The sequence below is a fragment of the Sinorhizobium sp. BG8 genome (assembly GCF_016864555.1).
Lineage (GTDB): Bacteria > Pseudomonadota > Alphaproteobacteria > Rhizobiales > Rhizobiaceae > BG8.
Window position 1 is genome coordinate 2,747,904 of sequence record NZ_CP044011.1, and the last position, 115,343, is coordinate 2,863,246.

General features: G+C 61.2%; 102 protein-coding genes, 4 tRNA genes and 3 pseudogenes (2 of these 109 cut by a window edge). 70 read left to right on the top strand and 39 right to left on the bottom strand.

The genetic code is table 11. The features are described 5' to 3' along the window. Positions 1-664, bottom strand: partial view of a DUF1194 domain-containing protein gene (locus F3Y30_RS13055; RefSeq protein WP_203423126.1) — the 5' portion only. 134 nt of this gene lie to the left of the window's left edge; only the first 664 of its 798 coding nucleotides appear in the window; the start codon lies at positions 662-664; its stop codon lies off the left edge, out of view. Positions 665-1,030: 366 nt separating this feature from the next. Here F3Y30_RS13055 and F3Y30_RS13060 point away from each other — a divergent pair, with 366 nt between their 5' ends. From F3Y30_RS13060 to F3Y30_RS13070, 4 genes are all read left to right on the top strand, one after another. Next, positions 1,031-1,243, top strand: coding sequence for a hypothetical protein (locus tag F3Y30_RS13060; protein ID WP_203423127.1), 213 nt, complete (start codon positions 1,031-1,033; stop codon positions 1,241-1,243). Positions 1,244-1,449: 206 nt separating this feature from the next. After that, positions 1,450-2,124, top strand: a complete 675-nt coding sequence (locus tag F3Y30_RS13065) for a YoaK family protein (protein ID WP_203423128.1) — start codon at positions 1,450-1,452, stop codon at positions 2,122-2,124. A gap of 106 nt (positions 2,125-2,230) precedes the next feature. Continuing rightward, complete coding sequence (locus F3Y30_RS26610) at positions 2,231-2,365, top strand: hypothetical protein (protein WP_281435381.1); 135 nt, start codon at positions 2,231-2,233, stop codon at positions 2,363-2,365. A gap of 508 nt (positions 2,366-2,873) precedes the next feature. Continuing rightward, a complete protein-coding gene (locus F3Y30_RS13070; RefSeq protein ID WP_203423129.1) occupies positions 2,874-3,692 on the top strand; it encodes a calcium-binding protein in 819 nt (272 codons plus the stop codon). A gap of 76 nt (positions 3,693-3,768) precedes the next feature. On the opposite strand, the pseudogene exbD reads toward F3Y30_RS13070, so the two are convergent. Beyond that, positions 3,769-4,196 (bottom strand): annotated as a pseudogene (exbD, locus tag F3Y30_RS13075) (TonB system transport protein ExbD). A gap of 3 nt (positions 4,197-4,199) precedes the next feature. Next, the gene (exbB, locus tag F3Y30_RS13080; protein ID WP_246752741.1) at positions 4,200-5,291 is read right to left on the bottom strand and encodes a tonB-system energizer ExbB; all 1,092 of its coding nucleotides are present in this window, start codon (positions 5,289-5,291) and stop codon (positions 4,200-4,202) included. A 351-nt stretch (positions 5,292-5,642) separates the two neighbouring features. Between exbB and F3Y30_RS13085 the strand changes: the two genes are divergently transcribed. The 6 genes from F3Y30_RS13085 (at position 5,643) to exoR (ending at position 15,041) form a co-directional block, all read left to right on the top strand. After that, positions 5,643-6,296: a protein-L-isoaspartate O-methyltransferase gene (locus F3Y30_RS13085; RefSeq protein WP_203423130.1), complete on the top strand. Its 654-nt coding sequence runs from the start codon at positions 5,643-5,645 to the stop codon at positions 6,294-6,296. A 287-nt stretch (positions 6,297-6,583) separates the two neighbouring features. Further along, positions 6,584-7,951 carry a TolC family outer membrane protein gene (locus F3Y30_RS13090; protein ID WP_203426608.1) on the top strand — a complete coding sequence of 456 codons (1,368 nt, stop codon included), beginning with the start codon at positions 6,584-6,586 and terminating at the stop codon, positions 7,949-7,951. A 245-nt stretch (positions 7,952-8,196) separates the two neighbouring features. Next, a complete protein-coding gene (locus F3Y30_RS13095; protein WP_203423131.1) occupies positions 8,197-8,994 on the top strand; it encodes a PopZ family protein in 798 nt (265 codons plus the stop codon). 140 nt (positions 8,995-9,134) lie between these two features. Further along, positions 9,135-11,978 carry a valine--tRNA ligase gene (locus tag F3Y30_RS13100; RefSeq protein WP_203423132.1) on the top strand — a complete coding sequence of 948 codons (2,844 nt, stop codon included), beginning with the start codon at positions 9,135-9,137 and terminating at the stop codon, positions 11,976-11,978. Positions 11,979-12,478: 500 nt separating this feature from the next. After that, positions 12,479-13,765: an OmpP1/FadL family transporter gene (locus F3Y30_RS13105; protein ID WP_203426609.1), complete on the top strand. Its 1,287-nt coding sequence runs from the start codon at positions 12,479-12,481 to the stop codon at positions 13,763-13,765. Between the two features lie 472 nt (positions 13,766-14,237). Beyond that, on the top strand, positions 14,238-15,041 hold the full coding sequence (gene exoR, locus F3Y30_RS13110; protein ID WP_203423133.1) for an exopolysaccharide production regulator ExoR: 804 nt from the start codon (positions 14,238-14,240) through the stop codon (positions 15,039-15,041). Between the two features lie 74 nt (positions 15,042-15,115). Here exoR and xth read toward each other — a convergent pair whose 3' ends face one another. Then, entirely contained in the window at positions 15,116-15,913 is a 798-nt protein-coding gene (xth, locus tag F3Y30_RS13115) for an exodeoxyribonuclease III (protein ID WP_203423134.1), read from the bottom strand. A gap of 202 nt (positions 15,914-16,115) precedes the next feature. Here xth and F3Y30_RS13120 point away from each other — a divergent pair, with 202 nt between their 5' ends. Next, positions 16,116-17,609 carry a nucleobase:cation symporter-2 family protein gene (locus F3Y30_RS13120; RefSeq protein WP_203423135.1) on the top strand — a complete coding sequence of 498 codons (1,494 nt, stop codon included), beginning with the start codon at positions 16,116-16,118 and terminating at the stop codon, positions 17,607-17,609. Positions 17,610-17,666: 57 nt separating this feature from the next. On the opposite strand, the gene erpA is transcribed toward F3Y30_RS13120, so the two are convergent. Beyond that, the gene (gene erpA, locus F3Y30_RS13125) at positions 17,667-17,999 is read right to left on the bottom strand and encodes an iron-sulfur cluster insertion protein ErpA (protein WP_203423136.1); all 333 of its coding nucleotides are present in this window, start codon (positions 17,997-17,999) and stop codon (positions 17,667-17,669) included. 217 nt (positions 18,000-18,216) lie between these two features. Here erpA and F3Y30_RS13130 point away from each other — a divergent pair, with 217 nt between their 5' ends. From F3Y30_RS13130 to F3Y30_RS13200, 15 genes are all read left to right on the top strand, one after another. Beyond that, complete coding sequence (locus tag F3Y30_RS13130; RefSeq protein ID WP_203423137.1) at positions 18,217-19,434, top strand: deoxyguanosinetriphosphate triphosphohydrolase; 1,218 nt, start codon at positions 18,217-18,219, stop codon at positions 19,432-19,434. 74 nt (positions 19,435-19,508) lie between these two features. Then, positions 19,509-21,269 (top strand): arginine--tRNA ligase, encoded by a 1,761-nt coding sequence (gene argS / locus F3Y30_RS13135; protein WP_203423138.1) that lies wholly within the window; start codon positions 19,509-19,511, stop codon positions 21,267-21,269. A gap of 62 nt (positions 21,270-21,331) precedes the next feature. Then, positions 21,332-24,988, top strand: coding sequence for an SPOR domain-containing protein (locus tag F3Y30_RS13140; RefSeq protein ID WP_203423139.1), 3,657 nt, complete (start codon positions 21,332-21,334; stop codon positions 24,986-24,988). A 122-nt stretch (positions 24,989-25,110) separates the two neighbouring features. Beyond that, positions 25,111-26,130, top strand: coding sequence for a beta-N-acetylhexosaminidase (gene nagZ, locus F3Y30_RS13145; RefSeq protein WP_203423140.1), 1,020 nt, complete (start codon positions 25,111-25,113; stop codon positions 26,128-26,130). A gap of 74 nt (positions 26,131-26,204) precedes the next feature. Next, positions 26,205-27,014, top strand: coding sequence for a ScpA family protein (locus F3Y30_RS13150; protein ID WP_203426610.1), 810 nt, complete (start codon positions 26,205-26,207; stop codon positions 27,012-27,014). Positions 27,015-27,030: 16 nt separating this feature from the next. Then, positions 27,031-27,717 carry an SMC-Scp complex subunit ScpB gene (gene scpB / locus F3Y30_RS13155; RefSeq protein WP_246752979.1) on the top strand — a complete coding sequence of 229 codons (687 nt, stop codon included), beginning with the start codon at positions 27,031-27,033 and terminating at the stop codon, positions 27,715-27,717. Positions 27,718-27,806: 89 nt separating this feature from the next. Then, entirely contained in the window at positions 27,807-28,910 is a 1,104-nt protein-coding gene (locus F3Y30_RS13160) for an ABC transporter ATP-binding protein (RefSeq protein ID WP_203423142.1), read from the top strand. A gap of 41 nt (positions 28,911-28,951) precedes the next feature. Continuing rightward, a complete protein-coding gene (locus F3Y30_RS13165; RefSeq protein WP_203423143.1) occupies positions 28,952-29,149 on the top strand; it encodes a twin-arginine translocase TatA/TatE family subunit in 198 nt (65 codons plus the stop codon). A 49-nt stretch (positions 29,150-29,198) separates the two neighbouring features. Then, the gene (gene tatB, locus F3Y30_RS13170) at positions 29,199-29,921 is read left to right on the top strand and encodes a Sec-independent protein translocase protein TatB (protein ID WP_203423144.1); all 723 of its coding nucleotides are present in this window, start codon (positions 29,199-29,201) and stop codon (positions 29,919-29,921) included. Next, positions 29,918-30,757: a twin-arginine translocase subunit TatC gene (tatC, locus tag F3Y30_RS13175; RefSeq protein ID WP_203423145.1), complete on the top strand. Its 840-nt coding sequence runs from the start codon at positions 29,918-29,920 to the stop codon at positions 30,755-30,757. Before tatB ends, tatC begins: the two co-directional genes overlap by 4 nt. Before the next feature lie 66 nt (positions 30,758-30,823). Continuing rightward, positions 30,824-32,107 (top strand): serine--tRNA ligase, encoded by a 1,284-nt coding sequence (gene serS / locus F3Y30_RS13180; RefSeq protein ID WP_203423146.1) that lies wholly within the window; start codon positions 30,824-30,826, stop codon positions 32,105-32,107. A gap of 18 nt (positions 32,108-32,125) precedes the next feature. After that, positions 32,126-32,896, top strand: coding sequence for a 5'/3'-nucleotidase SurE (gene surE / locus F3Y30_RS13185; RefSeq protein ID WP_203423147.1), 771 nt, complete (start codon positions 32,126-32,128; stop codon positions 32,894-32,896). Continuing rightward, positions 32,893-33,549 carry a protein-L-isoaspartate(D-aspartate) O-methyltransferase gene (locus F3Y30_RS13190; protein WP_203423148.1) on the top strand — a complete coding sequence of 219 codons (657 nt, stop codon included), beginning with the start codon at positions 32,893-32,895 and terminating at the stop codon, positions 33,547-33,549. The genes surE and F3Y30_RS13190 overlap by 4 nt, the downstream gene beginning before the upstream one ends. Positions 33,550-33,776: 227 nt before the next feature. Next, on the top strand, positions 33,777-34,418 hold the full coding sequence (locus F3Y30_RS13195) for a hypothetical protein (protein WP_203423149.1): 642 nt from the start codon (positions 33,777-33,779) through the stop codon (positions 34,416-34,418). Between the two features lie 208 nt (positions 34,419-34,626). Beyond that, positions 34,627-36,192, top strand: a complete 1,566-nt coding sequence (locus F3Y30_RS13200) for a peptidoglycan DD-metalloendopeptidase family protein (protein WP_203423150.1) — start codon at positions 34,627-34,629, stop codon at positions 36,190-36,192. Between the two features lie 48 nt (positions 36,193-36,240). Here the strand turns inward: F3Y30_RS13200 and F3Y30_RS13205 are convergent, their stop codons facing one another. Beyond that, a complete protein-coding gene (locus tag F3Y30_RS13205) occupies positions 36,241-37,110 on the bottom strand; it encodes an ATP-binding protein (RefSeq protein WP_203423151.1) in 870 nt (289 codons plus the stop codon). Between the two features lie 208 nt (positions 37,111-37,318). Between F3Y30_RS13205 and yajC the strand changes: the two genes are divergently transcribed. The 5 genes from yajC (at position 37,319) to F3Y30_RS13230 (ending at position 42,219) form a co-directional block, all read left to right on the top strand. Next, on the top strand, positions 37,319-37,654 hold the full coding sequence (gene yajC, locus F3Y30_RS13210) for a preprotein translocase subunit YajC (protein ID WP_203423152.1): 336 nt from the start codon (positions 37,319-37,321) through the stop codon (positions 37,652-37,654). An 84-nt stretch (positions 37,655-37,738) separates the two neighbouring features. Next, the gene (secD, locus tag F3Y30_RS13215) at positions 37,739-40,255 is read left to right on the top strand and encodes a protein translocase subunit SecD (protein WP_203423153.1); all 2,517 of its coding nucleotides are present in this window, start codon (positions 37,739-37,741) and stop codon (positions 40,253-40,255) included. Further along, positions 40,248-40,634 (top strand): Mth938-like domain-containing protein, encoded by a 387-nt coding sequence (locus F3Y30_RS13220; RefSeq protein ID WP_203423154.1) that lies wholly within the window; start codon positions 40,248-40,250, stop codon positions 40,632-40,634. The genes secD and F3Y30_RS13220 overlap by 8 nt, the downstream gene beginning before the upstream one ends. A 27-nt stretch (positions 40,635-40,661) precedes the next feature. Then, the gene (locus tag F3Y30_RS13225) at positions 40,662-41,504 is read left to right on the top strand and encodes a phytoene/squalene synthase family protein (RefSeq protein ID WP_203423155.1); all 843 of its coding nucleotides are present in this window, start codon (positions 40,662-40,664) and stop codon (positions 41,502-41,504) included. 283 nt (positions 41,505-41,787) lie between these two features. Next, positions 41,788-42,219, top strand: coding sequence for a hypothetical protein (locus F3Y30_RS13230; protein ID WP_203423156.1), 432 nt, complete (start codon positions 41,788-41,790; stop codon positions 42,217-42,219). 164 nt (positions 42,220-42,383) lie between these two features. Here the strand turns inward: F3Y30_RS13230 and trmFO are convergent, their stop codons facing one another. The 3 genes from trmFO to F3Y30_RS13245 all read right to left on the bottom strand — a co-directional run bounded on the left by trmFO (position 42,384) and on the right by F3Y30_RS13245 (position 44,757). After that, positions 42,384-43,799: a methylenetetrahydrofolate--tRNA-(uracil(54)-C(5))-methyltransferase (FADH(2)-oxidizing) TrmFO gene (gene trmFO, locus F3Y30_RS13235; protein ID WP_203423157.1), complete on the bottom strand. Its 1,416-nt coding sequence runs from the start codon at positions 43,797-43,799 to the stop codon at positions 42,384-42,386. 131 nt (positions 43,800-43,930) lie between these two features. Continuing rightward, a complete protein-coding gene (locus F3Y30_RS26720) occupies positions 43,931-44,074 on the bottom strand; it encodes a DUF1127 domain-containing protein (RefSeq protein WP_203423158.1) in 144 nt (47 codons plus the stop codon). 539 nt (positions 44,075-44,613) lie between these two features. Then, on the bottom strand, positions 44,614-44,757 hold the full coding sequence (locus F3Y30_RS13245) for a DUF1127 domain-containing protein (RefSeq protein WP_203423159.1): 144 nt from the start codon (positions 44,755-44,757) through the stop codon (positions 44,614-44,616). A gap of 1,096 nt (positions 44,758-45,853) precedes the next feature. On the opposite strand from F3Y30_RS13245, the gene F3Y30_RS13250 reads away from it, so the two are divergent. The 4 genes from F3Y30_RS13250 to tig all read left to right on the top strand — a co-directional run bounded on the left by F3Y30_RS13250 (position 45,854) and on the right by tig (position 49,551). Then, the gene (locus F3Y30_RS13250) at positions 45,854-46,957 is read left to right on the top strand and encodes a DUF2157 domain-containing protein (RefSeq protein ID WP_203423160.1); all 1,104 of its coding nucleotides are present in this window, start codon (positions 45,854-45,856) and stop codon (positions 46,955-46,957) included. 2 nt (positions 46,958-46,959) lie between these two features. Next, complete coding sequence (locus F3Y30_RS13255; RefSeq protein WP_203423161.1) at positions 46,960-47,553, top strand: GDYXXLXY domain-containing protein; 594 nt, start codon at positions 46,960-46,962, stop codon at positions 47,551-47,553. A gap of 150 nt (positions 47,554-47,703) precedes the next feature. Then, a tRNA-Leu gene (locus F3Y30_RS13260) sits at positions 47,704-47,788 on the top strand. 278 nt (positions 47,789-48,066) lie between these two features. Next, positions 48,067-49,551, top strand: coding sequence for a trigger factor (gene tig, locus F3Y30_RS13265; protein WP_203423162.1), 1,485 nt, complete (start codon positions 48,067-48,069; stop codon positions 49,549-49,551). A 315-nt stretch (positions 49,552-49,866) separates the two neighbouring features. Here the strand turns inward: tig and sthA are convergent, their stop codons facing one another. Next, on the bottom strand, positions 49,867-51,273 hold the full coding sequence (gene sthA, locus F3Y30_RS13270) for a Si-specific NAD(P)(+) transhydrogenase (protein WP_203423163.1): 1,407 nt from the start codon (positions 51,271-51,273) through the stop codon (positions 49,867-49,869). 239 nt (positions 51,274-51,512) lie between these two features. Here sthA and F3Y30_RS13275 point away from each other — a divergent pair, with 239 nt between their 5' ends. Further along, positions 51,513-52,544 (top strand): magnesium and cobalt transport protein CorA, encoded by a 1,032-nt coding sequence (locus tag F3Y30_RS13275; RefSeq protein WP_203426611.1) that lies wholly within the window; start codon positions 51,513-51,515, stop codon positions 52,542-52,544. Between the two features lie 18 nt (positions 52,545-52,562). Here the strand turns inward: F3Y30_RS13275 and radC are convergent. From radC to phaC, 4 genes and pseudogenes are all read right to left on the bottom strand, one after another. After that, positions 52,563-53,336: pseudogene (gene radC / locus F3Y30_RS13280) on the bottom strand (DNA repair protein RadC); the annotation flags it as partial. Positions 53,337-53,431: 95 nt separating this feature from the next. Further along, on the bottom strand, positions 53,432-54,262 hold the full coding sequence (gene map / locus F3Y30_RS13285) for a type I methionyl aminopeptidase (RefSeq protein ID WP_203423165.1): 831 nt from the start codon (positions 54,260-54,262) through the stop codon (positions 53,432-53,434). 29 nt (positions 54,263-54,291) lie between these two features. After that, positions 54,292-55,011 (bottom strand): DNA/RNA nuclease SfsA, encoded by a 720-nt coding sequence (sfsA, locus tag F3Y30_RS13290; RefSeq protein WP_203423166.1) that lies wholly within the window; start codon positions 55,009-55,011, stop codon positions 54,292-54,294. 19 nt (positions 55,012-55,030) lie between these two features. After that, entirely contained in the window at positions 55,031-56,887 is a 1,857-nt protein-coding gene (gene phaC, locus F3Y30_RS13295; protein ID WP_203423167.1) for a class I poly(R)-hydroxyalkanoic acid synthase, read from the bottom strand. A 164-nt stretch (positions 56,888-57,051) separates the two neighbouring features. Here phaC and F3Y30_RS13300 point away from each other — a divergent pair, with 164 nt between their 5' ends. The 4 genes from F3Y30_RS13300 to recJ all read left to right on the top strand — a co-directional run bounded on the left by F3Y30_RS13300 (position 57,052) and on the right by recJ (position 62,160). Further along, positions 57,052-57,405, top strand: coding sequence for an SHOCT domain-containing protein (locus F3Y30_RS13300; RefSeq protein ID WP_203423168.1), 354 nt, complete (start codon positions 57,052-57,054; stop codon positions 57,403-57,405). A 174-nt stretch (positions 57,406-57,579) separates the two neighbouring features. Then, entirely contained in the window at positions 57,580-58,797 is a 1,218-nt protein-coding gene (locus tag F3Y30_RS13305; RefSeq protein WP_203423169.1) for an LL-diaminopimelate aminotransferase, read from the top strand. Between the two features lie 61 nt (positions 58,798-58,858). Beyond that, positions 58,859-60,181 (top strand): homoserine dehydrogenase, encoded by a 1,323-nt coding sequence (locus F3Y30_RS13310; protein ID WP_203423170.1) that lies wholly within the window; start codon positions 58,859-58,861, stop codon positions 60,179-60,181. Between the two features lie 176 nt (positions 60,182-60,357). Further along, the gene (gene recJ, locus F3Y30_RS13315) at positions 60,358-62,160 is read left to right on the top strand and encodes a single-stranded-DNA-specific exonuclease RecJ (protein ID WP_203426612.1); all 1,803 of its coding nucleotides are present in this window, start codon (positions 60,358-60,360) and stop codon (positions 62,158-62,160) included. Positions 62,161-62,255: 95 nt separating this feature from the next. Here recJ and F3Y30_RS13320 read toward each other — a convergent pair. Further along, a tRNA-Glu gene (locus tag F3Y30_RS13320) sits at positions 62,256-62,330 on the bottom strand. Between the two features lie 440 nt (positions 62,331-62,770). On the opposite strand from F3Y30_RS13320, the gene F3Y30_RS13325 reads away from it, so the two are divergent. Both F3Y30_RS13325 and F3Y30_RS13330 read left to right on the top strand, forming a co-directional pair. Continuing rightward, a complete protein-coding gene (locus F3Y30_RS13325; RefSeq protein WP_203423171.1) occupies positions 62,771-63,868 on the top strand; it encodes an alpha/beta fold hydrolase in 1,098 nt (365 codons plus the stop codon). A gap of 62 nt (positions 63,869-63,930) precedes the next feature. Further along, positions 63,931-64,410 (top strand): cupin domain-containing protein, encoded by a 480-nt coding sequence (locus F3Y30_RS13330; protein ID WP_203423172.1) that lies wholly within the window; start codon positions 63,931-63,933, stop codon positions 64,408-64,410. Positions 64,411-64,573: 163 nt separating this feature from the next. Here F3Y30_RS13330 and F3Y30_RS13335 read toward each other — a convergent pair whose 3' ends face one another. The 9 genes from F3Y30_RS13335 to F3Y30_RS13370 form a co-directional block, all read right to left on the bottom strand. Beyond that, complete coding sequence (locus F3Y30_RS13335) at positions 64,574-65,206, bottom strand: CatB-related O-acetyltransferase (protein ID WP_203423173.1); 633 nt, start codon at positions 65,204-65,206, stop codon at positions 64,574-64,576. 162 nt (positions 65,207-65,368) lie between these two features. Then, entirely contained in the window at positions 65,369-65,710 is a 342-nt protein-coding gene (locus F3Y30_RS13340; protein WP_203423174.1) for a hypothetical protein, read from the bottom strand. Between the two features lie 119 nt (positions 65,711-65,829). After that, entirely contained in the window at positions 65,830-67,476 is a 1,647-nt protein-coding gene (locus tag F3Y30_RS13345) for an autotransporter domain-containing protein (protein ID WP_203423175.1), read from the bottom strand. 50 nt (positions 67,477-67,526) lie between these two features. Continuing rightward, positions 67,527-68,963, bottom strand: a complete 1,437-nt coding sequence (locus tag F3Y30_RS13350) for an Ig-like domain-containing protein (protein WP_203423176.1) — start codon at positions 68,961-68,963, stop codon at positions 67,527-67,529. Between the two features lie 599 nt (positions 68,964-69,562). Further along, positions 69,563-69,637: transfer RNA gene (locus F3Y30_RS13355), tRNA-Glu, on the bottom strand. Positions 69,638-69,802: 165 nt separating this feature from the next. Next, positions 69,803-69,877 (bottom strand) — tRNA-Glu (locus tag F3Y30_RS13360). 248 nt (positions 69,878-70,125) lie between these two features. Continuing rightward, positions 70,126-70,458 carry a D-Ala-D-Ala carboxypeptidase family metallohydrolase gene (locus F3Y30_RS26375; protein ID WP_246752980.1) on the bottom strand — a complete coding sequence of 111 codons (333 nt, stop codon included), beginning with the start codon at positions 70,456-70,458 and terminating at the stop codon, positions 70,126-70,128. After that, positions 70,395-71,339: a hypothetical protein gene (locus F3Y30_RS26380; protein ID WP_246752742.1), complete on the bottom strand. Its 945-nt coding sequence runs from the start codon at positions 71,337-71,339 to the stop codon at positions 70,395-70,397. Before F3Y30_RS26380 ends, F3Y30_RS26375 begins: the two co-directional genes overlap by 64 nt. Positions 71,340-71,799: 460 nt before the next feature. Next, on the bottom strand, positions 71,800-72,240 hold the full coding sequence (locus F3Y30_RS13370) for a VOC family protein (RefSeq protein ID WP_203423177.1): 441 nt from the start codon (positions 72,238-72,240) through the stop codon (positions 71,800-71,802). Between the two features lie 194 nt (positions 72,241-72,434). On the opposite strand from F3Y30_RS13370, the gene F3Y30_RS13375 reads away from it, so the two are divergent. Both F3Y30_RS13375 and F3Y30_RS13380 read left to right on the top strand, forming a co-directional pair. Further along, complete coding sequence (locus F3Y30_RS13375; protein ID WP_203423178.1) at positions 72,435-73,013, top strand: cold-shock protein; 579 nt, start codon at positions 72,435-72,437, stop codon at positions 73,011-73,013. Between the two features lie 14 nt (positions 73,014-73,027). Then, positions 73,028-73,513, top strand: coding sequence for a DUF192 domain-containing protein (locus F3Y30_RS13380; RefSeq protein ID WP_203423179.1), 486 nt, complete (start codon positions 73,028-73,030; stop codon positions 73,511-73,513). Between the two features lie 216 nt (positions 73,514-73,729). Here F3Y30_RS13380 and F3Y30_RS13385 read toward each other — a convergent pair whose 3' ends face one another. Both F3Y30_RS13385 and F3Y30_RS13390 read right to left on the bottom strand, forming a co-directional pair. After that, positions 73,730-74,749 (bottom strand): DUF1624 domain-containing protein, encoded by a 1,020-nt coding sequence (locus F3Y30_RS13385; RefSeq protein WP_281435382.1) that lies wholly within the window; start codon positions 74,747-74,749, stop codon positions 73,730-73,732. Between the two features lie 119 nt (positions 74,750-74,868). Beyond that, positions 74,869-75,558: a DUF599 family protein gene (locus tag F3Y30_RS13390; protein WP_203423181.1), complete on the bottom strand. Its 690-nt coding sequence runs from the start codon at positions 75,556-75,558 to the stop codon at positions 74,869-74,871. A gap of 583 nt (positions 75,559-76,141) precedes the next feature. Here F3Y30_RS13390 and F3Y30_RS13395 point away from each other — a divergent pair. Then, a complete protein-coding gene (locus F3Y30_RS13395) occupies positions 76,142-77,542 on the top strand; it encodes an L-serine ammonia-lyase (RefSeq protein ID WP_203423182.1) in 1,401 nt (466 codons plus the stop codon). Between the two features lie 91 nt (positions 77,543-77,633). After that, positions 77,634-78,071, top strand: a complete 438-nt coding sequence (locus F3Y30_RS13400) for a DUF1489 family protein (RefSeq protein WP_203423183.1) — start codon at positions 77,634-77,636, stop codon at positions 78,069-78,071. A gap of 18 nt (positions 78,072-78,089) precedes the next feature. Here the strand turns inward: F3Y30_RS13400 and F3Y30_RS13405 are convergent, their stop codons facing one another. From F3Y30_RS13405 to F3Y30_RS13430, 6 genes are all read right to left on the bottom strand, one after another. Beyond that, the gene (locus F3Y30_RS13405; protein WP_203423184.1) at positions 78,090-78,359 is read right to left on the bottom strand and encodes a hypothetical protein; all 270 of its coding nucleotides are present in this window, start codon (positions 78,357-78,359) and stop codon (positions 78,090-78,092) included. Positions 78,360-78,544: 185 nt separating this feature from the next. After that, positions 78,545-79,933 (bottom strand): D-alanyl-D-alanine carboxypeptidase, encoded by a 1,389-nt coding sequence (locus F3Y30_RS13410; RefSeq protein ID WP_246752743.1) that lies wholly within the window; start codon positions 79,931-79,933, stop codon positions 78,545-78,547. Positions 79,934-80,128: 195 nt separating this feature from the next. Further along, positions 80,129-80,914 (bottom strand): hypothetical protein, encoded by a 786-nt coding sequence (locus F3Y30_RS13415; RefSeq protein ID WP_203423186.1) that lies wholly within the window; start codon positions 80,912-80,914, stop codon positions 80,129-80,131. Positions 80,915-81,335: 421 nt separating this feature from the next. Continuing rightward, positions 81,336-81,938, bottom strand: coding sequence for a transglutaminase-like cysteine peptidase (locus F3Y30_RS13420; protein ID WP_203423187.1), 603 nt, complete (start codon positions 81,936-81,938; stop codon positions 81,336-81,338). A gap of 564 nt (positions 81,939-82,502) precedes the next feature. Then, positions 82,503-83,114: a PilZ domain-containing protein gene (locus tag F3Y30_RS13425; protein ID WP_203426614.1), complete on the bottom strand. Its 612-nt coding sequence runs from the start codon at positions 83,112-83,114 to the stop codon at positions 82,503-82,505. A 135-nt stretch (positions 83,115-83,249) separates the two neighbouring features. Next, the gene (locus tag F3Y30_RS13430; protein WP_203423188.1) at positions 83,250-83,870 is read right to left on the bottom strand and encodes a PAS domain-containing protein; all 621 of its coding nucleotides are present in this window, start codon (positions 83,868-83,870) and stop codon (positions 83,250-83,252) included. A 388-nt stretch (positions 83,871-84,258) separates the two neighbouring features. Here F3Y30_RS13430 and F3Y30_RS13435 point away from each other — a divergent pair, with 388 nt between their 5' ends. Next, positions 84,259-85,020 carry a rhomboid family intramembrane serine protease gene (locus F3Y30_RS13435; RefSeq protein ID WP_203423189.1) on the top strand — a complete coding sequence of 254 codons (762 nt, stop codon included), beginning with the start codon at positions 84,259-84,261 and terminating at the stop codon, positions 85,018-85,020. A gap of 180 nt (positions 85,021-85,200) precedes the next feature. Then, positions 85,201-85,629, top strand: coding sequence for a CBS domain-containing protein (locus F3Y30_RS13440; protein ID WP_203423190.1), 429 nt, complete (start codon positions 85,201-85,203; stop codon positions 85,627-85,629). A gap of 89 nt (positions 85,630-85,718) precedes the next feature. On the opposite strand, the gene F3Y30_RS13445 is transcribed toward F3Y30_RS13440, so the two are convergent. From F3Y30_RS13445 to folE, 3 genes are all read right to left on the bottom strand, one after another. After that, positions 85,719-86,681 carry a patatin-like phospholipase family protein gene (locus F3Y30_RS13445; protein WP_203423191.1) on the bottom strand — a complete coding sequence of 321 codons (963 nt, stop codon included), beginning with the start codon at positions 86,679-86,681 and terminating at the stop codon, positions 85,719-85,721. 416 nt (positions 86,682-87,097) lie between these two features. Continuing rightward, on the bottom strand, positions 87,098-87,553 hold the full coding sequence (gene hisI, locus F3Y30_RS13450) for a phosphoribosyl-AMP cyclohydrolase (RefSeq protein ID WP_203423192.1): 456 nt from the start codon (positions 87,551-87,553) through the stop codon (positions 87,098-87,100). A 29-nt stretch (positions 87,554-87,582) separates the two neighbouring features. Next, positions 87,583-88,203 carry a GTP cyclohydrolase I FolE gene (gene folE / locus F3Y30_RS13455; protein WP_203423193.1) on the bottom strand — a complete coding sequence of 207 codons (621 nt, stop codon included), beginning with the start codon at positions 88,201-88,203 and terminating at the stop codon, positions 87,583-87,585. Positions 88,204-88,535: 332 nt separating this feature from the next. On the opposite strand from folE, the gene F3Y30_RS13460 reads away from it, so the two are divergent. From F3Y30_RS13460 to F3Y30_RS13480, 5 genes and pseudogenes are all read left to right on the top strand, one after another. Next, complete coding sequence (locus F3Y30_RS13460) at positions 88,536-88,982, top strand: iron-sulfur cluster assembly scaffold protein (protein WP_203426615.1); 447 nt, start codon at positions 88,536-88,538, stop codon at positions 88,980-88,982. 206 nt (positions 88,983-89,188) lie between these two features. Beyond that, a pseudogene (gene yidD / locus F3Y30_RS13465) lies at positions 89,189-89,512 on the top strand (membrane protein insertion efficiency factor YidD); the annotation flags it as partial. Further along, a complete protein-coding gene (locus tag F3Y30_RS13470; RefSeq protein ID WP_203423195.1) occupies positions 89,509-90,051 on the top strand; it encodes a DUF1697 domain-containing protein in 543 nt (180 codons plus the stop codon). The pseudogene yidD and the gene F3Y30_RS13470, both read left to right, overlap by 4 nt. Before the next feature lie 154 nt (positions 90,052-90,205). Next, positions 90,206-92,185, top strand: a complete 1,980-nt coding sequence (gene thrS, locus F3Y30_RS13475; protein WP_203423196.1) for a threonine--tRNA ligase — start codon at positions 90,206-90,208, stop codon at positions 92,183-92,185. A gap of 322 nt (positions 92,186-92,507) precedes the next feature. Then, a complete protein-coding gene (locus tag F3Y30_RS13480) occupies positions 92,508-93,263 on the top strand; it encodes an MBL fold metallo-hydrolase (protein WP_203423197.1) in 756 nt (251 codons plus the stop codon). Positions 93,264-93,392: 129 nt separating this feature from the next. Here F3Y30_RS13480 and F3Y30_RS13485 read toward each other — a convergent pair whose 3' ends face one another. Then, the gene (locus F3Y30_RS13485) at positions 93,393-94,340 is read right to left on the bottom strand and encodes a hypothetical protein (protein ID WP_203423198.1); all 948 of its coding nucleotides are present in this window, start codon (positions 94,338-94,340) and stop codon (positions 93,393-93,395) included. Positions 94,341-94,450: 110 nt separating this feature from the next. Here F3Y30_RS13485 and F3Y30_RS13490 point away from each other — a divergent pair, with 110 nt between their 5' ends. Then, positions 94,451-95,035, top strand: coding sequence for a nitroreductase (locus tag F3Y30_RS13490; RefSeq protein ID WP_203423199.1), 585 nt, complete (start codon positions 94,451-94,453; stop codon positions 95,033-95,035). Positions 95,036-95,045: 10 nt separating this feature from the next. Then, a complete protein-coding gene (locus tag F3Y30_RS13495) occupies positions 95,046-95,642 on the top strand; it encodes a flavin reductase family protein (RefSeq protein WP_203423200.1) in 597 nt (198 codons plus the stop codon). 21 nt (positions 95,643-95,663) lie between these two features. Here F3Y30_RS13495 and F3Y30_RS13500 read toward each other — a convergent pair whose 3' ends face one another. Then, positions 95,664-96,302 carry a hypothetical protein gene (locus tag F3Y30_RS13500; protein ID WP_203423201.1) on the bottom strand — a complete coding sequence of 213 codons (639 nt, stop codon included), beginning with the start codon at positions 96,300-96,302 and terminating at the stop codon, positions 95,664-95,666. A 126-nt stretch (positions 96,303-96,428) separates the two neighbouring features. Between F3Y30_RS13500 and F3Y30_RS13505 the strand changes: the two genes are divergently transcribed. Beyond that, positions 96,429-97,565, top strand: coding sequence for a DUF2336 domain-containing protein (locus F3Y30_RS13505; protein ID WP_203423202.1), 1,137 nt, complete (start codon positions 96,429-96,431; stop codon positions 97,563-97,565). Positions 97,566-97,572: 7 nt separating this feature from the next. On the opposite strand, the gene F3Y30_RS13510 is transcribed toward F3Y30_RS13505, so the two are convergent. Together F3Y30_RS13510 and parE are read right to left on the bottom strand one after the other, a co-directional pair. Then, complete coding sequence (locus F3Y30_RS13510) at positions 97,573-98,016, bottom strand: hypothetical protein (RefSeq protein ID WP_203423203.1); 444 nt, start codon at positions 98,014-98,016, stop codon at positions 97,573-97,575. A gap of 205 nt (positions 98,017-98,221) precedes the next feature. Beyond that, positions 98,222-100,285: a DNA topoisomerase IV subunit B gene (parE, locus tag F3Y30_RS13515; protein ID WP_203423204.1), complete on the bottom strand. Its 2,064-nt coding sequence runs from the start codon at positions 100,283-100,285 to the stop codon at positions 98,222-98,224. Positions 100,286-100,507: 222 nt separating this feature from the next. Here parE and F3Y30_RS13520 point away from each other — a divergent pair, with 222 nt between their 5' ends. From F3Y30_RS13520 to lipA, 14 genes are all read left to right on the top strand, one after another. Beyond that, complete coding sequence (locus tag F3Y30_RS13520; RefSeq protein WP_203423205.1) at positions 100,508-101,392, top strand: alpha/beta hydrolase; 885 nt, start codon at positions 100,508-100,510, stop codon at positions 101,390-101,392. Positions 101,393-101,480: 88 nt separating this feature from the next. Next, positions 101,481-102,251, top strand: a complete 771-nt coding sequence (gene tpiA, locus F3Y30_RS13525) for a triose-phosphate isomerase (RefSeq protein ID WP_203423206.1) — start codon at positions 101,481-101,483, stop codon at positions 102,249-102,251. Between the two features lie 94 nt (positions 102,252-102,345). Then, complete coding sequence (secG, locus tag F3Y30_RS13530; RefSeq protein WP_203423207.1) at positions 102,346-102,831, top strand: preprotein translocase subunit SecG; 486 nt, start codon at positions 102,346-102,348, stop codon at positions 102,829-102,831. A 147-nt stretch (positions 102,832-102,978) separates the two neighbouring features. Beyond that, complete coding sequence (locus tag F3Y30_RS13535) at positions 102,979-104,607, top strand: CTP synthase (RefSeq protein WP_203423208.1); 1,629 nt, start codon at positions 102,979-102,981, stop codon at positions 104,605-104,607. A gap of 283 nt (positions 104,608-104,890) precedes the next feature. Beyond that, positions 104,891-105,781, top strand: a complete 891-nt coding sequence (locus F3Y30_RS13540) for a VOC family protein (RefSeq protein ID WP_203423209.1) — start codon at positions 104,891-104,893, stop codon at positions 105,779-105,781. A 1-nt stretch (position 105,782) separates the two neighbouring features. Next, positions 105,783-106,622 (top strand): 3-deoxy-8-phosphooctulonate synthase, encoded by an 840-nt coding sequence (gene kdsA, locus F3Y30_RS13545; protein WP_203423210.1) that lies wholly within the window; start codon positions 105,783-105,785, stop codon positions 106,620-106,622. A gap of 134 nt (positions 106,623-106,756) precedes the next feature. Further along, the gene (eno, locus tag F3Y30_RS13550) at positions 106,757-108,031 is read left to right on the top strand and encodes a phosphopyruvate hydratase (RefSeq protein ID WP_203423211.1); all 1,275 of its coding nucleotides are present in this window, start codon (positions 106,757-106,759) and stop codon (positions 108,029-108,031) included. Between the two features lie 137 nt (positions 108,032-108,168). Further along, positions 108,169-108,477, top strand: coding sequence for a septum formation initiator family protein (locus F3Y30_RS13555; protein WP_203423212.1), 309 nt, complete (start codon positions 108,169-108,171; stop codon positions 108,475-108,477). A 148-nt stretch (positions 108,478-108,625) separates the two neighbouring features. After that, positions 108,626-109,672, top strand: coding sequence for a pyruvate dehydrogenase (acetyl-transferring) E1 component subunit alpha (gene pdhA, locus F3Y30_RS13560; RefSeq protein WP_203423213.1), 1,047 nt, complete (start codon positions 108,626-108,628; stop codon positions 109,670-109,672). Positions 109,673-109,691: 19 nt separating this feature from the next. After that, positions 109,692-111,080 carry a pyruvate dehydrogenase complex E1 component subunit beta gene (locus F3Y30_RS13565; protein WP_203423214.1) on the top strand — a complete coding sequence of 463 codons (1,389 nt, stop codon included), beginning with the start codon at positions 109,692-109,694 and terminating at the stop codon, positions 111,078-111,080. A gap of 15 nt (positions 111,081-111,095) precedes the next feature. Further along, the gene (locus F3Y30_RS13570) at positions 111,096-112,433 is read left to right on the top strand and encodes a pyruvate dehydrogenase complex dihydrolipoamide acetyltransferase (RefSeq protein ID WP_203423215.1); all 1,338 of its coding nucleotides are present in this window, start codon (positions 111,096-111,098) and stop codon (positions 112,431-112,433) included. A 15-nt stretch (positions 112,434-112,448) separates the two neighbouring features. Next, a complete protein-coding gene (locus tag F3Y30_RS13575; protein ID WP_203423216.1) occupies positions 112,449-113,090 on the top strand; it encodes an SGNH/GDSL hydrolase family protein in 642 nt (213 codons plus the stop codon). Between the two features lie 56 nt (positions 113,091-113,146). After that, on the top strand, positions 113,147-114,592 hold the full coding sequence (gene lpdA, locus F3Y30_RS13580; RefSeq protein WP_203423217.1) for a dihydrolipoyl dehydrogenase: 1,446 nt from the start codon (positions 113,147-113,149) through the stop codon (positions 114,590-114,592). Positions 114,593-114,698: 106 nt separating this feature from the next. Beyond that, on the top strand, positions 114,699-115,343 hold the 5' portion of the coding sequence (lipA, locus tag F3Y30_RS13585; protein ID WP_203423218.1) for a lipoyl synthase. It continues 327 nt past the right edge of the window; the window shows 645 of its 972 coding nt (coding positions 1-645); its start codon is at positions 114,699-114,701; its stop codon lies off the right edge, out of view.

Below are 115,343 nucleotides of genomic sequence, written 5' to 3' on the forward strand. Positions count from 1 at the left end.
GCTTGTGAAGGATGGCCTTCTCAATGTGGCCAAGCTCGGAGACCTTCAGCAGGAAGGCCCCGTCTCCGCCTATCACGCAATTCTCGTAGTAGGCGTCGAGATCCGGTATCGAAGCGGAATCGGAACGTGTCAGCATGATGGGCAGTCCATCGATGACGATGCCTTGCGCGACTGTCGAGTTACGGGCGACCGGTGCCGGAACGCCGGCGTTGTTCGGTCCGTCGCCCGAGATGTCGATGACGCGGCGCAGTCCCCGGACCTGGTTGATCTGAAAGAGCTTCCGGGAAAAGGCAAGGGTATTGGAAATGGAAGTGAAGGAGATTCGTCTCATCGGTTGCCGGCTGAGGGTCTCCGAGAATTGAAGTGCGGTGGCGGGACCATCGATCAGCGTCCAGGGCACGATCTGGACAGCAGACCCGCCCCACTCGACATAGGTCACCGCAATTCTGCCGAGGGGTCCGCTCTCTATTGCTCTGATGAGTTCGGGTTGGAGAAAGGCATTCACGTAGCCTTGGCGTTGAATGCGTTGTTCATCGATCTCCATCGAATAGGAAACGTCGACGGCAAGTACGAGTTCGAGATCGACGTCAGCTGAAGACAGTCCGCCGGGCGTGCTGCCTCCCAGAACGGCAAAGCAAACAACAAACGCGCATCGCAGCTTCATTTGAACAGCAGGTCCGGTGCCCGACCATACTACGCCGGCTGCGCGCACGCGCAATGCAGGGACGCGCGCGCACGTCTGGCTGCGAAATGGTGCGCCGCGGACAGCGGTCGATGCCGGACGGCTTTGGCGCGGTCCCTTGATACGGGGTCAGACCGAATGGCAGTCACGGGACGCCGGCCTTGTGCGGACGCTGCAGCACCCTTTTGAGATCGACGTGGCGCCTGAACGCAAATTCGCATGCGACACAAGCAGGCCCGTAAATTCGCTCCGGGGAGCGGCAATGCGGCCATCGGTAAGGGATGCGGGGAGAGGAACAAGCGAGTAGAATGGGACTTTCTGGTTTAGCGACTGGAAGGGGTGTTGGATATGGACAAGACAGCCGCAGCATTGCTCGCAGAGGAATACATGCGCCTGGGCGGGCACAGGCGGGCAAAGATCGACGACAACATTGTCACCACCCGAATATGGGAGCACGAAACTCCCGAAGCCGAAGCCTTCTGGAACGAGAAAATCGAGCCTCTCGACGAACGCCACCGCCGGGAAGTCGTAACGCTCTTGCCTTCCATCAATGAGGTCTAGGTTCACGTGGAGCAGCGCGTCCTCGAGTGATGCCCTGTTCGCGTTGACGCAATGCCAGTCGGGTGATGCCGGCGGCATCTGTCGCTGCTGCCGTCGTTCATCGTGTGATCGGCGAAGGGGGATTGTGCAATGCACGCCAATTCTCTTGCCAGCGCCTCTCGCCATTGTTTAGCATCGGGTCGTTTCAAACCGGAACGATTAGCTCCATGACATTTGCACGGCGCCGCCGACTTGTGAGACGGCAACGCAGTTCCGTCGGCCTCGCGCTCGTCGCGGCCATATCCTTCCTCGCCGGGATGACAGACGCCATCGGCCTCCTGTCCGTCGGAGACTTCGTATCGTTCATGAGCGGAAACACCACGCGGGCGGCCGTGGCGATCGCAGGAGGGGATTTTTCCCGGGCCGTCCTGCTCTTGCTGGGATTGACGGCCTTCGTCATCGGCAATGCCGGCGGTGTCATCATCGCCACGCGATACCGCCCACACGCGGTCCTGCTGACGGTGTCCGCGATGCTTGCCCTTGCCGCCTTGATAGCTGACTTCAGGGAAGCGCGCTTTCTGCTGCTGATCCTTGCGATGGGGACCATCAATGCCTCGGTCGAACAAATCGAGGGGCTGCCGATCGGATTGACCTATGTGACGGGTGCGCTCTCGCGGTTCGGCAGGGGGCTCGGTCGCTGGGTCATCGGCGTAAGAAACAACCAGTGGCTTGTTCAATTGGTGCCATGGTCGGGCATGCTTGCCGGGGCCATAGCCGGCGCGTTCCTTCATCTGCGGGCTGAGAACCTTGCGATCTGGGTACCGTTCTTCGTTGCCGCCTCGCTGACACTCGTCGCAATTCGTATTCCGCGGCGATGGTCGAGCAGGTACGTGCAACGCTGACGAAGACCGAGGCAGCAGGGTCTTGTCCTATGCCTCAGCTACGCCATTTCCCTTGCTTCCGGTGGATCTTAGGACGTGCTAAGATTTTTGCCAGGAGGAGATGGTCATGGAAAACTTTCTTGCACTGCTCGCCATTGTCGTCGGAAGTGCCGTGCTTGGGCTAGTGCTTGCCTATGGCATGCGCTGGCAGAGGGAAACGCATCGACCACCCAGCCATGACGACGCCAGCCCGAAGTTCTGAAAAAGGGTACATTTCCGTGGGGGGCGGGCATATGCCTGACAGAGGCCGCCTCGTGGCGCTTCTTCCCCGTCTACGGAGCCAGTTCTCATCGGCGATCCGGGAACCGCGCGCGCTCCCTCACGACCCAGCGCATGGACTGCGTCGGTTGGCGCTGGAAAATCTCCCCTGTCAGCGCAGCACGAAAGGCCGGGCCTAGCCCGCCCCCTCTCAACATCGCCCCAACAGCGAGTGTCCCCCATCCTTAGCCACCGCAAGCAAGATCGTGCGCACTTCATGAATCGTCGCGTTTCGACCTTGTTTGGCCTGATCACAGAAGTTGCCGGCGCGATGGCCGCGTGCGGTCGCCGGTTCACCGCTTGACCCTGCCGATGAGTCTGTGACCGCTCCTTGAGTGTTAACTGCGGATTAGCGTTGTTTCCAATCGATACAACTCTGGGTCATTTCCGGCGTTGCCGGATCGCTTCTGGGCGCGCTACCAAGATGACAGGAACGCCAAGGAGAAGATGAAATGGCAACGATAAACCTCAAAGGATTTTCAAAGAGCAGTGGGGTCGATTTCGTCGCGCTCCTGAGCGAAGACCTGCAGGACATCCTTGACTATGACAGCGAGAAATTCACCAGCACTTCCATAAAGTTCTCGGACAATTCCAAAAACTACATGAAGTTCGACGGAACCGGACTGAAGTACAGCGTCAAGAACGGAGAGGTTGTCGGAATCACCGCAGGTACGCTTACCGGTCTCACCATCGTTTCCGAGGGCAGCACGATCATTTCGGCGAGCAACCTCAAGGTGAGCGGCAAGTCGCTGGCGTCGGCGTTCGACTCGGGCAGCACGTCCAAGTTCGTGAACCTTCTGCTGGCCGGCAGCGACACGATCACCGGAACTTCCTACGGCGACAACTTCTTTGCCGGCGCGGGCAACGACAAGGTCCAGGGGCTTGCCGGCAACGATACGCTGGACGGCGGCGCGGGCAACGACAAGCTCTACGGCGGCAGCGGCAATGACACGCTGAAAGGCGGCACCGGCAAGGACCTGCTGGACGGTGGCACGGGCAAGGATGTGCTCTATGGCGGGGCGGACAGCGACACCTTCGTCTTTTCGACGGGCTACGGATCGGACAGGATCAAGGATTTCGATGCTGTTGGTTCCGACCACGACATACTCGATCTTTCGGGGCTGAAGTCCGTAACGAGCTTCAAGGACCTCAAGGCGAACCACCTGACGGTCGACGGTTCGAGCATCGTCATCGATGGCGGCAATGGCGACAAGATCGTGCTGGAGAAGGTCAAGCTCGCCGATCTCGATGCAGCGGACTTCCTGTTCTGACGAACGCGCTTCACCGAAACGTAAAACGCCCGGTCATGAACCGGGCGTTTTGCATTGAAGACCATTTGGGTGGCGACTAGGAGCCGCCGGCGCCCTCGAGCCCGACTAGGGCGATCTTCGGGTAGCCGGCCGAGCGGAGAAGGTTCATCACATCCATAAGCGCTCCGTAGTCGACAGCCTTGTCGGCGCGGATGAGGATGCGGGTATCCTTGTTGCCTTCGGTGACTGCGTCGATCTCCGGACCGAAGTTGTCGCGAGCGATCGTGCCGTTGCCGATGGAAACGGAAAGGTCCTTCTTCAGCGTGAGGAACACGGGCTTGTCCTCGCGCGGGCAGGCTTGGCGACCGAGGAGGGAAGGTCGACATTGATATCGACCGTGGCAAGCGGTGCCGCGACCATGAAGATGATCAGCAGCACGAGCATGACGTCGATGAAAGGCGTAACGTTGATCTCGCTGTTCTCCTCGAGATCGTCGCCGGCATTTTCCCTGATCTTGCTCGCCATGGTCTATCCGATCCGCACCAACGGGTCATGCTTCTCGCCTGCGCGTTCGCTACGCAGGCCGGCGACGCGAAGCGTGCGCCGCACGTCGAGGTCGCGGCTGACGAGACGCTCGATAGCGGCGGAAGCGTCAGCAAGGTTCTGCCGATAGCCGGTGATGGCGCGAGCAAGGAAGTTGTAGATCACGACGGCCGGTATGGCAGCGACAAGGCCGATGGCGGTCGCGAGCAAGGCTTCGGCGATACCCGGCGCCACGATCGCGAGGTTTGTCGTCTGCGCCTTCGAGATGCCTATGAACGAGTTCATGATCCCCCAGACGGTGCCGAAGAGGCCGACGAAGGGAGCGGTGGAGCCGATCGTGGCAAGGAGGCCCGTGCCCTTGGCCACACGCCGTCCGGCAGAGACTTCCATGCGCGAAAGGCGGGAGGCGACACGCTCCTTGACGCCACCGTCAGACACGTGATCGAGCACCTTCTCGGAGCTTGTCATTTCGGCACGCGCTGCACGGGTCATCTGGGCGGCGATGCTGCGGCTCCGGCCAAGCGCTTCCTCGGCATCCTGAAGCCCGTTGGCATTGGTGAGCAACCTCACAGCACGGCGAACCGAGCGCTGGGTCGCCGCAAGTTCCAGGAGTTTCGCAAGCAGAACGGTCCAGGTGACGACGGAGGCGAAGGCAAGGCCGATCATGACCCCCTTCACCACCAGGTCCGCCGCCATGAACATGCCCCACGGGGAAAGGTCGTGGGGAAGGCCTGCCTGCCGTTCGCCAGCCGGCAGGGGAGCCTCGACCAGCGTCTCTGTCTCGCCAAGCGGCTCTGACAGTTCGGTCTCGGTATCCACGGTCGGTTCAGCGCCATCGGGGTGTGCCACGGTTGGCTGCGCCGCGGTTTGCTGATCCACGGGAGCTTGCTCCGTCGCCCCGGCCGGCGTGTTCTCCTCGACTTTGGGAACGACAGCTTCGGCCGGCTTTTCTTCGGACGCGATGGTAGCCTGTGGCTCGGTGGCGGTCGCAGGCGTCTCCTGGGCAACGGCTGCCGGGGTGACGGGCAGCAGTGCCAGAAGCGCTATCGAAAACAACAATGATGACCGTCTAGACACGGTTTAGTCCTCTTTCCATTCGGCGTGACTCAAGGGGCAGGCGGCGCTCGGCCGCATCATGGAAGTGCCCGCATAACGTTCCGTTCCTTACGACATTCAACGGTTAGGAGGCAATGTTATGTTGAGTATAAATATCATGATATTTGTCGAAATCGCTGGGAGAGGGCCAGTTGGTCCCCGGTTTTCGCGCCACTCCACGGGCAAAATGACATCGGAAAGTCAGCATTTTTGGAGGTCAATCGCAGCGGAAGATATGGACACCCGCACCGAAAGCGAACTAAGACAGGCATCGACACTATGGACGATCGACCGGCGCGCGCCGGCGATTACGGCTTACTGGCAGGGCGAAAGATGATTGACTACAAGGCAGCGCGAACCAAGATGGTCGACAACCAGATCCGTACGACGGATGTGACGTCCCATTCGGTCCTCAACGCGTTTCTGACCGTGCAGCGCGAAGAGTTCGTGCCGGCAAAGTCGAAGGCGCTGGCCTACATCGACAACGACATCAACTTGAAGTCGGGTCGCTACCTGATGGAGCCATCGCCCCTCGCCAAGCTGATCCAGCTTGCGGCAGTACAGCAGGGCGACGTCGTTCTCGAAATCGGCTGCGGCACGGGTTATGCCTCCGCGATCCTCTCGATGCTCGGCGGCTCGGTGGTCGCTCTCGAAAGTGACGAGGAACTGGCCGCCCAGGCAACCGAAACACTCGCTCGCCTTGGCTACGACAATGTCGCCGTCGTGACGGGTGAACTCGAAAAGGGCTACGCTCCCGAGGCGCCCTTTGACGTGATCTTCGTGCACGGCGCCGTCGAACTGGTGCCTGAGGCGCTCCTGGAGCAGCTGCGCGATGGCGGACGACTGGTGACGGTTCAGGGCTATGGCAACGCATCGCAGGCGCGTCTCTATATTCGCGAGCTGGGCAAGACGTCGGAGCGCGGTGTTTTCAACACGTCGGTGAAGCCGCTGCCGGGGTTCCGCAAGGCGCGCGAATTCGTGTTCTAAGACCGCTTTCGCAGGCGCTGTTGCTTGCGGCGAGGCTCGCGGTGCATGTAGGGGCGGGTGCCGTTCTTGCCTGCGAGGGTTCGTGTAACTGCAGGAATGCCTCCTGCATCAAGGTTTTTCCCGGGTCGCCGGGGCATGCGGGCCGGTACAGGCCCGCGCGTCGAGGCGGGGAACGAGGAAGCGCTGCAGCGGGCGGAGGAGCGGGGGCTCGCCAGGCAGTCAATGTGGAGAAAGTATTCGTGCGTTTTCGTCGCAGCAGCCCATTCATCGCCGCTCTCGCTTCCGTGATGCTGATAATGCCTCATGGCGCAGCCGCGGAAACGATCACCGGCGCGATGGCCAAGGCCTATGAGAACAATCCGGACCTGAATGCCGCACGTGCAGCGCTGCGCGCAATCGACGAGAACGTGACGATCGCAAAGTCGGCGATGCGGCCGCAGATCAGTGGCGTTGCCCAGGCAGAGGCAACGCGTACCCTCTACGATAAGCAGCTTTGCTCTGGCACTTCGGTCGGCGGAAACTGCTTTGGCTCCTCGTTGAGGAGAAGTGACACCTTCAGTTCTGCCTATGGCCTCACGATCTCGCAGCAGATCTTCGACGGATTCCAGACGCTGAACAGGGTGCGTTCGGCCGAATCCAACGTGCTGGCCAATCGCGAGGCGCTGCGTGCGGAGGAAATTTCCACGCTGCTTTCCGCGGCCGAGGCCTATGCCAACATCGCGCGCGACCAGCAGATCGTATCGATCCGCAAGCAGAACCTGCAATTCCTCCAGGAACAGCTCAATGCCGCCGAGGCACGGCTCCAGGTCGGCGAGGGGACGCGGACCGACGTCGCGCAGGCGGAAGCCGAGCTTGCAGAGGCGCAGGCGCTGCTCGTGCGCGCCGTAGCCGTGCTGAAGCAGAGCGAGGCAGCCTATGTGCAGATCGTAGGCGAGGCGCCGGAGGGTATCAAACAGCCATCCCCGGCCACAAGGGCCATGCCGAAGAGCCTCGATCAGGCGGTCGCGATGGGGCTCAAGGAGCACCCGACTATTCTGTCGGCGCAACGAAACGTCGATTCGGCCGGCTACAACGTGAAAGCCGAGGAAGGGGCGATGCTTCCGGGCGTTTCGCTGCAGGGCGAGGTCGTCAAGTCGGTCAATGGCTCCAGCAGCACGAACGATAACCTCAGCGGCACGATCAGCGCCCGTGTAACCGTGCCGCTCTACCAGGGTGGTGCCGAGTACGGCGCGATCCGGCAGGCCAAGGAACGTCTCGGCCAGCAGCGCATTCTGGTCGATTCGGCCCGCCTCGAGGTCCAGCGGACAATCGTCTCCGCTCACGCGGAGCTGGAGGCGGCACTCGCAAACATCACCGCCAGCAGGTCCCAGATCAGCGCGGCCAACCAGGCGCTCCAGGGCGTCATCGAGGAGCGCAACGTGGGGCAGCGCACGACGCTCGACGTCTTGAATGCGCAGCAGACCGTCCTCGATGCGCGCGAAAGCCTTGCGATCGCCCAGCGCAACGCCGTCGTCGCCAGCTACTCGCTGATCGCGGCTACCGGTCGCCTGACGGTCGCAAGCCAGAACCTCAGGGTCGCGGAGTACCGCTCCGAGGAGCACTACGAGGCCGTCAAGGACAAGTGGTTCGGCCTTCGGACCGTCGACGGACGCTGACGGCGTTTTTCAATCCATCTGAACCTCGTTCTCCAGCCTTCCGCAGGCGGCTCCCATGGGCCTCCGGCGCAAGGGGACTCCCGTGCTCGCTCGCTGATTCTATGGCGGAAAAAACAAATCTGTGCATCACTTGTTACAGCTGATTCGCGGGATTTTGTTCGCATCGTGACTCACCTACTGTCTACGCAGAAGCGGGACCTTTCCTTCGAAAGCCAGCGTGACGTCGCAGAGAACGGGAATTTGAAATGGCTCAGCCGAATGTAGCGCGTGAACCGTCCATGGATGAAATCCTGGCGTCCATTCGCAAGATCATCGAAAACAACGAGGCCCAGCCCGATTTGGCACCCGACGCGGATATGGCGGAGGATGTGGAAGCCGGTTCTTTCAGCGGTGCGGAAGCCAGGCTCGACGCCGAGCTGATGAACGTCACCCTGACCGTCGACGACGAGTCCGGTACAGAAAAGACGTTCTCGCGCGTCGAGATCTCCGAAGTGGCGGCAGCGCAGCCCGCGTTGTCGCTCGCAGACGTCGCTGCACGCGTTCGTGCGGCCTCCGAACGGAATGCCTACGCCCGGGAGCCGGAAAAGGCCCGCGAAATTGATCCGCCGCAAGCCGCCCGCAGCGAAAGCCCCCTCGTGACGTCCCTCATGGGTCCGCAAGCGGTGGCGGCAAAGCCCGCAGACGTATCGCAGCCGGTCCACAAGCCGTCCGCCGAAGCCTCGTTCCGCCCCGAATTGGACCCGGTCGTGGCCCCGGCGCGCAGCGTACCGCTTCCCATTGTTCATGCCGAACCCGAGCAAGTGTCCTCTTCGCCCCGCGAACCGCAGGCGTTGATATCGCCGGCGGTCGGCGAGCGAGTCGCTCAGTCGTTCGGGACGCTCGCGCAGGCAATTGACAGCGGCCCGCGTCGCTCCTTCGACGAGATCGCCGAGGAAATGCTGCGCCCGATGCTTCAGGAGTGGCTCGACGATAACCTGCCGACCCTGGTGGAACGACTTGTGCGCGAGGAAATCGAACGAGTGGCTCGCGGGCCACGCAGGTAAGGCGTTCGCTCTCTGTCAGATGAAATGCGCGGATTGGAAGCCGCTCCGGTGCCGGAGCGGCTTTTGACGTGTTATTGTTGACACCGTCTCTGCCATCCGGTTTACAAGCCCCCGACAACAATCAGCAGGCGTGGCCCGAAATGCTCGAAAAAACCTATGATTCCGCCGCCGTTGAGCCGCGAATTGCCAAAGTGTGGGAAGAGGCGGACGCGTTCCGCGCAGGCCGTGGCGCAAAGCCCGGCGCGGAGACGTTCAGCATCGTCATTCCCCCGCCGAACGTGACCGGCTCGCTCCACATGGGGCATGCACTGAACAATACGCTGCAGGACATTCTGGTTCGATTCGAGCGCATGCGCGGCAAGGACGTGCTGTGGCAGCCCGGCATGGACCATGCGGGTATCGCCACGCAGATGGTGGTCGAGCGCAAGCTGATGGAACAACAGCTCCCGGGCCGACGCGAGATGGGCCGCGAGGCTTTCGTCGAGAAGGTCTGGGAATGGAAGGCTGAATCGGGCGGGTTGATCTTCAACCAATTGAAGCGCCTCGGTGCGTCCTGCGACTGGTCCCGCGAACGCTTCACCATGGACGAGGGGCTCTCCGAGGCCGTCCTGGAAGTCTTCGTGTCGCTCTACAAGGAAGGGCTGATCTACAAGGACAAGCGCCTGGTCAACTGGGATCCCAAGCTCCTGACGGCGATCTCCGATCTCGAGGTCGAGCAGGTCGAGATGACCGGCAATCTCTGGCATCTGCGCTACCCCCTGGAACCGGGCGTGACGTATCGGCACCCCGTCGTATTCGATGCCGATGGCGTGCCGACGGAGTTCGAAACGCGCGACTATCTGGTTGTCGCCACGACGCGTCCCGAGACGATGCTGGGCGACACCGGCGTCGCGGTACACCCCGATGACGAGCGTTACCGGGATATCGTGGGCAAGCATGTCATCCTGCCGATCGTCGGGCGTCGTATTCCGATCGTTGCGGATACCTATCCGGATCCGGAAGCCGGCACCGGCGCGGTCAAGATGACGCCCGCACATGACTTCAACGACTTCGAGGTCGGCCGGCGCACGGGACTTCGCGCGATCAATGTTCTTACGATCGACGGCAAGATCACCATCAAGGAGAACGAGGACTTCCTCGAAGGACTGGATTCCCCGGCCGCCCTCCATGGTGCGTGGGACCGTCTCGAAGGCACCGACCGCTTCGAGGCCCGCAAGATCATCGTCGAGATCATGGAAGAGGCCGGTCTCGTTGACCGGATCGAGCCGCACAAGCACACCGTTCCGCACGGCGACCGCGGCGGCGTTCCGATCGAGCCGCGGCTGACCGAGCAGTGGTATGTCGATGCGGCAACGCTCGCAAAGCCCGCGATTGCGTCCGTGCGCGAGGGCCGGACGAACTTCGTGCCGAAGAACTGGGAAAAGACCTACTTCGAATGGATGGAAAACATCCAGCCCTGGTGCGTCTCGCGCCAGCTGTGGTGGGGCCACCAGATCCCGGCCTGGTACGGTCCGGACGGGCAGGTCTTCGTCGAGAAGACGGAAGAGGAGGCGCTTCACGCGGCCATCCAGCACTACCTCGCGCATGAAGGACCGATGAAGGCCTATGTCGAGGATCTCCTGGAGAACTTCAAACCCGGCGAAATCCTGACCCGCGACGAGGACGTGCTCGATACGTGGTTCTCGTCCGCGCTCTGGCCCTTCTCGACGCTCGGCTGGCCGCAGCAGACGACGGAACTCGCCAAGTATTACCAGACCGACGTTCTGGTAACCGGCTTCGACATCATTTTCTTCTGGGTTGCCCGGATGATGATGATGGGCCTGCATTTCATGAAGGACGATGCCGGCGACCCGGTGGAGCCGTTCCACACCGTCTACGTTCACGCTCTGGTGCGCGACAAGAACGGTCAGAAGATGTCGAAGTCCAAGGGCAACGTCATCGACCCGCTTGAACTGATCGACGAGTACGGCGCCGACGCGCTGCGCTTCACGCTTGCAATCATGGCCGCGCAGGGCAGGGACGTGAAGCTCGATCCGGCGCGCATCGCCGGCTATCGCAACTTCGGCACCAAGCTTTGGAACGCGACCCGGTTTGCCGAAATGAACGGCGTTACGGCAGATCCGCAGTTCGTGCCGGAAGCAGCGGCGCTGACGATCAACCGCTGGATCCTGACCGAACTCGCCCGCACCGCGCGCGACGTCACCGAAGCCCTTGAGGGCTACCGGTTCAACGACGCTGCGGGTTCTCTCTATCGTTTCGTATGGAACCAGTTCTGCGACTGGTACCTCGAACTGCTGAAGCCCGTCTTCAACGGCGAGGACGAAGGGGCAAAGGCCGAGTCGCAGGCATGCGCGGCCTATGTGCTGGAGGAGATCTACAAACTCCTGCACCCCTTCATGCCGTTCATGACGGAGGAGCTCTGGGCGCATACTGCGGGCGAGGGCAAGGAACGGCTCGGCCTCATCTGCCAGGCGGAATGGCCGTCTCCGGCTTATGCGGACGACAGCGCGGCCGACGAGATCAACTGGCTGGTCGACGTCGTCTCGGGTATCCGCTCGGTGCGTTCGGAAATGAACGTTCCACCTGCAGCGATCGCGCCGCTGGTTCTCGTCGACGCAAACGCCCTGACGCGCAAGCGCATCGAACAGCACCGCACGGCGATCCGGCGTCTGGCACGCGTGGAAGAGATCGTTTTTGCGGACACCGCTCCAAAGGGTTCCGCCCAGATCGTTGTTGGAGAGGCGACGCTTTGCTTGCCGCTCGGCAGCCTGATCGACCTGTCGGCGGAAAAGGCCCGTCTCGAAAAGGCGATCGACAAGGCGAATGCAGAGACGGGACGCATCAACGGCAAGTTGTCGAACGAGAAGTTCGTTGCCAATGCAAAGCCGGAAGTCGTCGAGGCCGAGCGCGAAAGGTTGGCGGAACTCGAGCAGCAGCTGTCGAGCCTCCACGTAGCCCTCGGACGCGTCAACGAGGCCGGTTAACCGCGCGCCGAACGACCGGAGCACGCGGAACTATCGACGTTCCGCACATCTCCATTGCCCACTGAATCCTAAGCCCTCGCAGCCATTGCGGGGGCTTTTTGTTGCGCCGTGATTTGCACCCGGTGATGCGACTCACTGTGAGATGCAGGAGGTAGTCGCTTCCAGCTGCCATTTATGGTTGCTCGCATACCCCTAAATCCACAGGGGTAAGAATGCGCTGCGCCAAATTGGGAAACTGTGGCGTGAATGTGACATTCTTGTCTGTGCGTGGAATTGCGTTCCTAAATTTGACTGAAAGTGTCGTGTTTGCGGAATGAAGTTTCGTTCATCCGGTCGCTTACGTTGGGTAATCGAAATTTTACGTAAGTCTGTGAGCTTATTGACGCAGCAAACGCCGCATGCGGGGTTTGCCAATCGTCATCTGGTTTCTGATAGTCCGCAAGAACCGCAGCGATGTCGCGTGGGGCAGCGCGATCGAAGAGTGCATCCGGGGGAGTGACATGAAGAAACTTGCGAGCGGGACAGGGGCACTCGCTCTAGCTGTTGCGTCGTTTTCCACGCCGGTGATGGCCGGTGGTCTTGAGCGCGAAGGATACAATATCGATCTGCTTTTCGAGCAGTCGCCCTTCGCCGTCGATTCCTCGGTGACCTACGTGCTTCCCGACCGGAAGCTGAAGAACGCTAAGGACACGAAACCAAGCCCTTACTACGGTACTCTCAACGATCTTGGCTACACGTCGACCGCCGATGAATCCGCCAACTTCGCCGTACCCCGCCTTGCCGCCAAAGCGGCAATCGGCGATGCGGTGGACTGCATGGTCAGCTACTCCGAGCCTTGGGGCGCCCACTCCAACCCGGGTCCCAACTGGGCCGGCGCGAAGAGCATGATTGAGATCGAGGTGTTCTCCCGCAACTACGACGGAACCTGTTCGTACAAGTTCGATGCCGGACCGGGTCAGCTGCGCGTGATCGGTGGCGTCTTCTACCAGGAAGTCGGCGGAAGCAAGGAGGCTCTCGTGGTGCCTCAGGTGGTGCTCGGCAGCCTGGGACTACCCGGAACCGGTCTCGGGCGGCTTGAGGGCCTCGAAGGCAACGGCGTCGGCTGGCGCGCGGGCGTTTCCTACGAGATCGAGGAATATGCGCTGCGTACGAGCCTCGTCTACAACAGCCAGGTCGATCTCGGAGACATCGAGGGAACGCTCGACCTGACCGACGTTCCTTCCGCGGTCGATCCGACCAATTCGCTGCTCGGCAACAATACACCGGTCTACGGCCGGGCAACGATGCCCGAGTCGCTGGAGCTTGCTGTCCAGACCGGTATTGCCCCCGACTGGCTCGCCTTCGGCTCGGTCAAGTGGACCAACTGGAGCATCTTGCAGACGGTGACCTTCTGCCCCACAGCGACGAGGGGAGTTGTTTCCTGCTCCACCGGTTCGCCGGCTGACGCAACCTCTCTCGATCTTCTCTACCGCGACGGCTGGACGATCACCGGCGGCGTTGGCCACAAGCTCGACGACCAGTGGAGCGTCGGGGCGAGCCTTACCTGGGACCGTGGTACCAGCACCGGCGTTGGCACCCAGACGGACGTCTGGAGCGTTGGTCTCGGCTCGAGCTACAAGCCCACTGAAAACGTCGAGTTCCGGCTTGCCGGGGCGCTCGGCCTGATGACGAGCGGCTCCTCGAGCGCGGTCACGACCGATGAGGGTGTTTTTGGCGACGACGTGAGCTACGATTTCGGCAATGACTGGGTCTCGGCGTTCTCGGCGACACTCAAGGTCAAGTTTTGATAAAAGACTGATTTGAATGAAGTAAAGGCGACATTTGCTGCCAATGGTCTTGGATCGGGGCGGTGTTGTGGAAGAGGCGGAGTGAACGGGCGTTGGCGGATTGCCGGATGCTCCTACAGTTCGAAATTGTGCTGAATCCGCAACACTTATTTTGTGATCTTCTGCTAGACAGATCACGACGCCCGCAATGTCCATTTCCCGCCACAAACGAGGCGCAGCGATAGGGTCAACGAGGCGCATCGTCGCGGTGCGTGCAAGGACAGTATGAGCCAGGAATTTCCATCGTCGGCGGGAAATACGCGAGATGCCTCTGTGGCACTCGGCGCGTGCAGGACCCGTGGAGGAAATGTGCTTCGTGGCTCACATCGCGCTCCGCCAAGCGTGATGATGTTTCACCAACCTTCAATATGCGAACTGCCGATGGCGGCCGGCGCGGTCAGCGGCCGCCGAAAGGCGGAAGAACGTAGTCACGATGCATAAGTACGAGTTGAATTCGGTGCGGGTGCTGGCCCTGGGTCTTTGCCTGACGGTTGCTCAGGGACTGGGAAGCGGCGCGCTTGCCTTCGATCCCGAGGCCGGGGTCACGAAGGAAAGTGGTCCGTTCGATCTCTTCAAGTTCGGTTTCTTCTCCTACAAGGAAGGCCGCAAGCGTGACGCGATAGAGGCTTACCGCTATGCGGCGGAGAAGGGCCACACCGGTTCGCGCTGGGCGCTGGCCAACATGTACGCGGACGGCGACGGTGTCGCGGAAAACGACTTCGAGGCATTCAAGATCTACAGCGAAATCGCCCAGCAGGGCGTGGAGCCGGGTTCGGAAGACACCGGCTATTTCGTCAATGCGCTGATCTCGCTCGCCGGCTACTACCGCCGCGGTATTCCGGGCAGCCCGGTTTCCATCGATCTCGGGCAGGCGCGGCAGCTATACTTCCAGGCGGCGTCCACCTTCGGCGTCGCGGAGGCGCAGTTCCAGCTGGCCCGCATGATTCTTGCCGGTGAGGGTGGCGCACCCAATCTGCATCAGGCCAAGAAGTGGTTGAACAGGGCCCGCAAGCATGGGCACGCCGGCGCGCTTGGCTTGTTCGGCAACCTGATTTTCCAGGAAGGCCAGACGGCGCGTGGACTTGGCTACCTCACGGCCTCGATCGAGAACTGTTCACCGGCAGACCGGCCCTGGTTGCAGGAAATGCAGGAGCAGGCCTTCTCTATCGCCTCGGAAGACGACCGCCGCAAAGCTGTCAGCATCGCGCACGATATCCAGAAGAACGGCGGCGAATAGAGCTCACTGCGGCTCTCTAGAAGCAGGTAGTCAACCCGGACCAACGCCATCCAGGCCGGCTGTTACCCGGCGGCTTACGCCGCCGTCTGGTAGTCGAACGTCGCGACGACGGGAACGTGGTCGGACGGCTTTTCCCAGTTTCTCACGTGTTTCTCGATGGCTGCCGACTGCAGCCGGTCCGCGGCTTCGGCCGAGAGCATCAGGTGGTCGATGCGGATCCCGTTGTTCTTCGGCCAGCAACCGGCCTGGTAGTCCCAGAAGGAATAGAGCGGGGTCGCATCGGTGGTCGCCCGGATCGCATCGGTGAGGCCGAGGTTCTCGAGGCGCCTGAATGTGGAGCGCGTCTGCGGAAGAAAGAGAGCATCCTTCGCCCAGACCTTCGGATCGAAGCAGTCGTGAGGCTCCGGAATGACGTTGTAGTCTCCGGCAAGGATCAACGGCTCTTCCAGGGCGAGCCTGTCCTCCGCAAATGCGATGAGCCGATCCATCCATGACAGCTTGTAGGGGTACTTGACCGGATCTTCCGGCGGATTGCCGTTCGGGAGGTAGATCGAGCATACGCGGATCGCGCCGCCCTGGACGGAAAACACACCTTCGATGAAACGCGACTGCTCGTCGCCGTCATTGCCCGGAAGCCCGCGGTTCACCTCGTCGGGCCTCATTCTGGACAGAAGCGCCACGCCATTGAAGCCCTTCTGCCCGTGGGTCTCGACGTGGTAGCCGAGGGCCTCGATCTCCAGTCGGGGAAAAGCCTCGTCGACCGATTTGATCTCCTGGAGGGCGACGATATCGGGCTGCGACTCCTTCAGCCAGGCAAGAAGGTTGTCAATGCGCGCACGCACGCCGTTGATGTTCCAGGTGGCGATTTTCATCGATACTGCTCCACTCTCCAAGAGTCGCGTCCGCGGCTGCCCGCCTTTCTATCCGGTCTGTTTTCCTTTGACAAACCGCATCGTTCCGTCATGCTGGCCGTGCAACCCTGAGGGAGGCAGGATAGCCGACTAAACCAGTCAGATCGCGCCGGTCCGGGTGCTTCCGGATGCCAGAGCGCGACGCCGAGAGCAGGGGAACGCTATGACACAAACCGAACAGATCCATCCCGTCGACGCGGTGCTGCCGACCGGCAGGCTCGCGATGCTGGGCCTTCAGCACGTGCTTGTCATGTATGCCGGGGCGGTCGCCGTTCCGCTCATTATCGGCCGGGCGTTGAAACTGCCGCCCGAGGACGTCGCCTTCCTGATTTCAGCGGACCTGTTCGCTTGCGGCATCGTAACGCTCATTCAGTCGTTCGGGTTGACGCAGTGGTTCGGTATCCGCCTGCCGGTGATGATGGGAGTGACCTTCGCCGCCGTCGGCCCGATGCTCTCGATGGCGAACGTGACCGGCGGCACGGACGGCGCGCGCCTTATTTTCGGTTCGATCATTGGCGCCGGGATCGTCTCGCTATTGATCGCACCTGTCGTCAGCCGCCTTCTGCGCTTCTTTCCGCCTGTCGTCACCGGCACGATCATCCTTGTGATCGGGGTGTCGCTCATGCGCATTGGCATCAACTGGATCTTCGGCAACCCGGTCGGTCCCACGGCTCCGAGCCTCGTCGACCCCTCGTACGTCGCGTGGCTCGACAGCGTAAAGGCGCTAGCCGGCGGCGGGTCTGGCGTGCCGGCGGTTCCTGAGAAGCTTGCGCTGGCGCCCTCGGTGCCGAACCCGGCCTACGCGCCTCTGACGGGCATGGCGCTATCGGCCCTGGTCCTCGTCTCGATCCTCCTGATCGCGCGTTTCGGGCGTGGTTTCCTCGCCAATGTCGCGGTCCTGCTGGGCATCGTGATCGGAGCTGTTGCTGCGAGCGTCTCTGGCATGATGAGCTTCGCCAAGGTCGGGGAGGCCGCGTGGTTCGCGCCGATCATGCCGTTCCACTTCGGCACGCCCATCTTCGATCCGGTCCTGATCTTCACCATGTGCATCGTCATGCTCGTCGTGATGATCGAATCCACCGGCATGTTCCTGGCGCTCGGCGATATGACGGAAAAGCCGGTGACGCGTTCGATGCTGTCGGCGGGCCTGCGGACAGACGGGCTTGGAACCCTCATCGGTGGCATCTTCAACACGTTCCCCTACACGAGCTTCTCGCAGAATGTGGGTCTTGTTGGTGTCACGGGCGTCAAGTCGCGGTTCGTCTGCGTGGCGGGCGGCATCATATTGCTGCTGCTTGGCCTGCTGCCCAAGGTCGCGGCGATGGTCGAATCCTTGCCGAACGCGGTTCTCGGGGGCGCTGGGCTGGTCATGTTCGGCATGGTGGCCGCCACCGGTATCCGCATTCTCTCATCGGTGGATTTCAAGTCGAACCGCAACAATCTCTTCGTCGTGGCGGTTGCGCTCGGCTTCGGGATGATTCCGCTGATCGCGCCGAACTTCAAGCAATGGATCGCCCATGGCCTTCATCCGCTGATCGATTCAGGCATCCTGCTCGCATCGATCGCTGCCGTGCTGCTGAACGTGTTCTTCAACGGGGCGACCTATGACGAACGCAGGACGAAGGCAGCCGCCATGGCGGCCGACGGCGGTCATTGAAAAGGGGCGTTCATGTGGCCGGGACGCTTTCTCGGCCACATGTGGCGGGGAAGGGACTCAGATCGAAAAGCTGGTTCCGCAGCCGCAGCTCGCCACCGCATTGGGGTTCTTGATCTGAAAGGATTGGCCGAGGAGGTTGTCGACGAAATCGATCTCGGAGCCGTCCATGTAGACCAGCGACAGCTGGTCGATCAGCACGCGGGCATCGCCTTTTTCAAGCACGAGATCGTCGTCCTGTGCCTGCTCGACGAGATCGAACTTGTAGGAAAAGCCGGAACAGCCGCCGCCTTCAACGGAAACGCGCATGGCGCTCTTGGCGGGATCCGCGTCGAGAATCTTGGCGATCCGTTTGGCCGCGGAGTCGGAGAGTGTAACGTTCTTGTCTGTCATTCATTCCTCCTGCCGGGGTCAAGATCCGGAGAGAATCGCTGCTGTCTTTGGCGGGCCGGGCGCCAGGTGGGATGCACAACTCCGGTGGGACCTTCAGGAAGTCACTGATGCCGAAGCGCTTTTCAATCCGCCTTGCGACGCGGCTTGCTGCCGTGCACAGTATAGGTATGAAGGCATTAAGGCGGCGTCAATGGGGCGCCGCCGATGCGGGTGAAGAATGACATTCGATAGATACGCCCTGGGCTTTGGCGCCGGGCAACGCGCCATCTACGCAGCCGATCCCTGGTCGAGCCGCGGCCGCCTGTACGCTGAAACAGCAAGCGCCACGCGATCGGATTTCCAGCGCGACCGGGATCGGATCGTCCATACGACGGCTTTCCGCAGGCTGAAGCACAAGACGCAGGTGTTCATCGCGGCCGATGGCGACCACTATCGTACACGCCTGACCCACACGATCGAGGTCGCCCAGATCGCGCGTGCGCTGGCCCGCGCCCTGAAGCTGGACGAGGATCTTGCCGAGGGGGTGGCGCTGGTGCACGACTTCGGCCACACGCCCTTCGGCCATACGGGCGAGGATGCCCTGCACGAGGTCCTGGAACCCTATGGTGGCTTCGATCACAATGCGCAGTCGTTGCGGATCGTCACCAAGCTCGAGCGCCGATATGCCGAGTTCGACGGCCTGAACCTGACCTGGGAAAGCCTCGAGGGACTCGTCAAGCATAACGGACCGCTCCTGACCGAGAGCGGGCAGGGAACGCGCGGTCCGGTTCCGCAGCCGATTCTCGATTATTGCATGCTCCACGATCTCGAGCTGGCGAGCTTCGCCAGCCTCGAAGCGCAGGTGGCGGCGATCGCCGACGATATCGCCTACAACACCCACGACATCGATGACGGGCTCCGGTCCGGCTACTTGACCTTCGACATGCTCGAGGAGATACCCTTCCTCGCCAAGCTCATGCACGAGGTCCGCTCGCGTTACCCGGCGCTGGAGCCCTCGCGCTTCACCCACGAGATCATGCGCCGGCAGATCACCGAGATGGTGGAGGACGTGATCGGCTACGCGCAGGCCGCCATTCGTGAAGTGAAGCCGCAAAGCGCGACGGACGTGCGCCGGGCGGGCAGGGTGATGGCGACGTTCTCCGAAGCGATGGCGGTCACCGACCGGCAGATCAAGAAGATGCTCTTCACCCGCATCTACCGTCACCCGGAAGTGATGCGTGTGCGGGCGAACGCTGCGTCCATCGTGGTGGACCTGTTTCAAGCCTATATGAACGATCCGCAGCTGATGCAGGGCCACTACTGGGTGGACCGCATAGCCGAGATGAAGGAGCCGGTGAAGGCGCGCCATGTGGGCGACTATCTCGCGGGCATGACGGACAATTACGCCATCAGCACCCACCGACGTTTGTTTGACCACACTCCGGAATTGCGATAGTCACCCCGCAACCCGAACATTGTCGCAGGTACGGTCGATTGCATTCGCAGCCGGCCTTTGCGCGGATGGATGAGATGAATCTTTTTACCGATTTCGACAACAGAGTGAAGAGCGCGCTTGAGAGAATTGAAATCGTTCGCGAAAAGCGAAACGATCTTGATTTCTCGCGCATTACGGTGGAACCGCCGCGCGATGCGAGCCACGGCGACGTCGCCACCAATGCCGCGATGGTCCTGGCAAAGGCACTCGGGCTCAATCCGCGCGCGCTTGCAGATCTGATCGTCGTCGAACTCAAGTCGGATCCGGAAATCGCCGAGGTTTCGGTTGCTGGTCCCGGCTTCATCAACGTGCGCCTGTCGGTCCCATACTGGCAGAAGTTGCTCACCCGGATGATTCTCGAGGGCACGGACTTCGGCAAAAGCGAAATCGGGGGCGGCAAGAAGGTCAACGTCGAGTACGTGTCGGCCAATCCGACCGGCCCGATGCACGTGGGCCACTGCCGCGGCGCTGTCGTCGGTGACACCCTTGCCAACCTGCTTTCCTTCGCTGGCTATGGGGTCACAAAGGAATACTACATCAACGACGCGGGCTCGCAGATCGACGTGCTGGCCCGGTCCGTCTACCTGCGCTACCGCGAAGCGCTCGGCGAAACGATCGGGGAAATTCCCCCGGGCCTCTATCCGGGCGATTATCTCGTTCCGGTAGCAAAGGCGCTCGTGGCCGAATTCGGCAGCAGCCTGCGCGCGATGCCGGAAAACAAGTGGCTGCCCATCATCAAGGACCGCTCGATCGACGCGATGATGGCGATGATCCGCGAGGACCTTGCCTCGCTGAACGTCACGCACGACATCTTCTTCTCCGAACGTGCCCTGCACGACGGTAACGGCGCGCGCATTCGTACCGCCATCAACGACCTGACCTTCAAGGGCCATGTCTACAAGGGTGTCCTGCCGCCACCGAAGGGGCAGCTGCCCGAGGACTGGGAAGACCGCGAGCAGACGCTTTTCCGCTCGACGGAAGTCGGCGACGACATCGATCGGCCGCTGATCAAGTCGGACGGATCCTATACGTACTTCGCCGCCGACGTGGCCTACTTCAAGGACAAGTACGACCGCGGCTTCGACGAGATGATCTACATCCTCGGCGCGGACCACGGCGGTTATGTCAAGCGGCTGGAGGCGGTCGCCCGCGCGATCTCCGAAGGAAAGTCCGAGCTGACCGTGCTGCTATGCCAGCTCGTCAAACTGTTCAGGAACGGTGAGCCCGTAAAGATGTCGAAGCGGTCAGGCGACTTCGTGACGCTGCGGGACGTCGTCGAGGAAGTGGGTCGCGATCCGGTACGCTTCATGATGATCTACCGCAAGAACTCCGAACCGCTGGATTTCGACTTTGCCAAGGTGACGGAACAGTCGAAGGACAATCCGGTGTTCTACGTGCAATACGCCCATGCGCGTTGCATGTCGGTGTTCCGACAGGCTGCGGAAGCCTTTCCGGGACTTGATGTTTCGTCTGCGACGCTGGCCTCTCAAATCGAGGGCAACATCAACGATCCGAGTGAACTTCAGCTGATCGGAAAGCTTGCAGAATATCCGAGAATGATCGAGGCTGCGGCACTGGCCCACGAGCCTCACCGAATCGCTTTTTACCTGTATGATCTTGCCAGTGCTTTCCATGCCCACTGGAACAAAGGCAAGGATTCACCTGAATTACGATTTGTTAACGATAAGAATAGAGAATCGAGTATTGCCAGACTCGGGCTGGTGCATGCGGTCGCATCTGTTCTGAAGTCGGGCCTGTCTATTACAGGCACGGCGGCCCCGGACGAAATGCGGTAACGTCACCATTTCCCCACAATAGGCTGGCATCCGGGTAACCCGTAGCTTGTGAGTGGAGCAGCATGGCAGACAAGAACTTCGCGCGAAGCGGTATCGCTGACACGGATCTCTTGGCGGATGATGATCCGTTGAGCGAGCTTGCACGCATTGTCGGTTTTGATCCGCGCCCTGTCACTCCGGAGCAGCGTCCGGCCAGTCTCGGTATGAGGGTTGTAGAACCGGTTCAGGTTCCGCAGCAGCGTCAGGAGCCCGCTTTCGGGCTCGAGGACGAACTGATGCGGGAGTTCGAACTCTACGACGCTCCGCCGCGGCTCGATCCTGTCGATCATATCTCGCGGCCTCCAAGCCCCGAAGAGGATGCCAGCCAGGCTGCGTCGAACGAGACGGGCGGCTGGAATGTCGTCTCCGGGCCCGAAGACTTTGGCGTCGGCCAGGACACGGCCTATGCCGAGCTGGAGATTTCCAGCGAGGAAATCGCGGTCGAAGAGTCATTCGCGCCGGATGATTCTTTCGCACAGCAGGACGATGCGGGATTCGCTGCCGAGGCAAACGTCGGCGATGCAATCGATTCGCAGTACGCCTCCCAGGTCTTTGAACACGCTCGCGAGGTTTCGGCGTACGAGGCCCAAGGCGACTACACCGTATACGCCCATACGGTCGACGTTTCTCCCGCCGAGAGTGATTACCGGGACGAGCCGCACCTTGCCAATTCCGCGTATGAGGCCCAGGCGGGCTTTGAAAGCGCAGCGGAAGCCGCGGAATACGAGGTGTCGGACAGCGCCCACGCCTTTTCACCAGAGGAGAGCGCATCCAACGAAATCCCGGCCGAACCGGTTCAGGACTCCGTCCCCCATGAGCCCGTCTATCTCGGCCTGCAGCCGACGCGTGCTGAGGACGATCCGCTCGAGTTCGAGACCATCGATCTCGAGAAGGAATTGGAGCTGTCGATCGGCGACGCGCTGAAAATCGACGGCGACGAGCCCGAGGCTTACGCTCCCATCGCTGAAGAGGCGGAAGAGCCTGTCCACCTGGGACTGCATCCGGCAACTTTGCCGGAACCGATCGAGCAGGCCATGCCGTCCTACGTGCCGGAGATCGAGGCAGAGGCCTCGGTCGAGGCAAATCTCGCCTATCAACCTGTCTCCGATGAGCCCGCTGCCGGAGGAGAACTGGACTACGTTGCGCGCTGGAACCAGCCTGAGCCGGTTGCGCTTGAAGCATCGTTCGCAGAACCCCAGGCAGTTGCGGCAACAGTAGCCGAAGTGAATGTCGAACCCGAGTTCGGCACCTGGATGCATCATCACTACGCCGACCAGGGCGATGCCGCGGAAGAGCCCTTCCACGCGGAACAGGGGTATGCCGGTTCGGAGACTCATCTGGTGACGGAACCGGTCGCCAACGATGCGCTTGCCCGCGCCGAGCGCGAAATGGCCTGGCAATCGGAAGCGGTGGCGGAAGAGCATGCCTTCCACTCCGAAGAGGCCTACGCGGTGGCGCCCGTAGCGCCTGCTGCCGATGGATACCAGATCGACGACCTGCTGGCGGAAGTGGAACGCTTCCCGATGCCGGAACTCCGTCCATCGTCCGTTCTTCCCTCCGCAGTTGTCCCGTCGCGGCAGTCGGCCCAGGTCGACCACGGCTCGGCGCCGATCTTTACCCGCGCCACTCCCTTCGTGCGCTCGCAGGCGCCGGTTTCTCGTGAAGTGGTTGCCCCGGCGGTAGCGGTCGCCGCACCCGTTGCAGCCGTCGTCGAACCCATTGCTGCAGTGGCCGAACCCGTTGCCATTGCCGCGGCGCCGGTTGCTCGCGTCATCGAGGCGCCGGCTCCCGTCGTAGAGGTTGCCGCCGTACAGCCTTCTGCCGAAGTCAAGCCAGACACCGGGACCGACGGGGGGTTCGACAACTTCGAACTCGATCTTTCCGAGATGGACCTCGATCTCGACCTTGGCGATTTTTCGCTGAACGATGAGAAACCGGTTGCGGCGCCCGTGGCCGAAGTTGCGAAGCGACCAGAGCCTGCGGTGGCTCGCCCGGTCGAGCAGGTGCCTGTGCGGGCAGCGCAGACCGTTGTTCCGCCTGTTGCGACCTATGTCGCGCCGGTTGCCGAGCCGGTGGCAGAGGAAGACGATACTTCAGGAGCCGATTCGACAGACAACGCCCTGCCGTTCGACCCGTCGATGATCGCGGACACCGAGTACAGCGTGTCTCCGGTCACCGAGCTCGACGTGCCGCAGTTGCCGCCCGTCGAAAAGGAAAAGCCGGCCGCCTATCAGCCGGACTACGACCTGGACCTTGATGCGGAAATGGCGCAGCTCTTCGCCGAGCCCTCGGCAGCGAAGACTGCCGCTGCTGTGGCTGTAGGTGCTGCCGCTGCTTCGGCCGGTTATCCCGCCGCCGAGTCATCTGCGGCTGCCGATGGCGACGCGGACGATTTCGAGAAGGCTCTCCAGGAGGACTTTCGCCGTTCCCTGACCCAGGCGGAGCGCACCGCAATTCAGGTCGATCCTCTGCAGGGCGACGAAGAATATGACGACGTCGGCTACGATGAGCCCCGTCGCGGCAAGGGCATGCTGATTGCAGCGTCGATCGCCCTCGTGGTCGCGCTCGGCGGTGGCGGCGTCTATGCATGGATGTGGAGCACCGGTGACGTCGGACCGGGTTCCGGCGAGCCGCGGGTCATCCTTGCCGACAAGGAACCGGTCAAGATCGTGCCCGAGGAAAAGGGCGGAAAGACCGTACCCAACCAGGACAAGGCGGTCTATGACCGCGTGGCCGGAACGGCCGATGCTACGCCGAAGCAGGAAAAGCTGGTTACCACGACCGAGGAGCCGGTTGACGTGGTGCAGCGGACGCTGACGCCGGAAACGCTTCCCAACGATAGCGAGGACGATGTCGCGTCCGTCATCGGTAACGCCGAAGAAGACAGCCGCCTGTTGCCCGGCGTTGACGAGACCGGGACAGCGAAGGAACAGGAAGGCAAGGCGCCCGTCGTTTCTCCGCGCAAGGTACGCACGATGATCGTCAAGCCGGACGGTACGCTTGTTGCTCGCGAGGAAACTGTGAGCGAGGCCGAAACCGCCTCTGCCGCAACATCGGGCGAGGCAGGACAGGACACGATTGGCAACGCCACGAAGTCTGCGCTTGCCGCACCCAGCGGAGCGCTTCCGACGGCAGAAGCCGGCGAGGCAGCTCTTCCCTCTTCCACGCCGCTCAGAGCTGGCGAGAAGCAGGAAGCGGGGACCGAAGGGGCTCTCCAGGAGGTCGCCAAGGCGAACGTTGAGGATTCCGCACCGGTTCGGGTCGTGAAGACGACGACTTTCGGTAACGGCAATACCGGCGGCAATACCCCGGTCCCGGGCGCGAAGCCCGTGGAGGCCAAGGCTGAGCAGGCCACCCCCGTGGCGACGCCCGAGATGACTGCTTCCCAGCCGGCCGAAAAGCCCGCCGAGCAGGTTCAGGTCGCAGCAGCCAACCCGGGTGGTTACGTGATCCAGATCGCGTCGCTGCCTTCGGAAGCCGAGGCCCAGAAGTCCTACGGAAGCCTGTCCTCGAAGTTCTCCGATGTCATCGGCGGACGCGGTGTCGACATCAAGAAGGCTGAGATCCCGAACAAGGGTACCTACTACCGTGTTCGCATCCCTGCCGGCTCGCGCGAGGAAGCCAATGCGCTGTGCTCGAAGTACAAGAGCGCGGGTGGAAGCTGCATCGTCACAAAGTAGGCCGCGATACTCTCAGCGTTAACCAGAAGGGCGCGGATCTCCGCGCCCTTCTTGCGTTGAGGGAAGCCTTTCGGGACGCGGGGCTCTTCGCCTTTGCGGAGCGAGCGCCTATGATCCGGTTCATGAGCGAATCAAAATCCTTTATTTCGGGCTGCAAGGGCCTGAGCCTCACCGCCGACGAGATTGCCTTCTTCCGGGACGAGCGTCCCTGGGGCTTCATCCTTTTCGGGCGCAACATCGGTGAACCGTCGCAGGTCGCCGACCTGACAGCCGCGCTTCGCGACACGGTGGGAGGCGCTGCCGACATTCCGGTACTGATCGATCAGGAAGGCGGGCGCGTGCAGCGCATCAAGCCGCCCCACGTCCAGCAGTATCCGAATGCGGCAGCCCTCGGGGCGATCTATCGCCAGGACGAGGGGAAGGGCCTCAGGGCCGCATGGCTCATGTCGCGCCTGCATGCATTCGACCTCTTGAAGCTCGGCATCAACGTAGACTGCCTGCCGGTCCTCGATGTCGCCGTGCCAGGCGTCCACGACGTCATCGGCAACCGCGCCTACGGACAGGACGCCGACATCGTCAGTGCGATGGGGAAGGCGGCGGCCGAAGGCTTGAAGGATGGCGGTCTATTGCCGGTGATGAAGCATATGCCGGGCCACGGCCGCACGATGGTCGATTCCCATCACGATCTTCCCGTTGTGCATGCGCCGCTCGCGGAACTCGAGCGTTGCGATTTCGTGCCGTTCAGGCGGATGAAGGACGAGCTCATGGGAATGTCGGCCCATATCGTCTTCTCGAATATCGATCCGGACAATCCGGCCACCACTTCGCCGAAGGTCGTGCGCGAGATCATCCGCGGTCATATCGGATTTGACGGGCTGTTGATGTCGGACGACGTTTCGATGAACGCGCTTCAGGGGGATATTGCCACCCGTACACGCGGTATAGTTGCCTCAGGTCTCGACATGGTCTTGCATTGCCACGGCATCATGGATGAAATGATCGCGGTCGCAGAGAACGTGCCTGGCTTGTCGGGGGAATCCCTGCGGCGGGCCAAGGCGGCGCGGGCGGGGTTGCGGGAGCCGGATAACTCCGACGAGCTTGCACTGCGGGAAGAATTCAACCAAATGATTTCCGTGAGTTGATGTAACACACAGGAAACACGGCGCAGGTGACGGGGACGAAGGTGCAGAAAAGGCCACGATCAGTCGATACCCCGATGGACCAGCTCTGGCAGGACAATGGCGCCGAGCGCGGCCTGCACGAGGAAAGCCTCGTCATCGATATCGCCGGCTTCGAAGGTCCGCTCGACCTGCTGCTCTACCTCGCGCGTATCCAGAAGGTCGATCTCGCCCGTATTTCGGTGCTGGCGCTTGCCGAGCAGTACCTGGCGTTCATAGAGCGTGCCCAGCGCATCCGCATCGAGCTTGCGGCAGACTATCTCGTAATGGCGGCCTGGCTCGCCTACCTGAAGTCCAAGCTGCTTATTCCCAAGCAGATCAAGGACGAAGGCCCCTCGGGTGAGGAGATGGCGGCTTCGCTTGCGTTCAGGCTGAAGCGCCTGGAGGCGATGCGTGACGCGGCCACCCGTCTCGTCAATCGCAACCGGCTGGGACGCGACGTGTTTGCGCGCGGTGCGCCGGAACACATTCCGACGGAGCGGCGGACTGCCTTCGAGGCATCGCTCTACGATCTCGTGACGGCCTATGCGTCGCTCCGGCAGCGGCATGCGATCACGCAGGTAACGATCGAGAAGCGCAACGTCTGGTCGCTCGCCGAGGCGCGCGAACTGCTGCATCGCCTCATCGGAGAGGTCGACGACTGGATGGCGCTGGATCAGTACCTGGTTCGCTTCATGGCAAATCCGGCCGAACGCGCGACGGCGCTTGCGAGTGCTTTCGCGGCGTCGCTCGAGATGGTGCGGGAAGGGCACATGGAAATACGTCAGGACGGCGCCTTCCAGCCGATCTATCTTCGGTCGGGCGGCCGCGCGAAGAACGACGAGAACGAGGCTTTCGAAGGTGAGTGAGGTACCCGACCAGGAACTGGCGAGCGAATGCGGCACCGTGGTGGACCCGCGGCGCCTGCATGAGGCTGCGCGCATCGCCGAGGCGCTGGTCTTTGCGTCCTCCGGGCCGGTGTCGGAATCCTACATCGCCGAGCGGCTGCCGATGGGCGTCGATGTTCTCCACGTGATGCGGTCGCTGAAGGCGCTTTATGCCGGTCGCGGCGTCAACCTCGTGAAGGTAGACGATCACTGGGCTTTCCGCACTGCGCCTGACCTTTCCTTCGTCATCCGCACGGATGAGATGGAGGTGCGCAAGCTTTCGCGTGCGGCGCTCGAGGTGCTGTCGATCATAGCCTATCACCAGCCGGTGACGCGTGCGGAGATCGAGGACATACGCGGCGTGCAGACGTCCAAGGGGACGCTGGACGTGCTGATGGAAGCCGGATGGGTTCGCTTCCGTGGACGCCGTCGCACGCCGGGACGCCCGGTGACGTTCGCGACCACGCGGGATTTTCTCGACAATTTCGGCCTGGAGGACATTCGCGACCTGCCGGGGATGGAGGAGCTCAAGGGCTCCGGACTGCTTTCCGGCCGCATTCCTGCGAATTTCCGTGTGCCGTTGCCCCTGGGCGAGGACGAGCCGGCTGGAGACGAGGATCCGATCACGCAGTTTGATCTCGAGGAACTCGGCCTCTTGACACCGGGCGGAAAAGAAGACGAATAACGGAAGGTTATCGTATATCTTCGTAATGCCATTGGGGACATGCCGCTGCTGTTCGCCGCTTGGCGTTTGAAACGCAGGAACGGCAGGAAATGGCTTCGGACCCGTCAGGCTTAAACGGCATAGAGACGAGGCCGGCGCCCGCCGTCACCTTCGCCGCGCGCCTCGCCTTCGAGGATGTCCGCCACAGCTATCACGGCAAGGAAACGATCCGGGGCATTTCGCTGACGGCGGAGCCGGGCGAGGTCTTGTGTCTTCTCGGGCCGTCCGGATCCGGAAAAACGACCCTGCTGCGTATTGCCGCAGGCATAGAGGCGCAGACCGGTGGACGGCTGCTGCTGAATGACCAGGAGATTGCGGGGCCGGCGACATTCCTGCCGCCGGAGAGGCGAGGGATCGGTCTGATGTTCCAGGACTTCGCCCTGTTCCCGCACATGACCATTCTCGAGAACGTCCGATTCGGCCTGACGGACATGGCGAAGCCCGCAGCGCTCGCGGAAGCGATGGTCGCGCTCGAGCGCGTCGGCCTTGCGCGCTATGCGCAGAAGTATCCGCATGTCCTGTCAGGCGGAGAGCAGCAGCGCGTGGCGCTTGCCCGGGCGCTTGCACCGCGTCCGGCTGTCCTGTTGATGGACGAACCTTTTTCCGGCCTCGATTCCCGGCTGAAGGACTCAATTCGGGCCGAAACGCTGACAATTCTTCGTGAATCCCGCGCGACCGCGATCGTTGTCACGCACGACGCCGAGGAAGCGATGCGCATGGGCGACCGCATCGCCTTGCTGCGGGACGGTTGCCTCGTTCAGGTCGGAACCTCCGAGGAGTTGTACCTTCGACCGAAGGATCTGTTCGCCACGGCGTTCTTCTCAGAGATCAACGAATTCCACGGGCGTGTGCGCGGCAATGTCGTTGAAACACCTTTTGGTGCGGTGCCAACCAACGGATTCTCGGACGGGGCGAGGGTGACGGTCGCTGTGCGGTTATCCGGAATTCGGGTCCACGAGGCGGAAGGCAGCATCCCTGCGCGCATTCTTGCGCGTCGGTTCCTCGGTGTTGTCGAATTGCTCGAATTGGCGATCCCGAACACGGATCAGCCACTTCGTGCGCGTATACGTGCGGATCAGCTGCCGCACGGATTGCGCGACGTCGCGCTTTCCGTTAACGAGCGGGACATACTTGTGTTTGAAAAAGACGCCTGAACGTCTTACATCGGGGTTACGGCTTTAAAGGGAGTACGAGAATGGGTTCTTTCAGCATCTGGCATTGGCTGATTGTTCTGGTGGTGGTTCTGCTGCTGTTCGGCCGTGGCAAGATTCCGGAGCTGATGGGCGATGTCGCAAAGGGCATCAAAAGCTTCAAGAAGGGCATGACCGAAGACGAGTCGGCTGCGAACGACACAGCCAAGACCGTCGAGCATAAGGCCGACGAGACGAAGTAAGTGGTGTACGGCCGTGGGCGTGCCCACGGCCTCGTGAGGAACTGCCCCAATGCTCGAAGTCGGCTGGTCCGAGATTCTTGTCATCGCCATCGTTCTTATCATTGTCGTGGGTCCGAAGGATTTGCCGCCAATGTTGCGGGCCTTTGGTCGAATGACGACCAAGATGCGTGGCATGGCGAGCGATTTTCGCTCGCAGTTCGACGAGGCGCTTCGCGAAGCGGATCTCGACGATGTGCGCAAGACCATCGGTGATGCACAAAAGCTCAATCCGATGAACACCATCCGTGACGCGGTTAATCCGCTCAAGCAGATGGGGAGCGAGATTCAGTCCGATCTCCGCAAGGCAGCAAGCACGACGCCGGCAACTACGCCGTCCGTTCCCGAGGCGGCCTCCGCGGAGGCCGCCGGTGATGCTGCGGCGGCCACGGTCGCCGTCGCCGCCACGGAGCCGCAGCCTGCCGCATCAATGGCGTCCGCGCCTCAGGCACTCGTCTCGACACCCGTCGTTGCGGCTGCCGTTCCTTCGTCGGCACCTGCCGTCGATACGACACTCGTGGCTGCCGAACCGCTGAAGGGTGGCAAGGCGGCCAAGGTGAAGGCAAAGAGCGCAGCTCCCGCCAAATCAGTTCCTGCCAACGAGACCGCGGACCTTCCCAAGTCAACGAAGACCCCGGCCCGTGGCACCAAGACCAAGGTCGAAAAGACGGCAGCAGTCGAGAAGCCTGCGCCGCGCAAGACGACCACTCGCAAGAAGAAGAAGGACGAGGCATGAGCGGCGAAATCGAGGACAAGCCCCAGCCGCTGATGGAACACCTGATCGAACTGCGCCGGCGCCTGATTTGGGCGGTGGGAGCATTCTTCGTCGCCTTTCTCGTCTGCTTCTATTTTGCCAAGCAGCTCTTCAACTTCCTGGTCCTGCCGTTCAAATGGTCCGTCCACTGGGCGGGCCTGACGCATCGCAACGTCGAGCTGATTTATACGGCACCGCAGGAGTTCTTCTTCACGCAGATCAAGGTCGCCATGTTCGGCGCACTGGTCATAGCGTTTCCGGTGATCGCACAGCAGATCTACAAGTTCGTCGCACCCGGTCTCTACAAGAACGAGCGCGCGGCTTTTCTGCCCTTCTTGATCGCGTCGCCCATCCTTTTTCTGATCGGTGCGGCTCTCGTTTATTTCTTCTTCACCCCGATGGTCATGTGGTTCTTCCTTGCCATGGAACAGGGCGGCGGGGAGGGGGAAGTTTCCATCCAGCTCCTGCCGAAGGTCTCCGAGTACCTTGGCCTGATCATGACCCTGATTTTCGCCTTCGGCCTGGTCTTCCAGCTTCCGGTGGTGTCCTCGCTTCTGGTGCGGGCAGGCTTCATCGGTTCGCAGACGCTGGTGGAAAAGCGCAAGTACGCGATCGTCATCGCCTTTGTTGCTGCGGCCGTGCTCACACCGCCCGATCCGGTCTCCCAGATCGGTCTTGCGTTGCCGACCATCCTTCTCTACGAGATTTCCATCTACACGGCCCGACTCATCGAACGGCAGCGGGCGCAGGACGCAGCCGCGCAAGCGGACGCGGGCGCGCAAGAGACGTCGACACCGGCAAAGCCAGACGAGGCTTGACGGGTTTTCGTTCTCGGTCGGGCGCTGCCGGGCGAAAGGGCCCCACAACGCAAGGCCTTGAACGACATGCTTGATATCAAATGGATTCGCGATAATGCCGAGGCTCTCGATGCAGCCTTGGCGAAACGAGGCGCGGAACCCGCCGCGGCGAGCCTGATTGCGCTCGACGAAACCCGCCGCACGATGATCCAGAAGGCGCAGGACATGCAGTCGCGCCGCAATGCCGCCTCCAAGGAGATCGGCGCGGCGATGGCCCAGAAGAACTCCGAGCTCGCCGAGAAGCTCAAGGCCGAAGTTGCCGAGATCAAGGTCAGCCTGCCCCAGGCCGAGGATGAGGAACGCCGGGTTACGGCCGAACTCAACGATACGCTGGCGCGCCTTCCGAACATTCCTCTCGATGACGTGCCCGTCGGCGCGGACGAGCACGGCAATGTCGAGAAGTTGAAATGGGGCAGCAAGCCGACCTGGAACCACAAGCCGCTCGAACACTACGAGATCGGCGAATATCTGGGCTGGATGGACTTCGAGGGCGCTGCCAAGCTTTCGGGCGCTCGTTTCACGATCCTCAAAGGCCAGCTTGCACGGCTCGAAAGGGCGCTCGGCCAGTTCATGCTTGACGTTCATACGCAGGAGCATGGCTATACCGAGGTCCAGCCGCCGCTCCTCGTACGCGACGACGCCATGTTCGGCACCGGCCAGTTGCCCAAGTTCGCCGAGGACCTGTTCAAGACAACCGATGGACGCTGGCTGATCCCGACCGCAGAAGTGCCGCTGACCAACCTGGTGCGCGAGGAAATCCTCGATCAGGAAAAGCTGCCGCTCCGCTTTGCAGCCCTGACGCCATGCTTCCGCTCGGAAGCGGGTTCGGCCGGCCGCGATACGCGCGGCATGCTGCGCCAGCACCAGTTCATGAAGTGCGAACTCGTGTCGATTACGGACGCGGAAAGCTCGATTGCGGAGCATGAGCGCATGACCGCTTGCGCTGAGGAGATCCTCAAGCGTCTCGGTCTGCACTATCGCGTCATGACGCTTTGCACCGGCGACATGGGTTTCGGCGCCCGCAAGACCTACGACATCGAAGTCTGGCTTCCCGGGCAGGATACCTATCGCGAAATTTCGTCCTGCTCTGTCTGCGGCGATTTCCAGGGCCGCCGGATGAACGCACGCTATCGCGGCAAGGACGACAAGGCCCTGAAGTTCGTTCACTCGCTGAACGGTTCGGGCGTCGCTGTCGGACGTGCCCTGATTGCGGTTCTTGAAAACTATCTCAATCCTGACGGCTCGGTCACGATACCCGACGTGCTCTTGCCGTACATGGGCGGCCTGACCAAGATTTCCAAAGCAAACTGATCGCGGGACGGATCTACAATGCGCATCCTGCTGACGAACGACGATGGAATTCACGCCGAAGGTCTCGCGGTCCTGGAACGGATCGCGCGGACGCTGACGGACGACGTCTGGATCGTCGCACCCGAGACCGACCAGAGCGGCCTGGCGCATTCGCTGACACTTTCCGAACCACTGCGGTTACGGAAAGTGTCGGAGAAGCGCTTCGCTCTCCGGGGCACCCCGACCGATTGCGTCATCATGGGTGTTCGGGAAGTAATGGAGGTGAAGCCGGACCTGGTTCTCTCTGGAGTGAATGCCGGAGCGAACATCGCCGACGATGTCACCTATTCGGGCACGATCGCCGGTGCGATCGAAGGCACGTTGCAGGGCATCAGGTCGATCGCCCTCAGCCAGGCTTTCCAGCACGCAAACGGCCGCATCGTGCCGTGGGCGGTGGTCGAACACCATGCGCCCGCCCTGATTCGCAGGCTGCTGGAGGTGGAGCTTCCCGACGAGACCTTCTTCAACATCAATTTCCCGAATTGCGCTCCTGAAGAGGTCGAAGGGATAGAGGTGACGTCACAGGGCAAGCTCGAATCCGGTCTCAGCATCGAGGAGCGTGCGGATGGACGCGGGATACCGTATTATTGGCTGCGATTCGGCGAACGGCGTGGTGAGTTTCGTGCGGGTACCGACATCCGGGCGCTGAAGCACAATTCGATTTCTGTAACGCCCCTGAAGCTCAATCTGACCGACTTCGCGGTTCTTGATCGAGTGCAGCGGGCCCTCAACGGCGAGAAAGCAGATTGACGACGGCACGGGTGGTCGAAAAAGAGGGGTTTGCAGCGCTGGCCTTACGGCTGCGCGGCGAGGGTATCAACAACATCGATCTGCTGACGGCCGTCGAGCAGACACCCCGCACCCTTTTCGTACCGCCGCAGTTCGCCGGTGACGCCTATTCGAGGCGGGTCCTGCCGATAGAATGCGGTGCGTTTCTCGAAGGCGTGGATCTGGCCGTCCGCCTCCTGCATCTCCTGAATCTGAAGGCGGGACAGCGTGTCCTAGAGGTGGGGGCAGGCAGCGGCTTCACCGCCTCCGTGATGGGCCGGATGACCGAGCGCGTTCTCACCATCGACCGCTACAAGACGCTTGTTACCAATGCCCAGGCCAATATAGAGAAGGCAGGCGTCCGCAACGTGATCGTTCGCCACGCGGACGGGAGCGCCGGAATGCCGGGCGAGGGCACATTCGACCGGATCCTCGTCACCGCCGCATTCCCGGCGCTGCCGAGAGCATTCGCCGAACAGCTCGTATCGGGCGGCATGCTGATCGCCCCGGTGATGATCAGCGACACGGAATGCCGGATGCTGAAGCTGGTAAAGACTGGCAGCCGTTTCGACCGTGAAGATCTTTTCGAAGTACCGTACCTGCCGATCGTGCCGCATATGGCGCAAGCGCTCTAAGGTTCTCTCCAACTTGGTCGCTCGGTCGACCGTCTCTCGCGTGTGGTTTTTCTGCCAGCCTGTTTCGTCATGGTGCATCGCAGCGACCCGCCGTTAACGATTTGTTAACCATGGACAGCCTCGCGCAAGCTTCGCCCAATAAGCCCAAACCATCACCAAGGATTTCAGGATCCGGCGGAACCTGATGCAGTCGTTGACTGCGCCGGAGCCCGCTGATGGAGTTGGATATGCAAGTCTCGAGCAGGATCTCAAACGCACACACCGGTGACAGCCTCGCCTACCTTGCCAACAGGGCAGTCGGTACCGTCACGGAAGAAGCAACGGAGACCGGGAGCAGCGCACAGCTTTCTGGTGGGACCTACGACCCGTCGGCTCGCGTCTCGCTCTCCGTGGAGGCCCTCCTCGTGTTGAGCGGAACATCAGAGACGGATCAGGCCAGATACCCTGCGCTCACGACGGACGAACGCAACAACATCGATACGCCTGAACTCGCCGCCCGCGAATATGAGGCCTTCGGAAAGTACGCAGAGACCGGCGACTTCAAGAACTATTACCGTGCCTATATCGAGTACTACGATAACCTGCAGCCGATCGACCAGCAGAGCCTGCGCTACGATGGCTCACGGGAAAAGGCGGTCTCGGCGCTGCGCTCCTTTACGTATAACGAAGAGGTCAGCGACACCTACGAACGTCAAGCGGGAGCTCAATTCGACAGGACGTTCGATACCGGAACAAGCGCTAGCGGGTACGGGGATGCTGCGTCGGTGACCAGTCCGGTTGCGATCACCGCCCAGTACGGCGTCGAGAGTTCGGTGCGCATGAGCGCCCGGATTTCGCGTGCCACCTCGATGTACTACACGAGCTTCTGACGCTTCGCCGGCTTGGAGCCGGCCATTGGCGAGTCAGTCGGTAAGCCCTCCGCTGGATGGTAGGCCGGCTGCTGCAGCGAAGCCCGCTCAGCGATCATGGTTATTAATTTCTCAAAACACTGGGACGGATAGGGCCGTTTTAACCGCGCGGTAACTCTAACGCGCTTTAATCATGACACATCAAGTAGCGTACCGATTGGGTAGTGTCATGCGTCAGAGTGTATCGGCGAGTTATGGTAAGACTGCGGTCCGCCTCATTGCGGCGGCCCTTCTCGCGAGTGTAGCGACCGGCTGCAGCTCCGATGCCACAAGGTTCAGTGGCCTCTTTTCCCGGTCGGACGACGTCACCACGGGATCGATACCGCGCCGGACCCTCTTCGGGGGCGGGGCCGTTCCTCGCGGCGATGTCGGGCAAGGGCAGATCATGCCGGCGGAATCGGTTGCCGGCGGCAATCAGTCCTACGGTCAGCCGGCCTCCAACGGGGGAGTGTCGTACGAGCCGATCAATACGGCTACGAACGCGGGTTCGGGAACACGGTACGCGACGACGCCGATGAACGTTCAGCGGACGTCCCTGGCCGAGCCGGCAGTCGCCTCAAGGAACGCCGAGCAGGACGTAGCTCTCGCTCAGCCGATGCCGGCGGCGCGCAAGAAGAGTGAGACGCTCTCGGTCGACTCCGATCCGGTGACGACGGGTACCGTCAAGCCGGGCAAGGCCGGCTGGTCGACGGCGAACGCTCCGGTCGTGATGCTGCGGCAGGGCGAGGATGTCGCCACGCTCTCGCGCCGCTACGGCGTGCCGGAGAAGGAAATCCTCAAGGCAAACGGCCTGAAGCGTTCGACTGATGCCGAGCCGGGCCAGAAGGTCGTCATTCCGACTTTCGGCACGACGGCGAGTGCCGCGAAGGCTTCGACCGACACGACGCTTGGAACCCAGGGCAAGCTGCCAACCCCGGACAACAAATCAGGCGACGCGGTGGCAATTCTGCCTGCGGGCACGTCGAACCGCGAAAAATCCTCTCAGAACGGCGCGGCGACGTCGTCGAAGCTTGCGAATGCGGGCGAGGGGGAGGGCAACACTCCGGGTGCCGGAAACTATGAAGTTCAGCCGGGCGACAGCCTTGCCAAGATCGCTCGCAAGACCGGCGTGTCGGTCGATGCGTTGAGGAAGGCAAACGGCCTCGAAACGGCTTCGATCCGTATCGGCCAGAAGCTGAAGGTTCCCGCCGGCGGCGGTGCTGCGACGGACCAGACCGTGACGGCATCTGTACCGGAAGCCAAGAAGGCCGTGGAGAGCGCGGAAAAGCCGGTGGCCTACCAGCCCCCAGTGAAGACGGTGTCTGTCAGTGAGGCGACGGCTAAGTCCGACGTCACGGACGACGCACCCGAATCGACCGGCATCGGCAAGTATCGCTGGCCCGTGCGCGGTGCGGTCATCGCCGGATATGGCGCGAACGTCGACGGCAATCGCAACGACGGCATCGATATCTCGGTGCCTGAAGGCACGCCGATCAAGGCTGCCGAGAACGGCGTCGTCATCTATTCGGGCAGCAGCCTCAAGGAACTCGGCAACGCCGTTCTGGTGCGCCACGACGATGGTACCGTGACGGTCTATGGCCATACGGGCGACATCAACGTCCAGCGTGGCCAGAAGGTGCAGCGCGGTCAGACGCTTGCGTCTTCCGGAATGAGCGGCAATGCAACGCGCCCGAAGGTGCACTTCGAGGTTCGCAAGAACGCAACGCCCGTCAATCCGATGACCTTCCTGGAGTAGTCGCGTCTCGAAGGTTCGGTAGAGGAGGCCCGGCTTGCCGGGCTTCTTTCATTTGACGAGAGGCTTTCCGAGCCTGCCTGCGAGATCCTGGATGAATTGCCAGGCGACACGGCCCGACCGGGAACCACGGGTCGTGGACCACTCCAGCGCTTCTGCATGCATCTGGCTGCGATCGACATCCAGGTCGAAATGCGCGGCGTATCCATCGATCATCTCGAGAAATTCGCTCTGGCTGCATTTGTAGAAGCCGAGCCACAACCCGAAGCGGTCGGAAAGGGATACCTTTTCCTCGACGGCTTCCGACGGGTTGATGGCGGTCGACTGTTCGTTCTCCATCATGTCGCGCGGCAGGAGATGGCGGCGGTTCGAGGTCGCGTAGAGAATGACGTTGTCGGGGCGTCCCTCGACGCCGCCGTCGAGCGCGGCCTTCAACGACTTGTAGGACGTGTCGTCATGGTCGAAGGACAGGTCGTCGCAGAAGACGATGATCGGGAAGGGAGCGATCTTGAGGATATCCATGAGCGCGGGTAGCGTGGCGATATCCTCGCGGTGCACCTCGACGAGTTTGAGGCTCGTTCCCGTTTCCCTTCCCGCAAGCGCATGGACCGCCTTGACCAGAGAGGACTTGCCCATGCCGCGGGCACCCCAAAGGAGAACGTTGTTGGCCGGCAGTCCCTTGGCGAAGCGCACCGTGTTGTCGACCAGAATGTCACGGACGTGATCGACTCCGCGGATGAGATCGATGTCGATCCGGTTGGGACGAGCAACCGGCTGCAGATATGAACGCACGGGAGCCCAGACGAAGCAGTCGGCGGCGTTCCAGTCGTTGACCGCCGGCGCCGGACCGGCGATGCGCTCCAGCGCCATGCGCAGGTGGCGGATTTCGGCAAACAACTGATTCACTTGTTCTTCCTGCAAGGTCGTTTCTCCTCGTAACGAGCGCCGGTCGATGCGCCTTATGCTGAGGTGTGCCGGTATCATGTGCGTGCGGAGCAGCAAAGGGGAATTGGCGGGAAAACACCGGCCAATCTCCCATGGGTTGTTGCATTCATACGGCTGTTGCCTATATTCCGCCCATCCTAATGGGCCCTGACGGCCTGAAATTCCAGTCTTCAAGGAGTATATGATGTTCATTACCGAGGCTTTCGCCCAGACGGCTCCCGGCGCGTCGGCTGGCGGCGCAGACATCCTGATGTCGGTTCTGCCCTTCCTCCTGATCTTCGTCGTCATGTACTTCCTGATCATCCGCCCGCAGCGCGCCTCCATGAAGCGTCGCGAAGAGCTGCTGAAAAACATTCGCCGTGGCGATCAGGTCGTTACCGGCGGCGGCATCGTCGGGAAAGTGACGAAGGTCGTTGACGACAACGAGGTCGAAGTGGAAATTGCGGAAGGTATCAAGGTGCGCGTCATGCGCAGCGGTATCTCCGAGGTCCGCGTCAAGGGCGAACCCGTCAAGGAATGACATGGTCCTGCGGTCGGGTGGCAGGTGCCCTCGGCCGCACGGCAGGCTTTTCAGCCGGCGGGACAGCCGGGCATTCGAGGTGTGATGCTGCAATTCGCCCGCTGGAAAACCATTGTTGCCTGGCTCGTTGCCTTTGCGAGCTTTCTGATCGCCCTTCCCACCGTGCTACCGCCGGAACAGGCGCAATTGCTGCCCTCCTGGATGTCCGGGAAGAGGCTTGCGCCGGGGCTTGATCTTACCGGCGGAACCTACCTGATGCTCAAGCTGGAGCATCAGGACGTGCTCAACGATCGGCTTGCCGCGACAGTCGATGCGACCGCACAGGCCTTGAGGTCGGCGCGCATCCCCTATTCGGGATTGATGGGAACCGGCCACGAGGCACAGGTTCGCATCCGCGATGCAGCGCGAACGAAGGATGCGCTCGCGGCTCTTGCAAGCCTCGCCGGCGTCACAACCACTGACGACGGCACAGGACTGTTGCACGTCGTGCTGACGCCCGTGGCCATCGAAGAGGCAAACGCCAACGCCGCGCGGGAATCCCTCGACGTGGTCACCCGCCGCATGCGCGAACTCGGGCTCGCCGACGGTGTGGCGCGGCTGGATGGAAAGCAGCGAATCGTCGTCCAGGTCGCGGGCCTGTCGGATCCGCAACGGTTGAAGGACATGCTGGGGCAGCGCGGCACTTTGTCCGCGCGGCTGATCGATACCAAAAGCTCTGTCGAAGCGGCCATGGAGAGCGGTGCTCCTCCCGGTACGCAGCTTCTTTATTCCCTCGACGAACCGCCCGAAGGATTCCTCGTAAATCGGTCGGCGGTCTTCACGGCGGCGGATATCACTGCGGCGGCAGCCTCGGTCAACGATCGTGCCGGTGCTGCGGCCATCGAACTTCAGCTGAACCCCGCAGCGGCTGAGCGGCTTTCGCAAACGACGAGGGATAACATCGGACAGAGGCTTGCGATCGTCCTGGACGAGCAGGTTCTGTCGACGTTGGATATCGACGCTCCCATTGCCGGTGATGCGTTGAAGATCACCGGCGGTTTCGACGAGACCGGAGCGGTGAACCTTGCGATGGTGCTGAGGGCTGGCGAGTTGCCGGCGTCCCTGACGCTTCTGGAGGAAAGGTCGATCGAGCCGGCGCTCGGGGCCTCCTCGGCGCGCTCGGCACTGCTGGCGGTTCTCGTCAGCGGCGTGGCGGTCGCGATCTTCATGGCGGGCTTCTACGGAACCTTCGGGCTGATCGCCGCGATTGGCCTGTGCTTCAACTTGCTTATGATCCTGGCCGTGCTGGTGTTGACCGGGACGGTAATCACGCTTCCCGGGATAGCCGGCATCGTCCTCATCATCGGCATTGCTGTCGACTCGAACGTATTGATCTACGAACGCATGCGGGAAGAGTACCGCAACGAACCGTCGCTGGCTGATGCCGTCGAGAATGGCTACTCGCGCGCATTCTCGACGATTGTCGATGCTGCGATGACGACACTGATTGCCGTCCTGGTCCTGTTCCTGCTTGGCTCTGCGCCGATACAGGGCTTCGCCATTGTCGTCGGCGTCGGTATCATCACCACCTTCTTCGTCACCTTTACGTTGACGCGATGGCTGATCGTGGGTCGGCTTCGCCTCATCCGTGCCAGCCATCTGCCGCGGGCGATCCGCACGGTGATCTTCGACGGCGTGCACCTGCGCTTCATGTCCATCCGCAATCGCGTATTCCTCGTGACCGCGTTGCTGACGATCGGGGCAGCCGGATTGATGATGAGCGGCGCGGTGCACATGGGCATCGATTTCAGCGGCGGAGCGTTGCTGGAAGTCCGGGCGCGTCAGGGCGATGCCGATGCGGAGGACATTGCCGGACGACTGCGCGAGCTGAACCTCGGCGATGTCTTCGTTCGCGGGTCGGGATCCCCCAGCACTGCCGTCATTCGCATTTACACGCAGGAGGGTGGAGAGAATGCGGAGCAGACGTCTGCCCTGGTCGCGCGGGGCGAGTTGGAGGAGGACTATGAAATCCGCCGGGTCGAGGTCGTGGGGCCGTCGGTTTCCGGGGATTTCATTTCGGCCGCGACCTTCGGCATTCTCGTCGGTTTTCTCGCCCTCATGGGATACATCTGGGCACGGTTCGAGTGGCAGTTCGCCATCGGCGCCATCATTGCCGTTGCGCACGACATCTTTCTCACGATCGGCTTTCTCGCGCTGCTCAGCCTCGAGTTCAACATTGGAAGCGTTGCCGCGCTTCTGACCATTGCAGGCTACTCCCTCAATGATACCGTCGTGGTCTACGACCGGATTCGCGAGAACCTGAAACGCTACCGGCTGATGCCGCTGCCACTCGTCATCGATGCTTCGATCAACCAGACCCTGTCGCGCACGGTGCTGACGTCGGCGACGACGCTGCTGGCGCTCGCCATGCTCGCGATCTTCGGAGGCGAGGCCATTCGTGCGTTCACGCTCACCATGCTCTTTGGTGTGGCGGTCGGAACTTTTTCCTCTATCTACATCGCCGGGCCGGTGCTCATTCTTTTCAAACTGAGGCCGGACCGCTATCGCATCGGACGCGGCGGTACGTCTGCCGCACCGCAGGCCGGAGGTGACCATGCCTAAAGGTATAGAAATTCGAGATGCGCACTTTCCTGGCCGCGCGCCCATCGACGCCTACGGCAATGGCGGGTTTCGCTTTGCGGACATGTCGCATCGCGGCTCGATCCTGTGCTTGCCATCCGGAATCTATGGTTGGGACAAGGTCGAGAATGATCCCCTGACCGTAGCCGATCTCGAGCGCGTGCTGGACGAGGCAGGTGACATAGAGGTGCTGCTGGTCGGGACCGGCAGCCAGATACGTCCGCTTTCGGCCGAACTGCGGGCGGCGCTGAAGGACAAGCGGATCATTTCGGATCCCATGAGTACGGGAGCCGCGGTGCGCACCTTTAACGTCATGCTCGCGGAATCCCGGGCAGTCGCGGCCGCCCTCATCGCCGTGTAACGAAGGAACTGCAGATTGAATGCCAGCATGAGCGCGGAATACTCCCATTGTCTGGAGGTGCTTCGCGAGACCGACCGTGACCGCTATCTCGCCTGCCTGCTCGCGCCCGAACCGGCCCGGGGCGCGCTTGCGGCACTCTACGCCTTCAATGCCGAGATCGCGCGGGTGCGCGACATCGTACGCGAGGCGCTTGCCGGCGAGATCCGACTGCAATGGTGGCGGGATCTGCTTGAAGGCGCTCCGAGCGGGGAGGCGACCGGCAATCCGCTTGCTGCTGCCCTCATGGACACCGTCCGCCAGTATCACCTGCCGGTCGCCGTGTTGCTCGACATGATCGATGCGCGCATCTTCGACATCTACAACGACCCCATGGAAAGCCGGACGACCCTCGAAGGCTATGCCGGGGAAACCGCGTCCGCCCTGATCCAGTTGGCCAGTCTCGTTCTCGATCCCGCGAACGCTTCGAAATCGTCGGACGCGGCCGGTCATGCCGGGGTCGCACAGACGATCGCAGGGACCTTGCTGCTCTTGCCAATTCATCGCCGCCGGGGACAGGTCTACATTCCGGCCGACCTGCTCGCAGCAACGGGTCTTAGCGCCGAGGGGTTGCTCGCAGGGACCGACACGGATGCGATACGGCGCGCGATCAACGCCTATTCCGGCCTCGGACGCGAGCATCTGCGCAGGGCGAGCGAAGCTGGGGGCATCTCGCCCGGCAATTTCCCTGCCTTCGTCCCTGTCGCGATCGCCCGACATGTTTTCGACAGTGCCGAGAAGGCCGGAGCGGCGGTCCTGGACAAATCCATAGTGCCGGCCCAGTGGCGTCGCCAGTGGTGGATGTGGCGTTCGGTCCGGCGGCAAGCATTCTGACCGGGACGACAGCTGATGGCCGGGAAAGAAATCCGATCGGCCATGGCTTGGCTGAAGCCGGATATTCACACCGCGATGCACCGCGCAGCAGCGCTCGGCGTCTCCTCTGACATGGAGCGCGCCGGTTGCGTTCAAGGGACGTCCCGTCCGGAAACCCACCGCCTCAGATCTCGTCTCCGGGACGTGAACATCGTCCCAAAGAGCCGGCCGTAGTACACCAAGCTGGCGCAAGCCTCGTGGACTACGAAGGCGGAACTTCACCCGAACGGAGGCTGGTCCCGTCATGTTGTGGTTGGTCATCGTTTTTGCGCTGTTGCTCGCGGCCTATCTCTATCAGCGTCATTTGCGCGGCAAGGCCGAAACTCCGTTGGACGAGGAGACGGGGCTTGCGATCATCCAGTTCGGGCAGGCCTTTCCGAACGAAGCCATTCGCGAGGTTGCCACGACCGTGGACCAGCGACATGTGTTCCTTCGCCTTCATGACGGCAAGGCAGGGCACATGCATGTGCACGGACATCACTTCGGCTGCCACCTCATCGAACCTGGCACCGTGCGCGCTACCCCCGAACCCAGCGGCAAAGCACTGAAGATCGAGTTCGAGGAATACCCGACGGAGAATGGCCTGTTCGAATTCCGCACCGTCGCTGAGGCGGCGGAGGTGTCGCTGTGGCTGCTCGGGAGCTTCATGCCCACGCAAGAGATGGCGCGCGGTTAAGGCTTGTCTTCCGGGATACGTCACGGGTTTCGGTTAGGATTCTCGAAACATGCTCGCGCACCGCGGATCGTAAACCCGAAGAATCGCGACGCACGCCTGCTGCCCGCGGTTTCAGCGGCGGATTAATCGCCGTGAGGCGCTCCCGCCGCTTTGCGCGGGGCGCTCTATGCCGTCTGATCCAGCCAGTTGGCGCAATCCGCCAGCGCGCGCTGGGCCGTCGCTTTCTTCTTCGCGATCGCCTTGTCCTTGCCGCGGAAGCGCTTGATGCCCTCGGGACGCACGATCTCGCCCGGCTCCAACAGAGGGAACAGGCCAAAGTTGATGTTCATCGGCTGGAAGGAGCGCTTGCCCGGTTCGTCGTCGGACACGATGTGCCCACCGGTGATGTGGTTCAGCAGTGATCCGAAGGCCGTGGTCTCCGGCGGAAGGCGCGGTGTATCCCCGTGGCGTTCTGCGGCGGCGAACCGCCCGGCGAGCAGTCCGATGCTTGCGCTTTCGACATAGCCCTCGCAGCCGGTGATCTGACCCGCAAAGCGCAGTCCTGGGCGACCCTTCAATGCCAGAGTGCGGTCCAGCAGAACCGGAGAGTGGATGTAGGTATTGCGATGCAGACCGCCGAGGCGGGCGAATTCTGCGTTTGCGAGACCCGGAATCAGCCGGAAGATCTCCGCCTGGGCGCCGTATTTCAGTTTCGTCTGGAAGCCCACCATGTTGTAGAGCGTGCCGAGCGCATTGTCCTGACGGAGCTGTACGACGGCATAGGGCTTGACCGAAGGATTATGCGAGTTGGTGAGACCCATCGGCTTCATCGGGCCGTGGCGCAGCGTTTCGCGCCCGCGCTCGGCCATGATCTCGATGGGCAGGCAGCCGTCGAAATAGGGCGTGCCTTCCCACTCCTTGAAACCGGTCGTGTCGCCAGCAACCAGCGCATCGACGAAGGCATTGTACTGCGCCTCGTCCATCGGGCAGTTGATGTAGTCCTTGCCCGTTCCACCCGGTCCAACCTTGTCGTAGCGGGACTGGAACCAGCAGACATCCATGTCGATGCTGTGGGTGTGGACGATGGGTGCGATGGCGTCGAAGAAGGCGAGCTGGTCGGCACCTGTCTGCTGCTGGATGGCGGCGGCGAGTGCTGGAGATGTCAGCGGGCCGGTGGCGATGATTGCCTGATCCCATTCAGCCGGAGGCAGGCCCGCGACCTCCTCGCGCACGATCGTGATGAGAGGGTGTGCCTCGAGCGCGGCGGTGACCGCGGCCGAAAAGCCGTCGCGATCGACCGCCAGTGCGCCGCCGGCCGGCACCTGGTTGGCATCCGCAGCCTTCATGATGAGCGAACCGGCGAGCCTCATCTCCGCATGCAGGACCCCGACCGCATTGCTCATCGCGTCGTCGGAGCGGAACGAGTTGGAGCAGACGAGCTCGGCAAGACCATCGGTCTTGTGGGCGTCCGTGCCGCGCACGCCGCGCATTTCATGGAGAATGACGGGAACGCCGCTTTCCGCGATCTGCCAGCTGGCTTCGGAGCCTGCCAGTCCGCCGCCGATGACGTGAATGGGTGCAAAGGAGGTCGTAGTGTTCATGGGACGGCTCCTTATCATGCCCTTCCGGCGCATTCCAATGCCCGGAATCAAAAACGGCACCAGATGGTGCCGTTTAGATCGTTCCTCGCGCTTATCCGTATTCCGGCAGCAGCGTCGGAAATTCGGCTTGCTTAGCGGAAGGAACGTGCTGCGATGCCACGGATGTCGTAGCGGGTCAGGCCGATGTCCGAGAGCGTGTGGTTCGACAGGTTGCCGAGTTCGTTCAGGGTGCGGCGGTAGCTAATCCAGTTCTTTGCAATGCGGATCGGGTTCATGGTTCATCTCCTCGATGGGTTGCCGTGACGGAAGCGTCATCGGTTGTTGGTGTCTATTTACGCCTTCTCCTTGTATTTGTGCAGTGCAAAGAAACAGCACCTGCTATGCAATTGTGCAATAAGGTGTTTGAAAACTGTGCATCTCAAGCCAGTGATGAGAAAACAGGCGGGCGTTTTCGCGGAACCGGCTGTGGTGACGAAGGCCCCGGATTTCAGGCGTTTCGTAGGTCAGATTGCCGCAGGGGCGCTGGGCGAATAACCGCCGGGTTCATTCCGTCGGTCTGCTGCCGATTTCGCAGGCAAGATCAGCCATGCTCGACAGTCACGGGAGGGCGGGCGATGGGGTGGGGAGCCACTGAGAGCGAATGCGCGTCATGGTGGAGCCGGCCGCGACCGGAGATGTGGGGCGATCGAGCGGCGGTGGGGTCGATTGGTCGAGGCGGGGTGGGGTGCCTGTTATGCTGCGCCCAAACTAGAAACGCCTCCCGAATTTCTTCGGAAGGCGTTTGAGGCGGTAATCCGTCGGCTGCTACTGCGAATTACTTGATAGCCTGACGGGCAACGTGCGGGATGTCGCTGCGGCCGATGCCGAGGTCGTTCAGTTCGCGGTCGGACATGCGGCCGAGTTCGGTGCAGGTCTGACGGTACTTGCGCCAATTGTTGAAAGAGCGAGCGAAGTTCATTTTCGTATTCCTTTCCTTTGTGTTGCGGGTTTGCTGCAAGGCTCTGCGCCAACCCCCGATCTGATGGTTTGAATATACGTGAGTTTCTTCGGAAAGACAGAGACAATGCCGTATGGCACCCATGCACTCAGTGCATGTCAATCCTATAAATCATCAAAATGAGCGCACAATTTGAGCGCATTTGGGCGGCGAGCTTGAGTGCTTCTGGCGGGGGAAAAGAAATAGCGCCCGCTGGGGGAGGAGGTCCAGCGAGCGCTACTTGTCTTGATTGGCAACTGGGAGGAGGAGTGTCGCCAATCGCATCGGGCTTCGCTGGGAGGAGGAGTGCGTCGCCCGATTGATGAGATGAATATAGTGTCGTTCGTTGCTGCAGAAAAGCGAGTTTCAGGAATAACACCAATGCGAATTACGCATATCTAGACAAGAAAATAGGCGCAAACTGGCCTAATAAATAGGCAATTGTGGAGAAATTGCTCCGAAAACGTAAAATAACATCAATTTGACATGAGAATTTCGCAAACAATAACGCCCGCTGGGGGAGGAGGTCCAGCGGGCGTCATTTGGAGTGACTGGCGACTGGGAGGAGGAGTGTCGCCAATCGTATCGAAGAGGCGCTGGGAGGAGGAGTGCGCCGCTTCGAATTCATTTCGGTGCCCTTCGGGCTCCGGGTCTTGTCCAGACCGTGGTCCGGGCGGCTGACCGATGCCGCTTGCCCCTGTTTCTGTCACTGCCATGTGCAGCGCCTTGAAACTTCAGGGCTTTGGATCTCTCCGATCCATGCTCTCAACATAGTATGATAAATTGCTTTTGTGCAGTGCAATATGAGCATGGAAGATATGCGCACGCTGCATGTCCACTAATTTGCTCGATATTGCGGGCTGCAGGCGCGTTTAGCTCGAATTTCTCCCCATATTGGTGGGGTTTCGCTTTTCTTCGGAGGATTTTCGTCGATTTCGTTTGGGCAAATGCCCGAAATCTCGGTTTTTGCCCCTCCTGTAAAATTGCTGTCGGAACCGGTATCCTTGCATTGACAGGGCTCGAATCGCTTCGGAAATGCCATTTCGCTTCTCCGGGCGCCATTCACGAGGGGGTGGGGATGTATCGGGGCAGGCTCGAACGGGATCTGAAACTGTGGGTTAAGGGTGGCCTCCTGGACGGAAGCACAGCGGACAGACTGCTTGCAGAATATGACGCGCGCGAGAGTAGCTTCAGTCTGGGGCGGGTACTCATGATCATTGCCGCGCTCCTCGTTTCAGCGGCCGCGCTGCTTCTCGTGGCGGCGAACTGGGAAGCGATACCACGTACGATCCGGCTCGGCGGGATCATCGCGCTCATCTGGGGGGCTTATCTCGGCGGTGGATGGCTCGCGGCGCGAGGGGCACCGCGGTTGTCGGCAGCGTTTCTCGTCGCAGGGACGCTATTTTTTGGCGGCGCGATCGCCCTGGTCGGCCAGATGTATCATCTCTCAGGGGATGCGACGCAGGCTATGCTCACGTGGTTTGCCGGCGCAGTCGCCGCCGCGGCGTTGTTTAGGTCCGGTGCTGTCACGGCTGTCGCCGGATTTCTGGCCTTTGCAGTGTCGGGTGTGGATTGGGGAGAAACATTGGGTCCGCCGAGCGATCTGCTCGTCTGGCTGATGCCGCTCCTTGCGGTGGTCGTACTGCTGCTTGCACGGTATACGGGCGCGAGCCGGGCGAGGCATCTCGCCTATCTTCAGGCTGTGGCCTGGCTTTTCCTTCTCTATATGGAGAACGACGGGAGGGTTACGGCGTTTGCGATCGCTGCAGGGGGTGCAATCTGCTACCTGCTTGCGACGCTGCGCATCTCGCCTCTTCATGCAATGGCCAGGCAGGCGGGCTCGGCGCCGGCCTTCTACAGTTACCTCGTACTCCTCGGCGGGCTCTTCGTACTTCACTTCGAGAACCAGACGGTGGGCGGAACGCTTGTGCTCGGGATCGTGACACTTGCCGTTGCGATCGGCGGGATCGTTCTCTCCGGCAGGGACAATGGCGCCGTCCGCTATCTGGCCTATGCCGCCTTCGCGGCCGAGACACTCTATCTTGCATCCGAAACGGTAGGGTCGATCATCGGGACGTCAGGCTTCTTCCTCGTTTCCGGTCTGGTCGTCGCATTGGTTGCATGGATGGTGCTGCGACTCGAAAGGCGGTTTTCCGGAGCCGCGACAAAGGTGGAGGCTTGATCATGGCACGCGTCTTGTCCGGCTGGCATATTTCACCAGTTGTTGCAGGTCTCCTCGTGGCGGTGCTGCAAACGGCGATCATCGGTTACATGGTCGAGGGGCGCGCCTCGATCCTGCGGAGCGGCGCAGAGGTTCGGCTGAAAACACTGCCTGTCGACCCAAGGGACCTCCTGCGTGGCGACTACGTGGTGCTGAGCTACCCGATGTCGACAATACCGAGCACGATCATCACGGGCCCGATCCCGTCGCGCTCGGGAGAGCAGCGGCTGAATGTAAGACTTCTGCCGGGCGCCGATGGCACCTGGACTGCGAGCGAGGCCTCGTTCGCGGATCTGGCCCCGGCGGCAGGCAGCGTGGTGGTGCGAAGCCTGCCCTTCGAATTCTATAGGAGCGGCGAGGGAGGGCTGCCTGAGACGCTCTTCGTGCAGTACGGCATCGAGCGCTACTATGTTCCGGAGGGCGAGGGCAGGGTCCTCGAGGATGCCCGCAACCAGGACGAGCTCGAAATCGACGCACGCGTGTCGGCGTCAGGCGAGATGCAAATCGCCCGTATCCTCCTGCGAGGCAAGCCCGTCTATGATGAGCCGCTCTATTGACGGAAGGTTGCCCGATCCCCTGTTTAAATGTGGCACCGGCGTGTCACATTTTCCTTTGATCCCGCAGAATCGGATGATATAGAGACGCCGCGCTCGGGAAGACCACGTGCGGCGGCATTTGCGGCCCGGTGGCTATGCGGCTTTCTGAACGCGGGTATGGTGAAATTGGTAGACACGCCAGATTTAGGTTCTGGTGCCGCAAGGCGTGGGAGTTCAAGTCTCTCTACCCGCACCAGGAACCACAAGATGCGGGATGGGTGTCCCGTCATGGCGTGGAACTGGCCTTTGCTCCGCTGCTTCGATGGATCGGAGGTGCGAGGCGGCTCGCATAAGAATGCTGCCCTTGTCCTCGAATCGGCTCCGGTTTGAGAGGGTTTGCGATCCAGCGCCATTTTGCTTGCCAAAAGGCCACAAAATTCAGTAAAGCCACACCCGGCAAATGGACCCCGGAGGGGTGCTCGCGACAAACCGGCTTCCGGTCGAGCACCGCCAACTCGAAATAAAGGTTTGAACATGCAGGTTATCGAAACGCTCGCTGAAGGGCTGAAGCGCGAAATCAAGGTCGTTATTCCGGCCAAGGACATGGAAGCTCGCATGAACGAGCGCCTGGCAGAAGCCAAGGATCGCGTTCGCATCAACGGCTTTCGCCCGGGCAAGGTTCCGGTCGCACACCTGAAGAAGGTTTACGGCAAGTCCATCATGGCGGATCTCGTCAACGAGATCATCCGTGACCGTCCGACCGAAATCCTTTCCGAGCGTGGCGAGAAGTCCGCGACGCAGCCTGAAGTCGCCATGACCGAAGATCAGGCGGAAGCCGAAAAGATCCTCAACGCAGAGGCCGATTTCGAGTTCACGCTGTCCTACGAAGTGATTCCGGCAATCGAACTCAAGGATGTCTCCGGCATCAAGGTCGTGCGCGAAGTCGTCGATATCGACGACAAGGAAGTCACCGACCAGATCCTGCGTATCGCCGAGAGCGCACGCACCTACGAGAGCAAGAAGGGCAAGGCCGCTGAAGGCGACCGCGTCACCATGGATTACCTCGGCAAGGTCGACGGCGTTGCCTTCGACGGCGGCAAGGATGAAGACGCGGAGCTGGTAATCGGCTCGAACCGCTTCATTCCGGGCTTTGAGGATCAGCTCGTCGGCCTGAAGTCAGGCGACGAAAAGGTGATCACCGTAACCTTCCCGGCCGACTATCCGGCTGCGAATCTGGCCGGCAAGGAAGCCACATTCGACATCAATGTGAAGGACGTCGCCGCTCCGGCCGCGCTCGAAATCAACGATGAACTGGCAAAGACCCTCGGTCTCGAGTCCGCCGACCGCCTCAAGGAAGTCGTTCGCGGCCAGATCGAAAGCCAGTACGGCTCGATGACCCGCCAGAAGGTCAAGCGTCAGATCCTCGACCAGCTGGACGAAATGTACCAGTTCGACACGCCGCAGCGCCTGGTCGATGCCGAGTTCGAAAACATCTGGCGCCAGATCAACACCGACCTCCAGCAGGCTGGCAAGACCTTCGCAGACGAGGAAACGACCGAGGAAGAAGCACGCGTCGAGTATCGCAAGCTCGCCGAGCGTCGTGTTCGCCTCGGCCTGGTCCTCTCCGAAATCGGCGAGAAGGCTAACGTTCAGGTAAGCGACGAGGAAATGCAGCGCTCGCTGTTCGAACAGCTTCGCCAGTTCCCCGGCCAGGAAAAGCAGATCCTCGAATATTTCCAGAAGACCCCGGGTGCAGCCGCTTCGCTCCGCGCTCCGCTTTTCGAAGAGAAGGTTGTCGACCATCTCCTCGGCGAAGTGAACGTCACGGACAAGACGGTTTCGAAGGAAGAGCTTCTGGCTGACGACGAAGCCGAAGGCGACGCAAAGTCCGAAGCCAAGAAGGCTGCGCCGAAGAAGAAGGCCGCTGCCAAGGCTGACGCCGAGGAAGGCGAGGAAGCTGCCGCTCCGAAGAAGAAGGCCGCCGCCAAGAAGAAGGCTGCCGACGACACCGCCGAGTAATTTCCGGCGCCTCGCGCGACAAATCTTGAAGGGCCGTCCCGCAAGGGGCGGCCTTTTGCGTTTGAGGCCGGATTGCCGACAGCGTCCATGAAGTAATGTCTTCCGGGACGGGCTATCGGTTTCCAGATGCAATCATATGCGGAGGTTTAGTGACAAGGCGCGCCCTGCGAACCCAATGGATCGCGGCGCGCCGCGCACTTGGTGTCGCCACGTCGCCAAACATCAGCCGAACGCAACCGCGCTCACTTCAACGTGTGTTGAAGGGCGCGGCAGACGCAGAGAATGGGGTGATTGAAGGCGGCTGTGGCTGACGGGTCAGTCGGCCCTCTTGATCTCGCCCATGCGGTTCCAGGCGTCGAGGCCGGCGATCTTATAGGCTTCTGCGAGGGTGGGGTAGTTGAACGTATTCTCTACGAAATACTCGACTGTTCCCTTGAGGTTCAGCACGGCCTGGCCGATGTGAACGAGCTCGGTCGCCCCTTCGCCGACGATATGGACGCCGAGGAGGCGGCGCGTCTTCAGCGAGAAGATCAACTTGAGCAGGCCGGAGTCGAGCCCCATGATGTGGCCGCGCGACGTTTCGCGGAAACGGGCGAGCCCGCACTCATAGGGAATGCCGCGCTCCTTCACTTCCTCTTCAGTCAGTCCGCAGGTGGAAATCTCCGGAACGGCGTAGATGCCGTAGGGGAAATACTTCGGCGGCTCCTTGGCGATTGCGCCGACGGCAACCCGTGCCGCGATTCGACCCTGTTCCATCGAGGTGGAAGCGAGGCTCGGGAAGCCGACCACGTCGCCCGCGGCGTAGATATGCGGAACTTCGGTCTGGAAAGTCTCGGCATTGACCTTCAGCCGCCCACGGCTGTCGGCCGTCAGCCCGGCGGCTGCGAGGTTCAACGTGTCCGTTGCACCCATCCGGCCGGCGGCATAGAGCACCATGTCGGTCACTACGACGCGGCCGTTGTCGAGCTTGATCGAGCATTTGCCGTTCTCGAGTTTCTCGACGGTTTCCGCCTTCTGACCGAGGATCAGCTTCATGTTGCGGTCTCGAAGCTGATAGATGAAGTCATCGACGATTTCGTTGTCGATGAATTCCAGAATGGTTGACTTCGGATCGATGACGGTGACCGCCGTGTCCAGGGCGCTGAAGATAGTGGCGTATTCGATGCCGATGACCCCGGCGCCGATGACCGCCATCGAACGAGGCAGGTCGGTGATATCGAGCAGCTCGTCGCTGTCCAGGACGGCCTGGCCGTCGAAGGGGATGTTCGAGGGGCGATAGGGCTTCGTGCCGACCGCGAGCATGATGCTCTTGCCCGTCACATGGATGGTTTCGCCATCGTCCTTGATGATCTGGAGCGTTTCAGGCGTGACGAAGCTCGCCTTGCCACGCATGTGCTGCACGCGATTGCGTGCGAACTGGTGCTCCAGAACCTCGACCTCGTGATCGAGCGTAATCAGGAGGCGGCGGCGCAGATCCTCGGCACTGATTTCTTGCTTGACCCGATAGGCCCTGCCGTAGAAGCCACGCTCGCGCCAGCCGGAAAGGTTGAGGGCGGTCTCGCGCAATGTCTTCGAGGGAATGGTGCCGGTGTGCACGGAGACGCCGCCGACCCGCTTGCCCTGTTCGATGACAAGGACCTTGTGGCCAAGCTTGGCAGCCTGGATCGCCCCCCGGCGTCCTGCTGGGCCACTGCCGACAACAACGAGATCGTACTGGTTCATGGGTACTTCCGGAGATGAGATGGAATCATTGTGCGATGCGGAAATTTTCATCCTCAAGCGACTATATGGTCAATCTTACAATTTAATAAAAGCATTATGTCAGGCTCCCAGTCCTGCGGATGTCAAGTCGTCGCCTGCGGGAGTATAATCCAAAGCGGCTAACGCGCCGTACCCGTGTGGAGTTGAGACTAGGATGGGAGGGGACTATGGCGGTGGGAACGAGCAGCAAGGTTCGCACGATGACCTCTGGCGCGAACACGGCGGACCTCGATGGCGCCATGCCGGCTAGCCTGCCACCTCGGCCCGGTGTTGTTGCAGCGGCGGTCTACGAGAACGGGAAGCGCATTCGCGACATCAAGATCGAGGAGGCGACCGCCTGGAGGGAGCGGCCGGGCACGGTCGTGTGGATCGGGCTCCATGAACCGGACGATCCTCTGTTGCGAGAAGTTCAGGCGGCCTTCGGGCTACATGACCTGGCAATCGAAGATGCCTGCCACGCCCACCAGCGACCGAAGCTCGAAATCTACGGCGACGCCATGTTCGTCGTGGCGCGCACGGCACACATGAAGGACGATGTGATCGTCTTCGGCGAAACGCACATCTTCGTCGGCCGCGGCTATGTCGTGTCGGTACGCCACGGACCCTCGACGTCCTACAATCTGGTGCGCCAACGCTGCGAGGCCACGCCCGTTTCGCTTGCACAAGGCGAGAACTATATCCTCTATTCCATCCTCGATTTCATCGTCGACAACTACCTGCCCGTGGTCGAGGCGATCCACGAGGAGGTCGAGGAACTCGAAGAGCGTGTGCTGAGAGAGCGGTTGGACAAGAGGGACGTCGAGCGTCTCTACCTCCTGCGTCGCAATCTTCTGCGCTTGCGCAATGCGGTGGTTCCGCTCGTAGATGTGTGCCGGCGCCATGAGCACCTCGAACTCCCGGGAATGGATGCGAACCTTCACACGCTCTTCCGGGATGTCACTGATCATGTCCGCCGCGTGCAGGAGGATATCGATTCGCTCCGCGAGGTTCTGGCGTTCACGTTCGAGGCGAGCCTGATGATAGGGCAGTCCGAGCAGACTGAGATCGCACGCAAGCTTGCCTCCTGGGCGGCAATTCTCGCTGTACCGACGGCAATAGCCGGGATCTACGGGATGAATTTCTCGGAAATGCCGGAGCTCCACATGCGCTACGGATACTTCATCGTGCTGCTGGTGATCGTCACGCTGTGCTTGACGCTCTACCGCTTCTTCCGACGTGCGAAGTGGCTTTGAGCGCGCTCACTGCCGATCTCAGATCAGCCGCAACCCCTTGAGGCTCGCGTGACCGTCCTTTCCGATGATGATGTGATCGTGGACCGTGATTCCGAGGGGCTTGGCGGTGTCGATGATCGTCTTGGTCATGTCGATATCGGCGCGTGACGGCGTGGGATCGCCTGACGGATGATTGTGCACAAGGATGATCGCGGTCGCCGAAAGCTCGAGCGCCCGCTTGACGACTTCGCGTGGATAGACGGGCGTGTGGTCGACCGTGCCGAGCCCCTGCACCTCATCGGCTATGAGGGCATTGCGTTTGTCGAGAAAGATAATGCGGAACTGCTCGCGCGCCTCGTGCGCCATGGCGGCGTGGCAATAGGCGATCAACGACGACCAGGACGACAGGACCTGCTTGTTGCGGATCTCGCTCTTCAGCATGCGCTGCGCGGCCGCAGCCGTGAGCTTCAGGTCGAGCGCGACGGCCTCTCCGATGCCCTTCACTTCCTGCAGAAGCGCCGGCGGCGCGCCAAATACATTGGCGAGCGTTCCGAAGCGCTCAAGCAGCGCCTTGGCGATAGGCTTCGTGTCCCTGCGCGGAATGAGACGAAAGAGGATCAGTTCTAGAAGTTCGTAGTCGGCAAGGGCCGTCTCTCCACTGTCGCGAAAGCGCGCGCGCAAACGGTCGCGGTGGCCATGATAGTGGGCATCGCCGACGCCCTTGCTCGCGGCAGGAGACAGCTTGCCGAGAGAAGTGGAGCGCGCGCGTTGCTCGGCGAAGTGGCCGCGTTCGTCGTTCGCGCCGAAGAGGTCAGTCGCGCCGCCTGCCGAACCTCCGCCGTCCGGGTCGCGGCGGGGAGGGCTTCTCGGATCATCTGAGCCGGCAGGCGTTTTCGTCATCCGTTACTCTAGTTGGCCGGAAGCCCGGGACGGTCGAGGCCGGCCGGAGAGAGCGTGAAGATTTCGCAGCCGGTGGCGGTGACGCCGACGGCGTGCTCGTACTGAGCCGAAAGTGACCGGTCACGTGTCACTGCCGTCCAGCCGTCGGAGAGGACCTTCACGTGGGGGCGGCCGAGATTGATCATCGGCTCGATGGTGAAGATCATTCCCTCCTTCATTTCCGGCCCTTCGTTCGCCCGGCCGTAGTGGAGGATGTTCGGGGCATCGTGGAAGAGGCGTCCCACCCCGTGACCGCAGAAATCACGCACGACCGAACAGCGCTCGGCCTCGGCATAGGACTGGATTGCCTCGCCGATGGCGCCGGTACGGGCGCCGGGCTTTACCGCCGCCACGCCACGCATCAGGCATTCGTAGGTGACTTCCAGCAGCCGCTCGGCGGCGCGCTTGATCTGGCCGACGGGATACATCCGGCTCGAATCGCCGTGCCAGCCGTCGAGAACGTAGGTCACGTCGATATTGACGACATCACCTTCGCGCAGCGGCTTGTCGTTCGGTATGCCGTGGCAGACAACATGATTGATCGAGGTGCACGACGACTTCGTGTAGCCCCGGTAGTTCAGCGTTGCGGGCAGGGCGCCATGATCCATGCCGAACTCGAAGACGAAACGGTCGATCACGTCCGTCGAAACGCCCGGGACAACAAGCGCAGAAAGTTCATCAAGGCAACGCGCCGTCAGCTGGCAGGCCTTTCGCATGCCTGCGAACGCTTCCGCGTCATAAAGACGGATGACGCCCGTGTTCTTCAGGGGGGCGGAAAGGGCGTCGACGTAGGTAACCATAACGGGGCTTTCGATTGTCTCTTAGAAGTTCATAGAGTAGCTATGCCGGGTTCGTCCATCTCGATCAATGCAGTAGGTCGAATTTGCTTGCGCGAAACCTCGCATTTGACTGCATACGCCTCCACGCCGCGTTTCAGGGCGCGCTCGAAGGCAACGGCGTAGACCGGATCGAGATCGCGGCAGATGCGAAAGCGCAGGCAATCCGGGCGCTGAACTATGTATAGCATGACTGCGCGATGTCCCGCCTCTGCCATATCGCCGAGTTCCTCGAGATGTTTTGTTCCTCGTACTGTGGCGGTGTCAGGAAATTCCGCCAGTTCTGGCGTTCGCCGGAAATGAACGTTCTTCACTTCGACATAGGCGGTCCTGAGAAGCGGTCCCGACAGCAGGAGATCGACCCGGGAGTTGCGTCCGTATTTGCGCTCGCGCTCGATGACCGGGTAATCCTTCAGATTGCCGACCAGTCCTTCCCGGATAGCCTCCTCAGCCAGCCGGTTCGGAAGTCCAGTGTTGATGCCGACGACCGTACCGCCTGCCTCGACGAGTTCGAGGCGGTGGCGATACTTGCGCAGCGCGCCGTCATGCTCCGATATCCAGATGCGCGATCCGGGCGCCGTGAGCCCGCGCATCGAGCCAGTGTTCGGGCATGACCCGGTGATCGCCCGGCCATCGTCGAGTACGGCGTCGAAGAGAAAGCGCTTGTAACGCTGGACGAGCGTCGCTGGCACGAGGGGCGGATCGAAGATCATTGGTGGCTTTGGCTCGGCGTCAGGCTCGCATCTGAACGTAGGAGCCCGGCGCATCCTCGATCGAGTTCAACGGGCCGCCGGTCTTGCGCGCCGGAACCTTCCGGTCGTCGAGGCTCTCGATCCATGCGTGCCAGTGGGGCCACCACGAGCCGGGCGTCTCGCTTGCCTTGGCGACCCAATCCTCGAAATCGCCTTTCGGAGGACCGCCGGTCCAGAACTGGTACTTCATCTTGTCCGGAGGGTTGACCACGCCCGCGATGTGTCCGGAACCGGACATCACGTAGGTTACCTTTCCGCCGAAGTACTGGCTTCCGACGAAGACCGATTTGGCGGGGGCGATGTGGTCTTCCTTGGGCGCGAGGTTATAGACCGGGATCTTCACGTCCTTGAGGGAAAGCTTCTTCCCGGCGATCACCATCTCGCCTTTTGTGAGGTTATTCTTGAGATAGCAATTACGCAAATAATACGAGTGGTTGGCCGCTGCCATTCGAGTGGAATCCGAATTCCAGTAGAGCAGGTCAAAAGGCATCGGCTCCTGCCCCTTGAGGTAGTTGTTGACGAAGTAGGGCCAGATCAGTTCCGAGGCGCGCAGCATGTTGAATGCCGTGGCCATCTTCGAGCCTTCCAGGTACCCCGTCGTCTTCATTCCGCGCTCGATCATCTCGATCTGCTCTTCGTCCGCGAAGACCTTGAGGTCGCCGGCAAAGGTAAAATCGACCTGGGTTGCGAAGAAGGTCGCGGATCGGATGCGCTTGTCGCCCTCCTGAGCGTGGAGCGCGAGCGTGGCGGCAAGGAGCGTTCCGCCCACGCAGTAACCGATGGCGTTGACGCCTTCCTCGCCGGTTGCGCGTTCGATCGTATCGAGCGCGAAGCCGACGCCTTCCCGTGCATAGGACTCCCAGTCCTTCTCGGCATGGCGGCCGTCGGGGTTGACCCAGGAGATGACGAATACCGTGTGGCCCTGGTCCACTGCCCATTTGATGAAGGACTTCTGCGGATTGAGATCGAGGACGTAGAACTTGTTGATCCAGGGCGGGCAGATCAACAGCGGCCGCTTCAGCACTTCGGCGGTCGTCGCGTCATATTGCAGGACCTGGCAGATGTCGCTCTGGGCGATGACCTTGCCGGGCGTTATCGCAAGGTTCTCTCCGATGGCGAACTTGCTCGTATCCGTCTGACGCAGCTTCAGGTCGCCTCGACCGGCGGCTATGTCCTCCGCAAGCATTTTCATGCCCCGCACGAGATTGGCGCCACTCGTGGCGACAGTCTCGCGGTAGAGCTGGGGGTTAGTCGTGACGAAATTCGTCGGCGAAACTGCGCTGGCGATCTGCTTGACGTAGAACTGGGCCTTGTGGCGCGTATGCTCGTCCAGGCCGTCGGCATGGGTGACCAGCTTTTCGGCCCAGTCCGAGGTCACGAAGTAGGCCTGGCGAAGGAAGTCGAAGAACGGATGTTTCACCCAGTCTTCATCGGCGAATCGCTTGTCCGCCCGGTGGGGGTCATCCTCCTCCACCGGTTGCTCCCCACCCATCTTCTGCAGTGTACGGGACCAGATCGAAAAGAAGCTGCCGAGGAGCTCGGTCTGCGCGTCAAGTGTGCGGCGCGGGTCTGACAGCCAGTATTCGGAGACCTTGGAAAGTGTCTTGACCATGTCGACGAGGGGCTCGGCGACGGTATCTACCTTTTCGCCGCTTTCGCGCGGCGCAAGCCAAGCCGAGGCCGCCTTGCCCATCTGCTCGACGGTTCGGGCCAGATTGACGGCCAGCGCTTCGGGGTCCTTCACGATGTACGGCTCTATTGTCTTTGGATCGAAACCAGCAAATCCGGTAGCTGCGTCGGCGGCTTCGCGGGCCTCGGCGTCTGTCTTTTCCGCCACTCCGTTTCCTCCGGATTTTGTTGTTAGTTTCTGTTTTTACATACTGCCCGAAAGATAATACAAGGGCTACAGCATTTTGGGCTCGCCACCGCAGCTTCGTCCCGCATGGACGCATCCCGGCAGCGAAAAGCCGGCGGATGGCACTATTGGAGGACACGTCTCTGATGACAAACTTGGGCAAGGCAGCCAGGATCGCCACTCTGTTCTGGGCGATTTCAACGCTGCCCGTGTCTCTGGTCGGGTGCAGCACGAGCGAAAGCACGGCGACACCGGCTTCGACCACCTATCCGGGGCCGGACCGGTCGGACGTCTACCCCGATATCACCGCGCCCGTGAAAGCGGCGACGACGCAGATGAGCAACGAGGAGGCAGCCTCCTACAGCGCCCGCCTGAGCGGTCTTGCTGCGCAGCGCCGTTCGGGCGCCATCTCGGAGCAGGAATATCGTCGCAAGCTTGCCGAACTCGAGGCGCTCGCCACCACTCACGGCCCCGACACGCTCAAGGAAATACAGAATTAGTGCTTGCCTTTCTGCCCGTTTGGCAGCAAAGCGGAGTACGGTCGTAAGGACCGCTTTCGGTCGCCGGTGCGCCTTCATTTTGAACGCATTTGGCGGTATCCGGATAGCGTGAGTCGCGCGTCGCTATGACGTCCGGCGAGGTCGCCGGGCGCACCGCGCACAACGAGGTCGAAAATGGAAGAGTTTCATAAAGTCCGGCGTTTGCCGCCTTATGTTTTTGAACAGGTCAATCGTTTGAAAGCAAGCGCGCGAGCGGGCGGCGCGGACATCATCGACCTCGGCATGGGCAATCCCGACCTTCCGACCCCGAAGGCAATCGTCGACAAGCTCTGCGAAGTTGTCCAGGATCCGCGCACGCACCGTTACTCGTCGTCGAAGGGCATTCCCGGCCTTCGCCGCGCGCAGGCCGCATATTATGCCCGCCGCTTCGGTGTGAAGCTCAATCCCGACACCCAGGTCGTCGCCACGCTCGGCTCCAAGGAAGGCTTCGCCAACATGGCGCAGGCGATCACGGCGCCGGGCGACGTCATCCTGTGCCCCAACCCGACCTATCCGATCCATGCCTTCGGCTTCCTGATGGCCGGCGGCGTGATCCGGTCGATGTCGGTCGAGCCGGACGAGACGTTCTTCCCACCGCTGGAACGGGCCGTTCGCCATTCCATTCCGAAGCCGCTTGCCCTGATTCTCAACTATCCGTCGAACCCGACCGCGCATGTGGCCTCGCTCGACTTCTACAAGGATGTGGTGGCCTTCGCGAAGAAGCACGACATCATCGTGCTGTCCGACCTTGCCTATTCTGAAATCTATTTCGATGGCCCGCCGCCGCCGTCCGTTCTCGAGGTTCCCGGCGCTATCGACATTGCGGTCGAATTCACCTCGATGTCGAAAACCTTCTCGATGCCCGGTTGGCGCATGGGCTTTGCCGTCGGCAACGAACGGCTGGTCGCCGCTCTGACGCGTGTGAAGTCCTATCTCGACTACGGTGCCTTCACGCCAATCCAGGTCGCCGCCACCCACGCACTCAACGGCGACGGCTCGGACATCGCTGAGGTGCGCAACATCTACAAGCGTCGCCGCGACGTGCTGGTCGACAGCTTCGGCAAGGCCGGGTTCGAGGTGCCGCCGCCGGCGGCCACCATGTTCGCCTGGGCGAAGATTCCCGAGAAGTTCCGGCATCTCGGATCGCTCGAGTTCTCCAAGCTCCTCGTCGACAAAGCGGATGTTGCCGTGGCTCCCGGCGTCGGTTTCGGCGAACAGGGCGATGACTACGTGCGCATCGCGCTCGTCGAGAACGAGCACCGCATCCGGCAGGCCGCGCGCAACATCAAGCGCTTCCTCTCGACGGCCGACGATACGATGCACAACGTGATATCGCTGAACGCACATCGCTGATATTCGCCCTGCGGTCGTTCAGACCGCAGGGTTTTCATCTCTGAAAAGCTAGGAAATAACTATGGCTGATGCCCTGAAGATCGGCATAGCGGGCTTGGGAACCGTTGGTGCCTCGCTTGCGCGCATTCTCGTCGAACGCCGCGACATGCTGACGACGACGTGCGGGCGGCCGATCGAGATTGCCGCGGTCACGGCCCGCGATCGCAGCCGCGACCGGGGCGTGGATCTTTCGGGTGTCACCTGGTTCGACGATCCCCTCGTGCTGGCGCACGAGGCGAAGATCGACGTCTTCGTGGAACTGATGGGCGGCGCGGGCGATCCGGCGTATTCGGCCGTCAAGGCGGCGCTGTCGCGCGGCATCCACGTGGTCACGGCCAACAAGGCGCTGCTTGCGGCACACGGCGTCGAGCTTGCGGGGCTTGCCGAGACGCACGGGTGCCTGCTCAACTTCGAGGCCGCCGTCGCCGGCGGCATTCCGGTCATCAAGGCGCTGCGTGAATCGCTGACCGGCAACACCATCTCCCGCGTCTACGGGATCATGAACGGCACCTGCAACTACATCCTCACCAAGATGGAGAAGGAAGGGCTGAGCTTCGCGGATTGCCTGAAGGAAGCACAGCGCCTTGGATATGCAGAGGCGGATCCTGCCTTCGACATCGAGGGCAATGATACCGCGCACAAGCTTTCGATCCTCACCACGCTCGCCTTCGGGACGAAGATTGCGGCCGACAACATCTATCTGGAAGGCATCACGAACATCTCGATCGAGGATATCCGCGCCGCATCGGATCTCGGATACCGCATCAAGCTGCTCGGCGTCGCGCAGAAGACCGATACCGGCATCGAGCAGCGTGTTCACCCGACGATGGTACCGCTCGAATCGGTGATCGCCCAGGTGGACGGCGTCACCAATGCCGTTGCGATCGAATCTGATATTCTCGGCGAATTGCTCATGGTCGGGCCCGGAGCCGGCGGCAACGCCACCGCGTCGGCGGTCCTCGGCGATATCGCCGATATTGCCAAGAGCCGGCCCGGCGCACAGACGGTTCCCGCCCTCGGCCGGCCGGCCTCGGCGCTGCTCGAGTACAAGCGCGCCCAGATCCGCAAGCATCACGGCGGCTACTTCATCCGCCTCTCGGTCGAGGATCGTGCCGGCGTGTTCGCGAGCATCGCGACGCACATGGCCGAAAATAACATCTCGCTCGAGTCGATCGTGCAGCGCCCGAAGCACCACACCGAGGCAGCCGAACCGCAGACCATCATCCTCGTCACGCATGCGACCATGGAGAATTCTGTCCGCAAGGCGGTCCATTCGATCAAGGGTGAGGGATACCTCATCGGTGAGCCGCAGGTGATCCGCATCGAGCGTCCGAAGAACGTCTAGGCCAGCGCAAGCCGAGGATCGGCTGCGCCGAATCAGATGCCCGGCATGACACGCCGCGATTTCCGGAGGCCACTTCCGGACCGCAGGCTTGTAGGCTAGCTTGCGGCCGTTCCGCCCCGAACGGCCTTCACGGCTTTTCGAGGCGGGCGGGGAACGTTTGGATTTTGGGCTTGGCTGTGGTGTCTTCAGGCGATTCGATACAGCGTGCTTTCCTCGGCGTGGAGCGCTCCGCCACCGGGCAGCGCTGGATTGCACGTCTTGACCAGGCGGGCGAAAATCGGGCGCTTGCCATGAGCCAGACCCATGGCCTGTCGGATCTGATATCCCGGGTGCTTGCCGGCCGCTCGGTTCTGTTCGACGACGCACTCGCTTTTCTCGACCCGACCATTCGCCGGCTGATGCCCGACCCCTATGCTCTGACGGATTGCGAGGCTGCCGCACTGCGGCTTGCCGATGCAATCGCAAGGCGGGAACGGGTTGCGATCTTCGGCGACTACGATGTCGATGGCGCCGCATCGTCCGCGCTCCTCTATCGCTTTCTCGCCCATTGCGGCATCGAGGCGGAGATCTACATTCCCGACAGGATCTTCGAAGGTTACGGGCCGAACCCTGCAGCGATCGGCCAGCTCATCGATCGGGGTGCGCAACTGATTGTCACTGTCGATTGCGGATCGACGAGCCATGAATCGCTTGCGGCTGCAAGCGCCCGCGGCATCGACGTGGTGGTGATCGACCACCACCAGGTCGGAGAAACGCTCCCTCCTTGCAGGGCGCTGGTAAACCCGAACCGGGAGGACGACCTTTCGGGTCAGGGACATCTCTGTGCGGCGGGCGTTGTGTTCCTGGTGCTGGTCGCGCTGCAACGGGTCCTGCGCGAGCGTGGCGACAGGCGCGGGGCCGACTTCGAGCTCCTGGCTCAGCTTGATCTCGTGGCCCTTGCCACGGTCTGCGACGTCGTGCCCCTCAAGGGCCTCAACCGCGCTTACGTGGTCAAGGGACTGGTGGCCGCACGCCATCTGGGCAATGTCGGGCTGACGGCACTGCTAAAAAAGGCCGGAATCGGCGGTCCGGTGACGCCCTATCATCTCGGCTTCCTCGTCGGACCAAGGATCAATGCCGGCGGCCGGATCGGCGACGCGGCTCTCGGGAGCCGGCTGCTCACGCTCGACGATGCCGCCGCTGCCGATGAGATTGCGGAGCGTCTCGACATGCTCAACCGGGAGCGCCAGGGGATGGAGGCGGCGATGCTCGCCGAAGCCGAAGCCGAGGCCTTCGCCGAGTACGGGACGGGTGAGGGGGCCTCGGTCATCCTGACGGCACGCGAGGGCTGGCATCCGGGAGTTGTCGGCCTTCTTGCGGCTCGGCTGAAGGAGAAGTTCCGCCGGCCCGCCTTCGCCATCGCCTTCGATCCTTCCGGAAAAGGGACGGGCTCCGGCCGTTCCATCAACGGCTTCGACATGGGGAAAATGGTCAGGGCGGCCGTGGAGGAAGGCATCCTCGTCAAGGGCGGCGGCCATGCCATGGCCGCGGGCCTCACCGTCGAGCGTGCAAGACTTGGCGAACTGCGTGCCTTCTTCCAGGAGCGGGCGGAAAAGACCATCCGCGAACTCGTTGCGGTCCAGACGATCAAGATCGACGGGGCGCTCAGCGCCTCCGGTGCGACGCTTGCGCTTGCCGATCAGCTGGAGCAGGCGGGTCCGTTCGGATCGGGTCACCCGCAGCCTGTCTTCGCGCTTCCCTCCCACCGGCTGAAGGATGTCCGCCAGGTCGGCACGAACCACCTGCGCGTCGCCCTGGAGGGGCCGGATGGCGGGCGTATCGAAGCGATGGCCTTCCGCGCTGCCGACAACGACCTCGGCGCGTTCCTGATGAAGGAGCGAGGGCAGGCGGTCCATCTGGCGGGATGCATATCGGCCGATCACTGGCAGGGCACCCGCCGTGTACAGCTGCGCCTCGTCGACGCGGCAAAGGCCTTCTGAGCGAAGAGCAGCATGGACCGGTTCGCCTTGTCCGCACACGAGCCGTGCCACTCGATTGTCTCGTCGTAGGAAGTAAAACGGCGATTGGCAGGAAGTGGTACGCCCAACGGGAATCGAACCCGTGTTGCCGCCGTGAGAGGGCGGCGTCCTGACCGCTAGACGATGGGCGCTTTCACGAGAAGGCAATATAGGCGCGCGCGGGCAAACCTACAAGGCAGGGCGCGGACCTGGGATGGCCCGCTTCAGATCCGCAAAGGACACAGAGCAACTGGGAGCTGACTTGCATCGACAGGGCGATCACACATTGCCTATCGTGCTCGTTCGACCGCCGGCGGTGTCCAGGTGCCTTCCAGGATCTCGACCGCGAACATCTTGCCAAGCTGAACGAAGCTGTCGATCAGCGACCCCCGTTTGAAGATCTTGCAGATTTTATTGAAGCTGAGAGATTAACTCATCGGAACCCCGCCAGGAGGACTGCATGATGAGAAACCCCTTCCTGCATCCCAACCGCGTATTCAGCTCTGGATTTTATGGGGATGCTGACCTCGACTTTGAGGTGCGCACAACGCTTGGAAAAGTAGCATCAGGTGCCGCTGATACAGGAGAGGTTTTGTCGGCAATCGCCGAGATCGACGAAGGGGATCCCCAGGCGTGGTTCGACCGGTGGATGGCGCTCGGCGAGCGGGTTCAGAAGATCGCGGACGAAAGTGCCGCGCGTGGTCATCTTCTTAGTGCGGCCGGTTCGTATCTCCGCGCATCGACCTATTTCGGCGTCGCTCTTGGCGGCATTGATCGGCTGAAGAGCGATGAGCTGCTGGTGCCGACGTTCCGACTGCATCGCGAGGCTTGGGACAACTTCGTCGATGGAACATCGATCAAGACCGAGCGGGTGGACATTCCCTATGAGGGCATGACCATGCCGGGGTATCTCTTCAAGCCCACGGGCACCGACGCAAAACGCTGCCTGATCCTCGTGAATGGTAGCGACGGCACGTTGAGCGGCCTTTGGGGTTGCGCCAAGGCCGCTTTGGAACGGGGCTATACTGTCCTGATGTTTGACGGACCAGGCCAACAGTCGCTCCTGTTCGAAAGAGACGTGCCATTCCGGTTCGATTGGGAAGCCGTCATTACCCCCGTCGTGGACTTCCTGCTTGAGCGCGCGGACGTAGGATCGAATCCTCTTGCAATCTATGGCGTCAGCCAAGCCGGTTACTGGGTGCCGCGTGCCTTGGCGTTCGAACATCGGATTGCTGCAGCGGTGGCGGATCCGGGCGTGGTCGACGTGTCAACGTCCTGGGTCGAGCATCTTCCGTCGGAACTGAAGAAGCTCCTCAACGAGGGCAATGAGCGACGGTTCGATATTGAGATGTCCCTGGGGATGAAGCTTTCAGGCGACACGTCCAGGATGTGGAAGTTTCGCGCGAGGCCTTATCGGCAAGACAGTTATTTCAAAACAATCCGGGAAGTACTGAAATACAATCTGACAGACGTGGCCGGTCGGATCCGGACGCCGATGTTCATCACCGACCCGGAGGACGAGCAGTTCTGGCCGGGCCAAGCCAAGCGGCTGGCCGACATGCTTCCGGGCGAGAAGATGCTCTCGGCGTTTACAGCGGCAGAGGGCGCCAATTTTCACTGCCAGCCGCTGGCGCGTACGCTTACGGAACAGCGCATGTTCGATTGGCTGGATGACGTTTTGAAGCGTTGAACCTTTGACATGTCGAGCCTCGCATAGGAGGCGCATCACTCACAACACCAAGGGCGACGCCTATGACCATCCAATTCCAGCGTTCGGATGCATCTGAACCAGGCATTGTCATCCCCGCGATCGGACTTGTACTTCATGTTCGATTTCCTCCTTCGGCGAGCGACGGAGCGTTCTCGATTATCGAGACGATCAATAGTCCGGGCTCCGGACCACCTCGGCATCGCCACCGCGAGGCCGAAATCTTCAGGGTGCTGGAGGGGCGTTACCTGTACGAGGTCGACGGACGCCGGTTCATTGCCGAAGTCGGGGATGTTGTGAGCATTCCCGGCGGGGCCGAGCATGGTTTTGTAAACATCAGTGACAAGCCGGCACGGCAATACATTCTCATCACGCCGGCATTGGATGCCGCCGCATTTTTCACCGAGCTCGGGTCTGTCATGGCGACCGGTATTCCCGATAGGGCCGTTCTAAACCGCTTTGGCGCCAAATGGGAGATGGAGTTCCTTGGTCCGCCGCTGAAGCCGACCGACATGCCGACTTAGGATTGATCCAGCATCCTTCCGGTCACACGGCCCAAGAAACCATGCAGCACCCTCTCGGTTCAATTGGATGCTTAGTCGCCCGCCTTTGGCGCTCCGAGCTTTCCTTGCTAGCTTTCCAATATGAGGCCCGGAGCGGACGTTCGGAACTCAGGTTTGCCTTTGTTCAGGCCGCTCGGAGGGCTGGGAGGTCGCCATCGCTCAAGGCGGCCATGTTGCGTTCGATTTTTTCTATCGGCCAGTCCCACCAGGCAATACCGAGAAGCTCCGTGATAACCTCTTCGGGATAGCGCATCCGGATGACTGTTGCCGGGTTTCCTCCAACCAAGGCATAGGGCGGAACGTTGCGAGCAACCACCGAAGCGGCGGCAACAATTGCGCCTGCGCCGATGTGCACTCCGGGCATGATAGCTGCGTCATGACCGATCCATACATCGTGGCCAACAACAGTATCCCTTGTTGGCAAATCCTTGTAGCCGAAGGTCTCTGGCTTGAAGATACGGAATGGATAGGTACTGAAACCGGTCATTGGATGGTTGGCCGAACTGGTTATGAAGTAGCTTCCCTGTGCGATCTGCACAAACTTGCCGATAACCAGCCGTTCGCGAACGCCATGGCCGAGATAGGGAGCCAATATCTGGGCCGTATCTTCAGGCTTTCCGGAATGGGTGTAATAGCTATATTCGCCGACCTCGATGCGCGGATGATCGATGACGTTCTTCAGATAGACCGTATCGCGATAGACGGTGCCATCGGGCAAGGTGATGGGATGAATGGCCTCGGCATCGAGAAGCGGCATGGAAATCCCTTAAATGAAGGCGACAGCATAGACTTATGTCGGGCAGGCTAGCGTCGTAGCGCGTTACAATCCATGGCGGTATTCGAATGCTGTCATGAAACATCTGAATGGACGCAGCGACATGGATGAGCGAACGCTGTGACCGCCGCTGGCGCAGAGCGGTCATTCGCGCCGTCCGTGCCGAACGACAGCTTTCGAGCCCACTCCGGAGAGCTGTTTGATCTGCCCGAATTTCCAGATGAGAACTGAATCTATGTCCTCAATCTTGTCGCTCTGCGCCAACAAGTCGCTGTCGACGAGAAGGCCGGAAAACTGGACTTGATAGGGGACGTTGCGCACGCTCTTGCTGGTCGTTTCCGATGGCGCGCGGGTTCGTTTATCCGCGCGCCTCGTGATACGGCAAGCTCGACCAGGGCCGACCAGCGTGGTGGGCTTGCACACCGGTTCAGGCGCAACGCGATCCATCGGATCGGACCAGGTCGAAATCGTCGCCGAGAAATCCAAGCGTGGGGCCAAGTGCGCAAACCGTTCGTAGGCACGACAAAGAAGCTGCCAGCCTGGAACTAAGCCCCTTGGCCACGCTCCTGGATATGCGGGGATCCCGCGTCTCTTTCCCGTCCGTGTCAGAACCTCTTGCTGGTTTGTGCCCGCGCACCCACGGACGTTTCTCCTTCTCCTTCAAGGTTGAAGAGGAGGCCGAAGTCCAAGGTCCAGTCATCGGTCGTGTTGAGCGACAGTTCAGCGGTAAGATTGCTGAACGCCCCGGAACCGTCGAGGCCAGAAAAGCCGCCGGTTACCCCTATTTTCGGTGTCAGCGTCGAGCCGCTTTCAAGGGTGAAGGAACGGGCGATCTCGGCGCCGAGGCTGACGCGGAACTGCTCTTCGTTGAAGCCCTCGACCGTCAACGCGTCGCCCGCATTGTTGGTGACCGTGTAGTCCTCGACCTTTTCGGAGAAATAGACGGCCCTCAGCTTTGGCGTCAGGGTCGTGTCCGGGTCGAGAGCCCATTGCCCCTCGATGGAAGTATCCGTCAGCCATCGTTTTGTGTCGAACGTACCGTCCCAGGAGAGCGTATCGATATCGTTCGACGATCCGCCGTAGAGAAGGCTGGCGTTCCAGTACACGCCCTTGCCGATTTCGAACGAGGCGTAGGGGCCGGCGAGCCAGCCGTTGCCGGTCAGTTCCGCGTCGACGTCGACCGGATCGGTGGTTCGGTCGAAGTGGAAGGAGAGGCCGAGTAGTGCCTTGTCCGAGAGCAGATAATCCGCGCCCAGACTGAGCATCGCGAAGCTGCCCCACTTGCCCTCTTCCATGTCGTTGTCGCGATGGGCGAGGAAGGCACCGTCGAGCCACACGTTGAAGGGCAATGAGTAGCCACCGGATATGCCGTCGACCTGGTTGCGAGATGCTTCCAGCTGCGCAAGGCTGGTGGAGAAGCCGAATGTCAAGCCGCTTTCCGAGGGCGATACGCGAGTCGTAACCGGCTCGGTTGCTTCCCCCATTTGCCGCCGCTGCAAGAGGCCGGGAACCTTGATGGCCGAGGAGATCATGCTCTGGCGGGTGCTGACGAAGTCATGCACGTATCGGTCCATGTCCTGCGCGACCTCGTCCGGATCGTAGCCGACCCGAAAGATGATGGTTCCAATATTGGATGTGCCGAGCGCGGTGGTGATTGTGTAGCTAACCCGCGCCTCACCCGAAAAGGCCGGCTTCGGAGTGAACTTGAGATACCATCCGAGTTCGCTCGCAGACGGTGCCAGCTGCGCGAAATCGCCTCGAACTATGGTCACCGTGCCGGCGACTACGTCCGGTTCGACATAAAGGATGTCGGCACTGGTGATCGTTCCGCCGGTGGACAGCAAATCGAGATCAACATTGGCGACACCTCCTGGCAAAACGTTGGAAGTCCGCACCGCGGGGACGGTCGCGGCGCGTGCCTTCACGGTGAGGGTGAAGGAGGCTGTTCCCGTGAAACCGACGCTGTCGCGGGCCTGGAGCGTGAAGCTGTAGTCCTTTGCTTCTGCATCTTCGGCCAGAGGTCCCGTCAGTTCGCCCGTGGAGATGTTGAGGACCATGCCCTTCGGTAGCTCCCCGGAGACGACACTGTAGATCAACGCGCCGGTTCCGCCCTCAGCGCTGATTTTTTGGCTGTAGGCCTCGCCCACCATCGCCTCGGTCAATGCGCCGCCCGACGGTGTGAAGGTGAAGGTCGGCGTGCCGATGATGAGGGAATAGTTCGCCTTCGCCTGATTGCCAGCGGAATCCCTCACTGTGAGTGTCAGGAGTAGGGTTGTATTGAGTGCGGCGGGCGGGTTTCCCGTCAGCAGCTTGCCCGTCGAATAAAAGCGGAGCCAGCTCGGAAGCGGCCGGCCGTCGGCAAGGTTGAGCGTGAAGGTGTATCCCCCGTGCCGCCCGAGACCGTGAGCGGAATAATCTGGTGGTAGTTCTTGCCTGCCGCGGCGGACGGAAGCGCGCCGCCTGATGGGGTTAGAGTGAGGCTGGTCGGCGGATTAACGCTGATCGTCACTGTCACCGGAGCCGATGTGCCGCCGGCATTGGTCGCCGTATAGGTGAAGCTGTCCGCGCCGGAATAGCCTGCCGCCGGCGTATAGGTGATTGATGTTCCTGAAGCGGTAGCCGTACCGTGGCCTGCCTGAGTGCCGATGGCCACGGATGTCGCGGCGCCGCCGACAATGTTGAGCGTGATTGGATTGTTCGACGAATTGCCCGCGACCGTGGCGGAAACCGGAATGGCGACGGGGGGCAGTGGAGCCACGACGGTAATGTCGTATCTCTCCGTCACCGTCAGGCCGTTGGCGTCGGTCGCTCGGAGTTCGAAACTGTAGGTTCCGGCCTTGGTCGGTGTTCCGCCAATGGCACCAGTGGAGGGGGAGAACGTCAGGCCGTCTGGGAATATGCTGGCGTCCAGCCAAGCGCCCAACTGATAACTATAGGGAGCTGTGCCGCCTGAGGCCGTGATCGTCTGGCTGTAGTCCTTGCCGACTGTTGCATTCGGCAGCGCGCCGGCTGCCGGAGACAGGACTAAGGTTGGAGCGGACACGGTGATGTTCACCGTCGCCACGGCCGTGGTGCCGTTGCCGTCCTGGACCCGGTAGACGAAGCTGTCCGAACCGGAATAGCCGGCCGCCGGAGTATAGGAGACCTGGGTACCTGAGATGGTCGGGACGCTTGCCGTGCCGTGAGACGGGCCGGAGCCGGAAGGAATGTCGATGTAGTGCGGCGCGCCGCTGCTGAAGTCCAGCGTGATCAGGTTACCGGAGGAATTCGCCGCCACTGTCGCCGATACGTCGTTGGCGGTGACTGGCGACGCCGAAGACGTGCATTGCACGGAAACCGCAAAAGGAGCGCTCGAATCATAGGCATATGAAATGCTGAGCTGAGTGCTTGAGGAAATTGGGGACGCGCCGGCGGATATCGCCGAAGAAGAACCGGTCGAATAACTACCTTGCATGTATTCCAAGATGGTGACGCCATCGGCGGCCACGGTGAACACAGCCTCGCTCGTGGGAGACCCGCCTGTGATGGTGAACGATAGCTGGTCGGTGGCGTCGAGACTCGCGACGCTGTAAAATTCCGTCTTCGTGTTGGTAACACCGTTCCATTCACTCGCGATGCTTTGACATGTGCTCGACGCGGCAAGTGCCTCCGTCGAGACGATCTGCAGCGAGATCAGGACAAGAAGCGGCAAGAACAGCAGCCGTGCGCTCCGCGACAGCCTGATCAGGGAAGTTGTCAACGCCAGGATCGGAAAGAAAACCTGGAACGCAATACGCGAAATACCTAATAAAGTAATATGCATTATTGTTTTTGGCCCCCGCCATGCCCCAACTGCAGTAAAATCGGACGCGAATGACTTAATCTGTCCAATTCCCCCAAACGTGATTCTTATTCTTATCTTGAGGGAGGCATAGGGTGAAGGTGGATTTCAATCATGGGCTGTGGAAGCAAGAAGATTTCCGCAATTTCGCTTTCCCATTTTGAAAAGACGTTCGACTGCACATGTCCTGTTTTGAAACCGAGCCAGTCTTGCCGTCTGTTAACCGGTCGATCAGACCGTGCGCGGCCGCTCAGCGTCATTCGATAGGGGCGCGTTGACGATCCCATCGCGCGATAACAGTTCCGCAGAAACTTTCGCCGAGGTCATCAGCGCCAACGTATTGATCAGCGATGTGCTGCTCCGTCGAACCTGGCCGCATGCCATGATCGACAGTGTCGACCTGGATGGCACGAAACAACATCCAGGGAAGGGGACGTTCTGGAACGGCCGGTGAAGGGAAATGAAGCGTTCCGACCGGAGTTCCCGGCTAGATTCGCGAAACAAAAAGGGAAGAGAAGTGGCACGCCCTAGGGGAGTCGAACCCCTCTTTTCAGAATGAAAATCTGACGTCCTAACCGATAGACGAAGGGCGCGTGCGGTGTGGGCGTCTTCTAGTCGGGGGCGCTGATTTGCGCAAGAGGAAAAAGTGCGGAATTCGCAATTTTTTCAACAGGGATTGGTCTGTCTAAATTGCCGCGCGCAGGAGGGCGCCCGCTGCTGCGGGTGATGCGGAATAACGAGATCAAAGGGAAGAAAAGTGGCACGCCCTAGGGGAGTCGAACCCCTCTTTTCAGAATGAAAATCTGACGTCCTAACCGATAGACGAAGGGCGCGTGCGCTTGCAGGGCGTCTTATAGAGGGCACTTTTCGGTTTCGCAAGCGCGAAAGAAGCGATTTCCCGAAAAAAATGACAGTTGAGAGAACATGCCTGTGGATGAAGGGAAAATTGTTATTTTTCAGCGGCTTACGACGAAATGCAAAAAACCGTCCTGACGCTGCGCTGCGCCAGGACGGAGAAAATGTGCGGTTCGCATGGATTGCGTTCGGTTCGCGATAGATCGTCCGTCTCAGGCGGCGTGGTTCAGTTCCGCTTGCGCCGGCAGCGCCAGTTCCAGTCTCGCTCGCTGCCGATATCGATGTGCACCGACTCGGTGTGGCAGTAGGTGCCCACGCCGCCTCGGCCGGGCATGGAACGCAGATACTCGGCAAGCTCCCACTTGCTGACGCCCGCGATCTGGATGTCCGCTGCCTCGCAACGCGTATGCAGCGATTGCTTCGCGCGATTGCGCTTGGGAGCGCGGAGCCCCGAGGTGACGATGATCGGCTTTCCATAGTGGTGCTCGACGGTCTTCAGCACCTCGAGAAGCTCCGGCTTGAAGCAGCCGGTCTGGACCTTCTCGGTCTGAAGCCACAGACCGTTCGGGGCGAGACGGGCAAGCCCTGCGAGTGAAGCGACTTCGGTGAACTGGTTCCCGCCCTCGTCGGCGGTGTCAGCCTCAGCTTCGGGATGTGCGATGCCGAATTTGTCGTCCCTGTGTCGACCCCTGGAAGGGATTCGTAGTTCGCCGATGCCTGCTGTATCTGGGCGGCGTTGTCGCGGTTGATCCTGGGTTTGGGCTTCTCCGCGGCAGTGCGGCCCTCGAACTGGTTCTGATTCTTCCGCTTGCTGGCGAAAAGTGCAGCAAGGGTGAGTGCCTTGCCCGCCGTGTCGGCCGGCCCCTGGCTGGCATCGCCCTCGTCGGATGGGACCGCGGAAGGCTCCGCGACTGTCATCAGTTTACTCGCATCCGCCGTGTCGACAGGCGCGACGAGGGCGGTTTGTGCGCTCGTCGGCAAAGGTACCTTGTCCGGGATCGAGTAGGTCTGCTCGGTGGAAACGTCATCAGGCAAACCGCCATCGACGCTCGTATCCTGATGCGGCATCGATTCTACCGGTAGCGTTCGCCCGGCGCTGCCGTTCTGGCCGGCGTTGCTGTTGGAATAGATGCTGCTCATCGCCGGATTGGTAGAGGGACCCGTGGCGCGATCTTCCGATTGGGCAGCCTCCTGGTTTGACGCCCCCGCAGTGGAGAAGATGCTTGCCTGGCCTGCATTGAGGGCAGTGGGCTGCATGACCAACCCGGCGCGGTCGCCTGTCGCCTCTTCGCCCGCTGCGATGTCGGGATCCTGCATCGGTACGTTCTGCGCGCTAGCCGCGGCGGTGTTGGCCGCGGCGGAGTGAGTGGTCATCGTTCCCGCCTGAACGCCTTGCGCCGCAACGTCCGTTGCTGCCTGCTCGCCGGTCTTTGCCGGCATCGCCACTTCGTCGTCATGCAGGTCGTCGGAAACGGCGGATACGCATCCTGACAATGCGCAAATTGATACCGCAATCAGGAGTGCAGACCGAAGTCTGCGCAATCCCGTGCCTTTTTCCTGCATCGGCTGCAACGAGATATCCCCGCTTGCTGTTCGCGCACGGCCGGCGGTTGATGCTGCCTGCCCATCTGCACGATCTACTCTCACTTAAAGATCTGCGGCCGGCGATCGGGCCGCAAGTCCCCGTTGAAATCGACGTTTCATTCCACGCTGAAGAGGACGAATCGCAGGGGAGAAGTCGACCCTCGCGCAAGTCTACCCGAACCAAGGGGTGATTTGCAGGCGGCTTCTGTCCCACTTCCGGCCTGACCAACACGGCATTCTGCGGTCAATTGCGGCGAAACGATGTTTCCCGCATTGCAGCAATACAGACGTGGTTTTGCGCGAAACTTACCAGTTGCTACCAACTGCCGGTATTTTGCATCGAAGACCACGGTTCCGCGGGCGCAAGACTGTCGCCTTTCTGAAGGATTTCGATGGAGATGCCTTCGGGCGAACGGACGAACGCCATATGGCCATCGCGCGGCGGCCTGTTGATCGTCACACCGCCATCCATGAGCTTGCGGCAGAACGCATAGATATCGTCCACCTCATAGGCCAGGTGACCGAAATTCCTGCCGCCGGTGTAGCTTTCGGGGTCCCAGTTGTAGGTGAGCTCGACGCACGGGGCCTTGTCTCGCTTGGCGGCCTCGAGATCATCGGGCGCCGCGAGAAAGATGAGCGTGAATCGGCCTTTTTCGTTCTCGATACGGCGGACTTCGGCAAGGCCGAACAGGTCGCGATAGAAGTGAAGCGCCTTGTCGATGTTCTCGACGCGGACCATCGTGTGGAGATAACGCATTGTAATTCCCTTCATAAGCGGATTCGCCTGAACATAGGAAATTGTCAGCCTGGGGCAAGCCTTGCCTGTTAAATCCTAGGCGAGCAAAACTTTTGACGAGGGCTTGCGCATCCACAATGGGACGATGTTATTCTGGTCCGCAAGAATCAGTTAACCGTAACTCATGTGACGCGTAATCGAGGGGCTGGCAGATCATGGCGGACAGAATGTCATCTAAGGAAGTCACGCAGAGTGATGACCAAGGCGGCGAGGTCGTCGATCTGATCGAGATCACGGGCGTCATCAAGTGGTTCGACGTCGCAAAGGGCTTCGGATTCATCGTCCCCGACAACGGTATGCAGGATGTGCTGGTCCATGTGACCTGCCTTCGTCGCGATGGCTATCAGACCGTGCTCGAGGGAACGCGCGTGGTCGCGCTCATCCAGCGGCGCGATCGCGGCTATCAGGCGTTCCGCATCCTGTCCATGGACCAGTCGACGGCCGTTCATCCCTCGCAGATGCCGCCGGTGAAGACCCATGTGCAGGTTACGCCGACGAGTGGCCTCGAGCGTGTCCTGGTCAAGTGGTTCAACCGCACGAAGGGTTTTGGATTCCTGACGCGCGGCGAGGGGACCGAGGACATCTTCATCCATATGGAGACGCTACGCCGGTTCGGCCTCACCGAACTGCGGCCCGGACAGGTCGTGCTGGTTCGTTTTGGTGATGGAGAAAAGGGCCTGATGGCCGCCGAAATTCATCCGGACGTCCCAACGCCCGGCAACCGCGCGCATTGACGGAGGAGCGGGGCTTGCGAGCAAACTCTGGCAGAAGCGCCGTTGCGGCGCTTTTTTTGTTTCTGGCATCGGGAGCGCAGGCCGTCGCGGACGAAACCTTCGCGCGTCAGCCGCTGAATATCGTCGGCGATGGCGGAAAGGTCCATGAGTTCTCGGTCGAACTCGCCGTTACCCCGCGTCAGCGTGAGCGGGGATTGATGGAGCGCCGTGAGATGGCCTCCGACCATGGCATGCTCTTCGCCTTCGGCGAAACCCGCCAGGTTCTCATGTGGATGAAGAACACGTATATCCCGCTCGATATGCTCTTCATCGCGAAGAACGGTCATATCGTGACCATCAAGGAAAACGCAGAACCGTTGTCCGAGGCGATCATTGATTCCAAGGTACCCGTTGATTTCGTGCTCGAGGTCAACGGCGGCACGGTCAAGGCGTTGCACATCAAGACGGGTCACCAGATCGAGAGCGATCTCATCAAGGAGATGCAGACGAAGGGCCAGTGAGGCATTTCTCTGCGAACTTCTCGGTTTTCCCAGGCTTCGGATTCATCCGTGGATGGCAATGAGGCTCGTCCCGATGAGGTGGGGCGGCCAAGCTTCCAGGTTCGCCATCACCAGCGGGAAGAGACAACGAAGCGTTGCCGCTGCCGCGATCGCGCTGCCACAAACCTGAGGTAGCCAGGTCAATGCGAACGAGTGATCGCGATGGGGTTTCTTTCTCTATTCCTTGAGATCGAGGCCTGACTGTGAGTCGGCTGTGCATTGCTCCGAGATCGCTGCAATGCGTCCATCCGAAGCGACATTGATCGCGCCGGCGTTCAAGGCATTGAACAAATCCTGTTCCAGGAGCCGGTTGAGCGTGCAGTCGCAAAAGGCGGTACAGAAGGTCTTGTCGCGTTGCGCGGTGCAGGCGGCGGTGCAGTTCATCCGGTAGGCTTCGACCGGATCGGGCTTTGCAGCGGGCGCAACGAGAGAAAACGCGTAGACGAGCGCGATAATCACCGGCTGATGGATGAGGTAGATTGCGAGACTGTGGCGCCCGGCTGCGGCAAGCCCTGTCTTCCACTTCGCCGATCCTGTCCCGATGGAGGCGAACCGCTCCGTCCAGCCGCGTGCGACCGCGATGCGGAAGGCGGCCATGCCGAGAAGGAACGGGGCGATCCAGGGCAATACGGGAACATAGTCGTTGGACCGGGGAACGGAGGCTGAAAGGCCGACCCACCAAAGCCACGGTGGGTCGAAGAACGGCGAACGCAGATACCAGGGTGCCGCGAATGCCGCGGCCGCGACGAGAATTGTCAGCGGTGCCGGCACGCGGAGGAAAGCAAGTCCGATGAGACTTGCGGCGGCCATGGCATGGAGAATCCCGAAGAAGATGAAGGTTTGCGGAAAAGCGAACCATGTGCCGACCGTGATGATTGCTGCGGCGGCAACGATTCGGGCAAATCGCTTGGCGAAGGAGTGCCAGCGAATGCCGTTGCCGTGGCCAAGCACGAGGCTGCAGCCGGAGAGAAACAGGAAGCTTCCGGCGATCAGGCGCGCAAAGAGCTTCCAGCCGCCGGTTGCCGGTGTCGCCGGATCGACGTAGCCGAAGAAGCCGAGATCCCATGTGAAGTGGTAGATCGCCATTGCGATGAGCGCCACACCGCGCATCTGGTCGATCACCGGAATTCGCCGGCCTCGCAATGTCGATGCGCCGGTGTTGCTGTCGGGAGTTTCGCTGACGGCCGAAGAGGTCATTCGCAATGCCATTTATTGAACGGGTGGAGTCTGCCTGCAGAACCTAGCGTTTAGCAGAAGGAGCGGGACCGAAATGCGGCACTCCGAGCGACATGGAGGCCGCCGAAGTGCGGTTTCGATCAGCTCATGGATTCGAGCACTGTCTGGCGTGCCTCGGAGAAAAACTGCCGGCGCACCAGAACGAATACGATCAGAGCGGTGGTGATGACGAAAAGGTAGGGACTGACGAACCAGCCGATGTAGCCGAGCGAGAGAAAAAGCGCCCTCAGCCCCATGTTGAAGTGCTTTGCCGCCAGAATGTTCATGCGGATGACCTTGTCGGCGGCGAGATCGGCTGCGGCGGGGTCCTTGTGGATCTCGCCGGTCATCGGTACGGCTCCGAGGAGGATGGTGCAGTAGTTGAACAGCCGGTAGGACCAGCCGAACTTGAAGAAGGCATAGGCGAAGATGCAGGCGAGCCCGCCGACCTTCATCTCGAAACCGGCGCGGCTTCCCTGGAATACGACCGGAAGGTCGGTGAAGATTGCGAACACCTTCTCCGTTGCTCCAAGCAGGGCGAAGCAGCCACCGAGGGCCAGGATCGACGTCGAGCCGAAATAGGCAGTGCCGTTTTGGAGGCCTGCCATGATCTGGGTATCGATCATCCTGAGATCGCGACGCATGGCATTGCGGATCCATCGCGCGCGCTCGGCACTCATCGCCTGCGTCAGGCTCACCCGGTCGAAAAGGCGGCCTCGCTCAGTAATCCACGAATATGCCGTCCACAGGACGGTGAAGATGCCAAGGGCGATGAAGTCGAGCAAGTTCATACCTGCACATTTGCATGATTCGCCATCTCCCTAGAAGCAGTCCACAGTGGCACCCGGCATCTCGAAAGAGAGGGTTTCTATCGCCTCGTGCAACGCCGGGATCAGCTCACATCCTTTCGGCTTCATCAGGAAAGTCATTGATTTCGTTTCGACACTCGGACGGTGAAAAAACTCGATTCGGTGTTTGCCACCGTTTCGCCACATTTTGCGATTGCGAATTCATATTTTATTCATTAAACCGACAGCAACGCCGCGCAACAAATGCGGCGCCGTAGTCTTCAATTCGGGGAAATCATGGAAAGTACCGTTCAGAAGTCTTGCTGGGGCGTCACCGCGCGCGCAGTAATCGGTTTCGCAGCTTTGCTGGTTCTCGCCTATCTGTTCGGCGGCGTCTGAGCCGCAACCTCAAATTTCTTTTTCAAGCAGCGCGTCGTGCCGGGCGCGCTGTTTTGTTTTTGGCGGCACCCCATGTCGCAGCGGTTAAAACCGGTGTCGGTCCATCGCCTTATAGCCGGCGCGTGATATCATAGCCTAGCTGCAAAACCCGTGCGAGCGGCCGGGCGGTGACATCCAGGCGGTGAAAATGTTCCTTTCTGTCTTCGACGTATTCAAGATCGGTATCGGTCCTTCGAGCTCGCACACGATGGGGCCGATGTCGGCTGCGAACCGGTTTCTAGACCTCGTTCTCTCGCCCGACTGGCCACGCCCATCCGGCGCAAGTGTTGCGGCAATCAAGATGAGCCTGCACGGATCGCTGGCCTATACGGGCGTCGGGCATGGAAGCGACCGCGCGGTCATTCTTGGTCTCATGGGCGAACGGCCGGACAGCGTTGATCCCGACCGCATGGACGCGATCATCGCCGAGGTGGAGCGGACGGGAAGGATCAAGCCGCCGGGCCACCCCGGCTACGAATTCCAGCCCAAGCACGATCTGATATTCGACAGGAAGACGCCGCTTCCGGGGCACGCCAACGGAATGACCTTCTCTGCCTTCGACCGGGACGGGCGCCTTTTGCTCAAGCGGATCTACTATTCCGTCGGCGGCGGCTTCGTCGTGACCGACACGGAACTCGAGACCATGCGCGCATCGAAGGCGCGGTCGAGCGACAGAAAGGTTCCATTCCCGTTTTCGACCGCCAAGCAGATGCTCGAGATGGCAAACCGGTCGGGCCTCACGATTGCGCAGATGAAGCGTGCCAACGAGGAGGAGCTGATCTCCCGCGAAGAACTCGATGCCGGTCTGGACCGCATCTGGGAGGCCATGAAGAGCTGCATAGACCGTGGTCTGAGCACCGAAGGAATCATGCCCGGTGGGCTCAAGGTACGTCGCCGCGCCCGCATGATCCACGATAAGCTCCAGGAGGAATGGCGGTCGAACAAGGTCAATCCACTGCTCGCAAATGACTGGCTGAGCGTCTACGCGATGGCGGTAAACGAAGAGAATGCAGCAGGTGGACGAGTCGTCACGTCACCAACCAACGGCGCCGCGGGTGTCGTGCCAGCGACGATCCGTTACTATCTGCATTTCCACGAGGATGCCGATGCCGAAGGCATCCGGGACTATTTGCTGACCGCCGCCGCCATCGGTGGAATCATCAAGCACAATGCGTCCATCTCGGGTGCCGAGGTCGGCTGTCAGGGCGAGGTGGGATCTGCGGCCGCGATGGCTTCCGCCGGGCTTGCCGCCGTCATGGGCGGCACGCCGGAGCAGGTCGAGAATGCCGCCGAAATCGCGCTGGAGCACCACCTCGGCATGACCTGCGATCCGATTGCCGGCCTGGTTCAGGTTCCCTGCATCGAGCGGAACGCCCTCGGCGCCGTCAAGGCGGTCACGGCGGCCTCGCTGGCCATCAAGGGTGACGGAAAACACTTCGTTCCGCTTGATGCCTGCATCGAAACGATGCGTCAGACGGGCGTCGACATGAACGAGAAGTACAAGGAAACCTCGACGGGCGGACTTGCGGTAAATGTCGTTGAATGTTGATGGCCGCAGGCATCGTGAACCAGTAACCTGCCACTCGTACACCGGGCTCTTTCCGGCTTGACGCGAAGCGGGCGAGGGAGTTCATAGGCGCATGGCCTTGCATCTTATCAAACTGTGTGTCGGCGCCGAGTCGATTGAAGATCTTCGCGAATGGGTCTCGGAACGCGCGCTGATCGCGATCGCGGCCGGAATGGAACCCTTTACCACCCACACGACGAGAATGATTCCGAAGCGGATGGAAGAGCTTCTGGATGGCGGCTCGTTATACTGGGTGATCAAGGGACAGGTTCAGGCGCGGCAGCGCTTGATGGATCTGAAGACGTTCAAGGATGTCGATGGCATCACGCGGTGCGAACTCATACTTGGACCGGAGGTCATCGAGACCGAACTGCAGCCGCGCCGGGCGTTCCAGGGATGGCGATATCTGAACGAGGCCGATGCGCCACGCGATCTCACGAGCCTAGGCGATGGCGCCGCCGACATGCCGCTCGAGCTGAGGCGCGAACTGGCGGAACTGGGCTTGCTCTGAGCGCCTCGTCGCTTCGTTCTATCGAAGGCGCATGCGAACGGGAAACTGTGCGCCACCCGACGATACATGAAGATGGATCCCGGCGGCGGGCTGCCCGGAGCGCCAGGCGCGTGCGCCGTGGGCGAGCAGCATGCCGACGAGATCCTTCGTCTTCGAGCGTGAACGATTGAGGCCGATGTCGGCGATCTTCATCGCCGCTTCGTGAAGCGGATGAAATCCGCCACGAAGCCCTTTCCTCTTTTCCCTAGGGTCGATCGTCGAGCCGTTCCGGTTTTCGTTCATCGCCATGATAAGCCTCGTACGCACTACAAAATCGAGGATTGCAGAAGCCTTTAGGCCGCTGCCCGCCCTGCGTCTCACTCTGCGGTACTCAAACCCAGACCGCCGTACCCACGCAGGGGCATATTTCACAAGCCGGGTTATGCCGGCTCAGACTGCACTCCCGCACCTTCAGGAGGCACGGGACACACAATTCACTGCATGCTTGCCCAGCACGCAAAACCCTTCTTCTTCAGGACCTTGCAGGCCGAAACGGCGCGGTCCTGGTTTGCAAATCCGCCGAAGCGCGCCCGGTAGAGCTGTCCCTGGCCGCTTGCGACGGCGACCGTGAACGGCTTTGCTCCGCGGAGCGACTTGCCGCCCTTGTCCTTGGCCTTCTCCAGCAGATTTTCTGCCTGTGTGCGGTCCGGCGTCGCGCCGATCTGGATGCTCCAGCCAGCGGGCGTGGCAATGTTTGCCGAAGCGGTGGACGAGGTGGTCAGTGCGTCGACCTCACCACCGTTGTCTCCCTGCTCCGTGACAGGCTCGGATACGGTCTCCGGGATAGCCACGTCGCGCTGCTGCTTCAAGGTCGCGGCAAGGGCCTGCTTTCCGACCAGCGGATTGGCACTATTACCGGCCGTGGCGGCATAGGCTGCCTCGATGCGGTTTTCTTCGTAGCGATAGGTCGGTACCGGCCCGTTGTGCGGCAGATCGAGGCTGGCGCTCGCCGCTGCGGTCGAGACTGGAGCTTCTGCTGTCTCGGCTTCGTACGCCGGAGCGGGGGCGGTCTCGGCAATGAGGTTGCCGTTTCCGCGGCGGGAAGCGGCGGGCAGATACTTGGCGACGAGACGCTTCATCTGCGCGTCACGAGCGGCGCCCGAACGGCCACCGAGCACGACGCCGACCACGCTGCGACCATCAGCCTGAACGGAGGTCACAAGATTGTACCCGGCTGCACGCGTGTAACCGGTCTTGATGCCGTCCACACCGCGCACGACGCCGAGCAGTCGATTGTGATTGCCGATCGTCTGCTTGCCGAAGCGGAAGCTGCGCGTGGAGAAATAGCCATAGTACTGCGGAAAGTGCTGGCGCAGTGCGATGCCGAGACGCGCCTGGTCGCGAGCCGTGGTGACCTGGGCCGTGTTCGGCAGGCCGTGGGCATTGCGATAGACGGTGCGCGTCATGCCGAGCGCACGGGCTTTCTGCGTCATCATGCGGGCAAAGCGCTCTTCGGATCCTCCGCCGAGGAATTCGCCGAGTGCGGTCGCAGCGTCGTTGGCCGAGCGCGTCACGAGGGCGAGGATAGCCTGCTCAACGGTAAGCGAGCCGCCGGCGCGGAGACCGAGCTTGGACGGAGGTTCGATCGCCGCGTTCTTTGATACGGGAATCTTGGTGTTTTTGTTGATCCGACCTGATTCGAGAGCTTCGAAGGTCAGGTAGAGCGTCATCATTTTCGTGAGCGACGCCGGATAGTGCGGCCTGTCCGCATCCTCGCCATAGAGAACCTTGCCGGTCTTCGCATCGACGACAATGCCTGCGTATGTCGGGTCAGCTTTCGCCGGCGTCGCAAACGCTGCGGTGGCGACGAGACCCGCCATCATAAGGCATTTCGCCACGCGGGCGACCGCTTTCCGGGGCAGGTGCAGAACATCTAAAGAAACGGAACGGGGCACAATGTTACTCTTCAGTATCGGATTGCAAATGGCGTCGAGCGGGAAGCTTCGTGACGACAGTTTCGTCGACACTAGCGGGACAGCGTTACCAATCGGTTTATGATGAATCATTGGTTGCGCAGATCAGTGGATTTTTATGGTTCGGCCCTGCCGGCTTTCGTCGGGGGTGTTGACGAGCCGGCGTTGGACGTAGCCTGTGACCGCGGTCTCCATCGCCTGCCACTGCGGCAAAAGTCTGCTCGAGAAGCGGTAAAGGAGTGAAAGATCGTGCCCGACGTGCACATCGCGCTGGCAGTCCGCGCCAGTCGAGAGTGCGTCCGATTCGGGCAGGATGCAGCGCACTGCGTAGAGTTCGCCATCGGGCAAGGTTCCGGTGAGGATCGATTCGTCGCCGTAACCGGAGTTCTCCTTGAGCTGATGCAGCGAGAGACCGGCGGGGCCAGGGGTTGCCGGGCCATCGAAGATGTGGCGGTAGATAGGCTCGACTCGGCCGGACATGTCTTTCGACATCGTGCTTTGCGACAGCTGCAGGAAGACGAGGTTCTCGGCACGATTGACATCGTTGAACCTTGCGCGCTCGTCATTGGAATAGCCGTTCATCTCCGGCCAGGTCAGATAGACATCCGCACGCTCGCTGAAGCCCGACATGCGCTGCTCCTCGAACCGGATGACGTTGGCGGGGAGGCGAACATGATCCTCGCCGATCACGATATCGAAGATGGTGCTGTCTTCCGTGTGGCCGGCAAGGGCAATCTTTTCCCCGATCATTCGTCCCGCCAGGCTGATCGCCACCGTAAGCGCCGCCAGGATAGCCACGGCGAAGGTGAGGCGGGTGAGGAACTTGTTTGAGATGAGAGGGGATTCGTGGATGTCGCTGGATGGTGCCACACGATTGTTCGCGATTGTCATCCCAACACCTTTCGGCGAGCGCCCGCTATCTCAGGCCGGTGCGGCCGTCGGATCGGTAGCGCTGCAAAGACAGATCTTTCTCACTTCGGATCGTGCCGGCGCCGTTGCCGGCGTGGCGTGCTCCTGTGTTGGCCGCAAGGCTGATCCCACATGGTTAATTTCCGGTTAAGCATTGCCCGTGTGGCGGGGGCAAAAAAGCTGCGACCGGCTCCGGGACAGGGGAGCCGGTCGCTGGGCCTTGGTCGGGACGGGGATCGGGGACTGACCTGGCCCAATGGGAGGCTGCGCGCATCCCGCGCAGCCGCGTATTCAATGTCCGTGCCGGGGCAGCTGTCCCTGTCCGGCCGGCCCGGGCTCCCTTGTGCGAGCTCCTGGCGGGCAGTAGCAGTGAGTGCCCATCGGCGTTCTTGCTGCTTCAGCGTTACTTGACGCTACCAACGGCATCGGCGCGACCGTCTTGGAGCTTTACCCACTTGCCGGCGTTCTCTGTAGATTGACGTTTCAGGAAGCGATACTCGGTCTGCGACCAGAGCAGCACCTTGTTGCGCATGTTGTCGAGAACGAAGTCGCCACGGTCCGTACGGACGGTCAGAACCGCATGGCCCTCGCCGTTGGGCTGCAGGACGACCGTGATCAGGAGATTCGAGGCGGGAATACCGGAGCGCATCAGCATCTTGCGCTTGAGCAGCACGAAATCTTCGCAGTCTCCGACCGACTTGGGGTAGGCCCATTTCTCTTCGACGCCGTAGATTTCCTGATCCGTCAGCGGCTCGATCGAGGTGTTCACGGTATAGTTTACCGTCAGAATGCTCTTCCAGTTGCTTTCGGTCAGAACCAGCGGTCCCGAAGCATCGCCGGTGGGACCGCACTCGTCCCTGTATTCGCGGCAGAATTCGTAATGGCCGATCGGCTGGTTGGTTGCTCCCTCAACTGGAATGTTTGCAGGCAACGCGAAGGCAGCAGGTGCCAGGAGTGCAGAGAGAATGAAGCTGATTGCCCCGGATTTGAAAAGTGTTCTTGTCATTGTTCTGTCCCCGTTATGAGCACAGAATGGCACACATGTTTTGATCCATCGCGAAGTCGCGAAGTAAAATAAAGATCAAATCAACGGCCAATAAGAATAAATCTAGAATAAAACTCGAATAAAACTCGATTTGTATTTGACTCAAAATTGAGTAAAATTTGAACGTTCTTATCGCGCGAAATTCTGTCGACGATTGAAGCGAATTCGTTCAACGGATTGATTTTATGAAGAAATATGGAATGAGACGGAAGGGCGTAGGTGCGAGATCACTGTCGCGTGTGCCGGGCTTGCCCGTTGCGCGCGGAACGGCCAGCATCCCAATTGGTGCGCCATGGACGGAGTCGTGGTCTGCCGATCAGCTTTTACGCGGATAAGGCAGCGAATTTTTCTCGGAATTTCTTTTCTCGGGAAATTCGTTGCGGATGACGTGGGACGTCTTTCCGGAGGCGGCGCCGTTCAACGACGGGCGCCGGACATCGATCTAGCTGCCTCGAAACGGTTGAGGCCCTTGGGGGTGTCCGGAGTTGGAAAATACCGGGGCTTCACTGCTGCCGCATTCCGGGGTCAGAGGAATGAGGTTAGGGCTTCCTTTGACTGCACCGACGAAAACTCGACGGCGACACCTTCCTGGAAGTGCCGAACGACCCGTCCACGCATGTTCCCAAGCTGCACCGGGGTGCCAAGGGCAGGGCGGACCTCGATATCGATGGCGGCACCCGAGAGCGAAAGGTCGATGATGCGACAGGGGTAGCGTCGTCCGTCGTCGAGTACGAGCTCGGTCCGGGTGTTGCGCGGCGTGAGTCGGTTGTGCCTGCGGTCTTCCGGCAGGCCCAGCTCGTGCTTATTGGCAAGCCAGGTCAATTGCGCGGCAAGTTTCTCGCGCTTGCGATCCGTGGCGTTGAGGACGATGACGAAGCCGAATTCGCTCGCCTTCTCGACCGTTCCCTCGATTCTTCCGAGGTGGTCGACATAGGCAATGATTCGCTCGCCGCGCTGCGGCCGCGCGTGGCACGCGATGTTCACGTCCCCGGGGGACATGTCGATCACTGTGCATTCGTATTCGTCGTGATTTGGCAACATCAGGCGACCGGGCAGGTTGACCGAGACGCGCTGAAAGCTCCGCTGGTCATGCTGCGGTCTTGGGGGTGTCGGCGATGCTTGCTGAAATGAATACATGGACATGCAGGCCTGATGAAAAGCTCTTTCTAAGTTGTAACCTTTCGAGGTTAACAGAGTGTTCTGGCTTCGATCAAAAATGCCCGGCATGTGATTGAAAAGAGAGGGGCCCGGCGGTTTGCTGCGGCTGATCCCTCAGCCCTGCCGTCCGCCCTCGAAGACTCGCAGATGAAGGACGCGCCGAAAGGTATCGCCAAGGCCGCGAACGGCGAAGACCGACTGCGGCACGGGAATGGAAGGGCGATCGCGCAAAAAGGCGTTCTGCTGGCTCGGATCGATGACGCCGAGCTCTGATAGCGTCATGTACCGAAACGGAACGGCCAGCGGGTCGATGGGTTGAATAGGGGCAAATGCCCCGAGAACGCGGTCACAAGCTCCACCCTGTGACGAAAGAGGCAGCAACACGACCTCGGCCTCGGTGCCCGAGGCGGACTGCCCGTAGGCGGAAACCTGCATGACTGCGGGCGTTCTGCAACGCATGACGTTCTCTGTGATCCGAGCCGTCCGGTTCACGGATTCAGCAGACCAAAGGTCCGGAAAGCCTATGCCGCGAAGCTCTCGCCCGAAATTGGCGCACAGTCGCGTGCCTGCCAGCCTGAAGCGCGGGGCGAAGCGGCCCGCCTGCTCGAGGATGAAGAGATCCGGGAGAATTCCCCTAACATCCGCCGGCTCAATGTCCTTTCTGTCGGGGAGTTCGCGGTCACCGCGAAGCCGGTTCCAATATTCATAGATCTGGGTTGCAACTCTTGTACGCATGATGTCACCTGTCTCAGAGGTGTTCCATTCCGAAACGTTTGGGTAACGGCAGGGCCTCTGTTTCGGCTGCGATGCGAACTTCATGCCAGAACGGGGTTAAGGTTAACGATTGGTTCCGTTTGCGCGTGGCCGGTCCTCATGGCAAGTATTCTGTATCGCTTCAGTGCGAATTGGTTTCAGCAATTTACTTTCGGGTCCGGGGATTTGGGGCCTGCGGCCGTCGGCGAAAGCCTGACGGCCTTTCTTTTGTCTACGTAGGCGTTATTCATGTGCGGCGCGGATTTTCCTGACGCCGGTCGAGGGGGAGGGACGGCGCGCTCATTTAAGGTTTTTAAGCACTGTGTTCGTTCAACAGGACGCAACGGTGAGAGATTTGGAAAAAGAGTTCATGAGCGACGAACGGGCTGGGAGCAGCGGCGCAGATACCTTGGAACGAAGCGTGGAAAGACGGGAGCCAGCCTTCAATCTTCCGTCAAGCCTGGTGGTTATCCTCTCGGTGCTCATCGCCATCCACGTCCTTCGAACCTATTTCCTTTCCCCTGCCGCGGATGAATTCGTTCTGCTGCAATTCTCCTTCATTCCGGCACGCTACGAGCCGTCGCTGATGGCGCATGACTTCGCGTGGGTGTGGAGCCCCGTGACCTATTCGCTGCTCCACGGAAGCTGGGAGCACCTGATCTTCAACAGCTTCTGGATGGTGGCCTTCGGGGCGCCTGTCGTTCGCCGGATCGGCACACTGCGTTTTGCGATCTTCTGGTGTCTTTCCGCGGTCGCCGCGGTGGCGCTCCATGCAGCGTTCCACTGGGAGGCGATGATCGTCGTGATCGGCGCTTCCGGGGTGGTCGCCGGTCTGATGGGGGCGGCGGCGCGGTTCGTTTTCTCGCCGAGCGGGCGGATCAGCCGTCAGTTCGCGCATCTTAACCGACGCCTCTCGATCCCCGAGGCGCTCTCCAATCGCTCGGTACTGGTGTTCTCCGGTATCTGGTTCCTTACGAATTTCCTGATTGGTTTCGGTCAGAGCATCGGTGCGGGCGAAGGCAACACCATCGCCTGGGAGGCTCATATCGGAGGGTTCCTGTTCGGGTTCCTCTGCTTTCCGCTTTTCGACAGGATACCGCCGGTTCCGCAGGAACCTTCACGCCGGAGTTAACGCTAGCGGCGCGGCGGTCTTGCATTCGCCCCTATCGTGGCGCACCATGACGGTCTCCGGTTCTCACATGCTTACCGGAGGAAGGGGAGTTGCCATCAGAGGAGAATTGGCACCTTCCAACTGGCAGGGCATTCCACGGGATGTCCCGTCTCTCTGTCATGTTGCACACGGGAGGTATGCATGTATGTAAAGTCGATACTGGATGAAAAAGGCCGCAATGTTATCACTGCCGGCCCGCAATTGACGGTGCGTCAGGCCGCGGTCTATCTCCATGAAAATCACATTGGTGCGATCGTAATCGTCGATCGAAACGATCGCATTGCCGGTATTCTGGCGGAACGCGACATCGTGTGTGCGATCGCCCGCTCGGGAGCCGAGTGCCTGGACAAGCCGATCTCCTCCATCATGTGGGGCAATGTCCATCGTTGTACGGAGAGTTCCACCGTCGAGGAACTCATGGGGATGATGAGCAACCTTCGCGCCCGGCATATTCCGGTTGAGAAGGATGGCCGCCTGGTTGGGATCATTTCGATCGGTGACGTCGTTAAATCGCATATCCGCGCCATTGAGCGCGAAGCGGCCGACATCAAGGCTTACATTTCGAGCTGAGAGAAAAGCCATGTCTTAATGGCGGGCACCGCGTGGTGCTCGCCCATGCCCCCAGGACGCGGGAGCAGGGCGCATGCGCGCCGAACCGCCTACCGTATCAGCACTTCCTGCATTCGCCGGATCTCGGCGATCTTCGCCTTTGCCTCGGCGTAGCCCCGGTCGATGGCTTCGCCGGCGCGGTGGAACTCCGATAGGCCGATGTCGCTGAGCTTGGGATGCAGCGCCAGATCCGGAGGGTCTCCGGCAAGGCGCGCACGCGAAATCCTGTCCTGGATGATATTGAACGCCTGCACCATCACGCTCGTCAGTCCGAGGCGCGCCGCGCTGTTTTCCTGGTGCGCGGTCTCGTCGATCTTCTGCAGATTGGCATTCAGCTTGATGACGGCGGAGCGGCCGTAGAGGTCGTAGTTCAGGTTGACCGCCACCACGAGCGGCTGCTCGTAGGTGCGGCACACGGATACCGGCACGGGATTGACGAGCGCGCCGTCCACGAGCGTACGCCCGTTGCAGGGGATCGGCTCGAAAATGCCCGGCAGCGCATAGGATGCACGGATCGCGGTAATCAGTGCCCCGCTCTCGATCCAGACTTCATGGCCGCTGTTGATCTCCGTCGCCACCGCGACGAATGGACGGTCGAGGGTCTCGATCTGGATGTGCTCGAGATGCTCCTGCATGCGGCGGGTTAGCCGCATTCCGCCGAAGAGACCGCTTCCCCGGATGGTGAAGTCGAGCAGGCTCGCTATGCGGCGCATGGTCAGCGAACGGGCGAATATCTCAAGTTCGTCGAGCTTGCCGGCAAGATAGCAGCCTCCGACCAGCGCGCCGATGGAAGTGCCGGCGATCATGCTGATCCCGATCTCTTCCTCGTCCAATGCACGCAATACCCCGATATGTGCCCATCCCCGGGCGGCGCCGCCGCCTAGCGCAAGAGCAATCTTCGCACGTGGAGACGCGGCCCTCGCGGGGATCTGGGACATGTCATTCATGGCAGAGCCACCAGGATCTTGCACATCCGCATTGAGCGCGGACCGGTTGAAGCTCCAGTTCAGCATATAAGGCCTCCATTGTGGAGTGGAATTCGCGGCTTCTTCCGATGTTCCTGCGACAAAACCGCCGTGTTCCGAGTGCGTCCGGAACACGGACGACAGGGCGAACTGCACCCTCGTGGTACGGCAACGGGGAAATCCAGGCTTCCGGGAAAGCGATACCTGAAGTGGAGGGGCGGGCGGACCCGCTGGGCGGGCCGGAGTGGGAAGCAGCCATTTCGACGATCCAAGCGGGCTTTCGCCAACATCGATGAGTAGGCGCCTAGAGTATTGCGAAATGGTGAATCGGGTAGCGAAATGCGCCGGAACTGCTTCAAATATGCGCAACGGCTGTAAAACTGCGCGATGTCGGCCGCGCATGGGCTGAGATCTGACCGAAGTTGAGGGCGTGATAGGGCATCCGGCCGGATGCCCTTAAGCCATCATTTCGTCTTTCCGTAGATTTCGTCCGGATCGAACACGGGGGCGTCGGCGCTGATCGTGACCTTGGCCTTCCCATCGACGGCTTCGACGGTGCGATAGAAACAGGACCTGCGGCCGGTGTGGCATGTGGCGTCATGCCCGGCGACGGAGACCTTGATCCAGACGGCGTCCTGGTCGCAGTCGGTCCGCATCTCCACGACGGACTGCAGATTTCCCGATGTTTCACCCTTCTTCCACAAGGCCTTGCGGGAGCGGCTCCAGTAGTGAGCGACACCGGTCTCGATCGTAAGGGAAAGAGCCTCTGCGTTCATGTGGCCGACCATCAGCAACTCGCCGTCGCGTGCATCGGTCACCACGGCCGTGACGAGGCCGTTGGCGTCAAAACGGGGCGTGAAATCCCCGCTGCCTTCCAGCACACTCTTGTCGCTTGACGGATTTTCGAAGGTTGACGGCATGTGCGGCTCCGTTGGCGGAGCCGCCGGTTTCAGCCGCGGCCCCGGATCATGGTCATGAACCGGACCTGTTCAGCCGGTTCTGTCTTGAAGGCACCGGTAAAGGTGGTTGTCAGCGTTGTCGAGCCCTGCTTCTGGATTCCGCGCATGGCCATGCACATATGCTCCGCCTCGATCATGACGGCGACGCCGCGGGGCAGCAGGGTATCGTCGATCGACTTGGCGATCTGTGCGGTCATCGTTTCCTGGGTCTGGAGCCGGCGCCCGAAGATATCGACAACACGGGCTATCTTCGACAGGCCCAGAACACGGCCGTTCGGCAGGTAGGCGACATGCGCCTTGCCGATGATCGGCACCATGTGATGCTCGCAGTGCGAGAAGAACGGAATATCCTTCACGAGCACGATGTCGTCATAGCCGGCCACTTCCTCGAACGTCCGGCCGAGCACATCCTCGGCGGCAAGGTCGTATCCGGAAAAGAGTTCGCGGTAGGAACGGGCAACGCGTGCAGGGGTATCGAGCAGACCTTCCCGTTCAGGATCGTCTCCCGCCCAGCGCAGCAATACGCGCACCGCTTCCTCGGCCTCCTCCTGGGTCGGCCGACGCGCTTCTTCTTCTTCGACGCGCGGAAAATTCGTTACTTTGGCATCCATGGAGCCCTTGACCTCTCGCAGGTAACTGACGTGTATTTCGGACTCGCCACTGGCCATTCGCCTAACCCTGCAGGCTTGGGTTCCGTCGGCGGGCTCCGGGGCTTTCAGGTCTCGGCTAATCAGTGCGCTCGACCATCCGGCACGGTTTCCCAAACAACAGGTGCCACTCTTGCATTGCAAAATTGTCACCCCAACACGACATAGCATATAGTATCGGCCAATGGCTGTGGAAGAGGTTGAAGGCGACGCGCGGTGCTTTTTTCCCGACCACGACGGAATTTTGTGCCCGGTTCACGCGAAATTGCGCAAAAGAGACGGACGGACGAGTGACGATGGATGATATCTACAACAGCCGCATCCTCGAGTTTGCGGGCAATATCCCCCGCATAGGTACGCTCGCCGACGCCGACGCCGAAGCGAGCGCCCACTCGAAGCTGTGCGGCTCGAAAGTGAAAATCTGGATCAAGATGGACGGTGATCGCGTGAGCGACTTCGCTCATGACGTTAAGGCCTGCGCGCTCGGTCAGGCGTCTTCGTCGATCATGGCCCGCCACGTCGTCGGAGCCTCGTCCGCCGAGCTGCGCCAGGCACGAGAAGACATGCTGGCGATGCTCAAAGCCGACGGCGAAGGGCCGACGGGTCGCTTCGAGGATATGCGTTTCCTGCGACCTGTCCGGGATTACAAGGCCCGTCACGCGTCCACGATGCTGACCTTCGATGCCGTAGTCGACGCCGTCGGACAGGTCGAGGCAAAACGCGCAGCGATGGTTGCAGGCTGATCGCAGCCCGACCGCTTTGGCGATCGCCAGGCGGCCCGCGATTTAACCCCAACGGACGGATTGAGCCGAATGTGCAAGCAGTGCGGGCAGGAGTTGGATATCGCCGCGCTTCGCCGTGGCCGCAAGTCGGCGCGAGCACGAGGAGCGAAGGCGGCGACCACTGACCGCGCGGGCTCGTTTCATGCCACGGGCGTTCCCCGAAGGCTCGTTCGCGCAACTGGTCCGGGCCGTTCCGCAAGACGCCGGGCCGCCTTGTCGGGATGGGGCTCATCCGGTTCTATCAACTGACGCTTTCGGGCTTCACCGGAAATGCCTGCCGCCATATGCCGACATGTTCGGAATATGGCTACGAGGCCGTCGCCCGCCATGGTCTTTGGCATGGCGGCTTCATGACGGTTTTCCGCGTTGTCCGGTGCGGACCGGGTGGAACCTCCGGTTTCGATCCTGTTCCCGAGACCCTGCAGAGCGACTTCCGCTGGTGGGCGCCTTGGCGCCTGTGGCGGGTGTCACGGCAATCCGCTCAGTCATGAGCCTCTATGTGGCACTCCTCTATAGCGTCGTGGTCACGGCCCAGAGGCGAGTTCAAATGTCCGACCTTCGCGACCTTGCACGCTCCGCGGGTTTCGCCAATCCCAGGACGCTCGTTTCGACCGGGAACCTCATTTTCGAAGCGGAGGAGGGTGCCGAGGTGGTGGAGCTCGAACGGAGGCTGGAGCGCGCGCTGGAGCAATTCTACGGCAAGCGAATCGATGTTGTTGTGCGGACATCAGGTGCGTGGTCGACGCTCGCGGACCGCAATCCGTTCAGGGCGGAAAGCGACACCGACGCCAGCCGCGTGATCGTGCGGGTGATGGCGTCCGCGTTACAAAACGACGTGGTGCATGGTCTCGAGCGGCATTGTCAGGCTGGCGAGCGGATCGCCCTTGTCGATGGTGACCTGTGGATCTCGTTCTCGGGCAAACCGTCGGAAAGCCGGCTTTTGTCCAGGCTTGGCGCCAGGCATCTCGGCAAGGGTACGATTCGAAACTGGAACACTGTCGCCGGTGTTGCGAAGCTACTCGCCGAGTGAGACCGGGCCAATGTCCTATGGTGCGCGTGCAGGTGGCGGTGTTTCCTCGCCTTTACTCCACCCGCAAAAGCCTTTATCACCCGGCGCGCATATCGCCGGCTTCCCGGCCTTTCAACCACCCGCATTCGTTGGCGGGACTGGATAGGAGTTCTTTATGTCAGATACCGTTTCCCTCATTTTCCCAGATGGTTCCGAGCGCAGCTTCCAGGCTGGCGCGACCGGCCGCGATGTGGCGGAGTCCATCTCCAAGTCGCTCGCCAAGAAGGCCGTCGCGATTGCGCTGGACGGCGAGTTGCGCGACCTGTCCGATACGGTCGCAAGCGGGCGGATCGAAATAGTCACGCGCGATGATGCGCGCTCGCTCGAACTGATCCGCCACGATGCGGCCCACGTGATGGCCGAGGCCGTCCAGGAGCTGTGGCCCGGCACGCAGGTGACCATCGGGCCGGTCATCGACAACGGTTTCTATTACGATTTCGCCAAGAATGAGCCGTTTACACCGGACGACCTGCCGAAGATCGAAAAGCGGATGAAAGAAATCATCCAGCGCAACAAGCCCTTCACCAAGGAGATCTGGTCCCGCGAGAAGGCAAAGGAAATCTTCGCCTCCAAGGGTGAGGGGTACAAGGTCGAGCTCGTTGACGCGATTCCGGAAGGCCAGGACCTGAAGATCTACTATCAGGGCGACTGGTTCGATCTCTGCCGCGGGCCGCACATGGCTTCGACCGGACAGATCGGCACGGCCTTCAAGCTGATGAAGGTAGCCGGCGCTTACTGGCGTGGCGACAGCAACAACCCGATGCTGACCCGCATCTACGGCACCGCCTGGCATACGCAGGAAGAACTCGACAACTACCTGCATATCCTCGCTGAAGCCGAGAAGCGGGACCACCGTCGCCTCGGCCGCGAGATGGATCTCTTCCATTTCCAGGAAGAGGGGCCGGGTGTGGTCTTCTGGCACGGCAAGGGTTGGCGCATGTTCCAGACGCTGGTCGCCTACATGCGTCGCCGGCTCGCCAACACCTACCAGGAAGTCAATGCGCCGCAGGTGCTGGACAAGTCGCTCTGGGAGACCTCGGGTCACTGGGGATGGTACCGCGACAACATGTTCAAGGTAACGGTCGCAGGTGACGATACCGACGATGATCGCGTCTTCGCGCTGAAGCCGATGAACTGCCCCGGGCACGTTCAGATCTTCAAGCATGGTCTGAAGTCCTACCGCGAGCTCCCTGTGCGTCTTGCCGAATTCGGCTCCGTGCATCGTTACGAACCGTCCGGCGCGCTTCATGGTCTGATGCGCGTGCGCGGCTTCACCCAGGACGATGCGCACGTTTTCTGCACCGACGAGCAGATGGCTGCCGAGTGCCTGCGCATCAACGACCTTATCCTCTCCGTCTACGAGGATTTCGGGTTCAAGGAAGTGGTCGTCAAGCTGTCGACCCGTCCTGACAAGCGCGTCGGCTCCGACGCTCTCTGGGATCGCGCCGAAAGCGTGATGATGGACGTGCTGAAGACAATCGAGGCACAGTCCGGTGGACGCATCAAGACCGGCATTCTGCCGGGCGAGGGGGCGTTCTACGGTCCGAAGTTCGAGTACACGCTCAAGGATGCGATTGGTCGTGAGTGGCAGTGCGGTACGACGCAGGTCGACTTCAACCTGCCGGAACGCTTTGGCGCGTTCTATATCGACCACGCGTCGGAGAAGCGCCAGCCGGTGATGATCCACCGGGCCGTCTGCGGTTCGATGGAGCGCTTCCTCGGCATTCTGATCGAGAACTTCGCGGGCCACATGCCCTTGTGGATCTCGCCTTTGCAGGTCGTTGTCGCGACAATCACCTCCGAGGCGGATGACTATGCGCGCGAGGTTGCCGAACTTCTTCGTGACGCCGGCATGACGGTGGAAACGGATCTTCGCAACGAGAAGATCAACTACAAGGTGCGTGAGCACTCGGTTACCAAGGTGCCGGTGATCATCGTGTGCGGCAAGCGCGAGGCTGAAGAGCGCTCGGTCAACATCCGCAGGCTCGGTTCGCAGAACCAGACGGCAATGAGCCTCGATGAGGCGATCGCGTCGCTGACCGCAGAAGCGACTGCACCCGACCTTCAGCGCAAGGCAGCCAAGTCTGCTGCATGACAATACGGCACGGCATGTGCGGGTCCTGAATGGAACCGACATATGCCGTGCCGCTTCAATCATATTGAGTCCGCCGGCGGGCGCCCGGGCAACTGGTCGGCTCAAATCTTGATCCCGAACCGGGGATCACTGCCTGAGCGGTAGCCGTTGCCATTCGCTGGTGCGGCGGGTCGGTCAGCGCAACGCTTTAAACCGGCGTCGAAATCATTGACATTTTCTGCAAAGTCGCAGCCGCGCGTGCCTTCGGATACTTGATTTTGTTGCGATAATTGCAACGATTGTCGCAACGAGAATCGGCGGCTCGGTGCCGGAGGAAAACGCGATGAAATTGCAATTGATCCGTAATGCGACCCTCAAGCTCGACTATGCCGGCCACACGGTACTGATCGATCCGTACTTTGCACCGATGCATAGCCAACCCTCTTTTGCCGGTCGCTCGGAGAACCCGTTGGTCGAACTGCCAGTCGATATCGACGCCATACTCGAGGGCGTGGAACTCGTGATCGTCTCGCACCTGCACGAGGATCACTTTGACGATGTCGCAAAGGAGCGGGTGCCGAAGCATCTTCCTATCTTCTGCCAGCCGGGCGATGAAACGGAAATCCGCGAGGCAGGGTTTGCGAACGTCACGCCGTTGACCGATCGCGCGACCTGGAACGGCCTGACGCTGACGCGCCGCGACGGCAGCCATGGACTTGGACCTGTCGTCGAACTTATGGGCTCCGTCATGGGCTTCAGTGTCGAAGCGAAAGGCGAGCCATCGATCTACTGGGCCGGTGACACGGTGCTCTACCCGCCTGTAGCGGACATCATTCGCGAAACAAATCCTGATGTCATCATCACCCACTCCTGCGGTGCCCGATGGGATGGCGATCTCATCGTCATGGACGCTGGGGAGACCATCGAGGTGTGCGAAACCTCGCAGTCCGCCGTCGTTGTCGCCACCCATATGGAGGCGCTGGATCACGCGACAGTCAGCCGCCAGGATTTGCGTCGGGCGGCCGAAGCGCGGGGCATTGCTGCATCGAAACTCCTGATACCCGCGGATGGTGACACTCTCACCGTGGAGAAGCCGTAGCATTCTCGACTGCTTGGCGGAGCTGTAAAGGGAATCGTCAGATCGGGAATCGCTGCCCTGAAGTTCAGGGAGCGGAGGACGAGCACATCTCGTGATTTGGCGGAGCAGGCCGAGGGCGGGTGACGCCGGTCAGTGTGTCAGAAGGACTTCTACGTCCGTGTTTTCGCCGGCCTTCACCGTGAAGTCGCGCTGAAAGATCTTTTCCTTGTTGCGCGCGACTGCGGTGTATTCGCCTTCGGCCAGCACGATCGTGGGGAAGGCGCCGACACTTTCGCTGACGACGTCGCCCGAAGCCGTCAGGATCGACCAGGCCGTATCCGCGATAGCTTCACCGCCAGGCTCCGAGACGAGTTTCAGCGTAAGCTTCGCCGCACGATGCTGGATCGTTGCCTCTGTGAGCTTGCCTGCCTCCACCTGTATATCGGCTCGGATGACGGCGTTGACCGTCCCGTAGTCCGACACGACATGGTAGGTACCCGCATTGAGGCGAACGACGGTGTTCGGCTTGATGTCGGCCACGACGAGCGAGCGCTCGCCATCGTCGCGAACTTCCGACGAATAGACGGAAAAGCTGAGTTCTTCTGGCGGAATGCGAACATCCGAACCCGAAACGGCGTTGAGCATGATGCCGCCCGCATCGAGGACCATCACCTGCTTGTCGACTGAACCGGATTGAGGAACCGTCAGCTTCTTTGTCGCGCCGGCGCGACCAAAAGCAACGTTGACGAAGTACTCGCCGGGCACGAGTTGAAAGGCGGCAGACCCGCCTTCCGACGATGCCAGCAGCGGCAGTTTTCCATCGGCGTCGGGAATGGGCGAGAACACGCGCCAGGTCAGGCCGTGCTGCATGGGCTTGCCGCTCTTGGTAAGGATGGCCTCACAGATCACGCTCCTGAGGTCCGCCGGCGATGCTGCGCCCGTGACGAGCGGATTGAAGGACGTGAGCTTGCTGCTTTTCTGCGGCGTGATCTGCGAAAAGCTGTCCAGCGGGTCCTGCGCAAGTGCGGGCGTGGCGGTGGCCATCACAACTGCAAGAACGGCATTTGCTGCAACGGTGAGATGGCGTGTCGCGCGCATGGCGAAGGTTGACTTCCTGAGTTTCTGGGGCCACTTGAAGGCCCGACAGATGGCATTTTGATGGCCGTAACCGCTGCTGTCGCAATTGGTATTAATGGAACTCAGCCCTGATGAAAACCGAAATCAAGCTCATTGACTATCTTTCCACGCGCAGGTCCATCCCGGCGTTCCAGATGTCGGAGCCCGGGCCAGGGCAGCGCGAGATCGAGGATATGTTGAGGCTGGCATCGCGCGTCCCCGATCACGGCAAGCTCGCCCCCTGGCGGTTCATCGTCTATCGCGGCGCCGAACGCGCGCGGCTGAGCGCCGAACTGGCGAAGATCGCAATTGCCGACAAGCCGGACCTGTCCGAAGAGATGGTGAAAGTCGAAAATACACGGCTTACCCGCGCACCGGTCGTCGTTGCCGTCGTCAGCAAGGCCGCTCCGCATGTAAAGATCCCGGAATGGGAGCAGTTGATGTCGGCAGGTGCCGTCTGCCTCAACCTGGTGATGGCCGCAAATGCCTATGGTTACGCGTCCAATTGGCTCACCGAGTGGTTTGCATTCGACGAACGGGCCCATCCCATCCTCGGCGTCGCCGCGGGCGAGAAGGTTGCAGGCTTCATCCATATCGGCACCGCGCTCGTGCCGCCGGTCGAGCGCCCGCGGCCGGTGCTTTCCGAAATCGTCACCTGGGTCGGCGAAGCGGGGTGAGAGCGCGGAAATGTTCTATGACACGGTTTCAAACGCCCACGGGCTGCGCCACGATCCCTTCAAGGCAATAGTCGCGCCGCGCCCGATCGGCTGGATAGGGTCGAAGGCGGCCGACGGCACGCTCAATCTCGCGCCTTATTCGTTTTTCAATGCAGTCTCGGATAGGCCGAAATTGGTGATGTTCTCCTCCGCCGGCCACAAGGACAGCGTAAGGAACATCGAGGAGACCGGCGCATTCACGTGTTCCTTCGTGAGTCGCAATCTTGCCGAATCGATGAACCACAGCTCGATCGCCGCGCCGCACGGCGACAGCGAATTCGCGATCGCCGGGCTCACCCCGCAAAACGGACGCCTGGTCGACGCGCCCTTCGTGGGCGAGGCCTTTGCCGCACTGGAATGCCGGATGACCGAGATCATGCGGCCAAAGACGCTGGACGGTGGTGTGGCGGATAGCTGGATCGTCTTCGGACAGGTCGTGGGCATCCACATCAGTGAGCAAATCGTTCGCGACGGGCGGCTCGACATGTCGATCGCGCGTCCCGTGGCCCGCATGGGCTACATGGACTATAGCGAGGCCGACAAGGTCTTCGAGATGTTCAGGCCTTGAGGCCATGCATGCCGCGAGTGTCTATACCGCTGCCTGCCCGTAGGCCGCGTTGATCGTGTCGATCTGATCGGGATCATTGGTGAGTCGCCCCTCGAATCCGTCGGCGCGGGAGAGGCGGCAGTCGATTCGGAGTGGTTCGCCCGATAGAGTGGCCGGTGCGTCATAGGCGGGAATTCCGGCCGCCTTGGCCGCGAGCAGCACCGCAAGCCGGGCATTGACGAAGGCGGGCGTCCATTGACCGGCTTCGTCCCGCTGGCGCGATGCGCCGATAAACGACTGGAGCGCATCCGGATCGAAGGTCAAGCCTATCAGCCGCCGCGACTTGCCGATGAAACCGTCCGAGGACATGGGAGGCGGAAGCACGCCATGAGTCAGCCCGAGAATTCGCGTTGTGCCGTCTTCGCGACCTTCCTCCGCCTCGGCGACTGAGAGCAGCACGTCGAGGTGCTGCACGTCCGATCCATGGCGGCAAGAAGGTAGGACAACACCCTCGATCGATTGTGCCACGATCTTCCGGAGCGCGGCTTCGTCCATATTGATATCGACCGGAACGAGGCGCTTCGAAAGCCGACGCAGCCTGGCGGGCAGAGAGCGGGGAGGTTTGTCACTTCCTCGCTCACAGAAGAGGGCCCCGGCCGGCCAGAGCAGGTATTCGTCCATGGGTGTGTCTCGTTCGCTGTTAACCGGGTGGCCAGGTTGCCGGGCCCGGTTAACAAACATGGTGAACCAATCTTAAACTTTTTGTTGCTAGTGTGTCCTCAATAGCAGTTGTTCTGCTGTACAGGCATGGGGCTTCACTTGATTATTCACGCATTTCTCCGGTGGGTCGAAACCGCCAAGGCGAGCGACAGGGCGCGCGCCGCGAAAGCGCTGGCCAAGGCCTATTGCAGCTCGGAAATGACCGGTGAGGACCGCCGGGCCGCCGAGATGGCGATGATCTTTCTTCTCGACGACCCCGCGCCGAAGGTTCGGCTCGCCCTTGCCGAGGCCCTTGCGGATTTTGCGGATGCGCCGCGAACCGTCGTCCTCCCGCTCGCCGAAGACCAGGTCGAGATCGCCGCGCAGCCAATTCTGCGCTCTCCGGTCCTGACCGATGGCGATCTTGTCGATATCGCGGCGAGGGGGAGTGCAATCACCCGCAGCCTCATCGCGCATCGCTCCTTCGTGTCACGAGCGGTTTCGGCCGCGCTGGCGGAGATCGGCGGAACCTGCGAGGTGATGGCGCTGCTCGAGAACCCCGGAGCCGTGCTCTCGCGTCGGTCGCTGAAGCGGATCGCCGAGCGGTTGGGCGACGAGGCTGCCGTCCGCGACCTTCTGCTTGATCGCGATGATCTGCCGAGCGACGCGCGTCACGCGCTTGTCGAAAAGGTCGGGGCGGCACTGGCCGGCTTCGAACTGATCCGTGCCGCGGTCGGAGAGGGCCGGGTCGAGCGTATCACCCGCGAGGCTTGCGAAATGGCTACGATCGGGATGACCGCCGATGTCGAGCCATCCGACATGCCGGCGCTTGCGGAACACCTGCGTGTCGCGGGCCGCCTGACACCGGCCTTCCTGATGCACGTGCTGTGTGCAGGCCGGATCGAATTCTTCGCCGCAACGATCGTCAATCTCTCCGGGCAGGCCGAAAAGCGCGTACGGTCCATTCTTGCCGACGGTCGCGAGGCCGCGGTGCGTTCGCTGTTCGAGGCAGCCGGGCTGGGGCGCGATGTGAGCGGTCTGTTTGCCGACGCAACGATGATGTGGCGGCGCGAGGCGAAGAGAGGATCGAGCGGGATGTCCGTGTCGCTGCGCCTGCTTGCACGTGCACGGGACGCGGCCGGTACCTCGTCCGAAGCCATGATCGATCTGGTCGAAAAGATGACGATTGCAGAGCAGCGGCAATCGGCCCGCCACTATGCCCTGACCGCTGCGGCAGCGGCCTGACGGTGGCTCAGTCTGCGAACTTGTGCAGCACCCAGGAGTAACCGTCCTCTATGTAGTGGACCGGTTTGGTGACGGTGTTGCGGACCGCTGAAGCGTCGGGCAGCGTCTTGCGGATCATCGCTATCGTTCTCGAGGCGATTCCGGCCTTTTCCTTCTCGGTGGAAGCTGCGTCCGTCGGTGCATTCTGCTCCGGCTGCGGGAGCGAGGCTGCGCCTGACTGGGACGAGGCCGGCGGCGGGGCGAGCTCGGCCGTCATCGGATCCGAGGAGCTTTCGCAGACGGCGACCACGACGGGGTAGTTCGTCGCATGGTAGCGGTTGATCTGGGCTTCCGACTGCGCATCGCACAGCGCGATCGTCTGCCAGCTCTCCTTGACGGTGTCGATGTAGTGGCATTGCGTGGCCGAATCGTCGCATCCGAGGATGGTCATGATGACAAGGGCAGCCTTCACACTGCGATCCTTCCATGGTTTCTGCCTGCCGCGGGACGCCGCACAGGTTCTACGGAATGCAACGGCGAACTGTACGCCTGAGCGAGGTGCAGAGCCGACTATCCAACCGTCGGTCCCCACGAGCCCGATTCGCGCCACTCTGCCGTGCGGTGACGTTTGATCCTGTCAACAGCGCGAAAGTATGGCGACCGCTAGCCTCGGTCGTTCAGATGTCGAGATTCTCCGCAAAGGCGGCACGCTCCTGGATGAAGCGGAAACGCGCCTCGGCCTTGGTGCCCATCAGGTTGTCCACGGCCTCGCGGGTGCCTTCGAAATCCACGTCGTCAATCGCCACCTTCAAAAGCGTTCGCTTTTTCGGATCCATCGTCGTTTCCTTGAGCTGCGCAGGCAGCATCTCTCCGAGACCTTTGAACCGGCCGATTTCGACCTTGCCGCGTCCGTTGAATGCCGTCTGCATCAATTCCTCACGATGCGCATCGTCGCGGGCATAGAGGGTCTTCGACCCCTGCGTGATGCGGTAGAGCGGGGGAACGGCGAGATAGAGGTGTCCGCCCCGGATGAGCTCCGGCATCTCCTGATAGAAGAATGTGATCAGCAGGGATGCAATGTGGGCGCCGTCCACGTCCGCGTCGGTCATGATGATCACGCGGTCGTAGCGCAGGTCTTCCTCGCGATACTTCGAGCGGGTGCCGCAGCCGAGTGCCTGGACAAGGTCGGCGATCTGCTGGTTGGCGCCGAGTTTCTCTCTCCCGGCGCTCGCGACGTTGAGAATCTTGCCGCGCAACGGAAGGATGGCCTGGTTGGCGCGGTTGCGCGCCTGCTTTGCCGAGCCGCCCGCCGAGTCTCCTTCGACGATGAAGAGTTCTGCACCTTCGGCCGAGTTCTGCGAGCAGTCGGCGAGCTTGCCCGGCAGGCGAAGTTTCCTGACGGCGGTCTTCCGGTTGACTTCCTTCTCCTTGCGCCGTCGCACGCGCTCCTCTGCACGCTCCACCACCCAGTCAAGCAGCTTGGCCGCCTCCGCCGGATTGTCGGCGAGGTAGTGGTCGAAGGGGTCACGAAGCGCGTTTTCGACGATACGCTGGGCCTCGACGGTTGCGAGCTTGTCCTTCGTCTGGCCGACGAATTCCGGCTCGCGGATGAACACGGAAAGCATGCCCACAGCCGATATCATCACGTCGTCGGTCGTTACGATCGAAGCGCGCTTGTTCTGCGTCAGTTCCGCGTAGTTCTTCAGGCCCTTGGTGAGGGCGATGCGCAGGCCGGCTTCATGGGTACCGCCATCGGCCGTCGGGATCGTGTTGCAGTAGGAATGGATCATGGAATCGCCGCCGTACCACGTTACAGCCCATTCCAGTGCCCCATGACCACCGGACTTTTCCGTCTTGCCGGCGAAGATTTCTTTCGTGACCGTGTAGTCCTTGCCGAGCGTGGCCTGGAGATAGTCCTTCAGGCCACCGGGGAAATGAAAGACCGCCTTCTCCGGTGTCTCCGAGCCTTCCGGCAGCAGCAAGGGATCGCAGCTCCAGCGAATTTCGACGCCGCCGAAGAGGTAGGCCTTGGAACGTGCCATGCGAAACAGGCGTGCAGGATCGAAATGGGCATGCGGGCCGAAGATTTCCGGATCGGGATGGAAGCGCACTTTGGTGCCGCGCCGGTTGTGAACCTCGCCCAGTTCCTCGAGTCCGCCCTGCGGAATGCCGCGCGAGAACCGCTGACGATAGAGCTTGCGATTGCGCGCGACCTCTACCTCGAGAGAATCCGAAAGCGCGTTGACGACGGAAACGCCCACGCCATGCAGACCGCCCGACGTCTCATAGGCCTTGCCGTCGAACTTTCCGCCAGCGTGAAGCACCGTCATGATTACTTCGAGGGTGGACTTGCCGGGGACCTGGGGGTGGTTTTCCACGGGAATGCCGCGGCCGTTGTCGGTCACCGAGAGAAAGCCCTCGGCATCGAGGCTTACCTCGATGAAATTGGCATGGCCGGCAACTGCCTCGTCCATCGAGTTGTCGATGACTTCGGCGAAGAGGTGATGCAACGCCTTCTCGTCCGTCCCGCCGATGTACATCCCGGGACGCATGCGCACCGGTTCCAGCCCTTCCAGAACACGGATGGCGGAAGCATCGTAGGCGCCACTGTCGGATACCGGCGCCTTGGGCTGCGGTGCTGCGGGTGCTGGTACAGCCGTCGCCGGCTTCGGAGCCGCCTGGGCTGCCGGTTTCGCTGCGACTGGAAGGTTGGCGAAGAGGTCGTTGTTATTGTCTTCCATATGCCCGTTCAGACTTTGTTCCGTTTGGACCTTGCCGCCGCATGAATGTGCGATGGCCCCGTTCCACAACTTTTCGATTGCCGCCGAATCGCGGGAATTATGTCAGATTCGGCCTGCCTGCGCGATTCGCCGGCGCAATTGCGGCATCGCGATCGTGTGCCAGAGGATTGCTTTGGGCACGCGCGGATGGCAAGACTTGCCGCCCTAAAGGAGCAAGACTTCATGCCACAGTCCACAGCTCATTGTCTCAAATGCGCGTTTTTTGCGGCATTGCTAGTGTTTTCCCAGCCTTTCACGGCGTCAGCGCAGACGCTGAAACCCTGGAAGGACGAGCTCTTCGCCTATGGAACGGTCTTGGTGACTACGGACGGCGGTGCGTTGCGCATCGTCGACTATCAGGAGTTGCGGGACATCAACGCACGCGACACGACGCCCGAACGGCGCGTCCGGCCGAACTACGTCTCGACCCGCGTGAAGAAGTTTCAGCGCAACGAGACGCTCGAAACTCCGGCGGGCCCCGTCGATGTGGCCCTGACCGGCGCTGCCGAGAATGCGGCTTTCACGGTCATTTTCATTCACGGACGCGGCGGCGACCGTCGGCTCGGAAACAACGACTGGAGTTTTGGCGGCAACTTCAACCGGCTCAAGAATCTCGCCGTACTGAACGGCGGTGCCTACTACGCGCCGAGCGTCAAATCCTTCGGCGAACCGGGTGTTGAAGCGATTGCCGGATTGATTCAAGCCGTTGGTGCGCGATCCCCGGGCGCACCGATCGTGCTTGCCTGCGCTTCGATGGGCAGCTTCATATGTTCGGGAATCGCCCGCAACCCAACGGCCGTCGCGAGCCTCAAGGGAATGATCATCATGGGCGGCGCTGCCGACGCAGACTACGGCACCACGGCTGCGTTCAAGAAAAAGCTGCCCGTGTTCTTCACCCACGGAGACAGGGATCCTGTCTATTCCGCAAATGATCAACTCGCAGTCTTTCGCAAGCTGCGGAACGCGGGAATCGAGACCCGGTTCGTGCTCTTCCAGACCGGCGGGCATGGCACGCCTGTGCGCATGACGGACTGGCGTGAGACGCTGAACTGGGTCCTGTCACAGTAGGGTTCGAGGATCGGCGATGGGAGCCAAGCTTCCATTGCTGTGCCTAATTTGCTAGCCCTGCCTGGAATTGCCATGAAAGGGAGGTCTCATGACGCCGGAAGTTAAGCCGCTCGTTGCCGGAAACTGGAAGATGAACGGAACCAGGGCATCGCTGGATCAGATCAAGGCGATGGCCGAAGGTGTGAAGGGAGATCTGTCGGACAAGGTGGAAAGCCTCATATGCCCCCCCGTGAGCCTGCTGTATGTCGCGACCGCTCTTGCCGACGACAGTCCGCTCAAGATCGGCGCCCAGGATTGCCACCAGAAGGTCTCGGGCGCACACACCGGTGATGTGTCCGCGGAGATGATCGCGGATTGTTTCGGGACCCATGTGATTGTCGGCCACTCGGAGCGGCGGACAGACCACAAAGAGGATGACGCATTGATCCGCGCCAAGGCGGAGAGCGCCTATGCGGCGAATCTCATTGCGATCATCTGCATCGGAGAGACCGAAAGCGAACGGAAGTCGGGACGCACGCTCGATGTGCTCAAGGCGCAGCTGGCCGGTTCCGTGCCGGACACGGCGACGGCTGCAAACACCGTAATCGCCTATGAGCCGGTCTGGGCGATAGGAACCGGACTGACTCCCACTGTGGAAGACATCGAGGAAGCGCATGCGTTCATGCGTGCCGAGCTTGCAAGTCGCTTTTCAGGCGAGGGGAGCAAGATGCGCATCCTCTACGGCGGCTCCGTGAAACCGGGCAACGCAAGGGAACTGATGGCAATCGCCAATGTCGATGGAGCGCTCATCGGCGGCGCGAGCTTGAAAGCGCAGGACTTCCTCTCCATCTACGGCGCATACGAAGAATTGACGGCCTGAAGGCGGAATTGCCGCGAAGGGCTTGGAATGGCTGGCGGCTTGGTATAAGAGCCGCCAAACGTCTTTTTTGGGCCTTCGGCCGGGATCTTGAAAAATGCAGACCGTATTGCTTGTCATCTATCTCATGGTCGTCGTGGCGCTCATCGGCATCGTGCTGATCCAGCGTTCGGAAGGCGGCGGCCTCGGCATCGGTGGTGGCTCCGGCTTCATGTCGGCGCGCGGAACCGCGAACGCGCTGACCCGCACGACCGCTATCCTGGCAACGCTCTTCTTCGTGCTTGCGCTCGGGATGGGCATTCTCGCTCGCTATGAAAGCAAGCCGACCGACATTCTCGACCGGATTCCGGGCACCTCGGGTGGAAACGGGATCCTCGACTCGCTCGGCGGCAACCAGTCCAACCAGAACAACAACCAGACCGCGCCGGCTTCCGGTAACAATGCGGTTCCGACGGATAGCGGTGCGGCCACCGGTACCGGCTCCAGCCAGACGGGCAACGCCGGCACGACGACGGGAGCGGGCACCGCTACGCCCGCGACCGGCACCGGACAGAACAATTCGGGCGTTCCGAGCGGCCAGTAAGGCGCTCGGCCGACGATGAACCGACCGGCGGGGATGTTCCCCGCCGGTCTTCTTTTGTGAACATCGCGAACTCCGATCACGAAAAATCCGCTGCGCGGCGATTTTTCGGTGGCGGAATCGTTTTTGAAAAGGTATCCGGTGACTCCCATGGCGCGATATGTATTCATCACAGGCGGCGTGGTTTCTTCCCTTGGAAAGGGTATTGCTTCGGCCGCTCTCGGAGCGTTGCTGCAGGCCCGTGGTTATCGGGTGCGGCTTCGTAAACTTGACCCCTACCTCAACGTCGATCCCGGAACGATGAGCCCGACGCAGCATGGCGAGGTTTTCGTAACCGACGACGGTGCTGAGACCGACCTGGACCTCGGTCACTACGAACGCTTCACCGGGCGTTCCGCAACAAAGACCGACAACATCACCACCGGCCGGATCTACAAGAACATCATCGACAAGGAACGCCGCGGCGACTACCTCGGTGCGACGGTTCAGGTGATCCCGCACGTAACAAACGAAATCAAGAACTTCGTCACCGAAGGCAATGACGACTACGATTTCGTGCTGTGCGAGATTGGCGGCACCGTGGGCGACATCGAGGCGATGCCCTTCATGGAGGCGATCCGCCAGCTCGGTAACGATCTTCCGCGCAACACCGCGGTTTACGTCCACCTGACGCTGATGCCCTACATTCCGGCGGCCGGCGAACTGAAGACCAAGCCCACACAGCATTCCGTCAAGGAACTGCAGGCGCTCGGCATCCATCCCGACATCCTTCTTGTTCGTGCGGACCGCGAGATTCCGGAAGCGGAGCGCAAGAAGCTGTCGCTGTTCTGCAACGTCCGTCCGTCCGCCGTGATCCAGGCCCTGGACGTCGCATCGATCTACGATGTGCCGCTTGCCTATCACAAGGAAGGCCTCGACGACGAGGTGCTGGCCGCCTTCGGTATCGAGCCGGCTCCGAAGCCGCGCCTGGAGGCCTGGCAGAACGTTTCCGAGCGGATCAGGACCCCGGAAGGCGAAGTCACGATCGCGATCGTCGGCAAGTACACGGGCCTCAAGGACGCCTACAAGTCTTTGATCGAGGCACTGTATCATGGCGGTATCGCGAACCATGTGAAGGTTAAGCTAGACTGGATCGAGTCGGAGATCTTCGAGAAAGAGGATCCGGCTCCCTATCTCGAAAAGGTCCACGGCATCCTCGTGCCGGGCGGCTTCGGAGAGCGCGGCTCGGAAGGGAAGATCAGCGCGGCGCGCTTTGCCCGCGAGCGCAAGGTTCCCTATTTCGGCATCTGCTTCGGCATGCAGATGGCCGTCGTCGAAGCGGCCCGCAGCCTGGCAGGCATCGAGAAGGCCTCCTCCACGGAGTTCGGCAAGACGGATGAGCCCGTCGTTGGCCTGATGACCGAGTGGGTGAAGGGCAACGAGCTGGAGAAGCGCAGCGCCGCTGGCAACCTCGGCGGAACGATGCGCCTCGGCGCTTATCGCGCCAGCCTGAAGAAGGACACGAAGATCTCGCAGATCTATGGTTCGACCGAGATCTCCGAACGTCACCGTCACCGCTACGAGGTGAACGTGGACTATAAGGAGAGGCTGGAGTCCTGCGGTCTCGTTTTCTCGGGCATGTCGCCGGACGGCGTATTGCCGGAGACGGTCGAGTATGAGGACCATCCGTGGTTCATCGGCGTCCAGTATCACCCCGAGTTGAAGAGCCGCCCGCTCGACCCGCATCCACTCTTTGCGAGCTTCATTGAAGCCGCGCTGGAGCAGAGCCGTCTCGTCTGACCTCGATTATCGCCATCTTCTCCGTGCGGCTTCGTATAGCCGCACGGGGTACCGGCCCGACATGACGCTTTCCTAGCGGATGCGGGCCGGCTTGCAGCAGGGCATCAGGTGAAAACTCTCGTGGAATGCACTGTGTGGCAGGCGGTCCCGGTTGCGCCGAACGACCTTCGGCTCAGTCCGGTGCATGCAGGACCACCGGGTCGAAACATCGCCCTATTGCCCTTGCATTGCTGCATCAAAAGAGGCAAAGCAAAAACCCGTGCGCAATGACCGGACCTCCGAAATGACCGTGAAGCCAGGAACGCCCCGCCAGATCGACCATCTTGTGCTGCCGGTGGTTGACCTGGGCGTCGCACGTGAACGGCTCGTCCGCCTCGGTTTCACCGTCGCGCCGGATGCGCGTCATCCTTTCGGGACGGAGAACTGTTGCGTATTCCTTTCCGACGGCAGTTATCTGGAGCCTCTAGGCATCGCCAATCGCGAGGAATGCGAGGAAGCGGCCCGGAAGGGCAACGTGTTCGTCGCCCGTGACCAGGCGTTCCGCTTCCGTCGCGGCCAGGAGGGGCTCTCCGCAATTGCCATGGCAACGTCCGATGCCTGGTCCGACGACGCACGATACGGCGAGGCGGGTATTTCGGGTGGCGAGGTGCTGGAGTTTTCCCGCGACATGCAGCTTCCGGACGGACGGCAGGCGACGGGCTCCTTCCGCCTGGCCTTCGCCGCCGATCTGCGCTCCCCGGATTTCTTTCTCTTCGCATCCGAGCGCGTCGTCGCTCTGCCATCCGACCGTACGGCCCTCGAAACGCACCCCAACGGTGCAAAGGCGCTCGTCGAGGTCGTTTTGTCCGAAACCAATCCGACCGACTTCCAATATCTGCTGCAGATCGCCGCGGATGAACGGGAGGTCGAGGCGCATTCCTTTGGCATGTCGATCGACACACCGCGCGGAAGGGTTACCGTGCTGAACGAAGACGGCATGCGGGGGTTTTATGGCATTGAGGAAGGCAAAGGCGATCGGGGCCTCAAGGGTCGGGCCGTCGTCCTCCGCGTAGAGGACCTCGCATCATGCCGCGATGTCCTGAAGGCAAACAATGTAATGTTCATGGAGCGGAGCGACCGCGTCCTGGTGCCACCTGCACCGGGGCAGGGCGTACTGTTCGTATTCGGAGAGTAACATGGAAACGAATGCAGTCGTGACCGCCGGTGAAGGCGCGTCGAAGGTAATCTTTTCGCAGTCCGGCAAGCTGTCGCTGATCGCCGGTCCATGCCAGATGGAAAGCCGCGAGCATGCCTTCATGATCGCGGGCAAGATGAAGGAGCTTTGCGACCAGCTCGGAATCGGCCTCGTCTATAAGTCGTCCTACGACAAGGCAAATCGTACCTCGATCTCCGGCAAGCGCGGAATTGGGCTCGAGAAGGCAATGGAGATCTTTGCCGACCTCAAGAAGGAATTCGGCTTTCCGGTTCTGACCGACATCCACACCGAAGAGCAGTGCGCATTGGTGGCGCCGACGGTTGATATCCTGCAGATCCCGGCATTCCTGTCGCGCCAGACCGATCTTCTTGTCGCCGCCGCCAAGACCGGCCGCGTCATCAACGTCAAGAAGGGGCAGTTCCTGGCGCCTTGGGATATGAAGAACGTTCTCGCGAAGTTCACTGCGAGCGGAAACCCGAACGTCCTTCTTTGCGAACGCGGCGCCTCCTTCGGCTACAACACGCTCGTCTCCGACATGCGTTCGCTGCCGATCATGGCCTCTCTCGGTGCTCCGGTCGTCTTCGACGCCACGCACTCCGTGCAGCAGCCGGGCGGGCAGGGTGGCTCGTCGGGCGGCCAGCGTGAATTCGTCGAAACGCTCGCCCGCGCCGCCGTAGCCGTCGGTGTGGCAGGCGTCTTCATCGAGACCCATGAGGATCCGGACAATGCTCCATCGGATGGGCCGAACATGGTTCCGCTCAACGATATGCCGCGGCTTCTCGAAAAGCTTCTGGCATTCGACGCAATTGCAAAGGCATGACGGCACCATCATCACGATGGTGTCACAAGGCTGGGTTAGCCGAAAACGGCGACCTTGCAATTCTGTTCACATCGATTAAGAGACTTTAATCGATTAGATTACCGCCGACCCGTTCATAGACAGGGAAGAAACCCATGACCGCAATCATCGACATCATCGGCCGCGAGATCCTCGACAGCCGCGGCAACCCGACCGTTGAGGTGGATGTTCACCTCGAAGACGGAAGCTTTGGCCGCGCTGCCGTACCGTCCGGCGCATCCACCGGCGCACACGAAGCCGTGGAACTGCGCGACGGCGGCAAGCGTTATCTCGGCAAGGGCGTCGAGCGCGCAGTCGAGGCTGTCAACGGCGAAATCTTCGAGGCGGTCGGCGGGCTCGATGCCGAGAACCAGATCCAGATTGACCAGATCATGATGGAACTGGATGGCACCTCCAACAAGTCGCGCCTGGGCGCCAATGCGATTCTCGGCGTGTCGCTCGCCGTCGCCAAGGCGGCCGCAAACGCTTCCGGCCTGCCGCTCTATCGCTACGTCGGCGGTCCGAATGCCCGCGTCCTGCCGGTTCCGATGATGAACATCATCAATGGCGGCGCGCACGCCGACAACCCGATCGACTTCCAGGAGTTCATGATCGTTCCGGTTGGTGCCGAGACGATCCGCGACGCAGTCCGCATGGGCTCTGAAGTCTTCCACACGCTGAAGAAGCAGCTGCATGCGGACGGCCACAACACCAACGTCGGCGACGAAGGTGGATTTGCTCCCGGTCTCGCGTCTGCGCCTGCCGCGCTCGACTTCATCATGAAGTCGATCGAGAAGGCCGGCTACAAGCCCGGTGAAGACATGTACATCGCGCTCGACTGCGCCGCGACCGAGTTCTTCAAGGACGGCAAGTACGTGCTCGAAGGCGAGGGCCGCACGCTCGAGCCCGGCGCGATGGCTGAATACCTGGCCGAACTTGCTGCCAAGTATCCGATCTTCTCCATCGAGGATGGCATGGCGGAAGACGACTGGGACGGCTGGAAGGCTGTAACGGACCTCATCGGAAACAAGTGCCAACTGGTCGGTGACGACCTCTTCGTCACCAACTCGGCGCGTCTGCGTGACGGCATCAAGATGGGCGTTGCAAACTCCATCCTGGTCAAGGTCAACCAGATCGGCTCGCTTTCCGAGACGCTTGACGCCGTTGAGACGGCGCACAAGGCGCGTTACACTGCCGTCATGTCTCACCGCTCGGGTGAGACGGAAGACGCAACGATCGCCGATCTCGCTGTGGCAACGAATTGCGGACAGATCAAGACAGGTTCGCTTGCCCGTTCTGACCGGCTCGCCAAGTACAACCAGCTGATCCGCATCGAAGAGCAGCTTGGCCCGCAGGCGACGTACGCCGGTCGTTCGATCCTCCGCGGCTGATCGATCCGCCGGAAGATGCCTTCATTCCACCCGCGTCCAGAAACGGACGCGGGTTTTGCTTTTCCGGACGTCATGGTCAACGGTCGGTTAATCAATAGGCTCTAGAGTGATCCCGTACTGCGTATCAGGGCACTCTCATGTGGACCAAACATCACAAGAAGCGGAAACTCGGCCGGCTCGTTCTGCCGGTCATCACGGTCGCTTTCCTCGGTTATTTCGGCTATCATTCCATCCACGGCGACTACGGTCTGAATGCCATGGAGGAGTTCGAGCGGCAACGCATCGAGCGGCAGGCGCGTGTCGATGTACTGGTCGATCAGCGTCAGCGGCTCGAAAAAGAAGTCGCTTTGATGAGTAATGGGTCGCTTGAACGGGACATGCTGGACGAGAAAGCACGCTTCGCGCTGAACATGTCGCGAAGCGACGAGATCGTTATTTTTCACTGAATTAGCAAATTAACCGAAATTCAGTTAATTAGAAATACGCATGTAAAATCATATACTTGCTCTGAATGATAGCCATGCAAGAATAGCATTGCTGGAGAGGGCTTCTTCCCTTATGGTCGCATCAAAAGGCAACCCTAGGGAGGATTGAATGGCTCCGCGTAAAACCGCGTCCGTTTCTAGCCGCAAAACGGTGGCAAAGCCCGCCAAGAAGGACTTCAACGGCGGCACCGTCGCCGCCTTTTCCAAGGAAGATGATCTCAAGGCTTATCGCGAGATGCTGCTGATCCGGCGTTTCGAAGAAAAGGCCGGCCAGCTTTACGGCATGGGCTTCATCGGTGGTTTCTGTCACCTCTATATCGGTCAGGAAGCAGTCGTCGTCGGCATGCAGATGGCGCTCAAGGATGGCGACCAGGTCATCACCGGCTACCGCGACCATGGTCACATGCTGGCCTGCGGCATGAGTGCACGCGGCGTCATGGCCGAACTCACCGGGCGCCGTGGCGGTCTTTCCAAGGGGAAGGGCGGCTCCATGCACATGTTCTCCAAGGAGAAGCACTTCTACGGCGGGCACGGCATCGTCGGCGCGCAGGTCTCCCTCGGTACCGGTCTTGCCTTCGCGAACCGTTATCGCGGCAATGACAATGTCTCTCTTGCCTATTTCGGCGACGGCGCGGCCAACCAGGGCCAGGTCTACGAGAGCTTCAACATGGCCGCACTCTGGAAGCTGCCGGTCATCTACATCATTGAGAACAACCGTTACGCCATGGGTACGGCCGTGTCGCGCGCTTCCGCGCAGACGGACTTCTCGCAGCGCGGTGCCTCCTTCAATATTCCTGGGTTCCAGGTCGATGGCATGGACGTGCGCGCGGTGAAGGCCGCCGCTGATGAGGCTGTCGAGCATTGCCGTTCCGGCAAGGGTCCGATCATCCTGGAGATGCTGACCTATCGCTATCGTGGCCATTCCATGTCCGACCCGGCGAAGTATCGCTCCAAGGACGAAGTGCAGAAGATGCGCTCCGAGCATGATCCGATCGAACAGGTAAAGGCGCGCATCATCGAAAAGGGATGGGCGAGTGAGGACGAACTGAAGCAGATCGACAAGGATGTCCGCGATGTCGTCGCCGACAGTGCCGATTTTGCTCAGGCCGATCCGGAGCCGGATGTATCCGAGCTCTACACCGACATTCTGATTTGATCCGGGCGGAGGAACAACAATGCCAATCGATATTCTGATGCCCGCTCTTTCCCCGACGATGGAAGAGGGCACGCTTTCCAAGTGGCTCAAGAAGGAAGGCGAAGCAGTTAAGGCTGGCGACGTGATCGCCGAGATCGAAACAGACAAGGCGACGATGGAAGTCGAGGCCGTGGACGAGGGCACGATCGCCAAGATCGTCGTTCCCGCAGGCACCGAGAACGTCAAGGTCAATGCTCTGATCGCCGTGCTTGCGGCCGAGGGCGAGGATCTGGACCAGCTCGGCAAGGGCGTGGGCGAAGACGAGGTCAAGCCCGTGACTCCGACCCCGACGGCGAACGCCGAAGCCCCGGCCGCACCTGCCACCGTTCCGGCACAGCCGGTCGCGCCGGTTATCGCCGCCGATCCGGATATTCCGGCCGGCACCGAAATGGTTTCCATGACCGTTCGTGAAGCTCTTCGCGATGCCATGGCGGAAGAAATGCGCCGCGACGGCGACGTCTTCGTCATGGGTGAGGAAGTGGCCGAATACCAGGGCGCCTACAAGATTACCCAAGGCTTGCTGCAGGAATTCGGCGACCGGCGCGTCATCGATACGCCGATCACCGAGCACGGGTTTGCAGGCGTCGGCGTTGGTGCTGCGATGACCGGGCTGAGGCCGATCGTCGAGTTCATGACCTTCAACTTCGCCATGCAGGCGATCGACCAGATCATCAACTCCGCTGCTAAGACCCTCTACATGTCCGGTGGCCAGATGGGCGCACCGATCGTCTTCCGCGGGCCCAATGGTGCTGCGGCACGCGTCGCGGCCCAGCACTCGCAGTGCTATGCAGCCTGGTACAGCCATATCCCGGGTCTCAAGGTCGTGATGCCGTATACGGCGGCCGACGCCAAGGGCCTGTTGAAGGCCGCGATCCGCGATCCGAACCCCGTCATATTCCTGGAAAACGAAATCCTCTATGGCCAGCACTTCGACGTGCCCAAGCTCGATGATTTTGTCCTGCCGATCGGCAAGGCGCGCATCCATCGTCCGGGCAAGGACGTGACTGTCGTTTCCTTCGGGATCGGCATGACCTACGCGGTCAAGGCTGTGGCGGAACTCGAGAAGCTCGGCATCGATGTTGAGCTGATCGACCTGCGGACCATCCGCCCGATGGACCTGCCGACGATCATCGAATCGGTGAAGAAGACGGGCCGTCTCGTGACCGTCGAGGAAGGCTATCCGCAGTCGTCCGTCGGAACCGAGATCGCCACGCGTGTCATGCAGCAGGCCTTCGATTATCTCGACGCACCGATCCTGACGATCGCCGGCAAGGATGTGCCGATGCCCTATGCGTCGAACCTCGAGAAGCTGGCGCTGCCGAATGTCGGCGAGGTCGTCGAGGCGGTCAAAGCCGTCTGCTACAAGTAAGGGGAGGGTGGAGACATGCCGATCAACATCACGATGCCCGCCCTTTCGCCGACGATGGAAGAAGGCAATCTCGCCAAGTGGCTCGTCAAGGAAGGCGACACGATCAAGTCCGGCGATGTGATTGCCGAGATCGAGACCGACAAGGCGACCATGGAAGTGGAAGCGGTCGACGAGGGAACGGTGGCCAAGATCGTCGTTCCTGCCGGAACCGAAGGGGTCAAGGTCAACACGGTGATCGCGGTTCTCGCCGCTGACGGCGAGGATGTGAAGGCCGCGGCCTCAGGTGCCGGAGCTGCCCCGGCGGCCAAGGCCGATGCGCCTGCACAGGCTGCCGCGCCCGCCGCGGAAGCGAAATCGCAACCCGCTCCGGCACCGGTGCCGGCTGCTCCGGCTGCGGTACCTGCCGCGAGCAAGGCGGACGGACAGCGAACCTTTTCCTCGCCTTTGGCCCGTCGTCTCGCCAAGGAGGCGGGGATCGACATATCGGCCGTGTCCGGCACGGGTCCGCATGGTCGCGTCGTGAAGAAGGACGTGGAGGCCGCGGTTGCCGGTGGTGGCGCCAAGGCCGCGCCTGCTGCGGCTGCCGCTGCGGCACCTGCCGCCCCCGCGAAGGGCATGTCGGACGATGCCGTCCTCAAGCTCTTCGAGCCGGGCTCCTATGAGCTCGTTGCGCATGACGGCATGCGCAAGACCATCGCCAAGCGCCTGGTCGAATCGAAGCAGACGATCCCGCACTTCTACGTATCGGTCGATTGCGAGCTCGACGCGTTGCTGGCGCTGCGCGCGCAGATCAACGCTTCGGCACCTGAGAAGGACGGCAAGCCTGCCTACAAGCTCTCGGTCAATGACATGGTGATCAAGGCCATGGCACTCGCGCTTCGCGACGTTCCGGACGCCAACGTCTCGTGGACCGAGTCCAACATGGTCAAGCACAAGCACGCCGATGTCGGCGTCGCCGTCTCCATTCCGGGCGGACTGATCACCCCGATCATCCGCAGCGCCGAGCTGAAGAGCCTCTCCGCCATCTCCAACGAGATGAAGGACCTCGGCAAGCGGGCCAAGGAGCGCAAGCTGAAGCCTGAGGAGTACCAGGGCGGAACCACCGCCGTGTCCAACATGGGCATGATGGGCGTCAAGAACTTCGCCGCGGTTGTCAATCCGCCGCATGCGACGATCCTCGCGGTCGGCGCCGGCGAGGAGCGGGTTGTGGTCAAGAAGGGCCAGATGGTCATCGTGAATGCGATGACAGTCACGCTCTCCACCGACCACCGCTGCGTCGACGGTGCGCTTGGCGCAGAGCTGCTCGGTGCATTCAAGCGCTACATCGAGAACCCGATGGGGATGCTCGTCTAAGGCTGGAGCGCCGTGATGAAAACTGTCCTCTGCTACGGCGATTCTCTGACCTGGGGTTACGACGCGGAGACGCTCGGGCGCCATGCGCTGGAGGATCGCTGGCCGAGCGTTCTGCAGAAGGCGCTCGGTCCGCAGGTGCAGGTGATCGCTGAAGGTCTCAACGGCCGCACCACGGCCTATGACGATCATCTGGCGGATTGTGACCGCAACGGCGCGCGTATCCTGCCCACGATCCTGCACACCCACGGGCCGCTCGATCTGGTGATCTTGATGCTCGGGGCGAACGACATGAAGCCGGTTATCGCCGGAACGGCGTTCGGTGCGGTTCAGGGCATGGAACGACTGGTGGAGCTGGTTCGCCATCACGCCTGGTCGTTCGGCGACGAGGACGGTCCGGAGATCCTGATCGTATCGCCGCCAGCGCTTTGCGAGACGGCGAACACGGCCTTTGCGGCGATGTTTTCTGGTGGCGTCGCGCAGTCGGCGATGCTCGCCACGCTCTATGCCGATCTGGCGGACGAAAAGGACTGCGGTTTCTTCGACGCAGGCTCGGTGGCAAGGACGACGCCGCTCGACGGCGTCCATCTCGATGCGGAAAACACGCGTGCGATCGGCCGGGGCATCGAACCGGTCGTGCGCATGATGCTCGGACTGTGAAAAGACAATAAGCGGCAGCCCGATCTGTGCGCCGCATCAAAAAGGCAGGAAACGACATGGCTCAAAACTACGACGTCATCGTTATCGGTTCGGGTCCGGGCGGCTACATCGCCGCGATCCGTGCGGCGCAGCTTGGCCTCAAGACCGCGATCGTCGAGCGGGAGCATCTCGCCGGCATCTGCTCCAACTGGGGTTGTATCCCGACCAAGGCCCTGCTGCGCTCCGCCGAGATCTTCCACTATGCGAAACATCCGGGCGACTACGGCGTGAAGATCGAAGGTTCGGTGACCCCGGATCTGAAGGCGATCGTCGCCCGCTCGCGCGGCATCGCGCAGCGCATGAATGGCGGCGTCGGCTTCCTCATGAAGAAGAACAAGGTTGACATCATCTGGGGCGAGGCGAAGCTTTCCAAGCCCGGCGAGATTGTCGTCTCCAAGACTTCGAAGAAGCCGGTCGAGCCGCAGGCACCGCTGCCGAAGAACGTTCTGCCGGAAGGCACCTACACGGCAAAGCACATCGTCATTGCAACGGGTGCCCGTCCCCGGGCGCTTCCGGGCATCGAGCCGGATGGCAAGCTGATCTGGACCTATTTCGAGGCAATGAAACCGGAAGAGATGCCGAAGTCCCTGCTCGTCATGGGGTCGGGCGCAATCGGCATCGAGTTCGCCTCCTTCTACCGCACGCTCGGCGTCGACGTTACCGTGGTCGAGGTCATGTCGACCGTGATGCCGGTCGAGGATGCGGAAATCTCGGCACTCGCCAAGAAGCAGTTCGAAAAGCAGGGCATGAGAATCCATCTGGAGGCGAAGGTCACTAAGGTGGAGAAGGCTGCCAATTCGATCACCGCCCATGTCGAGATGAAGGACGGCAAGGTGGAGAAGATCACGGCCGACCGGATGATCTCGGCTGTCGGCGTTCAGGCGAACATCGAGAATATCGGCCTTGAAGCGCTCGGCGTGAAGACCGACCGCGGCTTCATCGCCATCGACGGCTACGGCCGGACGAATGTTCCGGGTATCTATGCGATCGGCGACGTCGCCGGTCCGCCGATGCTCGCCCACAAGGCCGAGCACGAGGCGGTCATCTGCATCGAGAAGATTGCGGGCCTGCCGAACGTGCATCCGATGGACAAGCTGAAGATCCCGGGCTGCACCTACTGCCATCCGCAGGTCGCCTCCGTCGGCCTGACGGAAGCCAAGGCCAAGGAACAGGGCCGCGAAATTCGCGTCGGCCGGTTCCCCTTCGTGGCAAACGGCAAGGCGATCGCGCTCGGCGAGGATCAGGGTCTCGTCAAGACGATCTTCGACAAGAAGACGGGCGAGCTTCTCGGCGCCCATCTGGTTGGCGCGGAAGTGACCGAACTCATCCAGGGCTTCGTGGTCGCAATGAACCTCGAGACAACAGAGGAAGAGCTCATGCACACGATCTTCCCGCACCCGACCATCTCGGAAACGTTGAAGGAAAGCGTGCTCGACGCCTATGGGCGTGCGCTGAACGCCTGAGCGAAATAGAGATCGCACTTGATTAAGAGCCGCTCCGGCCCCTATATCGGCCGGAGCGAAGGGCCAGCGAGGGCGAGATTGCCCGGCGAAGCGGAAAGACGGCAGCATGGTCACCATTCTTGACAGAACCAATATCGGGGAAAAGCGCATCCGCCATCCGGAAAAGGCGCATCGTCCCGATACGGAAGTTCTGCGAAAGCCGGAGTGGATCCGCGTTAAGGCGCCCGTCTCAAAGGGCTACCAGGAGACCCGCTCGATCGTGAAGGAGCACAAGCTCGTGACGGTCTGCGAGGAAGCGGGCTGCCCCAACATCGGCGAGTGCTGGGACAAGAAGCACGCGACCTTCATGATCATGGGCGAGATCTGTACCCGCGCTTGCGCCTTCTGCAACGTATCGACCGGCAAGCCGAATGCGCTCGACATGGCCGAGCCGGAGAATGTCGCAAAGGCCGTGAGAGAGATGGGCCTGAGCCACGTCGTCATCACCTCGGTTGACCGCGACGATCTCGACGACGGTGGAGCGGAGCATTTCGAGAAGGTGATCTGGGCGATCCGCGCCGCATCGCCTACCACCACGATCGAGATCCTGACCCCCGACTTCCTGAAGAAGCCCGGTGCGTTGGAGCGCGTCGTCGCTGCCAAGCCGGACGTCTTCAACCACAACATGGAAACTGTTCCGGGTAACTATCTCACGGTTCGCCCGGGTGCGCGCTACTTCCATTCGGTCCGTCTTTTGCAGCGGGTGAAGGAA

Coding starts and splice junctions, on each gene's coding strand:
- F3Y30_RS13060 (WP_203423127.1), top strand. CDS start 1,031: ATGGACAAGACAGCCGCAGCATTGCTCGCAGAGGAATACATGCGCCTG.
- F3Y30_RS13065 (WP_203423128.1), top strand. CDS start 1,450: ATGACATTTGCACGGCGCCGCCGACTTGTGAGACGGCAACGCAGTTCC.
- F3Y30_RS26610 (WP_281435381.1), top strand. CDS start 2,231: ATGGAAAACTTTCTTGCACTGCTCGCCATTGTCGTCGGAAGTGCCGTG.
- F3Y30_RS13070 (WP_203423129.1), top strand. CDS start 2,874: ATGGCAACGATAAACCTCAAAGGATTTTCAAAGAGCAGTGGGGTCGAT.
- F3Y30_RS13085 (WP_203423130.1), top strand. CDS start 5,643: ATGATTGACTACAAGGCAGCGCGAACCAAGATGGTCGACAACCAGATC.
- F3Y30_RS13090 (WP_203426608.1), top strand. CDS start 6,584: ATGCTGATAATGCCTCATGGCGCAGCCGCGGAAACGATCACCGGCGCG.
- F3Y30_RS13095 (WP_203423131.1), top strand. CDS start 8,197: ATGGCTCAGCCGAATGTAGCGCGTGAACCGTCCATGGATGAAATCCTG.
- F3Y30_RS13100 (WP_203423132.1), top strand. CDS start 9,135: ATGCTCGAAAAAACCTATGATTCCGCCGCCGTTGAGCCGCGAATTGCC.
- F3Y30_RS13105 (WP_203426609.1), top strand. CDS start 12,479: ATGAAGAAACTTGCGAGCGGGACAGGGGCACTCGCTCTAGCTGTTGCG.
- exoR (WP_203423133.1), top strand. CDS start 14,238: ATGCATAAGTACGAGTTGAATTCGGTGCGGGTGCTGGCCCTGGGTCTT.
- xth (WP_203423134.1), bottom strand. CDS start 15,913: ATGAAAATCGCCACCTGGAACATCAACGGCGTGCGTGCGCGCATTGAC.
- F3Y30_RS13120 (WP_203423135.1), top strand. CDS start 16,116: ATGACACAAACCGAACAGATCCATCCCGTCGACGCGGTGCTGCCGACC.
- erpA (WP_203423136.1), bottom strand. CDS start 17,999: ATGACAGACAAGAACGTTACACTCTCCGACTCCGCGGCCAAACGGATC.
- F3Y30_RS13130 (WP_203423137.1), top strand. CDS start 18,217: ATGACATTCGATAGATACGCCCTGGGCTTTGGCGCCGGGCAACGCGCC.
- argS (WP_203423138.1), top strand. CDS start 19,509: ATGAATCTTTTTACCGATTTCGACAACAGAGTGAAGAGCGCGCTTGAG.
- F3Y30_RS13140 (WP_203423139.1), top strand. CDS start 21,332: ATGGCAGACAAGAACTTCGCGCGAAGCGGTATCGCTGACACGGATCTC.
- nagZ (WP_203423140.1), top strand. CDS start 25,111: ATGAGCGAATCAAAATCCTTTATTTCGGGCTGCAAGGGCCTGAGCCTC.
- F3Y30_RS13150 (WP_203426610.1), top strand. CDS start 26,205: ATGGACCAGCTCTGGCAGGACAATGGCGCCGAGCGCGGCCTGCACGAG.
- F3Y30_RS13160 (WP_203423142.1), top strand. CDS start 27,807: ATGGCTTCGGACCCGTCAGGCTTAAACGGCATAGAGACGAGGCCGGCG.
- F3Y30_RS13165 (WP_203423143.1), top strand. CDS start 28,952: ATGGGTTCTTTCAGCATCTGGCATTGGCTGATTGTTCTGGTGGTGGTT.
- tatB (WP_203423144.1), top strand. CDS start 29,199: ATGCTCGAAGTCGGCTGGTCCGAGATTCTTGTCATCGCCATCGTTCTT.
- tatC (WP_203423145.1), top strand. CDS start 29,918: ATGAGCGGCGAAATCGAGGACAAGCCCCAGCCGCTGATGGAACACCTG.
- serS (WP_203423146.1), top strand. CDS start 30,824: ATGCTTGATATCAAATGGATTCGCGATAATGCCGAGGCTCTCGATGCA.
- surE (WP_203423147.1), top strand. CDS start 32,126: ATGCGCATCCTGCTGACGAACGACGATGGAATTCACGCCGAAGGTCTC.
- F3Y30_RS13195 (WP_203423149.1), top strand. CDS start 33,777: ATGCAAGTCTCGAGCAGGATCTCAAACGCACACACCGGTGACAGCCTC.
- F3Y30_RS13200 (WP_203423150.1), top strand. CDS start 34,627: ATGCGTCAGAGTGTATCGGCGAGTTATGGTAAGACTGCGGTCCGCCTC.
- yajC (WP_203423152.1), top strand. CDS start 37,319: ATGTTCATTACCGAGGCTTTCGCCCAGACGGCTCCCGGCGCGTCGGCT.
- secD (WP_203423153.1), top strand. CDS start 37,739: ATGCTGCAATTCGCCCGCTGGAAAACCATTGTTGCCTGGCTCGTTGCC.
- F3Y30_RS13220 (WP_203423154.1), top strand. CDS start 40,248: ATGCCTAAAGGTATAGAAATTCGAGATGCGCACTTTCCTGGCCGCGCG.
- F3Y30_RS13225 (WP_203423155.1), top strand. CDS start 40,662: ATGAGCGCGGAATACTCCCATTGTCTGGAGGTGCTTCGCGAGACCGAC.
- F3Y30_RS13230 (WP_203423156.1), top strand. CDS start 41,788: ATGTTGTGGTTGGTCATCGTTTTTGCGCTGTTGCTCGCGGCCTATCTC.
- trmFO (WP_203423157.1), bottom strand. CDS start 43,799: ATGAACACTACGACCTCCTTTGCACCCATTCACGTCATCGGCGGCGGA.
- F3Y30_RS26720 (WP_203423158.1), bottom strand. CDS start 44,074: ATGAACCCGATCCGCATTGCAAAGAACTGGATTAGCTACCGCCGCACC.
- F3Y30_RS13245 (WP_203423159.1), bottom strand. CDS start 44,757: ATGAACTTCGCTCGCTCTTTCAACAATTGGCGCAAGTACCGTCAGACC.
- F3Y30_RS13250 (WP_203423160.1), top strand. CDS start 45,854: ATGTATCGGGGCAGGCTCGAACGGGATCTGAAACTGTGGGTTAAGGGT.
- F3Y30_RS13255 (WP_203423161.1), top strand. CDS start 46,960: ATGGCACGCGTCTTGTCCGGCTGGCATATTTCACCAGTTGTTGCAGGT.
- tig (WP_203423162.1), top strand. CDS start 48,067: ATGCAGGTTATCGAAACGCTCGCTGAAGGGCTGAAGCGCGAAATCAAG.
- sthA (WP_203423163.1), bottom strand. CDS start 51,273: ATGAACCAGTACGATCTCGTTGTTGTCGGCAGTGGCCCAGCAGGACGC.
- F3Y30_RS13275 (WP_203426611.1), top strand. CDS start 51,513: ATGACCTCTGGCGCGAACACGGCGGACCTCGATGGCGCCATGCCGGCT.
- map (WP_203423165.1), bottom strand. CDS start 54,262: ATGGTTACCTACGTCGACGCCCTTTCCGCCCCCCTGAAGAACACGGGC.
- sfsA (WP_203423166.1), bottom strand. CDS start 55,011: ATGATCTTCGATCCGCCCCTCGTGCCAGCGACGCTCGTCCAGCGTTAC.
- F3Y30_RS13300 (WP_203423168.1), top strand. CDS start 57,052: ATGACAAACTTGGGCAAGGCAGCCAGGATCGCCACTCTGTTCTGGGCG.
- F3Y30_RS13305 (WP_203423169.1), top strand. CDS start 57,580: ATGGAAGAGTTTCATAAAGTCCGGCGTTTGCCGCCTTATGTTTTTGAA.
- F3Y30_RS13310 (WP_203423170.1), top strand. CDS start 58,859: ATGGCTGATGCCCTGAAGATCGGCATAGCGGGCTTGGGAACCGTTGGT.
- F3Y30_RS13330 (WP_203423172.1), top strand. CDS start 63,931: ATGACCATCCAATTCCAGCGTTCGGATGCATCTGAACCAGGCATTGTC.
- F3Y30_RS13335 (WP_203423173.1), bottom strand. CDS start 65,206: ATGCCGCTTCTCGATGCCGAGGCCATTCATCCCATCACCTTGCCCGAT.
- F3Y30_RS26380 (WP_246752742.1), bottom strand. CDS start 71,339: ATGCCGGCAAAGACCGGCGAGCAGGCAGCAACGGACGTTGCGGCGCAA.
- F3Y30_RS13370 (WP_203423177.1), bottom strand. CDS start 72,240: ATGCGTTATCTCCACACGATGGTCCGCGTCGAGAACATCGACAAGGCG.
- F3Y30_RS13375 (WP_203423178.1), top strand. CDS start 72,435: ATGGCGGACAGAATGTCATCTAAGGAAGTCACGCAGAGTGATGACCAA.
- F3Y30_RS13385 (WP_281435382.1), bottom strand. CDS start 74,749: ATGACCTCTTCGGCCGTCAGCGAAACTCCCGACAGCAACACCGGCGCA.
- F3Y30_RS13390 (WP_203423181.1), bottom strand. CDS start 75,558: ATGAACTTGCTCGACTTCATCGCCCTTGGCATCTTCACCGTCCTGTGG.
- F3Y30_RS13395 (WP_203423182.1), top strand. CDS start 76,142: ATGTTCCTTTCTGTCTTCGACGTATTCAAGATCGGTATCGGTCCTTCG.
- F3Y30_RS13400 (WP_203423183.1), top strand. CDS start 77,634: ATGGCCTTGCATCTTATCAAACTGTGTGTCGGCGCCGAGTCGATTGAA.
- F3Y30_RS13405 (WP_203423184.1), bottom strand. CDS start 78,359: ATGGCGATGAACGAAAACCGGAACGGCTCGACGATCGACCCTAGGGAA.
- F3Y30_RS13410 (WP_246752743.1), bottom strand. CDS start 79,933: ATGATGGCGGGTCTCGTCGCCACCGCAGCGTTTGCGACGCCGGCGAAA.
- F3Y30_RS13415 (WP_203423186.1), bottom strand. CDS start 80,914: ATGACAATCGCGAACAATCGTGTGGCACCATCCAGCGACATCCACGAA.
- F3Y30_RS13420 (WP_203423187.1), bottom strand. CDS start 81,938: ATGACAAGAACACTTTTCAAATCCGGGGCAATCAGCTTCATTCTCTCT.
- F3Y30_RS13425 (WP_203426614.1), bottom strand. CDS start 83,114: ATGTATTCATTTCAGCAAGCATCGCCGACACCCCCAAGACCGCAGCAT.
- F3Y30_RS13430 (WP_203423188.1), bottom strand. CDS start 83,870: ATGCGTACAAGAGTTGCAACCCAGATCTATGAATATTGGAACCGGCTT.
- F3Y30_RS13435 (WP_203423189.1), top strand. CDS start 84,259: ATGAGCGACGAACGGGCTGGGAGCAGCGGCGCAGATACCTTGGAACGA.
- F3Y30_RS13440 (WP_203423190.1), top strand. CDS start 85,201: ATGTATGTAAAGTCGATACTGGATGAAAAAGGCCGCAATGTTATCACT.
- F3Y30_RS13445 (WP_203423191.1), bottom strand. CDS start 86,681: ATGCTGAACTGGAGCTTCAACCGGTCCGCGCTCAATGCGGATGTGCAA.
- hisI (WP_203423192.1), bottom strand. CDS start 87,553: ATGCCGTCAACCTTCGAAAATCCGTCAAGCGACAAGAGTGTGCTGGAA.
- folE (WP_203423193.1), bottom strand. CDS start 88,203: ATGGATGCCAAAGTAACGAATTTTCCGCGCGTCGAAGAAGAAGAAGCG.
- F3Y30_RS13460 (WP_203426615.1), top strand. CDS start 88,536: ATGGATGATATCTACAACAGCCGCATCCTCGAGTTTGCGGGCAATATC.
- F3Y30_RS13470 (WP_203423195.1), top strand. CDS start 89,509: ATGAGCCTCTATGTGGCACTCCTCTATAGCGTCGTGGTCACGGCCCAG.
- thrS (WP_203423196.1), top strand. CDS start 90,206: ATGTCAGATACCGTTTCCCTCATTTTCCCAGATGGTTCCGAGCGCAGC.
- F3Y30_RS13480 (WP_203423197.1), top strand. CDS start 92,508: ATGAAATTGCAATTGATCCGTAATGCGACCCTCAAGCTCGACTATGCC.
- F3Y30_RS13485 (WP_203423198.1), bottom strand. CDS start 94,340: ATGCGCGCGACACGCCATCTCACCGTTGCAGCAAATGCCGTTCTTGCA.
- F3Y30_RS13490 (WP_203423199.1), top strand. CDS start 94,451: ATGAAAACCGAAATCAAGCTCATTGACTATCTTTCCACGCGCAGGTCC.
- F3Y30_RS13495 (WP_203423200.1), top strand. CDS start 95,046: ATGTTCTATGACACGGTTTCAAACGCCCACGGGCTGCGCCACGATCCC.
- F3Y30_RS13500 (WP_203423201.1), bottom strand. CDS start 96,302: ATGGACGAATACCTGCTCTGGCCGGCCGGGGCCCTCTTCTGTGAGCGA.
- F3Y30_RS13505 (WP_203423202.1), top strand. CDS start 96,429: ATGGGGCTTCACTTGATTATTCACGCATTTCTCCGGTGGGTCGAAACC.
- parE (WP_203423204.1), bottom strand. CDS start 100,285: ATGGAAGACAATAACAACGACCTCTTCGCCAACCTTCCAGTCGCAGCG.
- F3Y30_RS13520 (WP_203423205.1), top strand. CDS start 100,508: ATGCCACAGTCCACAGCTCATTGTCTCAAATGCGCGTTTTTTGCGGCA.
- tpiA (WP_203423206.1), top strand. CDS start 101,481: ATGACGCCGGAAGTTAAGCCGCTCGTTGCCGGAAACTGGAAGATGAAC.
- secG (WP_203423207.1), top strand. CDS start 102,346: ATGCAGACCGTATTGCTTGTCATCTATCTCATGGTCGTCGTGGCGCTC.
- F3Y30_RS13535 (WP_203423208.1), top strand. CDS start 102,979: ATGGCGCGATATGTATTCATCACAGGCGGCGTGGTTTCTTCCCTTGGA.
- F3Y30_RS13540 (WP_203423209.1), top strand. CDS start 104,891: ATGACCGTGAAGCCAGGAACGCCCCGCCAGATCGACCATCTTGTGCTG.
- kdsA (WP_203423210.1), top strand. CDS start 105,783: ATGGAAACGAATGCAGTCGTGACCGCCGGTGAAGGCGCGTCGAAGGTA.
- eno (WP_203423211.1), top strand. CDS start 106,757: ATGACCGCAATCATCGACATCATCGGCCGCGAGATCCTCGACAGCCGC.
- F3Y30_RS13555 (WP_203423212.1), top strand. CDS start 108,169: ATGTGGACCAAACATCACAAGAAGCGGAAACTCGGCCGGCTCGTTCTG.
- pdhA (WP_203423213.1), top strand. CDS start 108,626: ATGGCTCCGCGTAAAACCGCGTCCGTTTCTAGCCGCAAAACGGTGGCA.
- F3Y30_RS13565 (WP_203423214.1), top strand. CDS start 109,692: ATGCCAATCGATATTCTGATGCCCGCTCTTTCCCCGACGATGGAAGAG.
- F3Y30_RS13570 (WP_203423215.1), top strand. CDS start 111,096: ATGCCGATCAACATCACGATGCCCGCCCTTTCGCCGACGATGGAAGAA.
- F3Y30_RS13575 (WP_203423216.1), top strand. CDS start 112,449: ATGAAAACTGTCCTCTGCTACGGCGATTCTCTGACCTGGGGTTACGAC.
- lpdA (WP_203423217.1), top strand. CDS start 113,147: ATGGCTCAAAACTACGACGTCATCGTTATCGGTTCGGGTCCGGGCGGC.